This is a genomic window from Pelorhabdus sp. sgz311002 (assembly GCF_056134285.1).
This window is the reverse complement of record NZ_JBWBCL010000001.1, coordinates 692058-783243: the sequence shown is the minus strand read 5'-3', so window position 1 is coordinate 783243 and position 91186 is coordinate 692058. Positions and strand designations below refer to the sequence as shown.

Here is a 91186-nt window from a genome sequence, read left to right as displayed (position 1 = left end):
CCATGTAGATGACATGGTTGATAGGCCAGGTGTGGAAGTCCAGTAATGGATGGAGCTGACTGGTACTAATAGGCCGAGGGCTTGACTTAACACACAAAGCAAGCTTTCAACTGAAATGCAAGCAACAACTTGACTAAACAAGTAACAACTCAACTTCTTCTGTATAGTTTTGAGAGAGCACCTCTCAGATATGCGATAAGCATATATAACAGCATATGGCTGGCAAGATCGTAGAAAATGCGAGGCGCACCACAGCGAGTGTAGCGAAGTCGTACTGCAAAGTACGTCGAGCAAACGAACGAGGAGCAACGAAGCAGATTCTGCCATATTGACAGACAAAATTCAGTGACGATAGCTATGGGGTTCCACCTGTTCCCATCCCGAACACAGAAGTTAAGCCCATATACGTCGAAAGTACTTGGCTGGCGACGGCCTGGGAGGATAGATAGTTGCTGATTTCAAAAAACCACTTCTTTACGAAGTGGTTTTTTGTTGTTTTCTGTACTTACAATTTCATAAACTTGCAAAAGTTTAATAATTTAGGTAAAATTAAAAATTGTTATAAGGTTTTTAGGAGGCTGCAGATGAACTATCAAGCGCGCGTTATTACGATTACTTCGAAAGCTCAGGCTGAGACCGAGCTTTTGAAAACAAACTGTGATTTTCAAGGCAATCGAATTATGAGAGAAAAATGTCTGTTTAAGACGATTAAATTAGAGCATATTCTTGCTAAAGAAGCGAATTTATTGAAGCAAACTTTTTTAGCAAAAGGAGGCGAAGTTTCTATTCATAAAGGTTGCGCTGGTTTGAGTGAAAGTCATAGTGATGTACTAATTGCAGCCACGTTAAAGCAATATCATCTGGCCTTAGATCAGATTCGTTTGCAACCCTGGGGGCTACCGACTATTGCTAAGGCAATAGAGTCTGCTTTAAAAAATGAAGCTGAGCCTGTAGAGCGTTATTATAATTTTGGTGAGATGGAACTTAAGATTGAACCTTATAAAACCTTAGTCATGGGAATTTTAAATCTTACACCTGATTCTTTTTCTGATGGCGGTAAATTCAATAATATAGAATCAGCTATTTCACATATGCAGGAAATGGTGCGTCATGGCGCTAACTTAATTGATATTGGGGCAGAATCAACTCGGCCTGGCTTTAGTCAAGTTTCAGCCGAGGACGAAATCAAACGTCTCTTACCTGTATTAGAAGAACTGATTCCGCTTTGTCCTGTACCTATTTCTATTGATACATATAAAGCGAAGGTTGCAGAGGCTGCATTACAAGCTGGCGCTCATATTGCTAATGATATTTGGGGGCTACAAGGTGATGCAGCTATGGCATCTGTTGTAGCTGCTGCGAAAAAACCAGTTATTATCATGCACAACCAAGAAGATTCTATATATACTGGTGATATTATGGGAGCGTTAGTTGAGTTTTTTTATAAAAGTATTGATATTGGCATAAAAGCAGGAATTGACTTTTCACAGTTTATTCTTGATCCAGGTATTGGTTTTGGTAAAACAACGGACCAAAACTTAGAAGTTATGCGCAGACTGGAAGAACTAAAGAGTTTAGGTTGCCCTATTTTGCTAGGAACGTCTCGCAAACGTTTTATCGGCGAAGTGCTTGATCTATCTGTTGAGGATCGTGTGGAGGGAACAGCAGCTACTGTTGCTGCCGGGATTTTCAAAGGAGTCCATATTGTACGCGTTCATGATGTATTGCCTATTGTCCGTACAGCACAGATGACAAATCAACTATTGAGGAGAGATTGATATGGAATATTTAGATCGTATATCCTTAAAAGATATGATGTTTTATGGTTTTCATGGTGTTTATGAATATGAACAGGAACAGGGTCAAAAGTTTTATGTAGATGTTGACATGTTTCTTGATTTACAAACAGCGGGAAATACGGACTCTTTAGAAGATACTGTGGATTATACTGTAATCTACGATCATGTCAAAGAAATTATGGAAAATCATCGCTTTAAGCTGCTTGAAGCATTGGGGGCTCATATTGGCGATGAAATTTTGCGTGTTACATCGCTGCCGTTGCAGTTTGTCACGGTACGCATTCGCAAGCCGGCGGTTCCTTTGCCTGGTCAGATTGATTCTATGGAAGTTCAAATTACAAGGAGAGCTAAGCATTGATTTATTTAAGCTTAGGTTCTAATATGGGAAATCGCGCCTCCTATCTCAAGGAGGCTTGTTATCTTTTAATTGAAAGACAGATTCGAATTTGTCACATGTCGTCTTTTTATGAAACAGAGCCTGTAGGGTTTCGCGATCAACCTGATTTCTTAAATATTGTTCTTGCCGTAGAAACAAAACATAGTCCGGAAGAATTATTAAAAATTTGTTTAGAAATTGAAGCGCAGCTAGGTCGAGTCCGAGTAAAAAAGTGGGGGCCGCGTGTTGTTGATATTGATTTGATTCTTTATCATCAAGAGGTAAGAAAAAGTGAATTTTTAGTATTGCCTCATCCTCTTTTTACCAAAAGACGGTTTGTCTTAGAACCACTCGCAGAAATTGCTGAAGATGAAATTGTTTTTGAGGGCAAAACAGCTAAACAACTAGTAGAGGAGTTGACTGACCGGGATTTTGTGCGTAAGGTAGCAATCCCATTTCGTGTACTCTTTCTCTCCTTGTCCATTGGTTCAGGCCATAATCAGGCGGCTCGTGTAATTCAAGCAGAGTTAGATGCTGTAGGCAGTACTCAAAGAGTTCCTATTATTACAGAATTTTATGATGTGTTGCAATTTCTGCCGCAGCGAGGCGTTCGTTGGTTTCAAGCAGTTTATTTAAGAATTCTTCGTTCTTTTCCCGCCGTGTATGGTTTTTTTTATCAGTGGGGTCATAAAAGTAACGGCGCGACTTTGGGGCGCAGTTTTTTGAATCGTCTTCTAGGAACTATGATGGAGGAAAAAATTCTTAACTGGAAACCTGATTTAATTATAGCGACCCATGCGACGGCTACAGGGATTGCTACATTTCTGGTCAAAGAGAAAAAATTGCATGCGCCTGTTTGGGCGGTAGTAACTGACTTTGTCGTGCATCGGTTGTGGCTTTATCAAAATGTAGCGCAATATTTTGTTGCTCAGGAGGAAGCATTACAATTTTTTATAGAAGCCGGTGTGATTAAAGATAAAGTTTTAGTGACGGGAATTCCGGTAAATCCTAAATTTGTACCAGATAAAAAGAAGCGTAAGATCCGTGAAGAACTGAATCTATTAATTTCCTCAAGCAATGAGGCTGTTATTTTACTAATGGGCGGCGGCGATGGGTTATTGCCTGTAACGGAAATTGTGCAAGAATTAGATAAAATACCAGATGCTTTTCAGTTTATTGTTGTAACAGGACGTAATCAACAGACGAGGCGAAAACTAGAAAAACTGGTAACTACGGTAAAACACACTATGCAAATTCATGGCTACGTCGAAAACGTTTTTGATTTGATGCAGGCGGCGGACTGTATTATAACGAAAGCAGGCGGAGTTACTTTGGCAGAAGCTTTGACAGCACAGCTGCCTATCATAATTTATAAACCGCTTGCGGGACAAGAGACAGGGAATGCTGTTTTTTTGGAAAGAAAAAACATAGCTGTAATTGCGCGTTCTTTGCCTCAACTCAAAAAGCAGATTCAGTATTTTTTACAGGGAAAAGCTTTGGTTGAAAGCGATTGTTCGGTGAAAAATTCAGATAAAAACATAGCGGCAGTCAAACAAATCGTTGATAGAATCTGTATAGAAATGAACAAATTTTTTAAAATAACTTGACCTTTAGGAAAAAAGACAGTTATAATTATGGCTAAGTTGCAAAATGTTAGTAATTTGTACTTTGATGTCGTATTTCTTAGTTGCTATTTTTCTGGCAAAAAAAGAGGCGGGTTGAATGGAAAATTATTATATTGCAGCTTTACTGCATGTTAGTGGTATTGGACGGGCTAAAATTGATGCTTTAATTCAGTATTTTGGTAGCGCCCAACAGGCCTGGCTGGCTCCGCGGGGCGATTTATTTTTGTCTAAGATTCTGGCTTCAAGGACATGTAATAATCTTTTGGTAATGCGGGAACAGCTAAATGTGGAAATATTAAAGGAAAAATGGGATCGGCAGAACATCCGATTGTGTTCCCCAAATGATAAAGAATATCCTTGTTTGTTAAACCATATATATGAATCACCTTGCTTGCTGTTTTATCGTGGCGTCTTACCAGAGCATGATCGTTTATTCGCTATTGTGGGTGCGCGTAAGGCGACTGCTTATGGCAGAAATGCCGCTCAATATTTTGGTACTGCTCTGGCGGAATCTGATTATTGGGTGGTTAGCGGTGCTGCTCGTGGGATTGATACGGCGGCGCATCATGGCGCTTTATTACGAGGACATACGATTGCTGTATTAGGCTGTGGTGTTGATATAGCCTATCCGCCAGAAAATAAAAAACTCCTATTAGAAATAGCTGAGTGCGGTGCTGTCGTTTCCGAGTATTTACCGGGAACATCACCTTCTTCTGGACATTTTCCAGCTAGAAATCGCCTCATCAGCGGTATGAGTCGTGGTGTTCTTGTGGTGGAAGCAGGAACCCGCAGTGGATCTTTAATTACTGCGGATCGAGCCTTAGAAGAAGGACGGGATGTTTATGCCATCCCTGGTAGTATTTTTTCGAAGATGAGCGAAGGAACGAATCATTTAATACAGCAAGGCGCTAAATTAGTGCAAAAAATGGATGATATTTTAGAAGAAGATATTGAAGCGAGGTCGCTTTCACGTTCCTGTGCGTTGTCGCCAGAAGAGAAATCCGTTTATAGCTTACTTAATTATGAAGAGCCTTTATCGCTAGAGGCAATGGCTGTACAGACGAGTGTAGATATATCAGATATTTCATATATATTATTGCAGTTAGAACTGCGTGGATTAGTAGTACAGCATAGCGGACATGGTTATGTGCGTTCTACTAAGGAGGTTATTGAGTGAAGGTACTAGTTGTAGTAGAATCACCAGCAAAAGCAAAAACAATTGAAAAATTCTTAGGAAGAAATTATACAGTAAGGGCTTCCATGGGCCATTTGCGTGATTTACCGAAAAGTCAGTTTGGCGTTGATGTGGAGCAGGACTTTACAGCAAAATATATTAATATTCGTGGTAAAGGTGATCTTATTAAGGCTTTGCGTGAGGCCGCAAAATCTGCCGATAAAGTTTATCTGGCAACTGACCCTGATCGCGAAGGCGAAGCAATTGCTTGGCACTTAGCGTACTTGTTAAATATTTCACCTGAATCGCCTTGCCGCATTGAATTTCATGAAATTACAAAACAAGCTGTACAAAAAGCGATTAAGGAGCCGCGTCCAATTGATTTAGCTATGGTTGATGCGCAGCAGGCGCGGCGCATCTTAGATCGTATTGTTGGTTATCAGCTTAGTCCCTTGTTATGGCGAAAAATACGTAAAGGTCTTAGTGCGGGACGAGTACAATCTGTAGCTGTACGGATTATTTGCGATCGGGAAAAAGAAATTCAAGCCTTTGAAACAGAAGAGTATTGGACTATTGACACAAAGCTTCGTGACCAGCCAAAAGGATCTTTATTTGAAGCAATGCTTGTTTCAGTTGCAGGAAAGAAGCCTGTGTTACCTGATGAGGCGTCAGCCCAAAAAATTGCTAGCGATCTTGAGCACGAAGCCTATTTGGTAAAAGATTTAAAACGTCGTCAACGTCGCCGCAATCCAGCACCGCCTTTTACGACAAGTAGCCTACAGCAAGAAGCGGCTAAAAAGTTAGGTTTCACATCACGCAAAACGATGATGGTTGCGCAGCAGCTTTACGAAGGATTAAGTATTGGTTCAGCAGGTCATGTAGGCTTGATTACCTATATGCGTACGGATTCAACCCGTATTGCTGAATCAGCGCAACAGGAAACGCGAGAATTTGTGCTAAGCCAGTATGACGAAACGTATTTGCCACCCAAACCACCTGTGTATGCAACTAAAAATAATGCGCAAGATGCCCACGAAGCAATTCGGCCGACCAGTGTTGTTTTATCGCCTGTACAGGTTCTTTCGTATCTTTCTAAGGATCAATACCGTTTATATAAATTGATTTGGGATCGTTTTGTGGCAAGTCAGATGACTGCCGCTGTTTTTGATACACTTACTGTCGAGATTTCTGCTGGAACTTATGGTTTACGTGCTACTGGCTCACAACTAAAATTTGCTGGCTATATGGCAGTGTATCAAGAAAGTAAAGATGAGGAAAAAGAAAAAAGTTCCTTGAGTGACAAAGATGTTATTTTGCCTGAACTTACAGTGGGGCAGTCCCTGGTATTTTATAAAGTATTTCCGAAGCAGCATTTTACTGAGCCGCCGCCGCGTTATACGGAGGCTTCGCTGGTTAAGGTTCTTGAAGAAAAAGGAATTGGCCGTCCTAGTACGTATGCACCGATTATCGAGACAATCATCGCCAGAGGCTATGTAGTGCGTTCAGAAAAGAAATTTGAACCAACTGAGTTGGGTTTTGTTGTGCTCGATCTTTTGAAGCAGTATTTTGATACGATTGTTGATGTTGAATTTACGGCAGGCATGGAAGACCAGCTTGATGATGTGGCGGAACGTCAAGTTGAAAAAACAGCGCTTCTTCATGAGTTTTATCAGCCGTTTGCTGAAAAGCTTTCTTATGCTGATGAGCAAATTGGTCATGTAGAGCTTCCCGTTGAAGTTTCAGATGTACCCTGTGAAAAGTGTGGTCGCCTTATGGTTGTGAAGCAAGGGCGTTTTGGAAAATTTTTGGCTTGCCCTGGATTCCCAGAATGCCGTAATACCAAGGCTATTGTAAAAGAAACAGGGGTCAATTGCCCGCGTTGCAATGGGAAAATTGTCGAACGAAAAACAAAGCGCGGTAAGGTTTTCTATGGGTGCCAGAATTACCCTGAATGTGATTTTATGACTTGGGATGAACCTTTAGCGCAAACCTGTGCCACTTGTAGTTCTATTATGGTTCGACGCCGCTTTAAAAAAGGGTTTATTATACAATGCTCTAATGAGGACTGCACAACTAGAGAGCAAGAAAAGAAAAAGCCAAAGAAGTCTGTTTCAGCAGCAACTAAAGAATCTACAAAGAAAACAACGAAGAAATCGACTAAAAAAGAAAAAGTAAGTACGACGAAGGAATTAGGAGAAAAGCGGAGGAAAAAGAGTGTCTAAATTAACAATTATTGGCGCAGGACTCGCAGGGAGCGAAGCTGCCTGGCAGGCGGCTGAACGAGGAATTTCGGTCAATCTAATAGAAATGCGTCCGAACAAATCGACGCCGGCTCACCATACTAACTATTTTGCCGAACTTGTTTGCAGTAATTCACTTCGCGCTGCTGGATTATCAAATGCTGTAGGTCTTTTAAAAGAGGAAATGCGCCGCTTAAACTCCTTAATTATACAAACGGCCGATGCTACAAAAGTTCCTGCTGGCGGTGCTTTGGCTGTTGATCGCGAGTCTTTTAGCAAAAAAGTTACTGAGCGACTTGTAAATCATCCTAATATTACGGTTACTTATGAAGAAGCTGTTACGATTCCGGCAGAAGGTCCTGTTATTATTGCTAGTGGTCCTTTGACCTCAGAAGCTTTAAGTGACGCAATTAAAACATTAACAGGCGAAGAATATTTTTATTTTTACGATGCTGCCGCGCCAATAGTCACAAAAGAATCTTTAAATCGGGATATTGTTTTTAGCGCTTCTCGTTATGATAAGGGTGACGATGATTATTTAAACTGCCCGATGACTAAAGAAGAATATGAAGTTTTTTGGCAGGCTCTGACAACAGCAGAAACGACACCTGTTAAAGAATTTGAGAAGGCGATTTTCTTCGAAGGTTGTATGCCAGTAGAAGTTATGGCAGGGCGTGGTATTGATACGTTGCGCTTTGGTCCCTTAAAGCCGGTAGGTCTTGTCGACCCTAGAACGGGAACGAAGCCCTATGCTGTTGTTCAATTACGCCAAGATAATAAAGAAGGAACTCTATATAATATAGTAGGTTTTCAAACCCATTTGAAATGGCCTGAACAAAGTCGAGTATTTTCTTTGATTCCAGGTCTGCAAAAAGCGGAATTTGTTCGCTATGGTGTGATGCATCGTAATACCTATATTCATTCCCCTAATTTACTGTTGCCGACGATGCAACTTAAAGCCAGAAAGGATCTTTTTTTTGCTGGCCAAATGACTGGGGTAGAAGGCTATGTCGAGTCAGCTGCGAGCGGTTTAATTGCTGGTATCAATGCAAGCCGTCTTATCTTAGATAAAGAACTGATTACCTTTCCCGCCCAAACAGCCCACGGGGCTCTAGCGGATTATATTACGACAGCACCTGCGAAGAATTTTCAGCCAATGAATATAAATTTCGGTCTTTTACCACCGCTAGAAGAAAGAATTCGCGATAAACGAGTAAAAAATGAGCGGATTGCTGAACGGGCGCTGGCATGTTTACCGGTAAATTGTTAAATTTGTGTAGAAAAATGCGACAACAACATTGCAATATTTACATACTTATGCTAATATGAATTAAATATTAAATAAGCGATATTATTAAGTCTGTTTATTTGTAGGAAGCTGCAGAATTAAAAGATTGCTTATGGTGCGTTACAGCAAGCAAGGCCAATCGGACTTGCTTTTGCTACTGTTACGCCTAATGTGTTTTTAAGTTTTGTTTTTTCCACTGGAGGTATGCTCATGTTTCACGCGACGACAATTGTTGCAGTTAGGCAAAAAGGAAAAACAGCATTAGCTGGTGATGGCCAGGTTACCTTCGGCGGCAATACCGTTATGAAGCATCATGCTAAAAAAGTCCGTCGACTTTACCATGGAAAAATTTTAGCTGGTTTTGCTGGATCTGTCGCCGATGCTTTTACGCTGTTTCAAAAGTTTGAAGTTAAATTGGAAGAATTTAATGGAAATATGATGCGCGCTGCTGTAGAATTAGCTAAAGATTGGCGTACAGATCGAGTTTTGCGCCGTTTAGAGGCACTTTTAATTGTAGCTGATCAAAATCATCTGCTATTGATTTCCGGAAATGGCGAAGTGATTGAGCCAGATGACGGAGTTACTGCAATCGGATCTGGCGGTTCCTATGCGTTAGCGGCAGCAAGAGCGTTAGTTGATAATACGGATTTAAGCGCAGCAGAAATTGCTCAGAAGGCAATTACAATCGCTGCTGATATTTGTGTGTTTACAAATCATCATATTACAGTAGAGGAATTAGAAGGATAAAGGAGGAATGGCATTGACAGAATTGACACCAAAACAGATTGTAGCTCAGCTCGATAAGTATATTGTAGGTCAACAGGCAGCCAAAAAATCAGTTGCCATTGCTCTTCGAAATCGTTGGCGCAGCAGACAGCTAGCTAAGGCGATAAAAGATGAAATTATTCCTAAAAATATTTTAATGATCGGGCCAACTGGCGTTGGTAAGACAGAGATTGCTAGGCGATTGGCGAAACTTGTCAATGCTCCTTTTGTAAAAGTAGAAGCAACTAAGTTTACCGAAGTTGGTTATGTGGGTAGAGATGTAGAATCAATGGTACGAGATTTGGTGGAAACTGCTATCCGCATGATTAAACAAAGTAAAATTGCTGAAGTCAATGATAAAGCCCAGGCTTTAGCCAATGAGAGAATTCTAGATTTATTTAGCCCTGTTCCTGCTAAGGAAAAAACTAAAAATCCTTTTGAGATGCTCTTTTCTTCTACTACTCAGCAAGAGCCTGAGATGGTATCAGAAAAGCCTGATGTAAATCAGGAGCGAGAAACTTGGCGCAAAAAGCTAGAGCAAGGTGAACTAGAAGAAAATCTTGTTGAAATTGTCGTGGAAGACACGAGTCAGCCCATGATGGGAATGTTTGCTGGAACAGGCGCGGAAGAAATGGGTATGAATCTTCAAGACATGTTGGGAAGCCTGATGCCGAAAAAACAGAAGAAGCGCAAAGTGACTGTGGCGAATGCCAGAAAGATTTTTACCCAAGAAGAGGCACAGAAGTTAATTGATATGGATGAAGTTATTTCTGGTGCTATTGAGTTAGCTGAAACGTCAGGGATCATCTTCCTAGATGAAATTGATAAAATTGCCGGTCGGGGCCAATCATCAGGACCGGATGTGTCGCGAGAAGGCGTACAACGTGACATTCTTCCAATAGTAGAAGGATCGACTGTTATGACAAAATATGGAGCATTGCAGACCGATCACATTCTATTTATTGCTGCCGGTGCTTTTCATATTTCTAAACCTTCTGATCTAATACCAGAACTTCAAGGGCGTTTTCCTATTCGTGTAGAATTAACGAATTTGACGAAAGAAGACTTTTGCCAGATTCTTACGGAACCGGCCAATGCTTTAATTACTCAATATACTAGCTTATTAGGTGTGGAAGATATTACGATTGAATTTGCGCCTGAGGCAATTGATGAGTTAGCAGAAATTGCCTGTGCTGTAAACAGTCAGACTGAAAATATCGGCGCTAGACGACTTCATACAATTATGGAGAAATTATTAGAAGACCTAGCGTTTGAAGCGCCTGAATTAGAAAAGCAGACGATTGTAATTGATCGTGCTTATGTGCAATCAAAGTTGTCACATATTATTGAAAATCAAGATTTAACTCAATTTATTTTATAGATGGTTAAGTTACTTATTTTATGAAACGAAAGGTAGGAATTACATGATGTTAACTTTGTTGGAACGTACTCGGAAAATTAATAAGCTTTTACAAAAGTCGGAAAAAGTTCATTACAATGAAATGTCTTCTGTATTGTCAAACGTAATGAATTCAAACGTGTATATCGTAAGTAAAAAAGGCGATGTACTTGGTTACGCCTTACTTGATAATTTTGAATGTGGCGTAATGAAAGAAAAAGTACTTGATGATGGTCTCTTTCCTGAAAGATATGTTGACTGGTTGCTACGTGTTTCGGAAACTTCGCCCAATATTCGCATTGATAGTGGTCTTTGTGCTTTTAGCGAGAATACCGAATGTTTCTTTCATGGTAAATTAACGACCATTGTGCCTATTTATGGCGGTGGCGATCGGATTGGTACTTTGATTGTTGCTAAGTTTGATGAGGAATTTACTGATGATGATTTAATTTTGGCTGAATATGGTGCAACCGTTGTCGGTATGGCTATTTTACGAGATTTAAGCGATAAAATTGCCGATGAAGCTCGCAAGAAAGCAACAGTACAAGTAGCTATCGGCACACTCTCTTATTCAGAACTCGAAGCTGTTCTTCACATTCTTAACGAATTAGAAGGTGATGAAGGATTGCTTGTAGCAAGTAAAATTGCTGATCGTGTGGGGATTACTCGTTCTGTTATTGTTAATGCCTTACGCAAATTTGAAAGCGCTGGTGTTATTGAATCAAAATCACTAGGAATGAAAGGTACATATATTAAAGTTCTTAATGAACTGTTACTTGATGAATTGAAGAAACTAAGAAAATAATGATTCCTTTAACAAAGAAACGTTAATTTATAAGAATTTTAGGGGACTGTCTCACGAAGAGATTGCAAGTGAATTTCTTCTTGACGAGACAGTCCTCCTTATTTGTCATTAGATATTTTAAGATGTTTTTAAGGGGTTTTTAAGAATTTGATTTTAAGCACGTTGCTGTTTGTATTTTTTCTAAACAAAAAGTCCTGATTATTGGATTTTACAAAGAGTTTTAAAAAATTAAGAGGAATTTATGAAATTTATGTAGAATTGTAGCCTATCGTAAAGTATTGTCAAAATGGTATTTGGGAGGTTTACTGTGCTTGATTCTATGTTATCAACTTCTTCTGCTGGACTGTTGGAAAAAGCCTTATCGGCTTCTGCCTTGCGGCAAAAAGTGATTAGTAACAACATTGTCAATGTAAATACGCCGGGCTTTAAACGCAGTGAAGTAATATTTGAAGATAAACTTCAACAAGCGATAGGGGGCCCAAAACTGTTATCTTTGGTAAGAACTCATGGCGCTCATTTGTCGGGGACGCGGGAAGTGTCTACCGACCCAGCTGTTGTTGTCGATAAGGATACATCAATGCGTTTAGATGGAAATAATGTCGATATTGATAAAGAAATGGCTGGCCTTGCCAAAAATAGCATTTATTATAATTCAGTAGCACAACAACTCAGTAAAAAGTATTCTACTTTAATCTCGGCCATTAAAGAAGGGAAGTGACCATAGATGGGAATGTTTGGCGCCATTGACTCTGCGGCTTCCGGCTTGACGGCTGAACGGTTGCGTATGGATGTTATATCTAACAATATTGCCAATGTGAATACGACGCGTACAGCTGAAGGCGGACCTTATCGGCGTCAATTATTGGTATTTGAACCAAGATCTTCAGGCGATTCTTTTTCTGATATTTTAACAGGAAAGCTTGGCCAGTCTGGTGAAAATGCTGGCGTAAAGGTTGTTGGCATTACGAAAGATCAGTCGCCTTTGCGATTAGTCTACGATCCTACTCATCCAGATGCAAATCGGAATGGGTATGTAGAAATGCCCAATGTAAATGTTGTAACAGAAATGGTAGATATGATTACAGCAAGTCGGGCTTATGAGGCCAATGTTACAACAATTAACGCTGCTAAATCTATGGCGCAAAAGGCGCTGGAGATTGGCAAATAGGAGGAAAGATAAATGGCCATTGATGGCATTCAGCCATTATCGCTTAGTGAAGTCGGGTTCGAACCAACCAAGCGAGCGAGTAGTAGTGCTCGTTCTGGCGGCGTAACGTTTGGACAACTCTTTTCAAATGCGCTAGGAGAAGTCAATCAGTTACAGCTTAACTCTAGTAAGGCTTCGGCAGATCTTGCCGCTGGAAAAATTCAAGATGTTTCTGAAGCAGTTATTGCGGCAGAAAAAGCTTCCATCTCTTTGCAACTCACGATGACAGTTCGCAACAAAGTGATTGACGCTTACCAAGAAATCATGCGAATGCAGGTCTAATATTTTTCTGATTTGAAAGGGTGGAGACGATGGCTGACTGGAAAGAGCAGTCTCTGCGCCTGTGGCAAAACATCGGTAAAAAAGAAAAGTACATTATTTTAGGATCTGCAGTTTTACTTTTTGTAGGTATCCTTGCATGGAGTTTTTGGTGGGGGGGTCGCCCTGATAGTGTACCTTTGTTTACTGGTCTTGATGCCAAAGATGCAGGTGAAGTGGCAGCAAAGTTGAAAGAAGCAAAAATTCCCTATGAAATAGGTAACAATGGTACAGCGATTATGGTATCGTCGAAAGATGTTTATAAAATTCGTCTGGACTTAGCCGCTCAGGGGTTGCCGCGCGGCAATAAGGGGTTTGAGATTTTTGATCAGAATAAGTTTGGTACGACAGAGTTTCAAAATAAAGTGTATTATTTGCAAGCCATTCAAGGTGAATTAACCAAGACAATTGAGCAAATGACTGAAGTAGAGAAGGCTAGGGTCCATATTGTAATGCCGGAGGATAGTCTGTATAAGAAAAATGAAAAACCAGCTACAGCATCGATCATGATTAAACTACGTCCTTCGGCGCAGTTGAATCCTGGCCAGATTAATGGCATTGTAAATTTAGTGGCACATAGTGTGCAAGGTTTGAAACCGGAGAATATTACGATTGTTGATGATAATGCTCATGTCTTGAATGATCCTTCATCGCAGGAAGCTGGCAAAAATGGCGCTATTAGTTTAACGCAACTGGAAATGACCAAGAAAGTTCAGGATGATTTGCAGAAAAACTTGCAAAGTATGTTAGAACAAGTTTTGGGCGAAGGGAAAGTTGCCGCTCGAATTAATGTGGAATTGAATTTTGATCAGCGGGTAGTGGATCGAAATACCTTTGAACCTGTCGTTGATGATAAAGGAATTATTCGCAGTTCTCAGGATGTCAGTGAAAACTATCGGGGAACTTCTAATGCTCCCGGTGGAGTTCCTGGGACGACAACCAATATTCCTGGCTATGTAGCAAATAATAATAATCAATCCAATTATGAGAAAAAAGAATCTGTAAAAAATTACGAGATTAATGAAACGAAAGAAAAAACAGTAGCATCGCCTGGTTCGATTCGTCGCTTAACTGTGGCCGTTTTAGTTGACGGCAGTATTACTAATGTACAGCAAGATGTGATCATGCGAACAGTAGCTTCGGCAACAGGGTTGAATCCAACTAGAGGCGATACGATTTCAGTGGAAACAGTTCCTTTTAGCACGGAACTAGCTGATAAGAAAAAGAAAGAAGAAGCCGATTTGGAACAAGAGCAGAAAATGTCTCTTTATACAAAAATTGGTTTAGCAGTACTCTTGCTGATTGCTCTTGTCGTAGGGGCTCGCATGTATGCAAGGAAGAAGCAAAGCGAAAAAGATCTAGAACTTATGGCTATGGCTCCCACGCCTGTAGATGAGCTTTTAGAAGAAGAGGAAACAGAAGAGCTTACGCCAGAAGAAATTGAACGCAACAATGTACGTGAATCTATTGAGAAATTTGCTCAGTCTAACCCGGAAGATGTTGCGCAATTATTAAAAACGTGGGTATCTGAGGAATAAGGCGCGCCATAGGGGAGGTAAGGATATGTACGAATCGAATGAGTTGTCAGGTAAACAAAAGGCGGCTATTCTTCTTATTTCGCTAGGACCGGATATTTCTGCCCAGATTTTTAAACATTTTCGGGAAGAAGAAATTGAAAAACTGACGTTAGAAATTGCCAATCAGCGAAAGATTCCTCAAGAGGTAAAAGATAGAGTATTAGACGAATTTCATCAAATGTGTTTAGCAAAAGAATATTTGTCAGCTGGCGGTCTGGATTATGCCAGGGAAATTCTTGAAAAAGCATTGGGGTCAGAAAAAGCAGTTTCTATTATTAGTCGATTAACAGCAAGTCTGCAAATTCGACCTTTCGATTTTGCGCGAAAGACAGATCCTTCTCAGTTATTAAATTTTATTCAAAATGAGCATCCGCAAACGATTGCTTTAATTATGGCTTACTTACAGCCGGAACAGTCCGCAGCGATTATTTCGGCTTTGCCGGCGGACAGACAGGTTGATGTAGCAAAACGTATTGCTACCATGGATCGTACGTCCCCAGATGTTATAAAGGATGTGGAGAGAATTTTGGAAAGAAAGTTATCTTCACTTGTTACGCAAGACTTTACAGCAGCCGGTGGTGTTGATTCCATTGTTGAAGTATTAAACCGTGTAGATCGGACGACAGAAAGAACTATCATTGAAAACTTGGAGATCCAAAATCCAGAACTTGCTGAAGAAATCAAAAAACGGATGTTCGTATTCGAAGATATTGTTCTTTTGGACGATCGTTCACTGCAACTTGTACTTAGAGAAATTGAATCGAAGGATCTGGGCTTGGCATTGAAAGCTTCGTCCAGTGAAGTGGCGGAGAAAATCTATAAGAACATGTCGAAGCGTGCATCAGAAATGTTACGAGAAGAAATTGAATATATGGGACCTGTTCGTATTCGTGATGTAGAAGAATCGCAGCAGAAAATTGTAAATGTAATTAGACGTCTTGAAGAATCCGGTGAAATTATTGTTTCACGGGGCAAAGGAGACGAAATCATTGCATAAGATTTTCAAATCCATTTCATTACGCGATCAACCTGTGGTAATTGCTGTTTGTGATCCGGAGCTGTGCTGCACGGAAGCAGAGGATTTGCCAAACGAGAAAGAAGAAATTGAATCGCTTTTGGTAAAAACGCAACGGGAATGTGAGAAGCAGATTACCCAGGCTAAAGCGCAGGCTGATGAGATCGTTGCTAACGCTCTATCAGAAGGAGAGAAAATCAAGGAAGAAGCTCGTGCGCTTGGCCATAACGAAGGAAAAGAAACGGGATATCAAGCTGGTTATGAGTTGGGTTATAACGAAGGAATTAAAGTGGCTGAAACAAAAATTCGCGAAGAACTTCAAGCTGAGATCAGTCAAAGCGCTCTAAAAGCTTCGGACGTTTTAGTTATGGCTCAGCAAGATGCAAAAAAAATGATTCTGGAAGCAGAAGGAGACATTCTTCAGCTTGTTTTGGCGATTACCCAGAAAATTCTCGCTAGAGAGACTGAAGAAAACCCTGTAATGGTACTTCCGATTGTTCGCGCTGCATTAGAGAAAGTTAGAGATCAACAGGAAGTAATCGTGCGAGTAAATTCTTATGATTTCGAACTTGTCATGCAGGCGCGACATGATTTACAGACTATGGTAGGCAGGGAGCAGCCCATTTTGGTACAGTCTGATGATTCGGTGAGTGTCGGTAATTGTTTAATTGACACGACAAGTGGAACGGTTGACGCACGTATTGATACACAGTTTGAGGAAATTAAAAAGTCTTTGCTGGAAGTGATGCCATGACAATTTTTTCTGCACAGGCCTATTTGCAAAAAATAGAACAGGCTCAAACGATGCGGTTGACTGGAAAAATTACGCAGATTATTGGTCTTGTGATTGAGTCGCAAGGCCCTGCTGTAAATTTAGGTGAACTTTGCTATATTACGTCGCGAGATCAATCTTTTTCGATTCCAGCTGAAGTTGTAGGGTTTCGCCAAAATCGAGTTCTGTTAATGCCTATAGGAGAAATGCAGGGAATTGGACCTGGTTGTGAGGTGTTGGCGGCCAACCAAACGCTGAGTATTGGTGTTGGTGAGGCTCTATTAGGACGAGTTGTTGATGGATTAGGACGGCCAATGGATGACAAGGGCCCGTTGGAACCGGAAAAATTCTACCCAATTCACGCGATGCCGCCTTCGCCTCTTACGCGCAAAAGAATTGACAAAACGATGTCTGTTGGCGTAAAAGCAATAGATTCTTTGATTACTCTAGGTCGAGGACAGCGTGTCGGTATTATGGCGGGTAGTGGTGTTGGTAAGAGTACGCTTCTTGGTATGATTGCAAGAAATACAGAAGCTGATATTAATGTAATTGCTTTGATTGGCGAACGTGGGCGTGAAGTTCGTGAATTTATTGAACGCGATTTGGGGGAAGCTGGCCTAAAGCGTTCTGTTGTAGTTGTGGCAACATCTGATCAGCCTGCTTTACTCAGGGTGAAAGGGGCAATGACAGCAACGGCTATCGCTGAATACTTTCGTGATCAAGGCAAGAATGTCATGTTAATGATGGATTCTGTCACTCGTTTTGCTATGGGACAGCGAGAGGTTGGATTGACGATTGGCGAGCCACCCGCGACACGAGGCTACACTCCATCTGTTTTTGCCATGCTTCCTAAGCTGTTAGAACGTTCTGGTACTGGTTCTATTGGTTCCATTACGGGAATTTATACAGTCCTTGTTGATGGTGATGATATGAATGAACCGATTGCTGATAGTGTCCGTAGTATTCTAGACGGCCATATTGTTTTATCAAGAGCTTTAGCTGCAAAAAATCATTATCCTGCGATTGATGTTTTGGCGAGCGTCAGTCGTGTCATGTTAGAAATTGTCGAGCGCCCTCACTGGGATGCTGCTCAAAAGCTACGTTCTATTTTAGCGACATATCGGGAAGCGGAAGATTTAATTAATATTGGCGCTTATGTGAAAGGCAGTAATGAAGAAATTGATACGGCCATGGAGCATATTAGTGCTGTGAAAAAATTTTTGCAGCAAGAAGTTTATGATGAAACAACCATGGAACAAACAATCAGTATTTTGGAGCAAGTTGTTTCTTGAGTTTGAGAGGGGTAAAATATGCAGCGATTTCGTTTTCGACTGGAAACTTTACTTAAAGTGCGTCGACGACGCGAAGAGCAGGCTCAGCTTCGACTTACGCAGGCCATTGAAAATTTGCGACAAGCCCAAGAAGATTTATCGCTTCTAGCCGATAGAATAGAAGCGCATCGCCAAGAGTGGCAAAATGCGCTGAGCCAAAACAAAACGATTGCTGATTTTATTCTTTACTCTGCTTATTTTAAGCAACTTACGCTACAACTGGATAATCAAAAAGAAGTCGTTATTGCCGCAGAAAAGAGTCATTTAGAAAGTCTCTTTGTTTTTCAAGAAGCCATGAAACAGAGAAAAGTGGTAGAGCGGTTGAAAGAAAAGAAACGACAGCAGCATTACCGTGAGCTTTTACAGCAAGAACAAAATTTTCTTGACGAGCTTGGTACGCAGCGCTATGGAAGAGATTTTTAAAAGAAGGAGGAATTTACTTTGAGTAATTTCTTGGGAGTGCAGCAAGTCTTGCAGCGAATTTCTTCCATTGAACAGCGTTTTGGCGTTGTGAGTAAAAATGCTTTACCAGCTATAACTGGCGCAATGGAAAGACAAAATAGCATTTCGAATCAGTCCTTAAATCCTTCTAGTGATTTTTCAAGTATTTATTCTTCAATAAAAAATAACAGTCTTAATCAAACCCAGGAAACTTCTTATGATCCTGGTGCTGATAATATTATTCGCATGCTTCATACTGCGGCACAAAAATATGGTGTTGATCCCAAGCTAGCGCAAGCGGTAGCAAAGGCAGAGTCTGGTTATTCACCACAGGCTGTATCTTCTACAGGCGCTGTTGGGGTTATGCAACTTATGCCTGATACGGCAGCTGGGCTTGGTGTGCGAAACATCAATGATCCTAGAGAAAATATTGATGGCGGTGTCCATTATTTAAAACAGATGCTTGATACTTTTCACGGCAACGTAGCGCAAGCTGTGGCAGCTTATAATGCTGGACCGCAGGCTGTAAAGGACTATCAAGGAATTCCGCCTTATGCCGAAACGCAGGCGTATGTGTCAAATGTGCTATCTTACTATAAAAACTTCTAATGACCGTCTTGATTCCTAGAGGGCGTTAGGAATGTCGTTCGGAAGGCAGGCAATGGAATGGCTGAAAAAAATAACGCTAAAAATACAGCTAAAAATACAGCGAAGCCAACAGGCAAAACTGATAAAAAGGCTAATACGATGGCCGGAGGAGAAGAAATAGAAGGAGCGCCACCGAAGAAAAAACGCCGGATTTTTTTGATTCTCTTTGTTATTTTTTTGTTGCTTCTTTTATTAGCAGTTGGCTTTGCTATAGGAATTTATTTAAAACTGTTTGATGTTCAAAAAACAGCAGAAGATTTGAATTTACAGGATAAACCATTTATTGGTCGTTTCTTTCAAAAACCAAAAACAAATTTCGATGCTGTTGATTTAACGCCGCAGAGTCCTGTCGAGCCGTCGCCAGGCAATGCCTTAACTGGTTCGCCTATGCAGCCGAATCCGGTACCGGCGGTTAATCCTGCTGCGTCCCAGATGCCTGGACAGGTAGCGCCCGGTACACAACCGACAGCACCTGGTGTGGCCACTGATCAGAATCTGGCAAAATTGGCAAAGCAGCGACAACAGGAAGAAGCTAAGAAAATTTCAAAACTAGCGCGCCTTTATGGCAATATGAAGCCTGATGAAGCAGTTCCCATTTTATCGCAGCTTGATAATCCTACGGTTGTTGCTGTTTTAAATAAAATGGAAGAAGAACAAGCTGGTAAAATTTTGGCACAGTTTGAACCTGCTCGAGCCGCTCAAATTAGTCAAGCTATGCTGGCGGTGCCGACAGTTCAATAAAATATCTTAGAAAGGAGGTGAAATAATGCAAACTGAAAATGTAGTAAATCTTATAGCTAGCGTTCCCACTGCGGTTAAAAGTTCATCTAAAAGTGTTCCGACTGTTGCTGTGAAAAGTAAAAGTTTTGCTTCCGCATTAGCATCTTCTGCAACTGTTGCAGCAAATTCTCTCAATAATTCCCTCAATGGAGTAAATCAACCTGGAAGCAATACGGAGTCAACAGCGGGAGCCGATTCTTTGTCTTTAGACAAACAACAAATAGGAAAAAATGTAACTTCTACCGGTCAAGATAATCAAGATAATAGTTCAAAACCGTCGAAACTAGTAGTAGATGACAAAATTGGTCAACTTGAGGATACAAAAGGACAAGACACCCAAACGTTACAGACCGTTGCTGTAAACGATCTTTATAGCATGTTGTTGGCTGTTTTACCGCAACAAGGTCAACAAAGTCAATCACAAGCAGTAACCGCAGAGGGTAAGGCGAATCAAACAGCTGGTGAGATTTCAACTGGAACTTCAGTTGGACCTATAGTTACGGCAAACTTTGGCCAGATTATTACGCAGCAAACACAGCCTGAACAATTAATGCAGGCGCAACTTGTATCACAAGATCAGACTTTGCAGACACAGTCATTAGATAATGCGTTCGTTACGTTAGAACAAATAAACGGACTGGCTGAACGACAGGCTTTGCCAAATGAGTCTGTAAAGCAGGAAAAAGTTGTACTGGGAGCAGAAAAGGCTCAAATGGGTCAAAAGACTTCTGTTGCGGCAGATACAATCAGTGGATTGTTAACAAAAGAATCGGCTAAGCAGGTTACTGTAGAAAATGCCGTTTTGTCTCCAGGGACCATTCTTATGCAAAATGAAGGTAGTGTGCCGCAGCCTGATATATCGCAGCTCAGCATAACAAGTAACAAAGAATTGCAACAAGCAACTCCAACCGAAGAAAAATCAGCGGGTAAGCAAAATGAAATGCTCACAGCCTTACAGTCGCAAGGTAAGCTTGTAGTTGATCAGCAGACACCAATTTTGCCTAAAGAACAAGTTGTACCACAAGATTCCCAGCCTAGCCAAACACAAGAAGCGTCTGCGGCATTAATTGAAAACAAGCTGCGGGAGCAAAATCAGAAGTTTTCTGATAAGGGTGAGCAACAAATGACGTTTACGAGTCAGGAACAGCTAAAAGCGAATAGCGTAGCAGAAACTGAGGTAACGTCGCTTGGTGATACGACGCAGTCTGCTTTTGCACAGATGCTGCATAGCGAAAAAAGTACTACTCCTTTGCAGGGAGTAAGCGCAAGTAGCGCGGCTTCTTCAAACAATCAGCCTGTAAGCAGTCAAGATAACTTTCAGGTAGTACAGCAAATCATTGATCAGGTTAAACTAGTAAATCGTCCACAAAATACTGAAATGGTCATCCGTTTAAAACCGGAACATCTTGGTGAGTTGACATTGAAAGTTACAGTCGAACAGGGTGCAGTTACTGCTTCATTTCATTCTGGCAACAGCGATGTGAGAGCGGTAATTGAATCGTCGTTGCCACAATTAAAACAGGAATTGACAAGTTCCGGGCTGAAAGTGGACAATGTGGGAGTATACACTAGTTTGAATCAATTTATGTCTAATCAAGAACGGCCTACGCAGCAACAGCAAAAACCCAAATTTTCCTACAAAGGAAATAAGGATAACTTTGAAGAAACTGTAGAGGCGGTGACAAAACCAGTTGTCACTGAAGCAGATGGTGTCGATTATTTAATTTAGGAGGGATCGTATGGCAGTTTCAGCGACAGGCACAACGACTGACACAACTCCAACTACGAATACAAACAGTAGTACAACAACGTCTAATTCTGCATTAGGAAAAGATGACTTTTTAAAGCTTTTGATTACACAAATGCAAAATCAAGATCCTACTAAGCCGCAAGATGATACGCAAATGATTGCGCAGTTAGCGCAATTTTCTAGCTTAGAACAGATGCAGAACTTGAATGCAACAGCCCAGATGACACAAGCTACGACGATGATTGGAAAAGTTGTAAGTTGGACAGATGCCTCATCGGGACAGTTACTTTATGGTCAGGTTAGTGCAGTGAAGGTTGTCAATAATCAACCCAAGCTGATTGTTGGTGATTACACGGTGGGGCTAAGTGATGTTTCCGCTGTTGTAAATCAGACAACACAAACAAATTCGACACAAAGCAATACAACAACATAAGTGAAGCAATCTGACTAGGAAAGGGTGGATCAGTTGTGGCGGATTCTCGTATTTTTTATGCAAATCAACCTGTTTTTCCGCTTACGCCAGCTGCTGTTCCGGTAAAGACGCAAAGTACTAGTGCTTCAAGCTCTAATCAGGATTTTAGCAAAATTCTTAATGAAAAAATTTCAGGTGTGAAATTTTCCCAGCATGCCATGGAACGACTACAGAGCCGTAATATTGAACTGAGTACAGAGGATTTGCAAAAACTCAGCAGTGCTGTGGAAAAGGCTGAAAAAAAAGGAGCGAAGGAGTCGCTAATGGTTCTAAATAACCTGGCTTTTGTAGTCAGTGTGAAAAATCGAACCGTCATTACCGCCATGGATGGCCAGAGCATGAAAGACAATGTGTTTACTAATATTGATAGTGCTGTTCTTCTCACTTGAGCTGGACCTAATATGGAGGCTCATTTAGCTGCTGAATGATTGAAGCAGCTTATACCAAAAATTAAATTGGAGGTTATGTTTATGGGACGTTCTATGTATTCAGCTGTTTCCGGTTTGTTAAATATGCAAACAGGTATTGATGTCATTGGCAATAATGTTGCTAATGTTAATACAATTGCCTATAAAGGCAATACAACAAATTTCCAGGATATTTTAAGTCAGACTGTGCAAGGTGCATCTGCTCCAGCGGGCAATCTTGGCGGGACAAATCCGATGCAGGTTGGACTTGGTATGACAGTTGCTAGTATTGGTACGAATTTTAAAGATGGCAACTTGCAATCTACAGGTAAACAGACGGATATGGCTTTATCGGGGAATGGCTTCTTTATTTTACAAAACGGCAATGATAAGGTCTATACGCGGGTAGGCAGTTTCACTCAGGATGCACAAGGAACTTATGTTTCATCAGGAGGCCTGAAATTAATGGGCTGGATGGCTGATGCTACAGGAGCTATTACGCCTGGCGCATCGATGCAGCCAATTCAAGTTCAGCTTGGTACTACGATGGCTTCCAAGGCTTCGACGGAAATAAAGGTGACGAAAAATTTAAAAGGTGATTCTGCAATTGGTTACAGTTATCCAGGTTCTGCTACGGCAACTGACTCTGTAGGAACACAGCATGCAGTAAATACAAATTATTATAAGGTTGATATGACGTCGGGAGCCACTCCAACTTCTACCTGGCTGACGTATACTTCAGTTAAAGATTCAACTACATCAACCCCTAAAAATGCTTGGCAAGTGCTTACTTTTGATGCTTCGGGGAGTAATCCTAACTATATTTCAATTCCAGATACTTCAACGGGATTGACATTGCCTACTGATACTGCTACTTTCACATCATTAACTTTAGACTCGACACTGGGAGCTAGCAATTCACAAACCTTTGTTTCTATTGAAGGTGGACAACCCCATACTTATAAACTTACGTTTACTGCTGATGCGACACAATCGAATAAATGGTCTTATACACTTAGCGATGCCAGTGGTTCAGGCACGTCCGTATCTGGGATAGTTAAGTATGTTGCTGGGCCTCCTGGGGCATATACATTTTATGATAGTACCGGAACTACCACTGTGCCGTCCTTGTCTATGGGTGGAACCTTTACTTTAAATGTAACTGGCTTTACCAGCAATGCACCGACAACCGGTGGGTTTTATATGCCAGGAACGGAAAGTACTAATGTAAAGCAAACTATAACCGATGCCAATGCGGCGGTTACGGCTGGTACTGGCGGTAATTTACCTTTTCAAGCAACATTTACAAATGCAACAAGTCAATTAAGCCTCACTCGAAATCTAAGTGGTTTGACACAATATGGCGGTATGGGCGACTCAACTCTATTTGAGACACCTGACGGTTATCCTGCCGGAACACTGCAATCTACTTCACTTGATAAAACTGGTACGATTGTGGGGACCTATAGCAATGGCGAGCGACGAAACTTAGCACAAGTAGCCTTAGCTGGTTTTGCGAATCCGGAAGGTTTACTGAAAGTCGGCGACTCTAATTATCAGGTGTCTAATAACTCTGGGACACCTCAGATTGGGGCGGCGAAAACCGGTGGGCTAGGGGCTATTACTGGCGGTAGCTTAGAAATGTCTAATGTCGACTTGGCCACGGAGTTTACTAATATGATTATTACGGAACGGGGTTATCAGGCAAACTCTAAGGTTATTACGACAAGTGATGAAATGTTACAAGAATTAAATAGTTTGAAACGATAATAGAAAGTGAGCGATGACATAGCGGGGGGATTTCCTCCCGCTATCTAAGGAGGAAGTAAGATGATCAAGTTATCAAAAATAAATGGTGAGCGTGAATTTATTATGAATGCGGAGCTCATTGAGACTGTTGAGGAAACGCCTGATACGGTTGTTACTTTGACAAATGGAAAAAAGTTTATTGTGGAAGAAAGAATGGATGAAGTGGTTCGCAAGGTCATGGATTATCGGCGTGCCATATTTAGAAATTTACGGTAGGGCATATAGGTTACAATGATTGTGGTGATTTTTAAAGGAATTTTGTTTAAAATTACATGTTTTTCAGTATTTGGTTTTATAAATAACATACTTAAGTCGGAATTTTGTCGATTTCTGAAGGAGTTTTCTTATCTTTGTAGAAAAAATATGCTTAGGAAAGAAACGGAATTAAAGCGCCTATAGATAAATGCTAAGGTCTTTAAGACCGATATGATATAATTCTTAAGGGGGGGACCCGAATGGCTGAAGGTGGGAAAAAATTTCCGCTAGCAATAGTTGCAGGTTTAGTTGTAGTTGGACTTTTATTAGCTGGCGGTATTTCTTATTTTATTGCAAATAAAATTGTATCAGAAAAATCAACTGTTGAAACAAAAAAATCGGAACCAGGCGAATTTGTTAAAATAGGCGATCCCAAAGAAGGATTAGTATTGAATGTGGGGGGCGCTGGCAGTGGTCGTTTTATTAAAGTTGGTATTATATTAGAAGTCAAACCGGAAAAGAACGCGCCGCCGAAGGAAGGAAAGAATTTATCACCTGAAGAAGTGAAAATGACAGATACTGTCATCTCAGTGTTACGGTCGCAAAAAATTGAAGATTTTGATCCGTCCAAACAAGAAAAACTGAAAGATCTTATTAAAGGGGCGGTAAATGAAAGTTTAGGCGGCGACCGTGTTTATAATGTATTTATAACAAATTTTGTTATACAATAATGTGATTTTCTAGATTTTGCGGGAAGGGAGGCAACTGGATGGCCGGCGACGTGCTCTCACAAGCTGAGATTGATGAGCTGCTTTCTAATATATCGAGTGGAGTTCTTTCAGCTGAAGATATTCAAAGTGAAGAGAAACAACGAAAAATAAAATTATATGATTTTAAGCGTCCTGATAAATTTTCTAAAGACCAGATTCGGACGCTCTATATGATTCATGAGAATTTTGCTCGACTGTTTAACACATATCTTTCCGCAAATTTGCGTACTCTCGTGCATATTGATGTCGCTTCTGTTGATCAGCTTACTTATGAAGAATTTATTCGATCTTTGCCGAATCCAAGTGTAATTAGTGTTTTTCAAATGAGTCCGTTAAAAGGAAATGCCATACTAGAACTGAATCCTAATGTAGTATTTGCATTGATTGACCGCTTATTCGGCGGCGTTGGATCAGCACCGAATAAACCCAGACCTTTAACGGATATTGAAGAAGCGATTATTACTCGAGTGATTAATAAAGCATTGGAATCATTGCAAGAGGCTTGGAAACAAGTTATCGCCATGAATCCAAGTATGGATGTTATTGAAACAAATCCTCAGTTCACACAGATTGTTCCGCCTAATGATATGGTTGTTATTATTACGTTACAGGCAAAAATTGGTCAGGCTGAAGGTCTTTTAAATTTATGTATTCCTTATTTAGTGTTAGAGCCCATCATGTCAAAACTAACGACAACTTTCTGGGTCGCTTCTTCTGTAGCAAAGCAAGATTCTGATGAAAATATTCAAGCGTTGCAGAAAAAATTGCGCAAAGCTGTGATTCCAATTACGACGGAATTAGGCAAAGTTACGATTAGTGTAGCAGAAATGCTTGGTCTTGCAGCAGGGGATGTTTTACAGCTTGAAACAAAGGTGTCCGATGAATTAACTGTATATGTTGGTCAACAAAAGAAGTTTTTATGTAAACCTGGTGTAAGCGGCAAAAAAATGGCTGTACAAGTGACCAGAGTGATAGAAGGAGATGACTTAGATGAGTGATGGATTTCTCTCACAAGATGAAATTGATGCTTTACTCAGAGGTGAACCCAGTTCGTCTCCTGCGGCTGATGTAAGTGCAGCAGAGGATTTATCTGATATAGAAAAAGACGCACTTGGTGAGATTGGCAATATTTCTATGGGCAGTGCGGCGACAACCTTATCAATATTGTTAGGGCGTCGCGTATCAATTACAACACCGCGTGTCTCCATTACGACCTTAGATGAAATCAAAGAGCAATATCCGCTACCGTATTTAGTAATTGAAGTCGGTTATACGCATGGTCTTACCGGGACAAATATCCTGGCGATTCGTGAGCAGGATGCTTTGATCATTTCTGATCTAATGATGGGCGGCGATGGTTCGAATCCTCCGACGGAGATGAATGAACTTTATTCAAGCGCTGTTACGGAAGCAATGAATCAAATGATGGGATCTACGGCGACTTCTATTTCAACTATGTTTAAAAAGAAAGTTGATATTTCGCCGCCAACGAGTACGCGTGTTGATTTTTCAACAGAGACGCCGATTACAAACTTGGCTCAAGGAGATCAATCCATTGTTCGCGTATCGTTTCGTATGGAAGTAGAAGATCTTATTGATAGTGAAATTATGCAGCTTGTTGGTATAGATATTGCTAAGGAAATGGTAGGAAATCTGCTTAACATGTCTCAGGAGGCAGCACAGCCACTAGCGGCGCCAACACCGACTCCAGCGGCGGCACCAACACCAGCTCCACCAGCTGCAACGCAAGCAGCTTATGCGGCACCATCGCAACCTATGATGCAAGCGGCAAAACCGGCGCAGCCAGCTCCGAATGTTGTGGTTCAGCCAGTTCAATTTGCTCCACTTACGCCCAGTGGAATTCCGCTTGGTGATACAAATATTAATTTAATTATGGACGTACCGTTGCAGGTTACGGTAGAATTAGGGCGTACCCGTAAATTAATAAAGGAAATTCTCGAGTTGTCTACAGGATCTGTCATTGAACTTGATAAATTGGCAGGGGAAGCTGTCGATGTTCTCGTGAATGGAAAATTGATTGCCAAAGGTGAAGTTGTAGTAATTGATGAAAATTTTGGCGTTAGGGTTACCGATATTGTAAGCCCCTTAGAACGGGCTGCGAATTTACAGTAAAAATTTATAATGATAAGGAGAGATTGTTGAATGGCAATTCGAGTATTAATAGTAGATGATGCTGCTTTTATGCGAATGATGATTAAAGATATTTTATCAAAAAACGGCTATGAGGTAGTAGGGGAAGCTGAAAATGGTGCTAGGGCTGTTGAAAAATGGCAAGAACTTCGTCCTGAATTGACTACCATGGATATTACTATGCCGGAGATGGATGGAATTGCGGCAGTTAAAGAGATTAAAAAGATAGACGCTAATGCGAAAGTTATTATGTGTAGCGCGATGGGACAACAAGCCATGGTTATTGAAGCGATTCAAGCCGGTGCGCGCGATTTTATTGTAAAACCTTTTCAGCCTGACCGAGTTCTTGAGGCCGTTCGTAAAGCTGTAGGCTAAATGTGATGAATTTATTGCTGATGTCTAAAGTATTTGCTGCTGATGCTTCTGGTGAATACCTGAAATATCAAGAGCCGGCAGCAACGGCTGTGAGTGGTTTTTCCATATTTTCTTATGTGATTTCGCTATTGTTTACTTTTGGAGTAGTTGTGGCATTAGCATATTTTACTTCGCGATTTTGGGGAAATAAACTGAATCTTGCTGGGCGGAAGAATTCCAGCAAGATTCTAAGCTCCCTTTCGTTAGGGACAAATCGCGCTGTTTATGTTGTGGAAATGGCAGGAGAATATTTGGTTTTAGGTGTCACAGACCACAATATTACTTTACTGCAAACAATAACTGATCCCGATAAAATTCATGAACTCCAAGAACAAAATACACAAGAGATAGAAACTTTTCAGGAAGTATTTCGCAGTCAGCTTCATTCATTGCAGCATATGTCTCATAAGTTCCCTGAAGTTTTTGGAAGAGACAAAATGAATAAAGAACGAAAAAATACATTAGATCGTGATGCAACGGATATAGAGAAGAGGTAACCGCTTTGCTAAGAGTATTTATTGTAATTGGTGCTGTTCTTCTCGCTTCTTTTGTGACAACCTCTTCAGCGGTTGCGGCACCACTTATTCCGATTCCGAGTGTTACTGTGGGCGTCGATCAAGCTAGTACGCCACAGGAAGTTGCTACAAGTCTACAAATATTATTAGGACTTACTGTTTTAACGTTAGCGCCTTCTATTTTGATCATGATGACTTCGTTTACGCGGATTATTATCGTACTTTCTTTTTTGCGAAGCGCCTTAGGGACGCAGCAAATGCCGCCTAATCAGATTTTAGTAGGACTTGCTTTATTCATTACTTTTTTCACGATGTCACCTTATATTGATGAAGTAAATTCTAAAGCGCTGCAACCTTATCTAGCAGGAACTATGGATCAGCCAACTGCTTTAAATGAGGCGATGAAGCCGTTACGAATTTTTATGTTTAAGCAGACACGTGAAAATGATATCGCTTTATTTATAAATTTAGCAGATGGGCCGCGTCCAGCATCGCAAGAAGAGGTTTCAACTATGACGCTTATTCCGGCCTTCGTTATTAGTGAATTAAAGACTGCTTTTCAAATCGGATTTTTAATTTATATTCCATTCATTGTTATTGATATGGTTGTAGCTAGTACGCTGATGTCTATGGGTATGATGATGGTACCGCCTGTTATGATTTCTCTTCCTTTTAAAATTTTACTTTTTGTCTTAGTTGACGGCTGGCACCTTCTAATTCGCTCGCTAGTCACTAGTTTTAACTAGAAAGGGAGGGAAAAACGATGAATGGTGATATGGCAATACAAATTGGTCGCGATGCTTTAGCTATGGTTATGTTGATTTCTGCTCCCATGCTAGGGTTAGGCCTTGTTGTGGGAGTGCTTGTGAGTATTTTTCAGGCGACAACGCAAATACAAGAACAAACACTGGCATTCATTCCTAAGATTATTGCTGTGTTTGTAGCTATTTTAGTGTTTGGTCCTTGGATGTTGCGATTAATGGTTGATTATACGCAGGCAATTTTACAAAGCTTGCCGCAAATGATTCACTAAAAGAGCTAGAGGTGGACAAAGCAGTGGATTTATTTGCCCTTGTTCAAAATCAAATGGGTCTTTTTTTCCTGCTTTTTGTAAGAGTGAGCGGTATATTTACGGCGGCGCCTATTTATGGTAGTCGCAATGTGCCGATTATTGTAAAAGCAGGACTTTCCTTAATTTTAGCCTTAATTCTGCTGCCAATTTTAGGCCAGCAGACGCCGGATTTACCCAAAACGTTCTTATTATATTTTTTTCTTGTAATGACGGAATATATTGTAGGACTTATTATTGGTTTTACAGCTACTTTTGTTTTTTCAGCAATTCAAATGGCGGGGCATCTTATTGATACCCAAATTGGTTTTTCCATGGTTAATATTTTAGATCCTTTATATGGACAGCAGGTTCCCTTGATTGGCAACTTTAAATATATGCTGGCACTTCTTGTTTTTTTAGCAACTAATGGGCATCATTTGTTACTGACAGCGTTATTAGATAGTTTTCGTCTTGTTCCAGTGACGCATGTTGTTTTTTCAAAATCATTAGCTCCTTATATGGTGAATCTTGTAGCAGGTTTTTTTGCGATTGCTTTGAAAATTAGTTTGCCTGTTTTAGTTACCTTATTACTTTTAGATATTGGTATGGGAATTTTAGCTAAGACAATGCCACAGATGAATATTTTTATGGTTGGTATGCCGGCAAAAATATTAATTGGTTTATTTATGCTTTCAATGGCTTTGCCTTTTTATATTTTTTTTCTCGAGGTATTGTTTAATGGGATGCAGGCAGATATTAATAAACTTATACAATTATTTCAGGCTGGACCATAAGCACAGTTTGAATTTTGATTTGCAGCGTTTTTCTGGCGAGAAAACAGAAGATCCAACAGCAAAGCGAAAGTCTGAGTCACGTGATAAAGGTCAAGTTGCTAAAAGTATGGAATTTAATTCGGCAGTTGTTTTGTTAGCGGCCTTCTTTTCCCTAAAGTTTGTTGGCCCGTTTATGTATGAACAGCTTGCTGGTTTGATGAAAACTGTATTTACTAATTTTCCTTCTAGCGATTTTACGATTGATTCCTTTCAAGTCTTGTTTTTGGCTTATGCTCTTGTTTTTTTACAAACGGCTTTGCCGCTTATGGCTATTATTGTAATTGTTTCTGTTGCTGTTAATTATTTTCAAGTAGGGTTTATGTTTACATTAGAACCCTTAATACCAAGTTTAGATAAATTGAACCCTATATCGGGATTTTCGCGCATGTTTTCAATGCGCTCTTTAGCCGAATTAGCTAAGTCAATTTTCAAAATTTTTGTTGTAAGTTTTTTTATCTACCAATTTGCGGAAGACCAGGCTAATAATTTGCCTAAAATGATTTCTTTTGACTTAATTGCATCTTTACAGTGGATTTGTTCGCTAGGGCTTGATTTGGCATTTCGTATTGTTACAGTATTGCTTGTGTTATCAGTTGCTGACTATTATTTTCAATGGTGGCAGCATAATAAGAGTTTGAAGATGAGCAAGCAGGAAGTAAAAGAAGAGATGAAACAAGCCGAAGGCGATCCAAAAATTAAAAGTCAAATCAAACAAAAACAGCGCGCAATGGCTATGCAGCGAATGATGCAGGAAGTGCCGAGTGCCAGTGTGGTTGTAACAAATCCGACACACTTTGCTGTAGCTTTAAAATACGAGTCTGATATGCCGGCGCCGCTTGTTGTTGCCAAAGGGCAAGATTATTTGGCTTTCCGTATTAAAGAAGTTGCTCGAGAACATGGGGTTACGATTGTAGAAAATAAACCTTTGGCAAGGTCATTATATAGTTTAACGGAAATCGGTGATTTGGTCCCCGCTGAGTTATATCAGGCTGTCGCTGAAGTTTTAGCATATGTATATCGACTCAAGAAAAAGCTGTCCTAACAGAAGGAGAGAGATTATTTGGCTTCTCAATCATCTACACCTTTTCCCAAAATTACAAAATATAGTGATGTTTTTGTTGCGCTAGCGATTGTAACAATTGTTGTTATGATGATTATTCCGCTGCCAACAATGCTTCTTGACATTTTTTTGACACTGAATATTACTTTAGCTCTTACGGTTGTGATGGTTGCAGTTTATAATACAGAACCACTTGATTTTTCTGTATTTCCCTCTCTGCTGCTTATTACGACATTATTTCGCCTAGCCCTTAATGTGTCTTCAACAAGGCTGATCTTAAATAGTGGCTATGCCGGTGAAGTGATTTTGGCTTTCGGAAATTATGTTGTTGGCGGGAATGCTATTGTTGGTTTTATCATGTTTGTTATTTTAATCATTATACAGTTTATTGTTATTACTCGAGGCGCTGAACGTGTAGCGGAAGTGGCGGCTCGCTTTACTTTGGATGCTATGCCTGGTAAGCAGATGAGTATTGATGCTGATTTAAATTCTGGGCTGATTAATGATGCTGAGGCGAAGGAACGGCGGCGTAAAATTCAGCGAGAAGCTGATTTTTATGGCGCTATGGATGGTGCCAGTAAGTTTGTCAAAGGCGATGCGATTGCTGCTATTATCATTATTGTAATTAATATTGTTGGCGGTTTTGTTATTGGCATGGTTCAGTTTAATTTATCAGCCGTCCAGGCTCTGTCGCAATATACCCTTTTAACTGTCGGTGAAGGACTCGTGAATCAGATACCAGCGTTGCTTATTTCAACAGCCACTGGTATTGTTGTGACAAGGGCTGCTTCTGATCATAATCTTGGCTATGATCTAGCGACACAATTGATCAGTAATGACAGGGTCTTTTTGATTGTTGGTACAGTACTTGCTTTTTTCGCTATTGTGCCAGGTTTGCCAGGGATTCCGTTCGCTCTCTTAAGCGGTTTGTTATTTTTTACGGCTTATGCATTGAAAAATTCGCAGAAGACGATTGAAAAAGAAGAAGTTAATCAACAGGAACAGCAAGAAATGGAAGAAGTACGCAAACCCGAAAATATTGTCTCGCTATTACAAGTTGATCAAATGGAACTCGAAATTGGCTACAGTTTAATTCCACTTGTTGATGTTGGCCAAGGCGGTGATTTATTAGATCGCGTCGTCATGATTCGACGGCAATGTGCCATTGAACTGGGGCTTATTGTACCTACAATTCGAATTCGTGACAATATTCAACTAAAACCGAGCGTTTATGTCATAAAATTAAAAGGTGTAGAGATTGCTCGAGGTGAATTATTACTTGAACATTATATGGCGATGAATCCAGGAACTGTTTTTGAGGAAATACCTGGAATTCCTACGCAAGAGCCGGCTTTTGGTTTGCCCGCTATTTGGATACAGGAAGCAGACCGGGAAAAAGCCGAGCTTGCTGGCTATACTGTAGTTGATACTGTGTCAGTTTTAGCCACTCATTTGACAGAAGTCATTAAAGCGCATGCTTTTGAAATTATTGGGCGTCAAGAAGTACAGACACTAGTTGATTCGATTAAACAGAAGAATCCAGCTGTAGTAGAAGAGTTGGTGCCAAACCTTCTCGCTTATGGCGATATTCAAAAGGTTTTATCTAATCTTTTACGTGAACGAGTTTCGATTCGAGACATGGTTACAATACTGGAAACACTTGCTGACTATGCGACATTGACAAAAGATATGGAAGTTTTGACAGAGTACGTTCGTCATTCTTTGTCGCGACAAATTTGCAGCAGTTTTGTCATAAATAATACACTGACTTGTTTGACTGTTGATCCGCAGTTAGAAAGTATAATCACTAATTCGGTGCAACGGACAGAACAAGGTTCTTTTGTCGCTTTAGAGCCTCAGAAGATGCAAGAACTTATTAGTAGTCTGACTGAAGAAATTCCTAAGCTTACGAACTTGGGATATCAGCCAATTGTTTTGACAAGCCCCGGGGCTCGACTCTATTTTAGAAAATTGACGGAACGGGCTGCGCCAAATTTGGTAGTATTATCATACGCTGAGATTGATGCAAAAGTAGAAGTCCAAGCAGTAGGGATGGTGAGAGTATAATTGAAAGTGAAATCTTATACAGCCAGTTCTATGCAGGAAGCAATGGCACAGGTGAAAACAGAGTTAGGCCGTGATGCTGTTATACTTCATACTAGACGGTTTAAAAAAGGCGGTTTTTTGGGATTTTTCGCCAAAGATATGGTCGAAGTTATGGCGGCAATTGAATCAAATGCTGTAAAAACGGCAGATGTAAAACCGATTCTACCGATAAAACCCACTGAAGCGGAAAATAAGATAGTAGCAATGCAAGAAGAATTAGCTACGATGAAGAATCTTATGGAGCAAGTGCTAGATAAAGTTCCGCAAGAAGGAACAAAAGCTTCCACGGAAAATCCACTTTTTCCTTACTTGCAATTGCTTTTGAATAATGATGTAGATTTACCTATTGCCGAAGAACTGTTGAAAAACGTTCTTGTGAGTTCAACGCCATCTAAACAAGAACTGCAAATGGTAAAAAGACAGCTTTATCATAAAATCCACCAGTATTTTGCCAATATTAATGGGATCGAATTTGTGGAAAACCAGTGCAAAGTTGTAGCGCTTATTGGTCCGACTGGTGTCGGTAAAACAACGACAATTGCAAAACTAGCTGCTAATTTTGCCTTAAAGCAGGGCTATAAAGTCGCACTTGTTACGGCTGATACATATCGAATTGCCGCAGTTGACCAACTGAAAACCTATGCCGATATTATTGGCGTTCCCTTAGATATTGTGTATACACCAGAAGAACTGAAAGCGGCGATTAATCGGTATCGCGATAAAAACTTGGTTTTAGTAGATACCGCTGGAAGAAGTCCTTCGAATCAACAACATTTGGTTGAATTGCAAACACTGCTTTCGGTAGACGCTTCGATTGAAAAACATTTGGTTTTAGGAACAAATACAAAATATCGCGATGCATTAGAGATTGTAAATAAGTTTTCAGCCTGTTCGCCACAAAAATTTCTGTTCACAAAAGCCGATGAATCTACGAATATAGGAACCATTTTTAATTTGTTGTATCATTTTCCGGCAAGACTGTCTTATATTACAACAGGTCAGAATGTGCCTGATGATATTGAGTTAGCCGATCCGGCTAAATTAGCAAATCTTCTTTTAAAGGAATAGCCTATGAAAGATCAAGCAGAAAAACTGCGCCTTATGGCGAAAAACTCTTCGACAGCTTTGCCGCAGTCTCCTCGTGGCAAAATTATTAAACAACAGCAGTTGGCAAAATCCCGTGTTATTACAGTGACAAGTGGTAAAGGCGGAGTAGGCAAAACTAATTTTACAATTAATTTAGCTTTGGCTTTAGCTGCTTATCAAAAAAAGGTTTTAGTAATTGATGCCGATCTTGGTATGGCTAATATTGATATTGTTTTAGGCTGTCATGTTCCTTATACCTTAATGCATCTTCTTTCTAGCGACATGGATGTAAATGATGTTATTACGGAGGGGCCGTGTGGAATTAAATTTTTATCAGGTGGTTCTGGGATTCATGAATTAGCGAACTTGTCAAACGAAGCGCTAGAAAGGCTCGTTCGTAAAATTACTCTTTTTGATAGCTGGGCTGATATTATATTGATTGATACGGGAGCTGGCATTCATCGTAATGTTATTAATTTTGTGATGGCTGCAGATGAAGTGATTTTAATTACAACGCCGGAGCCAACGGCGATCACCGATGCGTATGCTATGGTTAAAACAATTGCCAGTCATCAAGTAACAGCACCGTTGCATTTAGTCGTGAATCGTGTTCTTGATGTTACAGAAGGACAATTTGTTTTTGATAAATTGGGTCATGTAGCTCAGAAATTTTTAAAAATTCCCCTAGCACAGTTAGGCTTTATTTATGAAGATCGCTCTATGATGGAAGCGGTGAAAAAACAAAAACCCCTTCTTTTGTCATATCCGAACTCAATCTCCTCTCAATGTATTGAAGAAATTGCTTATAAAATTACTTTAGAAGAAAAAATATTGGTGCCGAAAGGAATTCGCGGATTTTTTTCGAAGTTTTTAGATATATTGCGTTAAGTGGTTTTCATAGGGGGGATTTTTCATTAGTCATCAAATTTTACAAGTCAATCAACGGGTAGAAATTATTCTCGTGAGTGGGCGAGAAACAGAATATCATCGTAGCCGAATTGAAGAAATAGGAAAGAATCAGTTAATTTTAGCTATGCCGATGAAGCAGCAAATGCCAGTCATTCCTCTTTCAGGAACTTCTTTTTATGGCAGTATTTTAAATGAAACGGGGCGTTATCAATTTAAGAGCGTTTACCAAGACAAAAGGCTGCGTCCAATTCCTGTATGGCTTGTAACGATGCCGACAGAAATACAAAAGATACAGCAAAGATCTTTTGTCCGTTTAGATATAGGAGTATCTGTTATAGTAAAGTGGCAGAATGAAGCCGGTGAACAAAGTGAACAAATGATTACCCGCGATCTTAGCGGTGGCGGTGTTTGTTTAATTGCATCAAAACCCTTTTTATTGCAAACAGAAGTGGTTTTGACGATAGATTTAGGCGACGGCGAACTGGTTATGGCAACAGGAACGGTTATCCGTGTACAAAAGCAAGTGGCGGAACGACCAATTTTCTTGCTTGGCATCGCCTATGGCGAAATTATTGAAAAAGATAGAGGGAAAATTATTAAATTTATTTATCAAAAACAGCTGGAGCGTAAACGAAAAGGACTATAAAGAAACGGTGGGATCCAAGATGATCAGAGTACTAATTGTAGACGACTCGGCATTCATGCGCAAAATGCTGACAGACTTATTTGTTTCCCAGCCTGATTTTTCTGTAGTTGACACGGCTCGCAATGGCAAAGATGCCATTGATAAGGTAAAGCACTTAAAACCTGATCTTGTTACTTTAGATGTAGAGATGCCTGTTGTTGACGGAATAAAAGCATTAGAAGAAATCATGAAGCAAACCCCTGTTCCTGTAGTTATGATTAGCAGTTTAACTCATGATGGAGCGGAAGCCACTTTACGTGCGTTAGAACTTGGTGCAGTCGACTTTATTGCCAAAACAGCTGGGCCGATTTCGACACTTTCCGGCATTCAAAACGAAGTTGTCGAAAAATGCCGAGCTGCAGCGAAGGTAAATGTAAGCACTCTAAAGAGGAGCCCTTTTCCCGTTGCTCCTGTCGCGGTTCCGAAAAAAACACCGCTGCAACCTTTGGCTGAAGCGGTAGATGATAAAGTTGTTGCCATTGGTACATCAACAGGTGGTCCAAGAGCTTTGCAGGAAGTGCTGACAAATTTACCGGGGACGCTGCCAAGTAGTATTGTGATTGTGCAGCATATGCCTCCTGGTTTTACTAAATCTTTAGCAGAAAGATTAAATTCGCTTTCAGCTTTGACCATAAAGGAGGCAGAAAACAATGATATTTTGCGTCATGGACTCGTGCTAATTGCTCCTGGAAATTATCATATGACTTTCGAGCGAACGCAAAATAGAACCGTTGTGAAGTTAAATCAAAATCCTCCTATTGGCGGACATCGCCCAGCAGTTGATCCCATGCTGGAAAGTATTGCGAATTTATATAAACAAAAGGCAATTGGAGTTATTTTAACTGGAATGGGCCATGATGGTTCAAAAGGGATTGCTGCCATCAAACGTTTTAATGGAATTACAATTGCTGAAGACCAGACAACGGCTGTTGTTTATGGGATGCCTAAGTCAGCCGTTGAGTTGGGGGTCGTTGATCGTCTTGTACCACTTCATGCAGTTGCTAACGAGATTGTCAAGGCCGTTACAAAATAACTGGAGGTGCAACTATGGATACAAATCAATACATGGGTATGTTTTTAGAAGAGTCACGCGAACATTTGCAGACATTAAATCAAAATCTACTAGAATTAGAAAATGATCCAAGTGATTTAAGCGTTCTTGATGAAATTTTTCGTAGCGCTCATACGATCAAAGGTATGTCAGCTACAATGGGATTTACACAAATTGCTGAATTAACGCATGAAATGGAAAATGTGCTTGATTTATTGCGTAAATCTGTTTTAAATGCGAGTGAGGTTATTGTTAATACGTTATTTCGTTGCGTAGATACGCTAGAACAGCTTGTTGAAAGCGTGTCTAATAATACAGAATCTGATATTGAAATTGCTCCGCTTATTCAAAAATTACACCAAATTGCCAAAGGTGAATCTGGTGCTGGTGAAAGTGCTGCTTCACCGCAAGTTACAGCAACGGCAGCAGCAACTGCAACCTCTACAGCAAGCGGTGAGCCGCTTTCGACGATGGAATTTAGCGAATCCGAGAAAGGTGTCATTTTACAAGCCCAGCAGCAAGGGCTAGTTGCTTATGAAATACAAGTAAAGCTACGTGATGGCTGTATACTCAAGTCAGCTCGCGCCTATATGGTAATGAGCGCCTTGGAAGAAATGGGCGAAGTTTTTAAAGCGGTTCCCGCCGCTGAGGAATTAGAACGGGAAAATTTTGAACTTTCTTTCCAGGTATTTCTTGTGACTGGCAATGAAGCTGACAAGATACAACAAACTGTTTTAAATATTTCGGAAGTTGACACTGCGCAGGTTTTGGTATGTGAAATGAAAGTACCGGAAGTTAAAGCGGCTCCAGTGGCAGCCGCTACGAGTGCTAGTACTCCGCAAAATGCTGCACCAGCACCTAAAAAGCCAGCTGGTGCGCCTAAAGGAAATGATAATTCACAAAAACTCAAAAGTGGCCAGTCGGTTCGTGTCGATATTGATAAACTAGATAGTTTATTAAATTTAGTAGGCGAACTTGTTATTAATAAAACACGTCTTGAACAGATTGGAATCACTCATAAATTGACAGACCTTGTCGAAACGATTGAGCAAATGGATCGTGTAACAACAGATTTGCAGAATGTTGTTATGAAAGTCCGCATGGTGCCAGTTGGCCAAGTTTTTAATCGGTTTCCTCGTATGGTTCGCGATTTATCCCATGAGTTAAATAAAGAAATTAATTTGATTATTCAAGGGGAAGAAACAGAACTTGATCGTACTGTTATTGACGAAATTGGCGATCCCCTTGTCCATTTGCTCCGTAACTCCATTGACCATGGTATTGAGCATCCGGAGGAACGGGAAGCTCAGGGGAAAAATCCGGTAGGCGAAGTTCGTTTGATTGCCAGCCATGAGGGCAATAATGTAATTATTATGGTTGAAGACGATGGCAAGGGAATTAATCCAGAAGTGATTAAGCGTAAGGCTGTAGAAAAGGGTCTAGTTACGCAGGCTGATGTTGATAAAATGGATCCTAATGAAGCAGTTCGTATGGTTTTTTATCCTGGTTTTTCAACAGCGGAGGTACTGACAGACGTATCTGGACGCGGTGTTGGTATGGATGTTGTTAAAACGAAAATAGAGTCGCTTGGCGGTATGGTTGATGTGGAAACAAAAGTAGGCGAAGGTAGTAAGTTTAAAATTCGTTTGCCTTTGACATTAGCAATTATTCAAGCGCTTCTAGTCAATGTTAGTGAAGAAATTTATGCAATTCCGTTAGGGGCTATTGATAGTACGATTAATATTACCCATGACGACATCAAAACAGTACAAAATCAAGAAGTTATTTTACTGCGAGGCCAGATTATTCCGATTGTTCGTTTGGCGGAATCTTTAGAAGTTCCAACCAAAGAAAAAAATGAACAGGAAGAACTTTTCGTTGTTATTGTTCATTTAGGCGACCGTCGTGCAGGTATTATTGTCGATACGCTGATTGGTCAGCAGGAAATTGTTATTAAATCTTTAGGTAAATTGCTTGCAGGAATTAAAGTAATTGCTGGCGCTACTATTTTAGGGAACGGCCAAGTTGCCTTGATCTTAGATGTCGGCTCATTAATGCAATAAGGGAGGTGCAAAAAATGGCAGAACAGACGTTTACGGAAAATGAACTTCAACTTGTTGTTTTTAAATTAGGCAGAGAAGAATATGCCATTAGTATTTTGCAAGTTCAGGAGATTAAGCGCATGACCGATATCACTCGTGTACCTTATACTCCTGACTATATTCGCGGCGTGATGAATCTAAGAGGGAGTGTTCTTCCCGTTCTTGATTTGAAGCGTCGTCTGAGTCTACAAGCTGGCGAGTTTACTGATGATACACGTATTGTTATTGTAAAAATACAAGAAATTACTGTTGGCCTAATTGTTGATGCTGTATCGGAAGTTATGGCGATTTCTCATGAGAATATTGAGTCTTCCCAGTCTGTTGTTACTGACGTAGCAGCGAATTATCTAGATGGTGTTGGCAAGCTTGATAATCGTCTGCTGATCTTATTGAATTTAGAAGCGATTATTGGTATGAATCAAGAAAATGCTAAAGTAGGTTAGTGAATACGCAAGTAATGAGGTGGAAATCTTGTCTGAAGAAATTTTAAAGTTGTCAACTATGCAGCTTGATGCTTTGCGAGAAATTGGCAATGTAGGAGCTGGTAATGCCGCCACTGCCTTATCGCAGATTATTAATCGCAAAATTGACATGACTGTGCCGCAAGTTTCCATTCTTCCTCTTGGCGATGTTCCCGATGTTGTTGGCGGTCCTGATGCTATGGTAGCTGGCGTATATTTGCGTGTCTTTGGTCCGGCACCAGGCAGTATTTTGTTCTTGCTGCCACGTGATAGTGCGTTTTATCTTGTAGACATGTTGATGGGACGTGAGCAAGGCTATACAACTTCATTGAACTCCATGGATGAATCGGCTTTGATGGAAATTGGCAATATTTTAGCAGGCGCTTACCTGAATGCTTTATCCTTTTTTACAAAATTGACGCTTTTACCATCTATTCCCGCTTTGGCAATTGATATGGCTGGCGCTATTTTGAGTGTTATTTTGAGCCAAATTGGTCAAATGGGAGATCATGCCCTCGTTATTGAAACGGAATTTACGACTGAATTCGAAGGTGTAAAAGGCCACTTCTTTTTGATTCCCGATCCCGGATCCTTGAGCACGATTCTTTCGGCAATAGGGGTGAAGGAATAATGGCTGAATTGATTAAAGTCGGAATGGCTGATTATAAAATCGGTTCCAATCCAGCCAGTATTATCAGCTATGGGCTAGGTTCCTGTGTAGGAATTGCGTTATATGACCCTATTACTAAAATTGGCGGTCTTGCTCACATTATGCTTCCAGATAGTACCCAAGCTCGTTCTACAGAAAATCCAGCCAAATTTGCTGATACGGCAATTCCGCTAATGTTAGAAGAAATGATCAAAAGCGGCGCCTCTCGCAGTCGAATTACAGCGAAAATTGCCGGTGGTGCACAAATGTTTACTTTTACTAATGCGACAGACATTATGCGCGTCGGTGAACGTAACTCCGAGGCAGTAAAAGTTGTTTTGAAAAAGCTAGCAATTCGATTAGTTGCTGAAGATACTGGAGGAAATTACGGACGTACTGTAGAAATAAAACTTGATACAGGTATGTATCGAGTAAAAACAATTGATAAAGGAGAGAAGGAGCTATAGAGAGGAGTTGCAATAGTGTGAATCAATTTATTCCAGCCTTAGCACTTGCAGCAGTTGCGTCAGTTCTTACTGCTTTTTGTGCATTTTCCCAGCAAGTGCGACCTATGGCTATTTTGTTTCGATCCTCTATCTCTTTATTGTTTTTTGCTTCTCTCGGGCTGGTTCTTACCTTGTGGGTCAAACGAACTTTTAAAAGTCTTATTGCAAATAGTGAAGAAATAAAAAAAGACTTAGCTTCGAATCAAGAACCCCTTGAGAATGAAAGAGAAGAGCAGAATGTGAATTCTTCTTTTCAACCCTTATCTGCCGATAAGCTTGAGCATATATCCGAATCGAAAGGGTGATTTCGATAAGGGACGGGGGATAATGAATGACAGTTTTGAACGAAAGCAAAAATAATGAGATATTTCAATTGTGGGAAGCCTACAGTCAAGAGAAGTCGATCATTCTACGGGATAAAATTATTGAACAATATTTGCCTCTTGTAAAAATCGTTGCTGGTAGGATTGCCATTGGTTTACCTCACTATGTGGACAAGGATGATTTGCTAAGCAATGGTTTCTTTGGATTACTTGACGCGATTGAACGATATGATCAAAAGCGTGGTGTTAAATTTGAAACGTATGCTGTTGCTCGCATACGTGGCGCTATTTTAGATTCTCTGCGGGCCCAAGACTGGATTCCTACAACGTTGCGCCAAAAGGCGAAACAGTATGAACAGGCTTTGGTCCGTCTAGAGAATCGTTTAGGCCGCTCCGCTACTGATCAGGAAATTGCTAATGAACTTGCAATACCTTTAGAACAGTACTATCAGTTGCTTTCGCAGCTCAATGCAACGACTTTAATTCCTTTGGAAGATTACGCAAAGTCAGAGAGCTCTTCGGGCCTAGTGAATCCGTCACAGGCGATTGAGGATGAAGAGGTTAAAATTACTTTAGCGCAAACGATTGATAACTTACAGGAAAAAGAAAAAATCGTTTTATCTCTTTATTATTATGAAGGATTAACCCTCAAAGAAATTAGTTTAATTATGAAACTTTCGGAAGCAAGAATTTCTCAGTTGCATACCAAGGCTATTTTTCGGATGAGGGCTGCTTTGTCCCGTCTGAAGTCTAGTTTACTCTAGTCTCGGTTTGAGAGGAGGATTACAGTGTCTGAACATGAACGCATTGTAGAAGTAGTTGAAGATAAATTAAAAGACCTTAATGGGTATTATTCACTAGAAACAAGTGAAAAGGGCGTTTATTTGACGGTTCATCCTCCCCAGGGAGACGGAAAAATTGTGGCGGAAGCTGCTATTTTACAAGAGCTGGCTGCAAGAGAAATTTCGGATATAAAAGCAGGGATGATTTCTAAAACAATTGCCGATGCTACGGGGACACCTGTCAAAATTGCTGATTATAAAGCGGAAGCGGCCGAGCCGGAATATACGATACTTGTTGCGCGTGATCGCATGTCAGCCAATCTTTCCATAAAAAAACCACCACGTTGCCGTCCGATTAATTTGCAAGAAATTATGGACAAATTAGCAGCTGCGGGCATTGTTTATGGAATTGATGAGGCGGCAGTTCAGCAGGCTAATGAGCGTCCTGGCAGTACGGTGATATGTGCTAAGGGTCTTGCCGCTGTTGATGGTAAAAGTTCAGAAATAAAAGTGCTTTTTGACGATGCAAATCGTGGTCGTCCTGTTGAAAAGGACAATGGGACGGTTGATTATAAAGACCTTAATTTGTTTACCGTTGTTAATCAAGATGATGTATTAGCAGAAAAAATTCCAGCAACAAGCGGCTCACCAGGAAAAGATATTTTAGGGACGGATATTTCACCAAAACCAGGCAAGGATTTACCGCTTCCAGTTGGAAAAAATGTTCGGATCGAAGAAAATCGAATTGTTGCCGATATTGCAGGCCAAGCACTTTTGACGAATGGTAAAGTGAATGTGGTTCCAGTGATTGAAATCAAGGGTGATGTTGACTTGTCTACTGGTAACATTGACTTTATCGGTAGTGTCACAATTCGTGGGTCTGTTCAGTCTGGGTTTTCCGTAAAGGCAGCCGGCGATATAGAGGTTATGGGGGCTATTGCCGGTGGCACAGTAGAAGGCAAAAATGTATTAGTTCGAACTGGAATTCAGGGAATGAACCGTGGTTATGTAAAAGCCTTAGAAAATGTGACAGCAAAGTTCATTGAAAATGCTACAGTATTTGCTGGCGGGGAAGTTCTTGTAGCTGATGTAATTTTACATAGCAGGGTCAGTGCGGCTAAGAAAATTATTGTCGAAGGACGTAAAGGTTTAATTGCTGGCGGAACTGTGTCAGCTGGAGAGGAAATTCGCGCAAAAGTTGCTGGAACCTATATGTCTGTTAGTACAGATTTAGAAGTCGGTGTAAATCCGATGCTTAGAGAAGAACATCAGTTTCTTCGACGGGAAATGAAGAAGCTGAATGTTACCTTAGAGCAAGCACAAAAAGCTTTGACTATTTTGAAATCAGTTGATCCAGAAAAATTGTCGCCTGATAAACGGGAAATGTTGTTAAAAATGACAAAAGCGCAATTTCATTTAATGGGTCAGCAAGAAACGCATAAAAAACGTCTGGCAGAAATTGAGGCCATGTTTGATGATATGCGTTACGGCAAAATTAAGATAGCTGATACCGTATATCCAGGGGTGAAAGTTGTAGTAGGCACTTTAGTGAAACCTATAAGGGAAAACATGAAATTTGTTTCCTTTTATGAGGATGATGGGGAAATTGTGGTTGGTTCTTATCGGTAAGCTTTGATCTTAGTAGGTGGTGATAGCAATGAATGGCATTAGGCCCATGGAGATGCAAGTGTTGATTCCACGAACAACTGATGTCGGAAAAATGCAACAAATTGCGAACCAACAGCCCGCGTTAGATCAGCAGATTGTTAGCGAACAATTTAAAACTGTAACAAATCACCGCCAGCAGCAAGTACAGCAAAGCGATAAGTCGGAAGGCGGAAAAATTACACGCGATCAAGAGCGTGAACAAGAAAAAGGCCATTCCCAAAAACAGTTTTCAAAGCGTGATTCGTCGCAAGAAGAAAATGCTATGTCACTGCCCAAAACGGTGATTCCTAGCGATCCAGTACGAGGTCATACTATTGATATTAAAACTTGAGCAGGGTAATTGAGGTGTCTTTATGTTAACTACAGTAGTTGTGGCGGTCACGTTTTTGTTGGCATTAGCTTTACTAGCTTTTTCAAAACAGGATTTGCTTAAGCAACGTTTTAGCAATCAATTGGCGAAACCAGCAAATGATTTGCAAGATCAGCTAGAGCTAACTGCTGATACAGTAATTAAAAATCTAGAAGGACATATTGTTCAGCTTGAATCGCTGTTGGCAGAAGCTGATCATAAAATGGAAAAGATGGGTGAAACCATTCGTCAAAGTGAAAGTAAGTTGACTTCCATGGGCCAAGCCTTGTCTGACACAGATAAAAAAATGAATGAACTTGATGAAAAAATATCGGAAGCTAAAGTTGTTAATACTGTACTCGCTAATACTCAAAAAACTGCTCTTATGCAATTAGCTAAAGAAGATCTTTCCTTAGCGCGTGATAGAGTGGAATTACAAGAAGCGATCCCACTCTATCAGGTTCGAGAAACGGAACAAAAGCTGTCAGCACAGCCGGAGCCGCTTGAAAAAGTGGTTCCTTATGCTTTTAATCAATATCAACACCAACGAGAAACTTCTATTTCAGCGCCAGCGTCACAGGAAACGGAAGCAGTCACTTCCGATGAGACGGTAAATCAGCCCCAAGCAGTTAATTCGAGTGAACCAGATACTAGATTGGCTGATGCGCTAGCGGCGGAGCAGCATAAAGCTTCGGTCGAACAAGATATTGCTAAACTAGATCAATCCATACAACAACAACGACCTGTTGTATTGGCTATGGCGCAACAAGGTTATACTGTTACGGAAATTTCTAAGGTAACAGGTTTAGGCAAAGGTGAAATTTTATTATTTCTTGAATTGAATAAGACATCATAAATTGCTCATATTAAAAGCTAAAGAGCATTTACGATAAATTAAAATTTGTGCTTGTATCTATCGTTTATTTATGATAAAATATATTCCGGTATAATTCACACGCAATTCAATGGGGCTGGCAGTGCCATAAAGGTTCCAGTCAAAAATGCGAGTTGCGGCGGAAAATAACAGGAGGTGCTATACCATGTCAGTAATTTCAATGAAACAACTATTGGAAGCCGGTGTCCACTTTGGTCACCAAACAAGAAGATGGAACCCTAAAATGGCTACCTACATTTTTACGGAACGTAACGGTATTTATATTATCGATTTACAGAAAACCGTAAAAAAAGTTGAGGAAGCTTACAATTTTGTTCGTAACCTAGCAGGTGAAGGCAAAACGATTCTTTTTGTCGGTACGAAAAAACAAGCGCAGGAAGCTGTTAAAGAAGAAGCTGCTCGCTGCGAAATGTTTTACGTAAATGAAAGATGGTTGGGCGGTATGCTCACAAACTTCCAAACAATTCAAAAACGGATTAGCCGTTTAAAAGAATTGGAAAAAATGGAAGAAGACGGAACGTTTGATGTTCTGCCGAAGAAAGAAGTTTTAACTCTTCGTCATGAAATGGAACGTCTGCAGAAATTCTTAGGCGGCATCAAAAATATGCAGCAGCTTCCTGGCGCTTTATTTGTAATCGATCCTCGTAAAGAACGCATTGCAATTGCCGAAGCACGCAAACTGGGTATTCCTATCGTCGCTATTGTTGATACGAACTGCGATCCTGATGAAATTGACCAAGTAATTCCTGGTAATGATGATGCTATTCGTGCTGTAAAACTTCTTACAGGCAAAATGGCAGATGCAGTTTTAGAAGGCAAGCAAGGCGAACAGTTAGCTGACGCTGAATAATCGAAAATAATTTCTTAAAGGTAAGGGGACAGACGCTGTTTGTGTTCCTTACCTTTACTAATAAATAGGAGGCACATGAATGATTACAGCAGGAATGGTAAAAGACTTGCGCGAACGTACTGGTGCAGGTATGATGGATTGTAAAAAAGCTTTGGCTGCAACTGATGGTGATATGGATAAAGCAGTTGACTTTTTACGTGAAAAAGGTTTAGCAGCCGCTGCGAAAAAAGCTGGACGAATTGCTGCAGAAGGCGTCGTAGAATCTTATATTCACGGCGGCGGACGCATCGGCGTTATGCTTGAATTGAACTGTGAAACTGATTTTGTTGCTAAAACCGATGATTTTAAAGAACTGGCTAAAGACGTAGCTATGCAGATTGCTGCTGCCAATCCTCTCTATGTGCGTCGTGAAGAAGTTCCGGCCGATTTAGTAGAACATGAAAAAGAAGTTCTGAAAGCACAGGCTTTAAATGAAGGAAAACCGGCTAATATTGTAGAAAAAATGATTACAGGCCGTGTTGAAAAATTCTATAAAGAAATCTGCCTGATGGAACAAACTTACATAAAGAATCCTGATGTAACAATCACGCAGTTGATCAATGAAAAAATCAGTAAAATCGGTGAAAATATTTCGATACGCCGTTTTTGCCGCTTCCAGCTTGGCGAAGGTTTAGAAAAAAAATCAAATGATTTTGCTGCTGAAGTACAAGCTGCTGTAAAGCAATAAGAACAAAGAGAACACGTTTGTGTTCTCTTCTTTACTACAAGAAGAGAGATTTGAGATGAAAGGCGGAGGGTTTTTTTTGGAACAATCGAAATATAAACGGGTTGTTTTGAAACTAAGCGGCGAAGCAATGGCGGGGAATATAGGATACGGCATTGATCCTGTGACAGTTGATAGCATAGCAAAGGAAATTCGACAAATTCGCGATACTGGTGTAGAAGTAGCACTTGTTGTTGGTGGCGGTAATATTTGGCGCGGACTTGCTGGTAGTGCCAAAGGCATGGATCGGGCAACAGCTGATTATATGGGCATGTTAGCTACGGTTATGAATTCATTGGCTTTGCAAGATGCTTTAGAACAGTGCGGTGTTGATACGCGTGTACAGACAGCAATTGAGATGCGTCAAGTTGCTGAACCTTATATTCGCCGTAAAGCAATTCGTCATTTGGAAAAAGGCCGTGTTGTTATTTTTGCTGCTGGAACGGGAAATCCTTACTTTTCGACCGATACGACAGCGGCATTGCGTGCTGCTGAGATTGAAGCAGATGTTATTTTAATGGCTAAGAAAAATGCTGATGGGGTTTATGACTGTGATCCTCGCCATAATCCCGATGCAAAGAAGTTTAAAGAACTAGAATATATTGAAGTATTGCAACGCGGCTTAGCTGTTATGGACTCTACAGCCACGTCTTTATGTATGGATAATGAAATTCCAATGGTTGTTTTTAGTATTGATGAGCCAGGCAATATATTGCAGGCTGTACTTGGTAAAGACATTGGAACAATTGTGGGAGGTAATAAAATTGACCACTAAAGAGGTTTATACTGCCCATGAAGAGAAAATGAAAAAAGCATTGGAAGCTGTGCGTCGCGATATGGCTAGTATTCGTACAGGTCGTGCTACGCCGGCTTTGCTTGACAAAATTACGGTGGATTATTATGGTACGCCTACACCTGTGAATCAGGTTGCCAATATTTCTGTGCCGGAACCGCGTATTATTGTCATTCAACCTTGGGAAAAAACGATGCTTTCTCCTATTGAAAAAGCGATTTTAAAATCTGATTTAGGTCTTATGCCTAATAGTGATGGCGTTGTGATTCGACTGGCCATTCCTCAACTTACTCAGGACCGCCGTGCAGAATATGTAAAAATGTTACATAAGAAAGCGGAAGAAGGCCGTGTCGTTGTAAGAAATGTGCGGCGTGACGCAAATGATGCCTTGAAAAAGATGGAAAAAGATCATACTATTTCTGAAGACGAATTAAAAAAAGCACAAGATGACATGCAGAAGCTGACTGATCGATTTATTAAAGAAATTGATCAAGCCGCAGTAGTGAAAGAAAAAGAAATTATGGAAGTGTAAACAGTGTCTTCTTTAAATTTAATTGGCTATCCTATGACAATAGCTGTTCGAAAATTACAAGAAGCGGGAATTTCTTATTCTTATGTCGTAACTGAGCCGCCATTAGGACGCAGTAAATTAATGAAAGAAGATTTATATGTGTTGCGTCAGTGTAAGAGTACGGAAAATCATTGTGAATTGATTCTTGCTGCAAGGATAGTTCCTTCATATTTATAACCAAGCAGCAGTACCTGTGTGGCGGTTTGCCCTTAAGGGTGCTATCGTAGCTTTTAAACCCCCTCGTGTGAGGGGGTTTTCTACTCATCATAAAATTCAAAAGTTTATTGACGGGTGGTTTATGCATGTTAAAGTGGTTTTTAAAGCGAAATAAGACCTCGACAGAACTTTCTACGGCAATGGAAAAATTGAAGATGGATAGGATTCCTAAGCATATTGCCATTATTATGGATGGCAATGGTCGCTGGGCACAAAATCGTGGTTTGTTGCGTTCTTTTGGTCATAAGGCCGGAGCGGAAACACTAAAAAAGATTGTTCGTTTTGCTTCCGATATTGGGGTAGGTGCTATCACGGCTTATGCGTTTTCTACGGAAAACTGGAAACGGCCAAAAGATGAAGTTGATTTATTAATGCAACTTTTTTCTTCTTATCTTGATAATGAGGTTGAAGAATTGCATCAAAATCAAGTTCGTATTATATTTAGCGGCGATTTATCAAAACTATCGCCTCTATTACAAACTAAGATGAACGAGGCTGTTCAGTATACGGCGCAGAATCAAGGGCTTGTTTTGAATTTAGCGGTGAATTACGGTGGTCGGGCTGAACTTGTACAGGCTTTTCAAATTTTAGCTCGTCAGGTACAGGCTGGAACGCTTGCGATAGAAGCGATTACGGAAGAGAGTATAAGTGACGCCTTATTTACGAAAACTTTACCTGACCCGGAGCTTTTAATTCGGCCAAGCGGCGACCAACGGATCAGTAATTTTTTATTATGGCAGTCTGCTTATACCGAATTTTGGTTTACAAAAACAAATTGGCCGGATTTTACGCCAGAACTGTTAGTGGAAGCAATTCTTGACTATCAAAAGAGGGATCGACGGTTTGGCGGATTGAAAAAATAAAGTGGGTGTCAAGATGCTGGGAAAGCGAATTCTTACGGCCCTGATCGGAATGGCTTATACTGTGTGGGTAGTCAATTACGGACAGTGGCCTTATGTTTTAACCATTTTACTTATTACGCTGCTCGCATGGCATGAGTATTGCCGCATGCTGCTTACGCGAGAGATTCGTTGCAATTATTGGCTAGGCGCCTTCACAGTATTCTTGTTGCCAGCCTGCGCCTGGTTGGGAAATAGTAGTGAAATGATTGGTCTGTTAACTTGCGTAAATTTGCTATCACTGGCTCATTGTATATTATTTCGTGAAAAGTGCGCTATTTCCGATGTGGCCTTTACTATATTAGGAATCAGCTATATTGGGCTCACTTTTTCTCACCTTATCTTGTTGCGCTTTTATGACGAGAGGATACTTTGCTTTGGTAGTTTGACCTATAGCACCGCTTATTTATGGCTTGCGTTTTTAGGTACATGGGCTAGTGACACCTTTGCTTATTTTATTGGCTCTCGATTTGGTAAGCACAAACTTTGCCCAGCTATTAGTCCTAGTAAAACAATTGAAGGATCTATCGGCGGTGTTTGTGGTAGTCTCTTAGTGGTGCTGTCTTTTAGTGTTTATATTGGCCTTCCCTGGCTACATAGTTTAGCTATGGGGATTTTAGTCGGTGTTATGGCCCCGTTAGGTGACTTGGCTGAATCGGCTATAAAACGATTTGCTCAAATTAAAGACTCTGGCACGATTCTGCCGGGGCATGGTGGAATTTTAGATCGTTTTGATAGTATTTTATTTGCTGTTCCTGCAGTATATTATTATGTCATTGCCTTGTTAGGCTAGAGGAGAAACTATGCATACAATAGCAATTTTGGGAAGTACTGGTTCTATTGGGACTCAGGCTTTAGAAGTTATTTCTCATTTTCCGCAGTTGTTTACTGTTGTTGCCTTGACGGCGCAAAGCAATGATCGACTGCTGGAAGAACAGATCAATATATTTCGGCCTAAAGTAGCTGTTCTTACCGATGAAGCGGCAGCAAAACGGCTTTGCCAGCGCTATAAGGGACCGACGCGTATTTTGATGGGCGAAGATGGCTTGCTTGCTGCAGCGACTGAGACGGATGCTCAAACTGTTTTAACTTCGCTTGTAGGGTTTGCAGGACTCAAACCAACGATTGCTGCGATCAAAGCAGGGAAACATATTGCTTTAGCGAATAAAGAAACACTGGTAGCTGCTGGTGAATTTGTCACAGCCTTAGCGAAGCAGCACTCTGTAAAGCTTTTGCCTGTGGATAGTGAACATAGTGCAATTTTTCAATGCTTGCAGGGCCTAGGAGAAAATCGGCTTCATAAAATTTTTCTCACTGCTTCCGGCGGTCCGTTTCGAAACTCTACGATGACAGAATTGCAATCTGTTACAGTGGAGAAGTGCCTGTGTCATCCAAATTGGAATATGGGTCCGAAGGTAACGATAGATTCTTCAACACTAGCCAATAAAGGGTTGGAAGTGATTGAGGCGCATTGGCTTTTTTCGTTGCCTTATGATGACATTGATGTAGTAGTTCATCCGCAAAGTATTGTTCATTCGATGATTCAGACCATCGATGGATCGGTTATAGCACAGCTGGGACAACCTGATATGAGATTGCCTATTCAATATGCTTTTTCTTATCCTGCGCGGTTACCAGGGCATTATCCCCAGCTTGATTTTCGCCAAGCTTTATCATTAACTTTTGAACAACCTGATTTAATTCGATTTCCCGCATTAAAGCTGGCTTATGAAGCAGGACGGCAGGGAAAGTCTTATCCTTGTGTTTTTAATGCTGCCAATGAAATTGCCGTTCAGGCTTTTGTAGCTGGTAAAATTCCTTATTTAGCCATTGCCTCACTCATTGAAGCAACATTAGCAGCGCATCAGGGAATGTCTGAATGGTCGATCGACGGTGTGTTTGTTGCTGATGCTTGGGCTAGAGAGCAGGCGGCAAAGTCTATCACGAAGTTTAGCTTGTAAGATTCATACAGGACATTTTAATAAGGTGGTGAATGATCTGTTGTCGATTACAGTTATTGCAACTGTTTTTGTGTTTGGTCTTTTGGTTTTTGTCCATGAGTTAGGTCATTTTGCAACAGCAAAATGGACGGGAATGCGTGTCGATGAATTTGCTATTGGTTTTGGCAAAAGTATTTTCTCAGTCCGTCGCGGTGAAACTCTCTATTCCTTACGCTTAATTCCGTTAGGCGGATTTAATAAGATTGCCGGAATGGATCCCGATGAAGAGCAAGATGAACGATCTTTTCAGTCTAAGCCGATTTGGGCGAGAATGCTCGTGATTGTAGCAGGTTCAGCTATGAATTTTTTACTGCCTGTGTTGCTCTTTGCAATTGTCTTTTTTTCCGCAGGCATTGATAAAGTTTCACCAGAGCCTGTGATTGGTTCGGTCATGGCGGAACGGCCGGCCGAACGGGCTGGATTTTTGCAGGGGGATCGAATTCAGTCGGTAAATGGTATGACAATCGCTACTTGGAGTCAGTTTGTTGCTGCGGTGCAAGGCCAAGCCGGTCAACCCCTTGAAATTACGGTTCTGCGCGATAAAGCTACTGTTACAAGAAAAGTTGTGCCAGAGTTCGATCCAAAAGGAAACCGTGGTGTTATTGGCGTGATGCCAATTATTGAAAATCAAAAAGTCGGCATATTGGAAGCGATGGGGCTTTCTGTTAAGCAAACCTATGTTGTGGCGAGCGGCATGCTTGTAGGAATTGGCCAAATGGTATCAGGTCAAATTGCCGCTGAAGTTGCTGGCCCAATAGGTGTCGCGCAAATGACTGGTCAGGTTGCGCAGCTTGGCATTTTACCACTGCTGCAATTTGCTGCTTTTTTAAGTATTAATCTTGGGCTAATCAACTTGTTTCCTGTACCTGTTTTAGATGGTGGTCATATTGTTACTTTGGCGATTGAAGCGCTTCGTGGTAAGCCTTTAGGACGACGTAGCGCTCAAATTGTGCAAATGATCGGTATGGTGTTGTTATTAATGCTTATGGCTCTTGCTACCATGAAAGATATAGCGAGATTGAATTTGTTTTAATTTCACAGATGGATGAGGGATCAGACGATGGAACGAAGAAAAACGAGACAGATTCACATTGGATCTGTTGCTGTAGGCGGTTTTGCCCCTATTTCCGTACAGTCTATGACCAATACGAAAACCGATGATGTGGCGGCGACAGTAGAGCAGATTGAACGACTTGCAGCTGCTGGTTGTGATATTGTTCGTCTGGCCATACCAGACCAGCAGGCAGCCGAGGCGATTTTCGCCATAAAAGAACAGACTGTTTTACCGTTAATTGCTGATATTCATTTTGATCATAAGCTGGCGCTCACTGTCATTGAGCGAGGAATTGACGGTCTAAGAATTAATCCTGGTAACATTGGCGATCAAACGAAGGTCAAAGCAGTTACCAAAGCGGCAAAACAAGCGGGAATCCCCATTCGAATCGGGGTTAATGCTGGATCGCTTGATAAAAAACTCTTAGCAAAGCATGGCGGTCATCCTACAGCTGCAGCGCTAGTTGAGAGCGCTCTAGAACATATTCGTTTGTTGGAACAGGAAGACTTTTACGATATAAAGATATCTTTAAAGGCCCATGATGTTCCGCTGACAATGGCGGCTTACCGTCTAATGGCAGAGACCAGTAGTTATCCGTTGCATCTTGGCGTAACGGAAGCTGGTACGTATCAATCTGGTCTTGTTAAGTCGGCCATCGGCATTGGCGGTCTATTGTCAGAAGGAATTGGTGATACACTTCGTGTTTCCTTAACAGGCGATCCTGTTGTAGAAGTGAAAGCAGGTAATGAAATTTTAAAAGCCCTTGGTCTTAAAGAATATGGACCGACACTGATTTCTTGTCCTACCTGCGGTCGTTGTAATATTGAATTGGCACCGATTGCGGCTCAAGTAGAAGAGTATCTTGCTACAGTGAAAAAACCGCTCAAAGTTGCGGTAATGGGTTGTGTTGTAAATGGTCCGGGTGAAGCCAAAGAAGCTGATATAGGTATTGCTGGCGGTAAAGGCGAAGGGCTGTTGTTTGTAAAAGGCGAGATTGTACGAAAAGTACCGGAAACGGAACTTCTGAGTGCTTTGTTTGCTGAAATAGATAAGATGGTTTAATAGTAGGGAGGATATACGATGTTAGCATCAAGACTTTATGCGCCGACACTTAGAGAAACACCGGCCGAAGCGGAGATTATCAGTCACAAGCTAATGCTGCGGGCTGGCATGATTCGTAAAGCGGCAGGCGGTGTATATACTTATTTGCCTTTAGCGCTTCGCGTGCTAAAAAAAATCGAAGCAATTATTCGGGAAGAAATGGATGAAGCAGGCGGTCAAGAACTCTTAATGCCGATTATTCAACCAGCGGAACTGTGGAAAGAATCGGGCCGTTGGGATGTGTATGGCGATGAGATGTTCCGGTTAAAAGATCGTCATAATCGCGATTTTTGCTTGGGACCAACCCATGAAGAAATTATTACTACATTGGTACGAGCGGAAGTCAAGTCTTATCGACAACTTCCTGTTATGCTCTATCAAATTCAAAATAAATATCGTGATGAAATTCGGCCACGTTTTGGTTTAATGCGGGGACGCGAGTTTATCATGAAGGATCTTTATTCTTTTGATCGTGATGAAGCGGGGCTTGATGTAAGTTATCAGAAAATGTATGATGCTTATACGCGAATTTTCACACGCTGCGGCCTCACTTTCCGTCCGGTTGAGGCTGACTCGGGGCAAATTGGCGGTAGTGGTTCTCACGAATTTATGGTGCTAGCAGAAGCGGGGGAAGCAGCGATTGCTTTTTGTTCTGCTTGCGATTATGCAGCTAATGTAGAAAAAGCCGAGCTGGCGGCGCTATCTGCTCCTGATGAAACAACTGAAGCACTTGTGGCTGTTGCTACACCGGCGCAAAAAACAATTGCTGAAGTTTGTGCCTTTTTACAGGTTTCACCAGAGCAAACGATTAAGTCGCTTGCTTATCAGACGGAAAAAGGTGAACTAATCGTTGCTTTAGTGCGTGGCGACCATACGGTCAATGAAGTGAAATTGCAAAATGCAGTGGGGTGCATTGATCTTACTTTGGCATCTGACGAGGCGATTGTAAATAAGCTCCATAGTTCAGCGGGCTTTTTAGGACCTGTAGGACTTAAAGATGTAACCATTGTGGCCGATCCTACTGTGATGAACTTGAAAAATGCGGTTTGTGGCGCCAATGAAGTAGATAAACATTATCGCAACGTCAATCCAACACGGGATTTTACGGCAGCTATTGTGAAAGATATTCGTTTGATTGCGGCTGGCGATCCTTGTCCGCGTTGTGGTGCACCGGTGAAAACGGCTCGCGGCATTGAGGCAGGACAGGTGTTCAAGCTCTTTACGAAATACAGTGAGTCCCTTGATGCTACCTATATTGACGAAAACGGTAAATCAAAACCGATGGTTATGGGCTGCTACGGTATTGGCGTTAGCCGAACTATGGCTGCAGCGATTGAACAGCATAATGATGAATATGGCATTATTTGGCCTGTGCCGATTGCCCCGTATCATGCTGTTGTTGTTCCCGTCAATGTCAAAGATGCCGAGCAAGTCGCTTTTGCTAAAACGGTTTATGAAACTTTGCAAAAGGCTGGGATTGAAACGGTTCTTGATGATCGTGCCGAACGGCCTGGTGTGAAATTTAAAGATGCTGATCTGATTGGTTATCCTTTAAAAATTACCGTAGGACCTAAGACTTTAGCCGAAGGCAAACTGGAAGTGAAAGTACGCCGCACTGGCGAACAGCATTTCTTTGATGCTTCGAATTATTTAGAGGCTGTAAAAACTTTACTGCAAGGGCTGTAAGAAAAGGAAAAGGCAGTGGTGCGTGATGCTCACACTGCCTTTTTTTAATCACAAGTAAAAAAATATGATACAATAATCATAAAGCGAAATGATAGATTTTAAACAGTGGAGAGGAGCCTATGCATACGTATTGTGTAATTCCAGATCAGCAGCACGCAGAGCAGTTTTTTGCTTTCGTAGACACCTTGCCGGCTTCTGATGCTGATAAAGAAATCTTTTGTCAAAGCACGATTCAGAAAGTCGAAGTGGATACAATCAAAGGAGGTTGGAACGTTTTTCTATGTAATCGCCAAACTGTTTCGACTGCCTTATTAGAACAAGCGAAAGCCTATTTGACAGAAAACTGCGGTCTTGCTTATGTCAATTTTACCTTTATGCCAGTTGTCAAAGTGACTTTGTCTGAATATGTGGAACAAGAATGGGAAAAAGTCGTTCAACAACTGGCGCAGCGTGACTTAGGTTTAAAGCATTTACTCATGTCGGCAGAGCGCCGTGTAAAGGGAAATCGCCTGCTCTTAGAGACAAGTGGCCAGATGACAGCTTACATGTTAGAGAAAAATCAGGTGCAGTTACGACTGGAAAAATTCTTTTTAAGTGAACTAGGTCAGTCTGTTAGCATCGACATTGCCTGTAATGAAAAAGTACCGCCACCTTCTGACGATGATTTTATTACGCCAGAGTATTTGGAAGCCATACAAGGACATTTGCAAGAAGCGGATAGTAAGAAAGAAGACAGTCCGTTAATTTTCGGTAAGAATTTTAAAGATACATCGGTACCAATTCATGAAATTCAGGAAGAGCAGCGCAATGTGGTCCTTTCGGGTCAAATTGTTAACTTTGATCTAAAAGAGCTTCGTTCGGGCCGGTTTTTATTGACCTTTGATCTGGCTGATGATACAGACGGAATCAGCGGCAAAGCATTTTTTGATACGAAAGAACAGTATGAAAAAGTGGCGGCTGCCCTAAAAAAAGGAATGGCTGTAAAAGTAAAAGGATCTGTACAATATGATAAATTTGCCTTGGAGTTAGTGCTCTTTGCCGATAGCCTTTGTCGCGGCACCGCTAAGGTCAAGCGTTCTGATGAAGCCGCTGAAAAAAGAGTGGAACTTCATGCTCATACTAGAATGAGTACGCTCGATGGTGTTGCTTCGGTAAAAAGTCTGGTGCAGACAGCTGCTGATTGGGGACATCCAGCTATTGCGATTACAGATCATGGCGTCGTACAAGCTTTTCCAGAAGCACAGGAAGTGGCTGAAAAAGCGGGGATAAAGATTATCTATGGGATGGAAGGCTATCTTTGCGAGGAAGATATTACGAAATCAAATCATGTTATTATTTTGGCGAAAAACTTGATCGGTTTACGTAATCTCTATCGGCTAGTATCAATCTCTCATCTAAAATATTTGCATCGCAAACCGCGTCTTCCCCGCCGAGTCTTAGCCGAACATCGTGAAGGCTTGATTATTGGTTCTGCCTGCGAAGCAGGTGAATTAATTCGTGCTATTGTCGCTGGTGCATCAGAGGAAAAATTGTTAGAAATCGCTTCTTTCTACGATTATTTAGAAATACAACCAATCGGTAATAATGAATTTCTAGTCCGTCAGGGAATGGTGCCTGATCATGAAGGCTTGCGGCAGATTAATCGTAAGGTCGTAGAATTGGCTGATAAGTTGAATAAGCTGGTTGTAGCTACTGGCGACGTTCACTTTCTTCATCCTGAAGATGAAGTCTATCGGAAAATTTTAATGTGTGGTCAGCATTATGCCGATGCGGCCCTACAGCCGCCCTTGTATCTTCATACAACAGAAGAAATGCTGATCGAATTTTCCTATTTAGGCAAGGAAAGGGCTTACGAAGTTGTTGTCAAGAACCCTCAGGCCGTAGCCGCTTCGGTGGAAGTCTTTAAGCCAATTCCTGATGAACTCTATTCACCGCAGATTCCTGGTGCAGAAGAAGCGATTGAAAGCATGTCCTATGAAAAAGCTAAGGCGCTTTATGGCGAACCTTTGCCGCAAATTGTGGCTGATCGTTTAAAATATGAACTTGATTCGATTATAAATCATGGTTTTGCTGTTTTATATTTGATTGCTCACAAACTTGTAAAAAAATCGCTTGATGATGGTTACCTTGTTGGCTCGCGGGGATCTGTCGGCTCTTCTTTTGTCGCACATATGACGGATATTACAGAAGTAAATTCACTGCCGCCTCACTGGCGCTGCCCGCTATGTAAGCATAGCGAGTTTGTTACCGACGGTACCTATGGCAGTGGTTTCGATTTACCTGATAAGGATTGTCCCACTTGCCATAAACCGATGGCCAAAAACGGCCATGATATTCCCTTTGCGGTTTTTATGGGCTTCCATGGTGATAAAGTTCCTGATATTGATCTTAACTTTTCTGGCGATTATCAGCCTGTGGCTCATAAGTATACAGAAGAGCTTTTTGGTAAGGATAATGTATTTCGTGCTGGAACCATTTCAACGATTGCGGAAAAAACGGCTTATGGCTTTGTGAAAAACTATTATACTGATCGCGGCGAAAATGTGCGAAATGCCCATATTAATCATTTAGTTTCTGGCTGCACTGGCGTAAAACGGACAACAGGCCAGCATCCTGGTGGTATTATGGTTGTTCCGCGCGATATGGATGTGCACCATTTTACACCGATTCAATATCCAGCTGATGATAAAAATTCGTCGACCATTACGACACATTTTGATTATCATTCCATTAGCAGTCGGCTCGTAAAGCTTGATATTCTGGGACATGACGATCCGACAGTGATTCGTATGCTAGAGGATCTTACTGGACTTGATGCCAAAACGCTTCCTTTTGATGATGACGCAACAATGAGCCTTTTTTCATCAACAACGGCCTTAAATCTAACGCCTTCTGAGTTGGGTAGTACTGTCGGTACTTTTGGTATTCCTGAATTTGGTACGAAATTTGTGCGGCAGATGCTAGAAGATACGAAACCACAAAAATTTAGTGAACTTGTTCGAATTAGTGGTTTTTCGCATGGAACGGATGTATGGCTGAATAATGCGCAGGATTTAATTAAGGCTGGTACAGCGAAACTTTCAGAAGCCATTTCGGCACGTGATGATATCATGGTTTATCTAATTCATAAGGGCCTTGATCCTTCTGATGCTTTTAAAATTATGGAGAGTGTCCGTAAGGGCAAGGGCGTAAAACCTGATATGGTGGAAAAGATGAAGGCCAAGTCGGTACCTGACTGGTATATTGAATCTTGTCAGAAAATCAAGTACATGTTTCCTAAGGCTCATGCTGTGGCGTATGTTATGATGGCTTATCGGATTGCTTACTGCAAGGTTCATTATCCGCTCGCCTTTTACGCTTCTTATTTTACGGTACGAGCTGACGATTTTGATGCGTCGCTGATTTGTGAAGGTCTACTAGCTATTAAACGAAAGTTACTAGAATTTGAACAAAAAGGCAATACTTTAGCTGTGAAGGAAAAGAGTCTGCAAACGATCTTAGAAATGGCCTTGGAAATGTATTTACGTGGTTTCACCTTTCATAAGGTAGATCTTTATCGTTCTGATGCAACAAAATTTAGCATTGTTGATAACGGTCTTTTACCGCCATTGGCGGGACTACAAGGATTAGGCGATAATGCCGCTTTGCACATTGTGCAAGCCCGTGAAGAACGCTCATTTTCTTCTATTGAAGATCTTAGAACTCGTAGTCATATTTCGAAAACGATTATTGAGCTTTTGCGTTCGCAAAACTGCCTGAATGGCATGTCGGAAACCGATCAGATGATGCTTTTTGGTTGAAGCGGCATAGTTGTCACCGATGATCGTTTATGATATAATTACTAGAGTATGAAATCTTAGTTTTCTCGGAGAGTGGGTCTATGCCCACTCTTTCCTCTTATGGGTGATCAGTGATTTAACCAGTATAACAAGTGGCATTATTAGGAAATAATAATTGTAATGTTTTATATGGGGGTTATGAGTGAATGGCAAATGCAAGAGTTGAAGCACTTGTGGAAAGTCTGGTTGTTGAAATTATCCAAGGTCGTGACATGGAAGTCGTTGACGTAGAATATGTAAAAGAACGGGATTGGTTTTTGCGTGTTTATCTTGATAAGCCTGGCGGTGTTGAACTAGAAGACTGCCAATTTGTTAGTGAACAGCTCGAAAATAAACTTGATGAGCTAGACCCTATTCCGGAAAGTTACTATTTGGAAGTTTCTTCACCCGGTCTTGATCGGCAACTGCGAAAAGAGCGGGATTTTGTTCGTCATAAAGGCGATAAGGTAACTGTTCATACTTTTGCGCCGCTCGATGGGCAAAAAAGTTTTGATGGAATTCTGCTTGGCTTGGAAGATGGCTGCATTTTGCTAGACCTTGATGGTGAACGTCGCTCTTTTCCCAAAGACAAGGTTTCGCAAGTTAGATTGTACATTGAATTTTAGAGGAAAATTAAATAGGGGGAAAAATAATGAATGCAGAGTTTATGCAGGCTTTTGAAGAATTAGGAAGGGAGAAGGGAATTGCTCCTGTGGTGCTGTTTGATGCCATTGAAGCGGCGTTAATTTCTGCTTATAAACGAAATTTCGGTTCAGCTCAGAATGTGCGCGTGTCATTAGATCGAGTGACTGGCGAGATTCATGTATATGCTCGTAAAACTGTAGTGGAAGCAGTAAAAGATGAGCGTCTGGAGATTGACTTGAAAGATGCCAGAGCTATGGACTGGCGTTATGAGCTAGAAGACGTAGTTGAAATTGAAGTGACGCCGAAAAATTTTGGTCGTATTGCGGCTCAAACAGCTAAACAAGTCGTAGTACAACGGATTCGTGAAGCGGAACGGGGCATTATTTACGAAGAGTTTTCTAGTCGGGAAAGCGATATTGTAACAGGCATTGTACAGCGTATTGAACAGAAAAATGTATTTATTGATCTAGGAAAAGCAGAGGCTATTTTGGCGCCGTCAGAACAGATGGCCGGGGAAGCCTATAAACATGGTGATCGGTTAAAGACATATATTATTGAAGTGAAAAAGACGACAAAAGGGCCGCAAATTATGGTATCTAGAACGCATCCTGGTCTATTGAAACGTCTATTTGAATTGGAAGTTCCCGAAATCCATGATGGCATTGTAGAAATTAAATCGGTAGCGAGAGAACCTGGTTTGCGTTCCAAAATTTCGGTTCATTCTCGTGATGAAGATATTGATCCAGTCGGTTCTTGCGTCGGTCATAAAGGCATGCGAGTACAGACAATCGTAAATGAACTAAAAGGCGAAAAAATTGATATTGTAAAATGGAATACTGATCCGGAAAAATATATTGCCAATGCTTTAAGCCCGGCAAAAGTTGTTTCCGTAGAAGTCAATGAAATTGAAAAAGTATCAAAAGTGATTGTGCCTGACTATCAGCTTTCTCTAGCTATTGGCAAAGAAGGTCAGAATGCGCGGCTGGCCGCTAAATTGACAGGCTGGAAAATTGACATCAAGTCAGAATCGCAGGCGCTGGCTGCTGAGGAGTAATCATGATGAAGCAAAAAAAGATACCGCAGCGATTGTGCGTTGGTTGTCAAGAGTTGAAAAACAAAAAAGAGTTGACGCGAATTGTTCGTTCGCCCGAGGGCGAAGTATCGATTGATCCGACTGGTAAGAAAGCTGGGCGAGGCGCCTATGTCTGCAAAAGCAAAGTTTGTTTAGAACAAGCTTTTAAAGGGAAGCGCTTGGAACGCTCGTTAAAACAAGTGATTGATCCGGCGGTGTATCAAGTATTGTTGGAATCGGTGGAACAAGAATGAATGTAAAAAAAATGTTTTCTTTATTTGGCTTAGCGCAAAAAGCAGGAAAAATTGCTTCTGGCGATGCACAAGTGCAAAAAACGGTCAAGGCAGGACAGGCCCATTTGCTCGTAATTGCGCAGGATGCTTCGGAGGCTACAAAAAAAGGCTATAATGATATGGCTTCTTATTATCAGGTGCCTTGTATTACAGCACTGACGAAGGTGGAGCTTGGATTGGCTGTCGGCAAGGGAGAGCGCGCTGCGCTGGTTCTTACAGATAAAGGTTTTTCTAATGCTGTACATAAGGAGTTTAGTCAAATGGGAGAGTAAGAGAAATTTGGGGGTGGCTCAATGTCAAAATACAGAGTCTATGAGTTAGCAAAAGAATATGATACAACAAGTAAAGTTATTATTGATATTTTAACGCGCAATAATATGGTGGCGAAGAACCATATGAGCAGCGTTGATGAGGCGGCGAAAGCTTTGGTTGATCGGACTTTTGCCAGAAAAGCTACACCGACGCCGACGGTACATAAAGAACAGACTGCGCCAAAACAGGCTGTGTCTAGCAATTCATCACAGGCAAGACCGCAAGCTGCAAATCGACAAGGACAAAATCCATCAGGTGGACGGCCGCAATATTCGCAGCAACAACGAAGTTACGGTCAGGGCAATCAGCCGCGCCAGCAAACAGGCGCTCCCGGTGTGAAATCGCCTAATAATCAGCATCAAGGCGCCTCGCAACAGAGCGGAACCTACAATAATCGGCCAAATTACCAAGGCCAAAATCGCGGTAATGAACAAAGAAATACAAATAATCGACCGCCTTATAATAATACACAGCGTAGTGGTAATACACAACATAGCGGTAATACACAACATAGCGGTAATACGCAACATAGTGGTAATATGCAGCGTAGCGGTAATACGCAGTATAGCGGTAATACACAGCATAATAGTAATACACAACATAGTGGTAATACTCAGCAGCAAGGTACTAATTATCGCCCACAGACGACAAATCGCCCTGCTGGCGGTAATAATCGGCCAGGACAGAATAATAGAAATAATGCGCCAGGAAATCGTAACGGGAATCAACAGTCGCGCAATAATAACTTTGCTGGCCGTGGACAGAATAACAATCAGAATCGGAACCGTCCCCAAAATAATAATCGCCATAGAACACATCAGGCGCCGCCAGCGCCCAAAATGGAAATTCCGAAACCAACCCATATCTTAGTAGGCGAACAGATTAGTGTTAAAAATTTCGCTTCTAAATGCAGTCGTGAAGCTGGCGAAATTATTAAAAAGCTCATGGGGCTTGGCGTTATGGCCACAATTAATCAGGAAATCGATTTTGACACGGCAGTGCTTTTAGGGGCAGAATTTGGTGTGACAGTAGAAGCTTTGCCGCCAGAAGTAGATCCGACAGAAACGCCGGAAGTCATTGATGATCCGAAAGATCTTGTGCCGCGTTCGCCTGTTGTAACTGTTATGGGCCATGTTGACCATGGTAAGACATCGCTGTTGGATTCGATACGTAAAGCGAATGTAACGGCTTCTGAAGCTGGTGGCATTACGCAGCATATCGGTGCCTATCAGGTGAATTATCAAGGCAAACGAATCGTTTTTCTTGATACGCCTGGTCATGAAGCCTTTACAGCTATGCGTGCCCGCGGTGCTCAAGTAACAGATATTTCGATTCTCGTTGTGGCAGCTGATGATGGTGTGATGCCTCAGACGATTGAAGCAATTAATCACTCCAAGTCGGCCAATGTACCAATTATCGTAGCCATTAATAAAATGGATCGGACCGGAGCCAATCCTGACCGAGTAAAACAACAGTTAGCAGATCATGGCTTGATTCCAGAAGACTGGGGCGGCGATACCATTATGGTACCCGTTTCAGCTCATCAGAAAAGCGGCATTCCTGAACTATTAGAAATGATTCTTTTAGTGGCTGAAATGCAAGAATTAAAGGCCAATCCAGATCGGATGGCTTATGGTACCATCGTCGAAGCACAGCTTGACAAAGGTCGTGGCCCTGTTGCTACAGTACTTGTGCAAAAGGGGACACTTCGCATTGGCGATTCCATTATTGCTGGTACCGCTCATGGTAAAGTAAGAGCTATGGTTAATGACCGTGGTGAAAAAGTAAAAAAAGCGGGTCCGTCTACACCTGTTGAAGTTTTAGGGCTTTCTGATGTGCCTGAAGCAGGCGATATTTTAGAAGCTGTCGATGAAAAAATTGCTCGTGGTATTGCCGAAAAACGATTGGCGAAAAAGCGTACAGAAGAAATGCAACAATCTTCGAAAGTTTCCTTGGAAGATATTTTCAAGCAAATTCAGGAAGGTAATTTAAAAGAGTTAAATATTGTTGTAAAAGCGGATGTACAAGGCTCTATTGAGGCGCTGAAACAAGCGCTCTTGAATCTGAAAAATGATGAAGTGCGTGTAAATGTAATTCATGCGGCTGTCGGCGCTATTAATGAATCTGATGTCATGTTGGCTTCTGCATCAAATACACTCATTATCGGTTTTAATGTACGTCCTGACAATAATGCACGTAAAGCGGCGGAAGCAGAAAAAGTCGATATTCGTACGTATCGCGTAATTTATGATGCCATTAATGATGTACAGGCGGCTATTACTGGTATGCTCGCACCTACCTTTAAAGAGAATGTGCTTGGTCGTGTGGAAGTGCGTAAAGTCTTTACGATTTCCTCAGTTACGATTGCTGGTTCTTACGTACTTGAAGGCAAAATCACGAATAAATCGCAAGTTCGAATTATTCGCGATGGCATTGTTATTCATGAAGGCGTTGTGGATGGACTGAAACGCTTTAAAGATGATGCGAAAGAAGTAGCAACTGGTTATGAATGTGGCGTTACTGTGGAAAAATTCCGTGATATTAAGGAAGGCGATATTATTGAAGCCTTCGTTATGGAAGAAGTAAAACCATCCGTCCAGTCGTAAGAAAGGAAGGAAAAAGTGATGGGTCAACTGCGCGTTGAAAAAGTACAGGAACTTATTAAACAAGAATTAAGCAAAATGATTCTCACAGAGCTGAAAGATCCCCGAATTGGCTTTGTTACCGTAACACAGGTAGAGGCTACAGGAGATTTGCGCAGTGCGAAGGTCTACTTAAGCCTCATGGGCAGTGATGAAGAAAAGGCTGCTACGTGGGAGGGCTTGCAACGAGCTCTCGGCCATATGCGTTCTGAAGTGGGCAAACGCATTCGCCTGCGTATGACACCGGAATTGACGCTCCATCTTGATGAATCATTAAATTATAGTGATCATATACAAAAACTTCTGTTGAAGATTAAGGCGGAAGAAGGCGGTCAATAAGATGAAGGTTACAGCAGCAAAAGTGCATGAGCTTTTTGCCGAGGCCCAGCATATTGTTTTGACGCCTCATGTGCACCCAGACGGAGATTGTCTGGGTGCAATGCTAGGTCTTTATTTTTACTTATGTCAACAAGGGAAAAAAGTAGACATGCTGCTTGACGATATTGTCCCGCCCTATCTTTTCTTTCTTCCCGGCCATGAGAACATTTTTCAGCCTGTTTCACCGGTTCAGGCGGATCTTCTTGTCGTCCTTGATGCTAGTGATGAAGAACGCCTTGGCAAAGTCAAGGAAACTGTGAAGGCACCAGTGCTAAATATTGATCATCACGTATCAAATACAGCTTTTGCGGACTATCTCTTTTTGGATACAGCGGCTTCGGCCACATCAGAAATTATTTACGGATTACTTAGAGAAACTGAAGCAGTTGTTTCGGCTGATATGGCTGTTTGTCTTTATACCGGGATTGCTACAGACTCTGGCTTCTTCCGATATACCAACACTTCACCGCAGACGATGCGTTTTGCTGCCGAACTGATGGAGGCTGGAGCGCAGCCCCATAAAATTGCCGAAACGCTAGAATTGCGTTCGGTAGAAAGTCTTACTACTATGGCAGATATTCTTAAAACGCTGGAATTTTTTGCTGATAATCAAATTGCTTTTTTGACGGCATCGCCAGAAGTTTTAGCCAAAGGCAGTGATCATACCGAGGGGCTAATCAATTATCCGCGAAGTATAGAGGGAGTAGAGGTTTCTGCTTTATTCAAAGTAGTTGATGAACAGACTGTTCGGATCAGTATGCGCTCTAAACACGTCGATGTCAGTAAAATTGCTTTGGCTCTTGGCGGCGGCGGTCATGTACGGGCAGCAGGGTGCACCTTTATAGGCACTATCTCTGCAGCCAAAGAAATGATATGTAAGCTAGCGGTTCGGGAATTGGAGAATAAGGAATGACAAGTGGGTTTCTGAATTTTTTAAAGCCGCCAGGTATGACATCGCATGATGTCGTTTCTTTTGTGCGGCGCACCTATGGTCTAAAAAAAGTGGGGCATGCCGGAACGCTTGATCCGGCAGCGGCCGGAGTGTTACCTGTCGCCATAGGGCAGGCTACACGCCTCATTGAATATACGGCAAATGCCAATAAACAGTATCGTGTTGAACTTACTTTCGGCTATGAGACTGACTCTGGTGATGAAGCTGGTCAGATTACAGCTAAAAGTCCTGTGCGTAAGCTCGGTGAACAAGAGATTCAAGCCGCTTTGGCTGCTTTTCTGGGCACCATTGAACAAACACCGCCGATTTATTCCGCTATTAAACAAGGCGGGAAAAAACTTTATGAACTAGCGCGGGAAGGAAAAACAGTCGAAGTGCCTAGTCGTAAAGTCGAAATTGAGGCAATTGATCTTCTGGCAGTTCAAGAGCAAAGTGTTTTATTTGATGTAATTTGTTCGAAAGGCACTTACATCAGGTCTTTAGGCAGGGATTTAGCAAGAAGCCTGCACATGCACGGTACGGTTACCTTCTTACTTCGAACTGCTGTCGGCGGATTTTCAATTGCTTCAGCTGCTACAGCGGAGGAAATAGCGAAAGAGCCTCTTAAATATCTTGTAGCGCCTAGCCAGGTACTTAGAGATTTGCCGATGTGTCAGCTAAATGATAAGGAAGCTGATGATTTTATTCACGGTCGCTTTCTTCTTTTATCTGGAGCAGTTGGTACAACTTACGCAGTTTTTACGAAGCAGGGAGACTTGCTAGGAATTGGCAAACAGTCGGATTGCGGTAAAAAGCTTTTGCCGCAAAAAGTTCTAGGAGCTGAGGAGAGACTCTAAGATGAAGATATACAAAAGTTTGGCAGATTTGCCGACGCAGCTTTCCCCTGCGGCCATTGCCTTAGGGACTTTTGACGGATTGCACATTGGTCATCGCCAGCTTGTGGAAAAAGTAATTACTTCGGCAAAAGAGTCAGGCGGAGTTAGCGTTTTATTTACTTTCAGTAATCATCCCCGCGCTATTCTTTTCCCAGATCATTCGCCAAAACTTTTAATGACCCAAGAGCGCAAAGCGCAGCTACTGGCAGATATGGGGCTAGATATACTTGTGACGATTCCTTTTACCGAAGAGTTTTTTAAAATTACGCCGCAGAATTTTGTTGCGTTGCTTGTGAAAAGCCTTCAGCCCTATTTAATTGTCATTGGTGACAATTATTCCTATGGCTATAAGGGACAAGGCAATAGCGAAATGATGCGTCAAGCCGGTCAACTCTTGGGGTTTGCCGTTGAGGTTTTTGCTATGGTTACGAAAGACGGTGCCACTGTTAGTTCTACTTTAATTCGCAGTTTGTTAACAGACGGAAAAGTACAGGAAGCTATGAACTTTCTTGGCAGGCCCTATGAATTGCAGGGGCTTGTCGTTACTGGTGATCAGCGTGGCCGTCTGCTCGGGTTTCCCACCGCAAATGTTGCGGTAGATCCAAGTATATTATTACCAGCTGACGGTGTTTATGCGGTAACTATGAAAGTGGCTGAAATGGTTTACCAAGGAGTGGCTAACATTGGTTCAAATCCTACTTTTCATGGTGAAGAGCGGCGCCTAGAAGTATTTTTGCTGGATTTTTCGGGAAGTTTGTACGGGCAGGAAGTTTCTGTATTTATGCAGGAACATTTACGCCAAGAAATCACTTTTTCAGATGTTAATGCTTTAATTGCGCAAATGGAATTAGACATACAAAAGGCTCGCAGATTTTTCTCTAAGGGCTAGCTTTACTTTTGCAGAGACCTATGCTAAAATAAGCAAGGATTCGAAGGAAACCATAGCGAGGGTCGTCGATTCTCCAGCGATGTTCTTGGCTATTGGCGATTCTAATGACTTTAAGGAGGCTTTTTTATTATGTTAACACCAGAATTAAAACAACAGCTAATTGAAACCTATCGTGTTCATGAAAGTGACACGGGATCACCGGAAGTGCAAATTGCAATTCTTACGGAAAGAATTAACTACTTGACGAATCATTTGAAAGAACATAAGAAAGATCATCATTCTCGTCGTGGTCTTTTGAAAATGGTTGGTCAGCGTCGTGGTTTGCTGAACTATCTTCGCAAAACTGAAATCGAACGTTACCGCACCATTATTGAAAAATTACATCTTCGCAAGTAAAAAAAAGCGGCTTAGACCGCTTTTTTATTATATGGGAAAGAATATGGCCTGTTTCCTTTTTCTCTTGTTTAATTTCTTGGAAACAGGAAATAATAAGAAAAATGTCGAAGAGATTATCTTTGGATAAAGAAATGGGTTAGAAAAAGAGGAGGATTATCGGGTATGCATAGTTTTTCTATTGAAATAGGTGGGCGTGAGCTGACCGTAGAGACAGGCAAGATGGCAAAACAAGCAAACGGTGCCGTTCTTGTCCGTTATGGCGATACGGCTGTTCTTGTTACAGCTACTGCTTCAGCAGCGCCGCGCGAAGGCGTTGACTTTTTTCCTTTGACAGTGGATTATGAGGAAAAACTTTATTCTGTAGGGAAAATTCCTGGAGGATTTATTAAACGGGAAGGGCGTCCTAGTGAGTCGGCAATCTTAACTTGCCGCTTGATTGACCGACCTATTCGTCCCTTATTTGCGGAAGGCTTCCGTAATGACGTACAAATCATTGCCACAGTTTTATCAGTTGAACAAGATAATCCGCCAGATATGGCCGCGATGATCGGTGCTTCCTGCGCCTTAAGTATTTCGGATATTCCCTTTAATGGTCCGATCGGTGGGGTGCGTATTGGTTTGATTGATGGCGAATATATTGTGAATCCTAGTGTGGATCAGCAAGCGAAAAGCGAATTAAATCTGGCTGTAGCTGGTACGAAAGATGCCGTTTTGATGGTAGAAGCCGGCGCTCATGAACTCAGCGAAGAAACCGTATTAGAAGCAATTATGTTTGGCCATAAAGTCATTCAAGAACTCGTGGCATTTCAGGAGAAAATGATGGCCGAAGTGGGCAAAGAAAAAATGGAAGTAAAACTCTTTGCTGTAGATCCTGAAATAGATGCGGCTGTACGTGCCTATTTGACAGATCCATTAACAGAGGCTGTAAAGCATCCTGATAAACAGATCCGCGAAGAACAGATTCAGACAGTGAAAAGTCAGGCAGCGGAACACTTTGCAGAAGTCTATCCGGAAAACGGCAAGGCTGTAAGCTATGTAATGCAAAAGCTCTTAAAACAAATTGTACGCCGCATGATTACTGTTGATAAAATTCGTCCTGATGGTCGTGCGCTAGAAGAAGTTCGTCCAATTACTTGCGAAGTTGGCTTACTCGCGAGAACTCATGGTTCAGCGCTCTTTACGCGTGGGCAAACGCAAGCCTTAACTTTGACTACTCTCGGCGCTTTAGGCGACGCTCAGATTTTAGACGGTGTTGGCGTGGAAGATTCGAAGCGCTACATGCATCACTACAACTTCCCACCTTATAGCACTGGCGAAACACGACCGCAGCGTAGTCCTGGTCGCCGTGAAATCGGTCATGGCGCCTTGGCAGAACGAGCCTTGTTACCAGTTATTCCATCAGAAACTGAGTTTCCCTATGCCATTCGACTTGTATCAGAAATTTTAGAATCAAATGGTTCTAGTTCTATGGCCAGTGTCTGCGGCAGCAGTTTGTCCTTGATGGATGCTGGTGTTCCTATTAAACGGCCTGTAGCTGGTGTGGCGATGGGGCTTGTAAAAGACGGTGAGCACTTCACTATTTTGACGGATATTCAAGGGATGGAAGATGCGCTCGGCGATATGGACTTTAAGGTAGCTGGCACAGATCAAGGGATTACAGCGATTCAGATGGATATTAAAATTGCCGGTATTACGCGAGAAATTCTTCAAGCGGCTTTGGAACAAGCCAAACGAGGCCGTATGCATATTCGTGGGAAAATGCTTGAAGCGCTTTCTGTACCACGCAGTGAGCTTTCTGCTTACGCGCCACGCATTATTACTATGCAGATTCATCCCGATAAAATTCGCGATGTAATTGGGCCAGGCGGTAAGATTATCAAAAAGATTATTGAAGAAACAGGCGTTACCATTGATATTGAAGATGACGGTAAAGTCTTTATTGCTGCTGTGCAGCGCGAAGCTGGCGATAAGGCTGTTGCTTGGATTGAGAATCTCGTACGCGATGTAGAAGTTGGCGGTATTTATAATGGCAAAGTAACACGTCTCATGAATTTCGGCGCTTTTGTGGAAATTTTGCCAGGGAAAGAAGGACTTGTTCATATTTCCCAATTAGCCAAGGAACGAGTGGCTAAGGTTGAAGATGTTGTTGCTGTCGGTGATGAAATTCAGGTTAAAGTCACTGAAATTGATCGTCAGGGCCGTGTAAATCTTTCACATAAAGAGCTTTTATTGCAGCAAGAAAAAGAACAAAGTAGCGAAAAATCCGAATAATAACAGAAGAATCAGCTGATAGCTGGTTCTTTTTTTATATAAATATTTTGCCTGCAAATTGTTTTGAATGGTTATTTTTTTCACAAATATTTAAAAATATAGACTATATAGATAAAAAGTTTTATAATGAAATTGTTGGATTACTGGTCTGACCATCAGGTCTCTTTCCTTAAGCGAATGATGAAAGGAGGCTTGGATATAGGGGAGAAACAGTTATAGAAAAGGGTATGAGCGGTCAGAAAGGCGTCTAGCATTTACACAGAGTGATTTATGGAAAATCGCCATCGTTTTTTTCGTCACAGATAAAAGAATAAGTGAGGGGATTCAATATTATGTGGCAAATTGTCCAACATCCGCTTGGCATTGGATTATCAGCTCTTGTAGCTTTTATTCCACTCTTATGGCTTTTGTTAAGTCTTGGCGTATGGAAAATGCCGGCTCATAAGACCTGCTTTATTGCTATGGTTCTGAGTATGGCTCTCGCGGCTCTTGCCTGGCAAATGCCAGTTAGTCTGGTAATAACAGGCGCTTTAGACGGAGCTGTTTTGGCTATCTGGCCAATTCTATGGGTTATTTTTGCAGCTATTTTTACTTATAATATGACGCTACAAACAGGGGCAATGGATAAAATTAAAGGTGTCATGGCTAGCTTTTCCAGTGACCGCCGTGTCCAGGCGCTCTTAATTGCTTGGGGCTTCGGCGCTTTTTTGGAAGCGGCTGCCGGGTTTGGTACTGCTGTTGCAATTCCAGCTGCCATCCTAATCAGTTTAGGATTTCATCCTTTTTTCGCCTCTGTCATCTGCTTGATTGCCAATACCGTGCCAGTTGCTTTTGGCGCTGTAGGGATTCCTGTAATTACCTTGGCTAAAGTAGCTGATCTTGATGTACTTAGATTGACTTTAGACTGTGCGATTCAGTTAACTCCTTTCGTAATTGTAATACCACTTGCGCTAATTTGGATTATGACAAAAAGTGTTTCCGGTTTTAAAGGGGTCACTGGTATGGCGATTGCTGCCGGGTTTGCTTTTGCCGTGCCGCAATTGATTATTGCCGCTTATATGGGACCGGAACTCACATCCATTGTTGGCTCTGTTTGCTCAATGGCTGTCATTGTTCTTTGGAATAAAATATCGCCGCCTGCTGAGGATTGGCGTTTCCCTGATGAAGCAAATACGGCGCAGAAAAAAGTTGTTTTTGAAACGACTTTTAAAGAGCAATGTATTGCTTGGTCACCTTATGTACTTTTATTTGTGTTTATTTTAGGAACGAACAACGCTGTTTGGCCGGCTGTAAGCAAAATGCTGGGAACCATTCAATCTTCCGTGCAGATTTATTACGGACCAGGCGGCAAACCTATGTCGATTGCCTGGATTTTAACACCTGGCACGTTAATTTTGCTAGGCGCACTGATTGGCGGCTTATTGCAAGGTGCTTCTGGCAGCGATTTGGGTGCTGTTTTCAAAAAAACCTGCGTACAACTTCAGAAAACAACAATTACAGTTGTTTCGATTGTTGCTCTGGCTAAAGTTATGGGTTATGCTGGCATGGTATCGGATATTGCCTTTGCTCTTGCCCAAACTACAGGCAGCTTTTATCCCTTTATTGCACCGATTATCGGCGCTCTTGGCACTTTTGTTACTGGCAGTGATACAAATGCCAATGTCTTGTTTGGTGCTTTACAAAAACAGACAGCGATTCAAATTGGCGCCGATCCAACCTGGATCACAGCTTCCAATACAAGCGGCGCTACAGCTGGCAAGATGATTTCGCCGCAAAGTATTGCTATTGCTACATCGGCGACCGGGCAAGTCGGAATTGAAGGCGATATTCTTCGTGCTACAGCTGGATATTGTTTACTTTATACGCTGCTGTTAGGGGCTTGGGTATATTTCGTAAACGCTACTCATCTCTTTTTATAAAAATCATAGTAGCTATGAAGATTTATCGGATAGGGATCAAATTTATTGTAAAATATCGCAAAGACTTGAATGAAGGCAAAGAATTTGCTAAATACTGCCTATAAGGCTCAATAAGAAGTTTTTTTGCCGAATTTCTCTGATAGACAAAAAATAGTAAACAAAGTATTCTGAGAGTAAGGAAAATTGGTAATACCACTTTACCACTTATAAAAAAGGAGACGATACCATGAGCAAGTACAATCAAGTGACAAAAGAATTAGTTGAACAGTTAAAAGGCGTTGTTGGTGAAAAATTTGTTTATACTGATGCAGACAAATTAGAACCTTATTCTCATGATGAATTGACTGATTCTCACTATACGAAATTGCCGGAAGCGGTTGTTTTACCAGAAACGGCAGAAGAAGTAGCTGAAATTGTAAAATTGGCTTCTGATAACAATGTACCCATTATCGCTCGTGGCGGCGGTACGGCTTTCACAAGCGCATCAGTTGCTTTATACGGCGGCATCGTTCTTTCCGTAGAACGGATGAATAAAATTTTAGAAATTGATGAAGAAAATATGTTTATGGTGGTAGAACCTGGCGCTACGACAGCCAATGTACAAAAAGCTGCCAATGAAAAAGGCTTCCTCTATGCTGGCGATCCCTGCAGCGGTGACAGTTCTTTTATCGGAGGTAACGTAGCTACAAATGCTGGCGGTAATAAAGCCGTAAAATACGGTACGACTCGTCAACAGGTTAATGGTGTGGAAATTGTAACAGCTGATGGCGAACTTGTAACATTAGGCGGCAAATGCAAAAAAGATTCTACTGGCTATAGCCTTGTTAATTTGATGATTGGTTCAGAAGGAACGCTAGGCGTTATTACCAAATGCTATCTCAAACTGGTTCCTTTGGCGAAAAATGTATTTGATCTTTTAGCTGTATTCCCTGATTTGAAGACAGCAATTGGCATTGTACCTAAGGTTATGGCAGCAGGAATTACGCCTGTTTGTGTTGAATTTATGGACAATGAGTCGATTAAATGTTGTGAAAAGTTCTTGAATGAAAAATTGCCAAATAGTGAAGATGGTCACTATATCATTATCTCTATTGAAGGCGACAATGAAGAACTTCTGGAAGAACAATGCGTTACAATTGATGAATTGGCTACTGAACATGGCGCTATGAGCGTTCTTGTAGCTGATCCTGTACGAATTTGGAAAGCAAGAAAAGCTTATGCTGAAGCTGATCGGTCTCGCAGCTTGATTTTCTCCATGGAAGATATTGTAGTTCCGATGAATAAAATTCCTGAGACTGTAGAAAAAATCGCTGAAATTGGTCAAAAATATAATATCGCAATTCATTGCGCGGGTCATGCCGGTGATGGCAATATTCATGCTAATATTTTGAAAGATCAGCTGTCTGAAGAAGAATGGCATGATAAACTGCCGAAACTGCAGCATGAAATTTATTCAGCTGTTTACGAAGTTGGCGGAAAATTGTCAGGTGAACATGGCATTGGCTATAAACGCTTGAAACTGTTAGAAGAATATGGCAGTCCTGTCGAACTCAAAATGATGAAAGCAATTAAACAAGCTTTAGATCCGAAAAATATTCTTAACCCAGGCAAAGTAATTGCTGTAGATTGATTTTTTGGTTTTACTGACTGTAGAAAAGGGGTCTCCAGAATGAAATTCCAGCAGATTGTAACCCGGAAATTATATGAGCTTGTGATTGATCAAATTAAAGAAATGATTTATCACAAACGATTGGTGAAGGGGGATAAGCTGCCGTCAGAAAGAGACTTGGCCGTACAACTCGGCGTAAGCCGTACAGCGATCAGAGAAGCTTTAAGAGCGTTAGAGATGCTTGGCCTTATTGTGAGTCATCACGGTGAGGGAACTTTTATCGCTTCTGCTTTTCCGGAAGAAAAACTCTTTGAACCACTCTCACTTGTTTTTATGCTTGAGGACAATCCGACAGAGTTAAGCGAGGTGCGGGCGATGCTTGAAATACAGTGCGCCGGCCTCGCTGCTGAAAAAATTAAACCTGAGGAATTGCAACTTTTAGCGGCGTGTGTACAGGAGTTTCAAACATCTCAGGAAAGTCCGCTTCTTGCGGAAGTAGATAAGAATTTCCACACGCTGATTGCCAAAGCTAGCCATAATCGTCTTCTCTATCACTTATATTCTTCGATTCATGAAGTGGTGAGTCATCATATCGTGAATATGCGCTATTTGATTATCAGTGATAGACAAAATTCTTCCATTTTATTGCATCAGCATAAAGCAATTTATGAATCCATTGCCACTGGTGATGTGAAAAAGGCTAGGGAAGCGATGACAGAACATATGGTTTTTGTACGCAGTCAATTTGATTCAAAATATGAAATGGAAATTCGTACTGAGACGCGAGAGCAAATCTAGGATAACTACAACAGAATGATTATTTTTTAAGAGTCGGCTTTATGCCGACTCTTTTTGCATAGGCGTCCTAGTTGTTCAATATATATAATATAGGCAGTCAGTTTTTTTCAGAAAACGAATCATATGAGGCGGCGATAAGATGGTTAGGGTATGGATCTTTTCTGGTTCACGCAGGTGGAAAAATTGGTGCTTTCTTTTTGGCGGTGCCGCGTTGTGTCTTACTCTTTTCTTTATGCCCTTTTTAGCTTTTGAAAAGCCGCAGCCGATTTATCAAGGCGACGCGGCCGAGAAGAAAGTGGCTTTTGCTTGCAATGTGTTTTGGGGTGAAGATATTTTACCAATTATGGCGGAACGATTAAAGCCTTACCATATTACTTTTTTTATCGGCGGAATTTGGGCAGAAAAACATCCGGATCTTGTTAAAAGTTTAGCTGAAGCAGGTCACGAAATTGCCAATCACAGTTATAACCATCCTCATCCCAATCGTTTGAGTAAAGAAAAAAATCAAGAACAAATTTTGCAAACAGCTGCATTGCTTGAAAGTATTACAGGGCAAACAAATCGTTTATATGCGCCACCCTATGGTGAATTTAATGATATTGTCCTTCTCGCTGCTCAAGAACTTGGTTATACAACGACGTTGTGGAGTATTGATACGATAGATTGGCAGAAACCATCACCAGAAGTCATCATGAGCCGAGTTATGAAAAAAATTCATCCAGGCGCCATTATTTTAATGCATCCAATGGCTGCAACGTCTCAGGCTTTGCCTGGTTTGATCCAAAAATTAACGGAAGAAGGTTATCAAATTACAACCGTATCTGATGTAATTGCTTCGAAAAAGCAGGCCCAGTGAGGCCTGCTTTTTTTGCCAAATAGTTCAATTGCCCCTTGGGGGAGGCTATGTTATCATTGTTAACATAATGTTAAAAGAAGTTTGTTACGCTTTTTTGTGTCAGCTATTAGTCGGGAGGATTTCATGGAGAAACGCCGGGTGTTGTTTGCTTATTGCTTGTTTATTACTTTAGTTTTTCACTTGTTTTTGCCCCTTCGTTCTGCCGCCGCTTTTTCAGCACAGGATCTGTTTACGACAGCTAGTACAAGCGGTAGCTCTGGACAAGTAAACATTATGGATCTTTTACTAGGTCTTTTACTAGGAAAGTTTTTTGGTCAATCAGCATCTGCAGATCATTCCGGCCAGAATACTTTGAATTCTTCTGGTAAAGAACTGATTGGCTTTTATGCGGAATGGTATGGTCAAGATCAATCATCCTACCAGGATTTTTTGAGTCATACAAATCAAATTGGAACGATTGCTCCGTTTTGGGCTACTCTGAGTGAGACGGGAGATCTTACGAATCGTGGCGGCGACGATCATACAGCTGTTGTAGCGTTAGCTCATAGGAATCAACGACAGGTACTCTTGCTTGTTAATAATGCAAAAGCGACAACTGGAATTGCGCCAATTGATACTATGCTAGAAAATCAAGCAGCAAGAAGTCAAGCGATAGAAAGTATAAGCGCCTATATTAAGAAATATCATTTAGATGGCGTAAATATTGATTTTGAAGGCGTATCAGCTGCACGTAAGCAAGATTTAACTACGTTTATGGCCGAATTGAGTCGTGAGTTAAAGCCGCAGGGCTATATCGTATCGATGGATGTTTTTCCAAAAGAAAATGAAAACAATGATGTGGCAGCGGTCTATGATTATGCCGCCCTGGCAAGTTATACTGACAAGCTGATTGTAATGACCTACGATCATCACGGAACTTGGAGTGATGCCGGAGCCATTGCTGATATAAGCTGGGTAGATCGCAGTGTAGTTTATGCTCTGAATTTTATTCCTAAGAAGAAATTATATCTTGGCTTGGCTGGCTATGGTTATGATTGGTCAGTAAAAGGCGTGACTAGTTTAGAGTATGGAGAAGTCAGTAAGTTGCAGCAAAAGTACCAAGCGAATGTTCTTTGGGACGAAACAAGTAAATCATCTCATTTTTCCTATCAAGAAAAAGATGGGACAAGCCATCAAGTATGGTTTGAGAATAGTCGCAGTCTGGCCTATAAGTTAGATTTGGTGAAAAAATATGATTTAGCAGGTGCGGCGCTTTGGAAGTTAGGTGAAGAAGATCCTGATTTTTGGCCAATGCTTCAGACAAAATGGATTCCATAGAGGAGGAGTTTTATGCGAACGAAACAACGAGTTATTCTAATTTTGTTGATTTTTTGTATCGTGCAAATTGCATCTTTTAGTGCCACGGCTATCGCAGCTACGCCTGATGTAGCACAAATTTTAACGGCTGCTACTACATCAACCGTTGCAGCTCCTACATCAGGCGGTGGTTTATTAGGTGGTTTGTTTAGCTTTATTTTTGAAAAAATATTAGGACCACTGCTGCATATTGGTGCTTCTAGTTCTAGTAATTCTTCCAGTTCTGGGAGTTTACCGTCAACCGGGATAAGCGGCGGAAGTCATAGCGGGAGCAGTAATAGTAAAGGAGCTCTTTACGGTAAAACAATTCTGATAGATCCCGGTCATGGTGGCACAAATCCTGGTTCAGTAGTCGGTAGTTTTCGTGAGTCTGATAATAACCTAGCTGTTGGTCTTAAAGTGAGAGACTTGTTGCGGCAATCCGGTGCTACCGTGATTATGACTCGTTCCAGTGATCAGACGGTGGCTCCGATCGGAAGTACACTTACGGAAGAATTAGCAGCAAGAGTGGCGATGGCTGAAAAAAATCAGGCTGATTTATTTATCAGCATCCACTCTAATGAAAATAATGATACAACAATTCATGGAGCTACGACTTATTACTCTAGCGCTGCTTCAACACAGTTGGCTCAATTAGTCCAAAGGGCATTGGTTCAAACGACTGGAGCGGTTGATAAGGGTGTTCAGCAAGCTAATTTTTACGTAATTCGTAATCCATCTATGCCAAGTATTTTGATTGAAATGGGATTTATGTCCAATCAGGAAGAAGCGATCCAGTTAAATAGTGATTCTTACCGAAACCAAATTGCACAAGGAATTTTCCAAGGCATATCTTCTTATTTTAACTTATAAAAAATCTGATTTTAATTGACAAATAAGCCGAAACAGAGTATATTAAATTGCTTTGTTTTGGCTTTCGTTTTTTAGAAAACGCGAAAAAGGCAGGATTTAATTCGGCTTAAGCGAACATTAAGAAAAGAATAGATCGAATTATGGAAAAAAAGGAGCTTATCATGTATCAAAAATCGGTGCTGTCAAATGGAATCCGCGTTGTCACGGAAGAACTATCCCATGTAAAGTCGATCAGCTTTGGTGTTTGGATTGGTACGGGATCGCGCTTTGAAACAGAGGAAAATCATGGGATTTCTCATTTCCTCGAACATCTTGTATTTAAAGGAACTGATCGGTTTACGGCACAGGAACTTGCGGAACGCGTTGACGCCATCGGCGGACAAATCAATGCCTTTACGGCTAAAGAATATACTTGTTTTTATATGAAAGTCTTAGATCATCATCTAGAATTCACAGCGGACCTTTTAGCGAATATGTTGATTCATTCTAAATTTCAAGAAACGGATTTAGAGAAAGAGCGTCAAGTTGTACTAGAGGAATTGCATATGTATGAAGATGCACCGGAAGAAATGATCCATGATCTTCATTTACAGCAGTTGTGGCCTCAGCATGCTTTGGGACGCAATATTTTGGGCACGAAAGAAGCAATTGAACGGTTTAATCAGTCAATGCTACTGGCGTATTACCAGGCTCGCTATCAGCCCGATAATATGGTAATTGCTGCTGCCGGACATTTACAGCATGAGGAAGTAGTTCGCATAGTAGAAAAATATTTTGGCGCTTTGCAGGGAAAGGCGAAGGCGGTAGAGATCAAACGACCTTCCTATCAAGCTGCGTTAAAAGTAGAAGAAAAAGATACAGAACAGGTTCATATTTGTGTCAGTTTCCCCAGTGTTACTTATCTTTCGCCGGATATTTATAATGTGCATATTTTGAATAATCTTTTAGGCGGTTCCATGAGTTCGCGTCTATTTCAATCGATTCGCGAAGAACGTGGTCTTGCTTATTCTGTGTATTCGTATCAGACAAGTTATCGCGACTGCGGCCTTTTTAGCGTTTATGCCGGCACTCGTCCCACCAACGCGCAGGAAGTACTTAACTTGATTTTAACAAATTGGCAAAAGTTAAAATCAGAAAAATTTTCAGCTCAGGAATTAGAGAAGAGCAAAGAACAGCTTAAGGGTAATCTATTTTTAGGCTTAGAAAGCTCAGGAAGCCGTATGTCGCGTATAGGCCGCAATGAACTGACTTTGGAGCGCTTTGTTTCTTTAGAAGATGTAGTGGCTAAAATTGATGCTGTTACTCCAAAGAGCTTACAGCATTTTCTCGATACGATCCATTTGGCTGATGTGTCCTGTACCGCTTTAGGTCCGATCCAAAGTCTCGAGATAGGAAAGGAGTTTTCTTAAGATGAAACAACGCGGTTTTTGTTGGGTAAAACAATATGAAACAGCTGGTTTTGCTTTGCCGAAGCGAAGTACTCGCTTTAGCGCTGGCTATGATATTGCCGCTGTGAGCACACTTACTCTAATGCCACAGACGGTAACGCTTGTACCGACTGGCTTAAAGGCGTATATGCAGTCTAATGAATATCTTGGTATTCATATACGATCTTCCTTAGCTGTAAAATCTGGAATTTGTCTTGCCAATGGGCAAGGAATTATTGACGCTGACTATTATGATAATCCAGACAATGAAGGACATATTATGTTGGCTTTACTAAATCTTAGCAAAGAGCCTTTTGAAATAGTTCCTGGCATGCGTCTAGCTCAGGGGATTTTTTATTCTTATCTCACGGTAGATCAAGATGAAACGCCAGCAGAGCGCCAAGGTGGCTTTGGCAGTACTGGCAAGTAAATTTTTCTTCTTAAAGGAAAAGATTTGGCATAAGCTAGTAAAAAGAGGAGGCTGATTATGGCCGAATTATTTTTACTTGCTTGTTTGGGCCTTAGCTTTTTCTTTTCGCTCAAATGGCGACTGAAGCGAATTCGCCAAAGCCCAGCCCTTAAAACAGCTGTTTCACCGTTATCAATGGCATTGACAGATCTGGTGGCAACGGCAGGGGGAATTTATTTATCGCTGATTATGGCTGCGGCTTTTTTGAAAATTGCTGTCCCGGAAGTGTTATTTATTTATGGACTAAGCTTTGACCCTCTCGCTTTTTTCTCGCTCCTTGTCACTTTACTACAGCCCTTATGGGGGATATTCTTTACTAAAGAATGAGAAGGTGGACTGCATGCGCTTATGGGAAATGAAAGGCAAAGAAGTCATTAACCTTGCTGATGGGTCACGTCTTGGCGTAGTTGATGAATGTGAGCTTTGCTTTGATGAAGCAACAGGAAGAATTCAGTCTATGCTGCTACCACGGTATGGCGACTTTTGGCAATTTTTCCGCTCAGAAAAAATTGCTGCGATTCCTTGGCCGACGATTAAACGAATTGGCCAGGATTTTATCTTAGTTGACGGACGCTCATCGAAAGCAATCGAATAATTTTGCTTTTGTATATTTCTCTTGCTTTAAGAGACAATATAAGAAGAGTCATTCTTGTTTATTGTCATTTTAAGGAGGGAAATACATGAGAGAAGGTACTGATACTTCACAAACGGGGACTGTTACGTCTGCTTATGACGCTTCGTTGTCGCAAACAGTTCGCCCGGGGTCAACGACTACGCTGGGAGCTATGAATCAGCCAAGTCAGATAGAATCTGGCGCGCCCCTTGCTACAGAAGTTTCTAATGCGAAATCTTCACAATCGGGAAATCAGGTAAGCGGCTCTATGGGAGCAGGCAGTTCTGTAACGATGGTTGTTGCTTCATTTGAACAGAAAAACCAGGCAGAACAGGCTGTAAATCAGCTTCGTCAACAAGGATTTACGACAGAAGAAATTAACATTGTGGCTAAACAGCAAGCCGAAGGCGCCGAATCGACTGATTTTTATAATGACGATGTAACGGACGGGGCTTTGGCTGGCGGTACGCTTGGCGGCATTGGCGGGTTGCTAGTTGGCGCAGGCGCCTTGGCAATTCCCGGTATTGGTCCGATTGCCGCTGCCGGTCCGATTGCGGCAGCTCTAAGTGGTGCTGTAGCTGGCGGGATTGCTGGCGGTTTAATTGATTATGGTATTCCGGCAGAAGCCAGCAAAGATTATGAAGAAAAGATTACGCAAGGGAAAATTTTGGCTATGGTTCGTACTACGGGAACTAAAATATCACAAGCAAGCTCGATTTTTACACAAAATGGGGCTAGTGAGGTGAATACTCACGCGATTGGTCAATCGTGATACGCTGTTAATAAATTTGATAAAGACAAAAAAGTTGGTAATTTTCATTGACAGCTATTAGGAGAATGGTGTAAACTGTTACTAATTTCATATTTGTGAATCTTTATGATATAGAGGTGCAGGTAACAAGAGTACTTTCAGGAAGAGTAGCGTTGATGATCTGGAAGAAAAGGGTTAACTGCCGAAGTATAAGTAACTGCTAGGTTATTATACTGGTTTTGTGCCAAATAGGTATAAGACTGTCACCAATGATAAGCTTGGTGGAGCGCTATCTCATTTGATGTAAGAAGAAAACCTTTGAAGGAATTTACTTTTTACTTCTATGCGCTTCTAGAATTATCAGCCGGTGAATTGAAAGCCGGCTGTTTTTATTTTGATTTTATTTTAGGAGGTTTCATCATGGAGAAGATTACCGTATTAGTCAGCGGCGCTTGCGGCCGCATGGGCCAAGAGGTTGTAAAGGCTGTTGTGAGAGATGAATCTTTGGAATTGGTCGGAGCAGTCGATAAACATCATGCAGGCAAAGATATTGGTGAAATTGTAGGTTTAGGAAAGCTCAATGTCCCCATTGTTGCCGATTTAGCCGAAGCTTTGCAGCAAGGGAAAGCTTCCGTTATGGTTGATTTTACGAACCCTGACGCCGTGATGCCCAATATTCGTTTGGCTTTGAATAATGGGGTTGCACCTGTTGTTGGGACAACAGGATTTTCTACTGATGATGTACAGGAAGTACGCGCGCTTTGCAAAAAAACAGGTGTGAATGCTTTGATAGCACCAAACTTTGCGATTGGCGCCATTTTACTTATGAAGCTTTCGGTGCAGGCGGCGAAATATATGCCTCATGTAGAAATTATTGAACTACACCATGATCAGAAACTGGATGCTCCTTCAGGTACAGCGCTTCGCACTGCTGAGCTGATTGCTGAAGTCAGAGGAGAAATGAAACAAGGTCACCCCAATGAGGTAGAGAAAATTCCTGGTAGCCGCGGCGGTCAGCTTGCGGGAATTCCGTTGCACAGTGTTCGCTTGCCAGGCTATGTAGCTCATCAGGAAGTTATTTTCGGCGGTTTAGGGCAAACCTTGACGCTGCGACACGATAGTATTTCACGCGAGTCTTTTATGCCTGGCGTTACGTTGGCTTGTAAGAAAGTGCTTACTACATCTGGCTTAACTTTTGGCTTAGAAAATATTTTGGACTAATTCTTATCAAATAATTCTAAATTTTTATGAGTTGGAGTGTGGATATGATGAAAAAACCAAATGTTGCTATTTTAGGAGCTACAGGTGCCGTCGGTAAAGAGTTTTTAACGCTGATTGAAGAACGTAAATTTCCATTTAATGAATTAAAATTGTTGGCCTCCAAACGTTCAGCCGGTACGAAAATTGATTTTATGGGGAAAACTTATATTGTGGAAGAAGCAACGGAAGATTCCTTTAAAGGGATTGATATTGCTCTTTTTGCCGGTGGTTCAGCCAGCAAAACTTTTGCGCCTGCTGCGGTAAAAAGCGGTGCCGTTGTGATTGATAATTCCAGTGCTTTCCGTATGGATCCTGAGGTTCCTTTAATTGTGCCGGAAGTGAATCCTGAAGCGATTAAAGAACATAAAGGTATTATTGCCAATCCGAATTGCTCAACGATCATCATGCTTATGGCTTTAAAACCAATTTATGACCGCGTGAAAATTAAACGGATTGTTGTTTCTACCTATCAAGCCGTATCTGGTGCTGGTAAAGAAGGCATCGAAGAATTAACGAATCAGGTGGAAGCTGTCATGAATCATCGTTCGGTTGAAGCGAATATTTTGCCTAGCGCTTCCTTACCAAAGCATTACCAGATTGCTTTTAATTTACTGCCACAGATTGATGTTTTTGTGGAAGACGGCTATACCAAAGAAGAAATGAAAATGGTACATGAAACACATAAGATATTAAATGACTATACTATAGGTATAACGGCAACAACGGTACGCGTTCCTGTATATCGCAGCCATTCTGAATCCATTAATCTGGAACTTGAAGGGCCGCTTTCTGTCGAGGCAGCTAAAGAGGTTTTGGCAGCTTTCCCAGGCGTGATTGTAGAAGACGATCCAGCGCAGCAGATCTATCCTATGCCGCTGTTCACTTCTGATAAAGATGATGTTTTTGTCGGACGAATTCGTCCTGATAAGTCGGTACAATACGGTTTGAATCTTTGGGTAACAGGCGACCAGATTCGAAAAGGCGCCGCACTGAACGCGCTCCAAATTGCCGAGTATATGATTCAAGAAGAATTAGTTTGAGGTGTCGTAAATGCGGATACTTGTTCAGAAATTTGGCGGGACTTCTGTGGCTACGCCAGAGGCACGCCAACGGGTTGTTAAAAAAGTAAAAGAAGCTATGGCTGAAGGGTATGCACCAGTAGTTGTTGTATCAGCCATGGGGCGGAAAGGCGCTCCTTATGCGACAGATACGCTGTTATCAGTCCTTAACGAAGCCAATCCTAAAGTAGCAAAGCGAGAAGTGGATTCACTGCTTTACTGCGGTGAAATGATTTCTGCTTCCGTTATGGCAGCAACGCTGCAAGTTGCCGATGTGGCTAGCGTAATGCTGACAGGCGGTCAAGCCGGCATTATTACAGATGATCAATTTACCAACGCACGCATTCTAAAAATTGATACAGCTCCTTTGCTACGATTGCTTAAGGCCGGTAAAATTCCTGTGGTTTGTGGTTTTCAAGGTGTCACAAAAAATGGTGAATTTACCACTCTAGGGCGGGGCGGCAGTGATACGACAGGCGCTGCGCTTGGCGCCGCCTTAGAGGCAGAGCGCGTAGAAATTTATACAGATGTAGATGGAATTATGACAGCTGATCCACGGATGGTTACGAATGCCCGGATTCTTGACTGTGTGAGTTATGGTGAAATTTGCCAAATGGCGCATCAAGGTGCGAAAGTGATTCATCCACGAGCGGTAGAAATTGCTATGCAGAAAAATATCCCGCTTGTTGTAAAGTCAACTTTCAGTGACGCTCCTGGCACGCTCATTACAACATTAGCGGCAGAAACTGGTGAAGGTTCTGCCGTGTCTGATCGAGTGGCTACCGGTGTTGCTTATCTTGGTTCGATCGCTCAGGTTAAGATTGATGTAAACTCGACAGCGTCCCATGAAGCAGCATCTCAGGTTTTTCGGGCTATGGCGGAAAACAATATTAGCGTTGATCTGATTAATGTTCATCCTGGGCAGATTATGTTTACAGTAAAACAGGAATATATTCCGCTTGCGCAGACCAAGCTAAAAGACCTTGACTTTTCTCCAGAAATTTTAGCTGATTGTGCTAAGGTTTCTGTAGTTGGCGGCGGTATGCGCGAAGTTCCTGGGGTTATGGCGAATTTCGTTGATGCCTTGACAACAAGCCGAATCGAAATTTTGCAAACAGTAGATTCGCACACCTCCATTTCAGCACTAGTGCGGCAAGATGATGTAAAAGCTGCACTCTTAGCGCTTCATGAACGGTTTGGCCTGGCCTAACAGGCAGACGCTTTTTATCTGAGGAGGAAATTACATGAATTCTTTTGGCCGAATATTAACAGCTATGGTCACGCCTTTTCATGACAATGGCTCGGTCAATTATGAAGCCGCGAGTCAATTGGCTCAGTATCTTGTCAGTAACGGATCAGACGGACTCGTTGTTGCTGGCAGTACTGGCGAAGCTGCTACAATGACGAAGCAAGAGAAAATTGAACTTTTTAAAACAGTACTGGCCGCAGTAGGCGATAAAGCGACCGTTATTGCTGGTACTGGAACGAACGATACGCAATCTACCATCGATATGACGCAGGCTGCTGAAGCAGTAGGCGTACATGGCGCTTTGGTAGTAGGCCCTTATTATAATAAACCGCCGCAAGAAGGGTTTTATCAGCACTTTAAAGCAGTAGCAAATGCAACGACTTTGCCGATTGTTATTTATAATGTGCCAGGCCGAACCGCTTCCAATATCTTGCCTAGTACGATTATTCGTCTTAGTGAAATAAAAAATATCGTAGCTGTCAAAGAATCAAGCGGCAATCTTGATCAGTTTGCTGAGGTTGTCAGCAATACGCCTGAGGACTTTTTAGTCTACAGCGGTGATGATTCATTAGCTTTACCAGGCTTAGCTGTCGGCGCTCATGGCGTAATCAGCGTAGCTGCGCATATTGCTGGAAAGCCCATGCAGAGCATGATACAGTCTTTCTTGGCAGGCGATACGAAACGTGCCGCTAAATTACATCAGGCTCTCTTAGCCATTTATAAAGGACTCTTCATCACAACAAATCCGATTCCTGTTAAAACAGCTGTGTCCATGTTAGGCCTTGCGGTAGGGCCGTTACGGTTGCCGCTGATCGCAGCGACCGAACAGGAGCGTCTTCAAATTGCGGCAACCGTGAAGCTGGCTCAGTCGCTATCCCTATAAATTATCGTTAAAAACTTAAAAGAAAAAAGACTGCAGAGAGGCTTGCTACTTGTTGTGGCAAGCCTTTTGTATTACTTTGTGTTACATTTGTATTACTTTATCTAAATCCGTATATAATAAAGTTGCAATTATAAGTTTTGCTTGTTGCTAACATGTAAATAGTGTATAATAAATCTGGAAGAATTGTTCGGCAGTAGTTTTTTGTAAGTAAATGAACGGCTTTTACCGATGAGAGAGCGGACAAATAAATCGGCAATTTTACTATGCTTGCTTTTATGGTAATTGAATCTACTTGTTTTTTTGGAGGTGTATATTTTATTGGCTAAAATACCGCAGAAAATTCAGATTATTCCTTTGGGCGGCTTAGGCGAAATCGGAAAAAATATGACTGTCGTTCGTTATGGCGATGAGATACTTGTTATTGATTCCGGCCTAATGTTTCCTGAAGATGACATGTTAGGGATTGATCTTGTCATTCCTGATATTTCTTATTTGATTGAAAATCGTGACATGATTAAAGCAATTGTTTTAACTCATGGCCATGAAGACCATATTGGGGCGTTGCCCTACGTATTGAAACAACTGAATGTACCTGTTTATGGTACGCGATTGACCCTGGGAATTTTGCAAGGTCGCTTGAAAGAAAATAATGTTTCGACAGCCAATCTTGTTCCGGTTCAGCCGGGAGATCAAATTCAGTTGGGAATTTTTAAAGTTGGTTTTATTCGTGTAAGTCACAGCATTGCCGATGCTGTTTCTTTGTCCATAAAAACGCCGCTTGGTACGATTGTCCATACCGGCGATTTCAAGCTCGATCAAACTCCCGTAGACGGTAAAGTAACTGATTTTCACCGTTTTGCAGAACTAGGCGACCAAGGCGTTCTTGCACTGTTAGCTGACAGTACGAATGCAGAAAGACCTGGTTATACCAAAAGCGAGAGTTCAGTCGGTATTGCTTTTGATGAAACATTCCGCAATGCCAGAGAACGCATTATTATTGCAACTTTTTCTTCCAATATTCATCGTTTGCAACAGGCGATTGACATGGCCTGCAAGTATAAGCGCAAGGTGGCTATTATTGGCCGCAGCATGGTCAATGTAGTGAATATTGCTATGGAACTTGGTTATATGAACATTCCCGAAGGGATTCTTATTGATATTGATGAAATTAATAATTATCCCGCTTCAGGTGTAGTTATTTTGACAACAGGCAGTCAAGGCGAGCCGATGTCCGCTTTAACGCGTATGGCTATGTCTGATCATAAAAAGGTTGATATTGTACCAGGGGACACAGTGATTATCTCGGCAACACCCATTCCTGGGAATGAAAAATCTGTTGCTAGAACGATTGACTTCTTGTTTAAGCAAGGGGCAGAAGTGATTTATGATAAAAATTCGGGTATTCACGTATCAGGACACGCTAGTCAAGAAGAATTAAAGATGATTCATAATTTAATTCGTCCCAAATTTTTCATTCCTGTTCACGGCGAGTACCGGCATTTAATTAAACATGCCAAATTAGCGCAAGAACTTGGTATGGAAAAACAGAATATTCTTGTTGGTGAAAACGGCCAAGTTTTAGAAATTAGTCAGGATAAGGCCCAGATTAATGGTAAAGTCACAGCAGGTAAAGTACTTGTTGATGGCTTAGGTGTCGGTGATGTCGGCAATATTGTATTGCGCGATCGTCGTCAATTATCACAAGATGGCATTTTGATTGTTGTGGTTACAATGGACAAACAAAAAGGCTGTGTTGTAGCCGGACCTGATATTGTTTCGCGTGGCTTTGTTTATGTAAGAGAGTCAGAACAGCTTATGGATGAAGCGCGTACGCGCGTAGAGCAAGCCCTCGAAAAGTGTAGTGGTAATGGTGTAACTGAGTGGGCGGCAATTAAATCAACTGTACGGGATACGTTAGGGAAATATCTGTATGAACGTACGCGGCGCCGTCCGATGATTTTGCCAATTATCATGGAAGTGTAATTTAACTGGAAATTAAATACTGGTTTTTGATGATCCGCCTTATTAGGCGGATCATCTTTTGCGCTTAGGCGAAAGCAACGTATGAATCATGGGCTCTATGGTCAATACTAGCAATAGAAAAGTATTGTATCAATGGAGGGATGTACTTGTGATTCATGATGACAACCCAGTTGTTGCCCCAAGTCCTGATAAAACGAATGTGCCACAGCAAGAAAAGTCAAAAACATCGCTAGCTAAATCGCCGTCTGCTGAAGCCATAGAGGACCTTGGTACAACAGAAATTCCTACAGCAAAAAGTAATTTGCATGTGATGACGATTATTGGCCAGATTGAAGGACATATGATTTTACCGCCTAATAATAAAACAACAAAGTATGAGCATGTGATGCCCCAGCTTGTAGCTATTGAACAAAATCCCGACATTGAAGGGTTTATGCTGCTTTTGAACACGGTTGGCGGCGATGTAGAAGCAGGTTTAGCTATTGCCGAAATGATTGCCAGTATGTCTAAGCCCTCCGTATCCATTGTCTTGGGCGGCGGACATAGTATTGGCGTACCAATTGCTGTTTCGGCAACTCACTCTTTTATTGTCGAAAGTGCTACCATGACGATTCATCCAATCCGCCTAACCGGGCTAGTAATTGGTGCGCAAAGTTCTTTTGACTATTTGGAGAAAATGCAAGAAAGAGTCAATAAATTTGTTGTTTCTCATTCACATATTGCTGAAGAAAAATGGAAAGAACTGCTTTACAAAATTGGTGATTTGTCGCGAGATATCGGCACATCAGTCGGCGGCAGAGATGCTGTAAATTATGGCCTAATTGGCGAAATTGGCGGCGTTTCTCAGGCTATGCAAAAATTACAGCAACTGATTGAATACAAGAAGATAGCCAAAGGAACGCTCTTATCATGATTCTTTGGACAATAATGCCGCCGGAAGCTGTATTTCCTGAAGCAAATCCAGAGCATGGCTATAAGCAGATGCGTTATTTAGGCTGCAACATTTTCGCTGAAGAGCTTTCTGTCAGTAAGTATCGTCTTGTTCGGCTTTTATCGACTGATCCCGCTGATTATTTGCGACCTGAATTGCAACCAGGGCGCATTCTTACCAAACGCTCTTAACTTTAGAGAGCGTTTTTTTGCGGCTTTGTTTTGAGTCTATTTGGAAAAAAAGGTTTTCTTAGGCAAATGTAGAAAATTTCCTCAGAGGTGGTTGCATTGTTGAACTTTTTCTCGGGAGTATCCTCCGAGTTTAAATACGAATTATGGGGTATTTTTCTTGTAGCACTTGGCCTTATTTCAATGATTAGTTTACTTGATCTCAGTACAGGCGCTGTTGGTTTACTGACGGCGAAAGTGCTGCATTATGCTTTTGGTATTGGTGCGTTAGTAGTTCCGCTTGTTATCATAATTATTGGTTCGCGTTATGTCTGGATGCGGCGAGGCATCAGTTTTTCACTTAAATTTGTCGCGCTTGTTTTGCTTTTTTTATTTTTTTTAGCGCTATATCATCACTGGTTAACGCCCCTAAATCAAGAAATTTATCCCGAGAGTCTCATTAATGGCGGCGGATTATCTGGCGGGCTCATTGTGTTTGGCTTGCGCAAGCTGTTTGGTTTTTATGGGACTTTTGTTTTGTTAACTGCTGCAGTGATTGGTGCTTTAATGGTGGCAACGAATTGGTCGTTAGGTGAAACGCTAATCAAGGCAAAAGATAAGGCGGACGAAGGCTTGTTGCAGGCTAAGGAAAGCTTAGCTTGTGCGTTAGAGGAGCGACGGCGCCAGCAAGATGACGAAATAGGTGACGAGGAACCTATTGCCAAGTCATCAAATGCTTTTTATAATCAAGAGAGGGAAAAAAAAGTAGTAAAAGATGACTTTTTGTCTCATGATATGCAAAAAAACAGTTTTTATGACAGGGAAAAGCCTTTGTTAGAAGAAAATGAAACAGCGCCAGAAGCTGTCGCTTGTCTTTCGTCTGTTAAGGTTGGTGAAGAAAACAAGGAATCGGCTGAACTTCAAGTGCCGCTGAAAGCAGAAAATGGCGAAACGATTCTGCCTTATCGCCTGCCGCCCTTATCGATGCTGAAAAAACCTGTGCGGCAAAAATCTAACAAAACCGCTAAAGAGATTATGGAAAACGCCCATATTTTAGAGTCTACTTTGGCAAGCTTTCATGTAAGTGCTAAGATTACTCATACTTGTCAGGGGCCAGCTGTGACGCGCTATGAACTAGAGCCTGCCGCAGGGGTAAAAGTGAGTAAAATAGTCAATCTTGCTGATGATATTGCCTTGAAATTAGCTGCGCCTGGCGTACGTATTGAGGCGCCAATTCCCGGTAAAGCAGCAATTGGCATTGAAGTTCCTAATAAAGAAGTAGCTAGTGTACCCCATCGGGAAGTTCTAGAGAATGACGCTTTTCAACAAGCTAAATCCTATCTTTCTGTAGCTTTAGGAAAAGATATTGCCGGACAGACCATTATTGCTGATTTAGCTAAAATGCCTCATTTGCTTGTAGCAGGCGCTACTGGTTCGGGAAAGAGCGTTTGCATTAATACGCTGATTACAAGCATTTTATTTAAGGCGAAACCAGAAGAAGCTAAATTTATCTTAATTGATCCCAAAGTGGTCGAACTATCGAATTATAATGGAATTCCTCATTTATTGACACCTGTTGTAACGGATGCCAAAAAAGCAGCATCGGCTTTGCGTTGGGCAGTACGTGAAATGGAACGGCGTTATGCGCTGTTTGCAGCAGCTTCCGTACGCGATATTAGCCGTTATAATGAAATAACACCAGAAGAGAAATTACCGCTTATTGTGATTATTATTGATGAGTTGGCTGATTTAATGATGGTAGCGCCTGTTGATGTGGAAGATGCAGTCTGCCGTTTAGCCCAGATGGCTCGTGCTGCAGGGCTCCATCTTGTTCTGGCCACGCAAAGACCTTCCGTTGACGTTATTACAGGGACGATTAAAGCCAATATTCCATCAAGGATTTCTTTTGCTGTTTCATCACAAATTGATTCGCGGACAATTCTTGATATGGCTGGAGCTGAAAAATTGTTAGGTAAAGGGGACATGTTGTTTTATCCGGTGGGAGCCGCCAAGCCGCTACGGGTACAAGGCTCTTTTATTTCAGATGATGAAGTTGAGGAACTTGTCGCTTTTTGCGCTCGTCAGGCCGAACCTGAGTATACGGAAGGGGTTACTCAAAGTCAGGAAACGGAAGAACCGGAAAAGACGCCCAGTTATGAAGATGAGCTTCTACCAGAAGCCGTAAGATTGGTACTAGAGACAGGACAGGCTTCCGCCTCAATGTTGCAGCGAAAATTCCGTGTTGGTTATTCACGAGCGGCTCGTTTAATTGATACAATGGAAGAAATGCATATTGTGGGACCAAGCCTAGGCAGTAAAGCGAGAGAAATCACCATGACCTCAGCTGAGGTCTATGAGAAGTACTTTCTCGAAAAGTAATTTTGCGTATAAAGCAATTTTCTGTTATGCTATAAAATACAACAACTATTTTTTGATGTTTCTTAGAAGAAACTTCTTTGCTGCTAAGTCTTTCATAGAGAATATGAATTTGTAAGTTTTTATCAGAAAAGCATTACGAATAAGTAGGCAAACCATCAAGGGGGTTGTGACAATGGAAACAGTAGGTCAAATACTTCGTGCCGAACGAGAAAAGCAGAATTTATCGATCAGTGAAGTAGAAAAGGCAACGAGTATTCGGGCTTTGTATATCACCTCAATTGAAGAAGATCAGTATAAGGTGATTCCAGGTGAAGTGTATTTAAAAGGATTCATTCGTAATTATGCTAATTTTTTAGGCTTAAATGGCCCAGAGCTTGTAGAGCTTTATCGACAAACACAAAAACCGCCAGAGGAAGAGGCTGAGCCGATCGCGCAAACGCCGCAACCGATTAAACAGGATTCTCTAGGACGTTCTTTTCCGAGCAAGCTAGTTGCCATGGTGATTTTGCTTGTAGCTGTTGTGGGGATTGGCTTTTGGGCCTACCAGAGTAGCGGTAAGACACCGGGACCTATGCCAGCGCCAGAAGCGAAAACACAGCAGCCAGCTCAAGTGCCGCCAACGCCAACGACTGCTACGAAACCAGCTGACGCAAAACCGGTTTATGTGCAAGCTAAATTTACTGCAGAGTGCTGGACTTTGGTGACGGCTGACGGTAAGCAGCTTTATGAAGGAATTCCTAAAATCAACGAATCATTTACGTGGCAGGCTGATAAGACTTTAGTGATTAAAGCAGGAAATGCTGCCGCCGTCGATGTGACTTTTAATGGACAGAGCCAGGGAAAACTTGGAACAAAAGGCGATGTTGTAGTAAAAACCTTTACGCCTACGGGAGTAAAATAGTAAGGAGTGCATGATGGAACAATCGTTTATTCCCATGAGTAAGGCTGAGATGGAGGCACGCGGCTGGGAACAGCTTGATTTTCTGTTTGTAAGCGGCGATGCTTACGTAGATCATCCCAGCTTTGGTCCGGCTATTCTTTGTCGACTTTTAGAAAAAGAAGGGTTTCGAGTCGGGATTATTGCTCAACCTAATTGGCAGTCAACGAAGGATTTTTTAGCATTAGGTAAGCCGAAGCTTGGTGTATTAGTTTCGGCGGGAAATCTTGATTCATTGTTAAATAAATTTACAGCAGCAAAAAGAACGCGCAGTACTGATAGTTATTCACCTGGCGGCAAGGCTGGCTATCGTCCGGAACGAGCCAGTCTTGTTTATTGTACGCGACTGAGAGAAGCTTTTAAACATACACCGATTATTTTAGGCGGCATCGAAGCAAGTCTGCGTCGGTTTGCTCATTATGATTATTGGTCTGATACGGTAAGACGATCTATCGTGATTGATAGCCGGGCGGATCTTGTTGTCTATGGGATGGGAGAAAAACAGATTCTGGATATTGCGCATCAACTAGCGCAAGGCATTCCTATCGACCAACTTCATTCTGTCCGTGGGACCTGTTATCCTACTCGTTCTTTAGAAGCTCTTTGGGATTATGTCGAATTGCCGTCCTATGATGATGTGGCACAAGATAAACA

General features: G+C 41.5%; 91 protein-coding genes, 2 rRNA genes and 1 riboswitch (1 of these 94 running past the window's edge). All 93 genes read left to right on the top strand.

The window, feature by feature from the left end; genetic code table 11:
- Positions 1-89 (top strand): 23S ribosomal RNA (locus AC0NJP_RS03980); the annotation flags it as partial.
- Between the two features lie 252 nt (positions 90-341).
- A 5S ribosomal RNA gene (rrf, locus tag AC0NJP_RS03975) occupies positions 342-458 on the top strand.
- A 126-nt stretch (positions 459-584) separates the two neighbouring features.
- Positions 585-1778, top strand: a complete 1194-nt coding sequence (gene folP, locus AC0NJP_RS03970) for a dihydropteroate synthase (protein WP_474698826.1) — start codon at positions 585-587, stop codon at positions 1776-1778.
- Position 1779: 1 nt separating this feature from the next.
- Positions 1780-2157, top strand: a complete 378-nt coding sequence (folB, locus tag AC0NJP_RS03965; protein ID WP_474038713.1) for a dihydroneopterin aldolase — start codon at positions 1780-1782, stop codon at positions 2155-2157.
- A complete protein-coding gene (gene folK / locus AC0NJP_RS03960) occupies positions 2154-3782 on the top strand; it encodes a 2-amino-4-hydroxy-6-hydroxymethyldihydropteridine diphosphokinase (RefSeq protein WP_474698825.1) in 1629 nt (542 codons plus the stop codon). The genes folB and folK overlap by 4 nt, the downstream gene beginning before the upstream one ends.
- Positions 3783-3897: 115 nt before the next feature.
- On the top strand, positions 3898-4977 hold the full coding sequence (gene dprA, locus AC0NJP_RS03955; RefSeq protein ID WP_474698824.1) for a DNA-processing protein DprA: 1080 nt from the start codon (positions 3898-3900) through the stop codon (positions 4975-4977).
- Positions 4974-7196 carry a type I DNA topoisomerase gene (gene topA / locus AC0NJP_RS03950; RefSeq protein WP_474698823.1) on the top strand — a complete coding sequence of 741 codons (2223 nt, stop codon included), beginning with the start codon at positions 4974-4976 and terminating at the stop codon, positions 7194-7196. The genes dprA and topA overlap by 4 nt, the downstream gene beginning before the upstream one ends.
- Positions 7189-8484 carry an FADH(2)-oxidizing methylenetetrahydrofolate--tRNA-(uracil(54)-C(5))-methyltransferase TrmFO gene (trmFO, locus tag AC0NJP_RS03945; RefSeq protein ID WP_474698822.1) on the top strand — a complete coding sequence of 432 codons (1296 nt, stop codon included), beginning with the start codon at positions 7189-7191 and terminating at the stop codon, positions 8482-8484. Before topA ends, trmFO begins: the two co-directional genes overlap by 8 nt.
- A gap of 228 nt (positions 8485-8712) precedes the next feature.
- The gene (gene hslV / locus AC0NJP_RS03940) at positions 8713-9249 is read left to right on the top strand and encodes an ATP-dependent protease subunit HslV (RefSeq protein WP_474038708.1); all 537 of its coding nucleotides are present in this window, start codon (positions 8713-8715) and stop codon (positions 9247-9249) included.
- 7 nt (positions 9250-9256) lie between these two features.
- The gene (gene hslU, locus AC0NJP_RS03935; protein WP_474698821.1) at positions 9257-10648 is read left to right on the top strand and encodes an ATP-dependent protease ATPase subunit HslU; all 1392 of its coding nucleotides are present in this window, start codon (positions 9257-9259) and stop codon (positions 10646-10648) included.
- A gap of 46 nt (positions 10649-10694) precedes the next feature.
- Positions 10695-11471 carry a GTP-sensing pleiotropic transcriptional regulator CodY gene (gene codY, locus AC0NJP_RS03930; RefSeq protein WP_474038755.1) on the top strand — a complete coding sequence of 259 codons (777 nt, stop codon included), beginning with the start codon at positions 10695-10697 and terminating at the stop codon, positions 11469-11471.
- A 307-nt stretch (positions 11472-11778) separates the two neighbouring features.
- Positions 11779-12189: a flagellar basal body rod protein FlgB gene (gene flgB / locus AC0NJP_RS03925; RefSeq protein WP_474698820.1), complete on the top strand. Its 411-nt coding sequence runs from the start codon at positions 11779-11781 to the stop codon at positions 12187-12189.
- A gap of 6 nt (positions 12190-12195) precedes the next feature.
- Positions 12196-12639 (top strand): flagellar basal body rod protein FlgC, encoded by a 444-nt coding sequence (flgC, locus tag AC0NJP_RS03920; RefSeq protein WP_474038705.1) that lies wholly within the window; start codon positions 12196-12198, stop codon positions 12637-12639.
- Between the two features lie 12 nt (positions 12640-12651).
- Positions 12652-12960, top strand: coding sequence for a flagellar hook-basal body complex protein FliE (gene fliE, locus AC0NJP_RS03915; RefSeq protein ID WP_474038704.1), 309 nt, complete (start codon positions 12652-12654; stop codon positions 12958-12960).
- 29 nt (positions 12961-12989) lie between these two features.
- Positions 12990-14534: a flagellar basal-body MS-ring/collar protein FliF gene (fliF, locus tag AC0NJP_RS03910; protein ID WP_474038703.1), complete on the top strand. Its 1545-nt coding sequence runs from the start codon at positions 12990-12992 to the stop codon at positions 14532-14534.
- A 25-nt stretch (positions 14535-14559) separates the two neighbouring features.
- A complete protein-coding gene (gene fliG, locus AC0NJP_RS03905; protein WP_474038702.1) occupies positions 14560-15570 on the top strand; it encodes a flagellar motor switch protein FliG in 1011 nt (336 codons plus the stop codon).
- A complete protein-coding gene (locus AC0NJP_RS03900) occupies positions 15563-16342 on the top strand; it encodes a FliH/SctL family protein (protein ID WP_474698819.1) in 780 nt (259 codons plus the stop codon). Before fliG ends, AC0NJP_RS03900 begins: the two co-directional genes overlap by 8 nt.
- Positions 16339-17652, top strand: coding sequence for a flagellar protein export ATPase FliI (fliI, locus tag AC0NJP_RS03895; protein ID WP_474038700.1), 1314 nt, complete (start codon positions 16339-16341; stop codon positions 17650-17652). The genes AC0NJP_RS03900 and fliI overlap by 4 nt, the downstream gene beginning before the upstream one ends.
- An 18-nt stretch (positions 17653-17670) precedes the next feature.
- Positions 17671-18114 (top strand): flagellar export protein FliJ, encoded by a 444-nt coding sequence (gene fliJ / locus AC0NJP_RS03890; protein WP_474698818.1) that lies wholly within the window; start codon positions 17671-17673, stop codon positions 18112-18114.
- Between the two features lie 18 nt (positions 18115-18132).
- Positions 18133-18741 carry a lytic transglycosylase domain-containing protein gene (locus AC0NJP_RS03885; RefSeq protein ID WP_474698817.1) on the top strand — a complete coding sequence of 203 codons (609 nt, stop codon included), beginning with the start codon at positions 18133-18135 and terminating at the stop codon, positions 18739-18741.
- 57 nt (positions 18742-18798) lie between these two features.
- On the top strand, positions 18799-19521 hold the full coding sequence (locus AC0NJP_RS03880) for a MotE family protein (RefSeq protein WP_474698816.1): 723 nt from the start codon (positions 18799-18801) through the stop codon (positions 19519-19521).
- A 25-nt stretch (positions 19522-19546) separates the two neighbouring features.
- A complete protein-coding gene (locus AC0NJP_RS03875; protein ID WP_474698815.1) occupies positions 19547-21289 on the top strand; it encodes a flagellar hook-length control protein FliK in 1743 nt (580 codons plus the stop codon).
- Between the two features lie 10 nt (positions 21290-21299).
- Entirely contained in the window at positions 21300-21743 is a 444-nt protein-coding gene (locus AC0NJP_RS03870) for a flagellar hook capping FlgD N-terminal domain-containing protein (protein ID WP_474038695.1), read from the top strand.
- Positions 21744-21778: 35 nt separating this feature from the next.
- Positions 21779-22171 (top strand): TIGR02530 family flagellar biosynthesis protein, encoded by a 393-nt coding sequence (locus tag AC0NJP_RS03865; protein ID WP_474038694.1) that lies wholly within the window; start codon positions 21779-21781, stop codon positions 22169-22171.
- Between the two features lie 81 nt (positions 22172-22252).
- The gene (locus tag AC0NJP_RS03860; protein ID WP_474698814.1) at positions 22253-23959 is read left to right on the top strand and encodes a flagellar hook protein FlgE; all 1707 of its coding nucleotides are present in this window, start codon (positions 22253-22255) and stop codon (positions 23957-23959) included.
- Positions 23960-24019: 60 nt separating this feature from the next.
- On the top strand, positions 24020-24214 hold the full coding sequence (locus AC0NJP_RS03855; RefSeq protein ID WP_474038692.1) for a flagellar FlbD family protein: 195 nt from the start codon (positions 24020-24022) through the stop codon (positions 24212-24214).
- 239 nt (positions 24215-24453) lie between these two features.
- Positions 24454-24924 (top strand): flagellar basal body-associated FliL family protein, encoded by a 471-nt coding sequence (locus AC0NJP_RS03850; RefSeq protein ID WP_474698813.1) that lies wholly within the window; start codon positions 24454-24456, stop codon positions 24922-24924.
- Positions 24925-24962: 38 nt separating this feature from the next.
- Positions 24963-25961: a flagellar motor switch protein FliM gene (gene fliM / locus AC0NJP_RS03845; RefSeq protein WP_474038690.1), complete on the top strand. Its 999-nt coding sequence runs from the start codon at positions 24963-24965 to the stop codon at positions 25959-25961.
- Positions 25954-27096: a flagellar motor switch phosphatase FliY gene (fliY, locus tag AC0NJP_RS03840; RefSeq protein WP_474038689.1), complete on the top strand. Its 1143-nt coding sequence runs from the start codon at positions 25954-25956 to the stop codon at positions 27094-27096. The genes fliM and fliY overlap by 8 nt, the downstream gene beginning before the upstream one ends.
- 30 nt (positions 27097-27126) lie before the next feature.
- Entirely contained in the window at positions 27127-27489 is a 363-nt protein-coding gene (locus AC0NJP_RS03835; protein WP_474038688.1) for a response regulator, read from the top strand.
- Between the two features lie 5 nt (positions 27490-27494).
- On the top strand, positions 27495-28025 hold the full coding sequence (gene fliO, locus AC0NJP_RS03830) for a flagellar biosynthetic protein FliO (RefSeq protein WP_474038754.1): 531 nt from the start codon (positions 27495-27497) through the stop codon (positions 28023-28025).
- Positions 28026-28030: 5 nt separating this feature from the next.
- Complete coding sequence (fliP, locus tag AC0NJP_RS03825) at positions 28031-28789, top strand: flagellar type III secretion system pore protein FliP (RefSeq protein WP_474038687.1); 759 nt, start codon at positions 28031-28033, stop codon at positions 28787-28789.
- A 17-nt stretch (positions 28790-28806) separates the two neighbouring features.
- Positions 28807-29076, top strand: a complete 270-nt coding sequence (fliQ, locus tag AC0NJP_RS03820; RefSeq protein WP_474038686.1) for a flagellar biosynthesis protein FliQ — start codon at positions 28807-28809, stop codon at positions 29074-29076.
- Positions 29077-29099: 23 nt separating this feature from the next.
- Complete coding sequence (gene fliR, locus AC0NJP_RS03815; RefSeq protein WP_474038685.1) at positions 29100-29888, top strand: flagellar biosynthetic protein FliR; 789 nt, start codon at positions 29100-29102, stop codon at positions 29886-29888.
- Positions 29833-30969, top strand: a complete 1137-nt coding sequence (gene flhB, locus AC0NJP_RS03810; RefSeq protein ID WP_474038684.1) for a flagellar biosynthesis protein FlhB — start codon at positions 29833-29835, stop codon at positions 30967-30969. The genes fliR and flhB overlap by 56 nt, the downstream gene beginning before the upstream one ends.
- An 18-nt stretch (positions 30970-30987) precedes the next feature.
- A complete protein-coding gene (flhA, locus tag AC0NJP_RS03805) occupies positions 30988-33054 on the top strand; it encodes a flagellar biosynthesis protein FlhA (RefSeq protein ID WP_474038683.1) in 2067 nt (688 codons plus the stop codon).
- 6 nt (positions 33055-33060) lie between these two features.
- Positions 33061-34161 (top strand): flagellar biosynthesis protein FlhF, encoded by a 1101-nt coding sequence (gene flhF / locus AC0NJP_RS03800; protein ID WP_474038682.1) that lies wholly within the window; start codon positions 33061-33063, stop codon positions 34159-34161.
- A gap of 3 nt (positions 34162-34164) precedes the next feature.
- The gene (locus AC0NJP_RS03795) at positions 34165-35067 is read left to right on the top strand and encodes a MinD/ParA family protein (protein ID WP_474038681.1); all 903 of its coding nucleotides are present in this window, start codon (positions 34165-34167) and stop codon (positions 35065-35067) included.
- A gap of 25 nt (positions 35068-35092) precedes the next feature.
- Positions 35093-35734 carry a flagellar brake protein gene (locus AC0NJP_RS03790; RefSeq protein ID WP_474038753.1) on the top strand — a complete coding sequence of 214 codons (642 nt, stop codon included), beginning with the start codon at positions 35093-35095 and terminating at the stop codon, positions 35732-35734.
- 19 nt (positions 35735-35753) lie between these two features.
- The gene (locus tag AC0NJP_RS03785; RefSeq protein WP_474698812.1) at positions 35754-36806 is read left to right on the top strand and encodes a protein-glutamate methylesterase/protein-glutamine glutaminase; all 1053 of its coding nucleotides are present in this window, start codon (positions 35754-35756) and stop codon (positions 36804-36806) included.
- A 14-nt stretch (positions 36807-36820) separates the two neighbouring features.
- Complete coding sequence (locus AC0NJP_RS03780; RefSeq protein WP_474038679.1) at positions 36821-38887, top strand: chemotaxis protein CheA; 2067 nt, start codon at positions 36821-36823, stop codon at positions 38885-38887.
- A gap of 14 nt (positions 38888-38901) precedes the next feature.
- Positions 38902-39369, top strand: a complete 468-nt coding sequence (locus tag AC0NJP_RS03775; protein WP_474038678.1) for a chemotaxis protein CheW — start codon at positions 38902-38904, stop codon at positions 39367-39369.
- A gap of 28 nt (positions 39370-39397) precedes the next feature.
- On the top strand, positions 39398-40018 hold the full coding sequence (locus tag AC0NJP_RS03770; protein ID WP_474038677.1) for a chemotaxis protein CheC: 621 nt from the start codon (positions 39398-39400) through the stop codon (positions 40016-40018).
- Complete coding sequence (locus AC0NJP_RS03765; protein ID WP_474038676.1) at positions 40018-40503, top strand: chemotaxis protein CheD; 486 nt, start codon at positions 40018-40020, stop codon at positions 40501-40503. Before AC0NJP_RS03770 ends, AC0NJP_RS03765 begins: the two co-directional genes overlap by 1 nt.
- Positions 40504-40520: 17 nt before the next feature.
- The gene (locus AC0NJP_RS03760) at positions 40521-40847 is read left to right on the top strand and encodes a hypothetical protein (protein ID WP_474038675.1); all 327 of its coding nucleotides are present in this window, start codon (positions 40521-40523) and stop codon (positions 40845-40847) included.
- Positions 40848-40873: 26 nt separating this feature from the next.
- Complete coding sequence (locus tag AC0NJP_RS03755) at positions 40874-41629, top strand: FliA/WhiG family RNA polymerase sigma factor (RefSeq protein ID WP_474698811.1); 756 nt, start codon at positions 40874-40876, stop codon at positions 41627-41629.
- Positions 41630-41653: 24 nt separating this feature from the next.
- Positions 41654-43276 (top strand): DUF342 domain-containing protein, encoded by a 1623-nt coding sequence (locus AC0NJP_RS03750; protein WP_474698810.1) that lies wholly within the window; start codon positions 41654-41656, stop codon positions 43274-43276.
- 28 nt (positions 43277-43304) lie between these two features.
- Entirely contained in the window at positions 43305-43646 is a 342-nt protein-coding gene (locus AC0NJP_RS03745; RefSeq protein WP_474038672.1) for a hypothetical protein, read from the top strand.
- Positions 43647-43668: 22 nt separating this feature from the next.
- Positions 43669-44520: a DUF6115 domain-containing protein gene (locus tag AC0NJP_RS03740; RefSeq protein ID WP_474698809.1), complete on the top strand. Its 852-nt coding sequence runs from the start codon at positions 43669-43671 to the stop codon at positions 44518-44520.
- 184 nt (positions 44521-44704) lie between these two features.
- On the top strand, positions 44705-45409 hold the full coding sequence (gene rpsB / locus AC0NJP_RS03735) for a 30S ribosomal protein S2 (RefSeq protein ID WP_474038670.1): 705 nt from the start codon (positions 44705-44707) through the stop codon (positions 45407-45409).
- A 79-nt stretch (positions 45410-45488) separates the two neighbouring features.
- On the top strand, positions 45489-46136 hold the full coding sequence (gene tsf, locus AC0NJP_RS03730) for a translation elongation factor Ts (RefSeq protein WP_474698808.1): 648 nt from the start codon (positions 45489-45491) through the stop codon (positions 46134-46136).
- Between the two features lie 76 nt (positions 46137-46212).
- Entirely contained in the window at positions 46213-46947 is a 735-nt protein-coding gene (pyrH, locus tag AC0NJP_RS03725; protein ID WP_474038668.1) for a UMP kinase, read from the top strand.
- A gap of 28 nt (positions 46948-46975) precedes the next feature.
- Positions 46976-47497 carry a ribosome recycling factor gene (frr, locus tag AC0NJP_RS03720; RefSeq protein WP_474038752.1) on the top strand — a complete coding sequence of 174 codons (522 nt, stop codon included), beginning with the start codon at positions 46976-46978 and terminating at the stop codon, positions 47495-47497.
- A gap of 33 nt (positions 47498-47530) precedes the next feature.
- The gene (locus AC0NJP_RS03715) at positions 47531-47713 is read left to right on the top strand and encodes a hypothetical protein (RefSeq protein WP_474698807.1); all 183 of its coding nucleotides are present in this window, start codon (positions 47531-47533) and stop codon (positions 47711-47713) included.
- Positions 47714-47838: 125 nt separating this feature from the next.
- A complete protein-coding gene (locus AC0NJP_RS03710; RefSeq protein ID WP_474698806.1) occupies positions 47839-48615 on the top strand; it encodes an isoprenyl transferase in 777 nt (258 codons plus the stop codon).
- Positions 48616-48628: 13 nt separating this feature from the next.
- Positions 48629-49444 carry a phosphatidate cytidylyltransferase gene (locus AC0NJP_RS03705; RefSeq protein ID WP_474698805.1) on the top strand — a complete coding sequence of 272 codons (816 nt, stop codon included), beginning with the start codon at positions 48629-48631 and terminating at the stop codon, positions 49442-49444.
- Positions 49445-49454: 10 nt separating this feature from the next.
- Positions 49455-50612, top strand: coding sequence for a 1-deoxy-D-xylulose-5-phosphate reductoisomerase (locus AC0NJP_RS03700; protein ID WP_474698804.1), 1158 nt, complete (start codon positions 49455-49457; stop codon positions 50610-50612).
- A gap of 40 nt (positions 50613-50652) precedes the next feature.
- A complete protein-coding gene (gene rseP, locus AC0NJP_RS03695) occupies positions 50653-51684 on the top strand; it encodes an RIP metalloprotease RseP (RefSeq protein WP_474698803.1) in 1032 nt (343 codons plus the stop codon).
- 27 nt (positions 51685-51711) lie between these two features.
- Positions 51712-52767, top strand: coding sequence for a flavodoxin-dependent (E)-4-hydroxy-3-methylbut-2-enyl-diphosphate synthase (ispG, locus tag AC0NJP_RS03690; protein ID WP_474698802.1), 1056 nt, complete (start codon positions 51712-51714; stop codon positions 52765-52767).
- A gap of 18 nt (positions 52768-52785) precedes the next feature.
- Entirely contained in the window at positions 52786-54492 is a 1707-nt protein-coding gene (locus AC0NJP_RS03685; protein ID WP_474698801.1) for a proline--tRNA ligase, read from the top strand.
- Between the two features lie 119 nt (positions 54493-54611).
- Positions 54612-58292 (top strand): PolC-type DNA polymerase III, encoded by a 3681-nt coding sequence (locus AC0NJP_RS03680; protein WP_474698800.1) that lies wholly within the window; start codon positions 54612-54614, stop codon positions 58290-58292.
- A gap of 185 nt (positions 58293-58477) precedes the next feature.
- Positions 58478-58936, top strand: coding sequence for a ribosome maturation factor RimP (locus AC0NJP_RS03675; protein ID WP_474038659.1), 459 nt, complete (start codon positions 58478-58480; stop codon positions 58934-58936).
- A 26-nt stretch (positions 58937-58962) separates the two neighbouring features.
- Complete coding sequence (gene nusA, locus AC0NJP_RS03670; RefSeq protein ID WP_474038658.1) at positions 58963-60009, top strand: transcription termination factor NusA; 1047 nt, start codon at positions 58963-58965, stop codon at positions 60007-60009.
- Between the two features lie 2 nt (positions 60010-60011).
- The gene (gene rnpM, locus AC0NJP_RS03665; protein ID WP_474038657.1) at positions 60012-60281 is read left to right on the top strand and encodes an RNase P modulator RnpM; all 270 of its coding nucleotides are present in this window, start codon (positions 60012-60014) and stop codon (positions 60279-60281) included.
- Positions 60278-60592 (top strand): L7Ae/L30e/S12e/Gadd45 family ribosomal protein, encoded by a 315-nt coding sequence (locus AC0NJP_RS03660; protein ID WP_474038656.1) that lies wholly within the window; start codon positions 60278-60280, stop codon positions 60590-60592. Before rnpM ends, AC0NJP_RS03660 begins: the two co-directional genes overlap by 4 nt.
- 21 nt (positions 60593-60613) lie before the next feature.
- Complete coding sequence (gene infB / locus AC0NJP_RS03655) at positions 60614-63238, top strand: translation initiation factor IF-2 (protein WP_474698799.1); 2625 nt, start codon at positions 60614-60616, stop codon at positions 63236-63238.
- Positions 63239-63256: 18 nt separating this feature from the next.
- Positions 63257-63613, top strand: a complete 357-nt coding sequence (gene rbfA, locus AC0NJP_RS03650; protein WP_474038751.1) for a 30S ribosome-binding factor RbfA — start codon at positions 63257-63259, stop codon at positions 63611-63613.
- Between the two features lies 1 nt (position 63614).
- Positions 63615-64565 (top strand): DHH family phosphoesterase, encoded by a 951-nt coding sequence (locus tag AC0NJP_RS03645; protein ID WP_474698798.1) that lies wholly within the window; start codon positions 63615-63617, stop codon positions 64563-64565.
- Complete coding sequence (truB, locus tag AC0NJP_RS03640) at positions 64562-65440, top strand: tRNA pseudouridine(55) synthase TruB (protein WP_474698797.1); 879 nt, start codon at positions 64562-64564, stop codon at positions 65438-65440. The genes AC0NJP_RS03645 and truB overlap by 4 nt, the downstream gene beginning before the upstream one ends.
- A gap of 1 nt (position 65441) precedes the next feature.
- On the top strand, positions 65442-66368 hold the full coding sequence (locus tag AC0NJP_RS03635; protein WP_474698796.1) for a bifunctional riboflavin kinase/FAD synthetase: 927 nt from the start codon (positions 65442-65444) through the stop codon (positions 66366-66368).
- A 129-nt stretch (positions 66369-66497) separates the two neighbouring features.
- A complete protein-coding gene (gene rpsO / locus AC0NJP_RS03630) occupies positions 66498-66764 on the top strand; it encodes a 30S ribosomal protein S15 (protein WP_474038651.1) in 267 nt (88 codons plus the stop codon).
- 162 nt (positions 66765-66926) lie between these two features.
- Entirely contained in the window at positions 66927-69035 is a 2109-nt protein-coding gene (locus AC0NJP_RS03625; protein ID WP_474698795.1) for a polyribonucleotide nucleotidyltransferase, read from the top strand.
- 332 nt (positions 69036-69367) lie between these two features.
- Positions 69368-70954: an L-lactate permease gene (locus AC0NJP_RS03620; protein ID WP_474038649.1), complete on the top strand. Its 1587-nt coding sequence runs from the start codon at positions 69368-69370 to the stop codon at positions 70952-70954.
- 226 nt (positions 70955-71180) lie between these two features.
- Entirely contained in the window at positions 71181-72584 is a 1404-nt protein-coding gene (locus AC0NJP_RS03615) for an FAD-binding oxidoreductase (RefSeq protein WP_474698794.1), read from the top strand.
- Positions 72585-72623: 39 nt separating this feature from the next.
- A complete protein-coding gene (locus tag AC0NJP_RS03610) occupies positions 72624-73361 on the top strand; it encodes a FadR/GntR family transcriptional regulator (RefSeq protein WP_474038647.1) in 738 nt (245 codons plus the stop codon).
- Positions 73362-73500: 139 nt separating this feature from the next.
- Positions 73501-74217 (top strand): polysaccharide deacetylase family protein, encoded by a 717-nt coding sequence (locus tag AC0NJP_RS03605; protein WP_474698793.1) that lies wholly within the window; start codon positions 73501-73503, stop codon positions 74215-74217.
- Positions 74218-74340: 123 nt separating this feature from the next.
- Positions 74341-75534 carry a glycosyl hydrolase family 18 protein gene (locus AC0NJP_RS03600; RefSeq protein WP_474698792.1) on the top strand — a complete coding sequence of 398 codons (1194 nt, stop codon included), beginning with the start codon at positions 74341-74343 and terminating at the stop codon, positions 75532-75534.
- A 12-nt stretch (positions 75535-75546) separates the two neighbouring features.
- Entirely contained in the window at positions 75547-76425 is an 879-nt protein-coding gene (locus AC0NJP_RS03595) for an N-acetylmuramoyl-L-alanine amidase family protein (protein ID WP_474698791.1), read from the top strand.
- Positions 76426-76586: 161 nt separating this feature from the next.
- A complete protein-coding gene (locus AC0NJP_RS03590; protein WP_474698790.1) occupies positions 76587-77834 on the top strand; it encodes a M16 family metallopeptidase in 1248 nt (415 codons plus the stop codon).
- Between the two features lies 1 nt (position 77835).
- Complete coding sequence (gene dut / locus AC0NJP_RS03585; protein WP_474038642.1) at positions 77836-78282, top strand: dUTP diphosphatase; 447 nt, start codon at positions 77836-77838, stop codon at positions 78280-78282.
- A 57-nt stretch (positions 78283-78339) separates the two neighbouring features.
- Positions 78340-78648 carry a hypothetical protein gene (locus AC0NJP_RS03580; RefSeq protein WP_474038641.1) on the top strand — a complete coding sequence of 103 codons (309 nt, stop codon included), beginning with the start codon at positions 78340-78342 and terminating at the stop codon, positions 78646-78648.
- 13 nt (positions 78649-78661) lie between these two features.
- Positions 78662-78916 carry a YlmC/YmxH family sporulation protein gene (locus AC0NJP_RS03575; RefSeq protein ID WP_474038640.1) on the top strand — a complete coding sequence of 85 codons (255 nt, stop codon included), beginning with the start codon at positions 78662-78664 and terminating at the stop codon, positions 78914-78916.
- A gap of 85 nt (positions 78917-79001) precedes the next feature.
- Positions 79002-79706, top strand: coding sequence for a general stress protein (locus AC0NJP_RS03570; RefSeq protein WP_474038639.1), 705 nt, complete (start codon positions 79002-79004; stop codon positions 79704-79706).
- A 103-nt stretch (positions 79707-79809) separates the two neighbouring features.
- Positions 79810-79985: riboswitch (Lysine riboswitch) on the top strand.
- A 120-nt stretch (positions 79986-80105) separates the two neighbouring features.
- A complete protein-coding gene (dapB, locus tag AC0NJP_RS03565) occupies positions 80106-80906 on the top strand; it encodes a 4-hydroxy-tetrahydrodipicolinate reductase (protein WP_474698789.1) in 801 nt (266 codons plus the stop codon).
- A 47-nt stretch (positions 80907-80953) separates the two neighbouring features.
- A complete protein-coding gene (locus AC0NJP_RS03560; RefSeq protein WP_474698849.1) occupies positions 80954-81985 on the top strand; it encodes an aspartate-semialdehyde dehydrogenase in 1032 nt (343 codons plus the stop codon).
- Positions 81986-81995: 10 nt separating this feature from the next.
- Entirely contained in the window at positions 81996-83213 is a 1218-nt protein-coding gene (gene dapG / locus AC0NJP_RS03555) for an aspartate kinase (protein ID WP_474038637.1), read from the top strand.
- A 34-nt stretch (positions 83214-83247) separates the two neighbouring features.
- Positions 83248-84135 (top strand): 4-hydroxy-tetrahydrodipicolinate synthase, encoded by an 888-nt coding sequence (dapA, locus tag AC0NJP_RS03550; RefSeq protein ID WP_474038636.1) that lies wholly within the window; start codon positions 83248-83250, stop codon positions 84133-84135.
- Positions 84136-84453: 318 nt separating this feature from the next.
- Complete coding sequence (locus tag AC0NJP_RS03545; protein ID WP_474038635.1) at positions 84454-86118, top strand: ribonuclease J; 1665 nt, start codon at positions 84454-84456, stop codon at positions 86116-86118.
- Between the two features lie 148 nt (positions 86119-86266).
- Positions 86267-87031: a ClpP family protease gene (locus AC0NJP_RS03540; protein WP_474698788.1), complete on the top strand. Its 765-nt coding sequence runs from the start codon at positions 86267-86269 to the stop codon at positions 87029-87031.
- Complete coding sequence (locus AC0NJP_RS03535) at positions 87028-87240, top strand: YlzJ-like family protein (protein WP_474038633.1); 213 nt, start codon at positions 87028-87030, stop codon at positions 87238-87240. Before AC0NJP_RS03540 ends, AC0NJP_RS03535 begins: the two co-directional genes overlap by 4 nt.
- Positions 87241-87339: 99 nt before the next feature.
- Positions 87340-89595 (top strand): FtsK/SpoIIIE family DNA translocase, encoded by a 2256-nt coding sequence (locus tag AC0NJP_RS03530; RefSeq protein WP_474698787.1) that lies wholly within the window; start codon positions 87340-87342, stop codon positions 89593-89595.
- A 172-nt stretch (positions 89596-89767) separates the two neighbouring features.
- Positions 89768-90496: a helix-turn-helix domain-containing protein gene (locus AC0NJP_RS03525; RefSeq protein ID WP_474038631.1), complete on the top strand. Its 729-nt coding sequence runs from the start codon at positions 89768-89770 to the stop codon at positions 90494-90496.
- 13 nt (positions 90497-90509) lie between these two features.
- A protein-coding gene (locus AC0NJP_RS03520) for a YgiQ family radical SAM protein (RefSeq protein ID WP_474698848.1) crosses the window boundary here: on the top strand, positions 90510-91186 show its beginning. It continues 1294 nt past the right edge of the window; only the first 677 of its 1971 coding nucleotides appear in the window; it begins with the start codon at positions 90510-90512; its stop codon lies beyond the right edge, outside the window.

Excerpts from the sequence above, each read along its gene's own strand:
- AC0NJP_RS03785 (WP_474698812.1), top strand. The coding sequence starts at position 35,754 with ATGATCAGAGTACTAATTGTAGACGACTCGGCATTCATGCGCAAAATG.
- AC0NJP_RS03610 (WP_474038647.1), top strand. The coding sequence starts at position 72,624 with ATGAAATTCCAGCAGATTGTAACCCGGAAATTATATGAGCTTGTGATT.
- folB (WP_474038713.1), top strand. The coding sequence starts at position 1,780 with ATGGAATATTTAGATCGTATATCCTTAAAAGATATGATGTTTTATGGT.
- fliQ (WP_474038686.1), top strand. The coding sequence starts at position 28,807 with ATGAATGGTGATATGGCAATACAAATTGGTCGCGATGCTTTAGCTATG.
- AC0NJP_RS03850 (WP_474698813.1), top strand. The coding sequence starts at position 24,454 with ATGGCTGAAGGTGGGAAAAAATTTCCGCTAGCAATAGTTGCAGGTTTA.
- AC0NJP_RS03745 (WP_474038672.1), top strand. The coding sequence starts at position 43,305 with ATGAATGGCATTAGGCCCATGGAGATGCAAGTGTTGATTCCACGAACA.
- AC0NJP_RS03605 (WP_474698793.1), top strand. The coding sequence starts at position 73,501 with ATGGTTAGGGTATGGATCTTTTCTGGTTCACGCAGGTGGAAAAATTGG.
- AC0NJP_RS03875 (WP_474698815.1), top strand. The coding sequence starts at position 19,547 with ATGCAAACTGAAAATGTAGTAAATCTTATAGCTAGCGTTCCCACTGCG.
- fliY (WP_474038689.1), top strand. The coding sequence starts at position 25,954 with ATGAGTGATGGATTTCTCTCACAAGATGAAATTGATGCTTTACTCAGA.
- infB (WP_474698799.1), top strand. The coding sequence starts at position 60,614 with ATGTCAAAATACAGAGTCTATGAGTTAGCAAAAGAATATGATACAACA.
- ispG (WP_474698802.1), top strand. The coding sequence starts at position 51,712 with ATGGAACGAAGAAAAACGAGACAGATTCACATTGGATCTGTTGCTGTA.
- AC0NJP_RS03580 (WP_474038641.1), top strand. The coding sequence starts at position 78,340 with ATGGCCGAATTATTTTTACTTGCTTGTTTGGGCCTTAGCTTTTTCTTT.
- fliM (WP_474038690.1), top strand. The coding sequence starts at position 24,963 with ATGGCCGGCGACGTGCTCTCACAAGCTGAGATTGATGAGCTGCTTTCT.
- AC0NJP_RS03635 (WP_474698796.1), top strand. The coding sequence starts at position 65,442 with ATGAAGATATACAAAAGTTTGGCAGATTTGCCGACGCAGCTTTCCCCT.
- truB (WP_474698797.1), top strand. The coding sequence starts at position 64,562 with ATGACAAGTGGGTTTCTGAATTTTTTAAAGCCGCCAGGTATGACATCG.
- AC0NJP_RS03740 (WP_474698809.1), top strand. The coding sequence starts at position 43,669 with ATGTTAACTACAGTAGTTGTGGCGGTCACGTTTTTGTTGGCATTAGCT.
- AC0NJP_RS03835 (WP_474038688.1), top strand. The coding sequence starts at position 27,127 with ATGGCAATTCGAGTATTAATAGTAGATGATGCTGCTTTTATGCGAATG.
- AC0NJP_RS03595 (WP_474698791.1), top strand. The coding sequence starts at position 75,547 with ATGCGAACGAAACAACGAGTTATTCTAATTTTGTTGATTTTTTGTATC.
- AC0NJP_RS03525 (WP_474038631.1), top strand. The coding sequence starts at position 89,768 with ATGGAAACAGTAGGTCAAATACTTCGTGCCGAACGAGAAAAGCAGAAT.
- flhB (WP_474038684.1), top strand. The coding sequence starts at position 29,833 with ATGGGATGCAGGCAGATATTAATAAACTTATACAATTATTTCAGGCTG.
- frr (WP_474038752.1), top strand. The coding sequence starts at position 46,976 with ATGAAAAAAGCATTGGAAGCTGTGCGTCGCGATATGGCTAGTATTCGT.
- AC0NJP_RS03620 (WP_474038649.1), top strand. The coding sequence starts at position 69,368 with ATGTGGCAAATTGTCCAACATCCGCTTGGCATTGGATTATCAGCTCTT.
- AC0NJP_RS03615 (WP_474698794.1), top strand. The coding sequence starts at position 71,181 with ATGAGCAAGTACAATCAAGTGACAAAAGAATTAGTTGAACAGTTAAAA.
- flgC (WP_474038705.1), top strand. The coding sequence starts at position 12,196 with ATGGGAATGTTTGGCGCCATTGACTCTGCGGCTTCCGGCTTGACGGCT.
- rbfA (WP_474038751.1), top strand. The coding sequence starts at position 63,257 with ATGGGTCAACTGCGCGTTGAAAAAGTACAGGAACTTATTAAACAAGAA.
- AC0NJP_RS03675 (WP_474038659.1), top strand. The coding sequence starts at position 58,478 with ATGGCAAATGCAAGAGTTGAAGCACTTGTGGAAAGTCTGGTTGTTGAA.
- codY (WP_474038755.1), top strand. The coding sequence starts at position 10,695 with ATGTTAACTTTGTTGGAACGTACTCGGAAAATTAATAAGCTTTTACAA.
- AC0NJP_RS03715 (WP_474698807.1), top strand. The coding sequence starts at position 47,531 with ATGACAATAGCTGTTCGAAAATTACAAGAAGCGGGAATTTCTTATTCT.
- AC0NJP_RS03860 (WP_474698814.1), top strand. The coding sequence starts at position 22,253 with ATGGGACGTTCTATGTATTCAGCTGTTTCCGGTTTGTTAAATATGCAA.
- rpsB (WP_474038670.1), top strand. The coding sequence starts at position 44,705 with ATGTCAGTAATTTCAATGAAACAACTATTGGAAGCCGGTGTCCACTTT.
- AC0NJP_RS03685 (WP_474698801.1), top strand. The coding sequence starts at position 52,786 with ATGTTAGCATCAAGACTTTATGCGCCGACACTTAGAGAAACACCGGCC.
- tsf (WP_474698808.1), top strand. The coding sequence starts at position 45,489 with ATGATTACAGCAGGAATGGTAAAAGACTTGCGCGAACGTACTGGTGCA.
- AC0NJP_RS03880 (WP_474698816.1), top strand. The coding sequence starts at position 18,799 with ATGGCTGAAAAAAATAACGCTAAAAATACAGCTAAAAATACAGCGAAG.
- fliG (WP_474038702.1), top strand. The coding sequence starts at position 14,560 with ATGTACGAATCGAATGAGTTGTCAGGTAAACAAAAGGCGGCTATTCTT.
- dapB (WP_474698789.1), top strand. The coding sequence starts at position 80,106 with ATGGAGAAGATTACCGTATTAGTCAGCGGCGCTTGCGGCCGCATGGGC.
- AC0NJP_RS03560 (WP_474698849.1), top strand. The coding sequence starts at position 80,954 with ATGAAAAAACCAAATGTTGCTATTTTAGGAGCTACAGGTGCCGTCGGT.
- dapA (WP_474038636.1), top strand. The coding sequence starts at position 83,248 with ATGAATTCTTTTGGCCGAATATTAACAGCTATGGTCACGCCTTTTCAT.
- dprA (WP_474698824.1), top strand. The coding sequence starts at position 3,898 with ATGGAAAATTATTATATTGCAGCTTTACTGCATGTTAGTGGTATTGGA.
- AC0NJP_RS03625 (WP_474698795.1), top strand. The coding sequence starts at position 66,927 with ATGCATAGTTTTTCTATTGAAATAGGTGGGCGTGAGCTGACCGTAGAG.
- AC0NJP_RS03535 (WP_474038633.1), top strand. The coding sequence starts at position 87,028 with ATGATTCTTTGGACAATAATGCCGCCGGAAGCTGTATTTCCTGAAGCA.
- AC0NJP_RS03575 (WP_474038640.1), top strand. The coding sequence starts at position 78,662 with ATGCGCTTATGGGAAATGAAAGGCAAAGAAGTCATTAACCTTGCTGAT.
- AC0NJP_RS03795 (WP_474038681.1), top strand. The coding sequence starts at position 34,165 with ATGAAAGATCAAGCAGAAAAACTGCGCCTTATGGCGAAAAACTCTTCG.
- AC0NJP_RS03755 (WP_474698811.1), top strand. The coding sequence starts at position 40,874 with ATGACAGTTTTGAACGAAAGCAAAAATAATGAGATATTTCAATTGTGG.
- hslU (WP_474698821.1), top strand. The coding sequence starts at position 9,257 with ATGGCATTGACAGAATTGACACCAAAACAGATTGTAGCTCAGCTCGAT.
- AC0NJP_RS03590 (WP_474698790.1), top strand. The coding sequence starts at position 76,587 with ATGTATCAAAAATCGGTGCTGTCAAATGGAATCCGCGTTGTCACGGAA.
- rpsO (WP_474038651.1), top strand. The coding sequence starts at position 66,498 with ATGTTAACACCAGAATTAAAACAACAGCTAATTGAAACCTATCGTGTT.
- folP (WP_474698826.1), top strand. The coding sequence starts at position 585 with ATGAACTATCAAGCGCGCGTTATTACGATTACTTCGAAAGCTCAGGCT.
- fliI (WP_474038700.1), top strand. The coding sequence starts at position 16,339 with ATGACAATTTTTTCTGCACAGGCCTATTTGCAAAAAATAGAACAGGCT.
- AC0NJP_RS03870 (WP_474038695.1), top strand. The coding sequence starts at position 21,300 with ATGGCAGTTTCAGCGACAGGCACAACGACTGACACAACTCCAACTACG.
- rnpM (WP_474038657.1), top strand. The coding sequence starts at position 60,012 with ATGATGAAGCAAAAAAAGATACCGCAGCGATTGTGCGTTGGTTGTCAA.
- AC0NJP_RS03700 (WP_474698804.1), top strand. The coding sequence starts at position 49,455 with ATGCATACAATAGCAATTTTGGGAAGTACTGGTTCTATTGGGACTCAG.
- dapG (WP_474038637.1), top strand. The coding sequence starts at position 81,996 with ATGCGGATACTTGTTCAGAAATTTGGCGGGACTTCTGTGGCTACGCCA.
- AC0NJP_RS03600 (WP_474698792.1), top strand. The coding sequence starts at position 74,341 with ATGGAGAAACGCCGGGTGTTGTTTGCTTATTGCTTGTTTATTACTTTA.
- dut (WP_474038642.1), top strand. The coding sequence starts at position 77,836 with ATGAAACAACGCGGTTTTTGTTGGGTAAAACAATATGAAACAGCTGGT.
- AC0NJP_RS03680 (WP_474698800.1), top strand. The coding sequence starts at position 54,612 with ATGCATACGTATTGTGTAATTCCAGATCAGCAGCACGCAGAGCAGTTT.
- fliE (WP_474038704.1), top strand. The coding sequence starts at position 12,652 with ATGGCCATTGATGGCATTCAGCCATTATCGCTTAGTGAAGTCGGGTTC.
- AC0NJP_RS03645 (WP_474698798.1), top strand. The coding sequence starts at position 63,615 with ATGAAGGTTACAGCAGCAAAAGTGCATGAGCTTTTTGCCGAGGCCCAG.
- AC0NJP_RS03855 (WP_474038692.1), top strand. The coding sequence starts at position 24,020 with ATGATCAAGTTATCAAAAATAAATGGTGAGCGTGAATTTATTATGAAT.
- fliJ (WP_474698818.1), top strand. The coding sequence starts at position 17,671 with ATGCAGCGATTTCGTTTTCGACTGGAAACTTTACTTAAAGTGCGTCGA.
- AC0NJP_RS03710 (WP_474698806.1), top strand. The coding sequence starts at position 47,839 with ATGTTAAAGTGGTTTTTAAAGCGAAATAAGACCTCGACAGAACTTTCT.
- AC0NJP_RS03660 (WP_474038656.1), top strand. The coding sequence starts at position 60,278 with ATGAATGTAAAAAAAATGTTTTCTTTATTTGGCTTAGCGCAAAAAGCA.
- AC0NJP_RS03705 (WP_474698805.1), top strand. The coding sequence starts at position 48,629 with ATGCTGGGAAAGCGAATTCTTACGGCCCTGATCGGAATGGCTTATACT.
- fliF (WP_474038703.1), top strand. The coding sequence starts at position 12,990 with ATGGCTGACTGGAAAGAGCAGTCTCTGCGCCTGTGGCAAAACATCGGT.
- AC0NJP_RS03775 (WP_474038678.1), top strand. The coding sequence starts at position 38,902 with ATGGCAGAACAGACGTTTACGGAAAATGAACTTCAACTTGTTGTTTTT.
- hslV (WP_474038708.1), top strand. The coding sequence starts at position 8,713 with ATGTTTCACGCGACGACAATTGTTGCAGTTAGGCAAAAAGGAAAAACA.
- nusA (WP_474038658.1), top strand. The coding sequence starts at position 58,963 with ATGAATGCAGAGTTTATGCAGGCTTTTGAAGAATTAGGAAGGGAGAAG.
- AC0NJP_RS03780 (WP_474038679.1), top strand. The coding sequence starts at position 36,821 with ATGGATACAAATCAATACATGGGTATGTTTTTAGAAGAGTCACGCGAA.
- AC0NJP_RS03765 (WP_474038676.1), top strand. The coding sequence starts at position 40,018 with ATGGCTGAATTGATTAAAGTCGGAATGGCTGATTATAAAATCGGTTCC.
- AC0NJP_RS03570 (WP_474038639.1), top strand. The coding sequence starts at position 79,002 with ATGAGAGAAGGTACTGATACTTCACAAACGGGGACTGTTACGTCTGCT.
- fliO (WP_474038754.1), top strand. The coding sequence starts at position 27,495 with ATGAATTTATTGCTGATGTCTAAAGTATTTGCTGCTGATGCTTCTGGT.